Below are 115343 nucleotides of genomic sequence, written 5' to 3' on the forward strand. Positions count from 1 at the left end.
GGCCTTCAAAGTTACGGTTGCCGGACAGCACCGCACCGACGGTTAAATCGCCTTTTTTGATTGCCGTTTCGATAGGATCGGGCAATGGACCAGAGTTACCAATACAGGTGGTACAACCGTATCCCACAAGGTTAAATCCCAGTTCATCCAGATACGGTGTCAGTTTCGCTTTTGCCAGATAATCAGAAACGACTTTCGAGCCTGGTGCCAGCGACGCTTTGACCCACGGTTGCCGCTTGAGGCCCAGAGTTACAGCTTTTTTCGCCAGCAAACCTGCGGCCATCAGCACACTTGGGTTAGAGGTGTTGGTGCACGACGTTATCGCAGCAATGACCACCGCGCCATCAGGTAACTGATACTGATGTCCGTTCATAACATAATCGACCGGCTGGCGATCTTTATGCGTGGCATTTACTTCCAGTTCGTTACTGGCGGCAAATGCTTTTGGTACATCGGGCAGTGCAACGCGATCCTGTGGGCGTTTTGGCCCTGCCAGGCTCGCTTCAACGTCATTCATATCCAGTTCTAACGTACTGGTAAAAATCGGTTCATCGCCCGGGTTACGCCACATGCCCTGCGCTTTGGCATATTTTTCGACCAACTCGACCTGATCTTCGCTGCGCCCGCTTAAACGCATGTAATCGAGGGTGACAGCATCGATTGGGAAGAAGCCACAGGTGGCACCATATTCTGGCGACATATTGGCAATGGTGGCGCGATCCGCCAGCGGTAGTGAATCCAGCCCATCACCATAAAATTCGACGAATTTCCCCACCACGCCATGTTTGCGCAGCATTTGGGTAACGGTGAGAACCAGGTCTGTGGCGGTAATACCTTCACGTAATTTTCCGGTGAGTTTAAAGCCCACTACGTCCGGGATAAGCATGGAAACCGGCTGGCCTAACATTGCGGCTTCGGCTTCGATCCCACCAACGCCCCACCCCAGCACGCCAAGGCCGTTGATCATGGTGGTGTGCGAGTCAGTACCAACGAGTGTATCCGGATAAGCAATCCATTCACCGTCCTGCAATTCGCTCCACACTGCTTTGCCGAGATATTCGAGGTTAACCTGATGGCAAATGCCTGTGCCTGGCGGCACGACGCTAAAACGACTGAACGCCTGCTTTCCCCATTTCAGGAACACATAACGTTCGTGGTTGCGCTCCATTTCCAGGCGCACGTTTTCTTCAAATGCCTCATCATCACCAAAACGATCGACGGTCACCGAGTGGTCAATGACCAGGTCGACCGGTGAGAGCGGGTTAACCTTTGCAGTATCGCCGCCGAGGCGTTTAACCGCTTCGCGCATTGCCGCCAGATCAACAACGGCAGGTACGCCGGTAAAGTCCTGCATCAGCACCCTTGCCGGGCGGTAGGCAATTTCACGGTCAGCATGGGCATTTTTCAGCCATCCCACCAGCGCGTAGATATCCTCTTCGGTAACCGAGTTACCATCCTGCCAGCGCAGCAGGTTTTCGAGCAAAACTTTGAGTGACTTAGGCAGACGGGTGATATCGCCCAGTGATTTGGCAGCAAGCGGCAGGCTGTAGTAGTGGTAAGTTTTATCTTTGGCCTGCAACGTGTCCTTACTGGCTTCTCGTAGGGTTGACGACATAGCTCCTCCTTAATGACAGGGTTGCGAAGCCCTGATTCTCTTCAGGGTGAATATTAAAGATAACACAAACATTGCGTAACGATTTGATAACAACCCAAATTGATAAAAGAGGAGAAACCTTGTGGCAAAGAAAATGAAAACCCCGCCGCAGCGGGGTCAGGGATCAGTGAGTAATGATCCAGAGGAGTTCGGCCCAGAAGAGCATCGACAGAGAAAATGCGCCCATCCAGGACCAATATTTCATATTTGTGTTGATCATAGGCTACACCCTTAACGGTTATTACTTTGTGTTGAGATAACTTAACCTGTTATTGCTGCGGTGTATTAAAAGCCCTTTAATTCATTAAAAATGGGTAATAAGAATGATGATAATTATTGTTTCGGCTGATCATCTTCAGCAAACAGTTCTATAAAGGCTTGCTGCTGCGTTGTTAGTTGCCAGTCGTCTGGAATAACGACGGAACATTCCCGTTTCGTTACTGGTTCATTGTCACTATGCTGACATAATGGTGACGACTCCAGTTGCTCCTGACCGACCATAGTTATCCCCACACTTTCCAAATCAGGAGTGCGACAACCACCCAGAAAAGTGCAGAACCAAGAAATACCGCTAGCCAGGCTTTGCGTTTTAATTCAGGGTCCCGGCGGGGTTCCTGATTTCCAGAAGGCATTGCTAACCTCATATAATCGCCATCACTTATCAGCAAGACGTTGAACGATTGGTGTAATTAATCATACGATGAGACAAATCCTAAAGAAACTTTAGTCAAAAATCCAGCGAATTTACGAATCGTCTCCAGTGAATAATTCAATCTTTTGACCTGAAATAGATATTTGAAAACTGGAGTTTGCGAGGCGGGTAATTAGACACTACTTTACAGGTAATTTACCCTATAAATATGAGGGATAAAAATATTGTGCACGGTATACAAATAAGCAACAAAAGAGAATATATTCCGGCACCTTCGCTACATAAAAGGTGCCGAAAATAACGCAAGAAATTATTTTTCCGGCAGTTTTATATCTTTAAACATGACCTCAATTTCTTCATTAGAGCGCAATGCGACAGCCGCATCAACGACATCACGCGTTAAATGCGGTGCAAAACGCTGAATGAAATCATACATATAACTGCGCAAAAAAGTACTACGGCGAAAACCAATTTTGGTTGTACTGTGGCTGAAGATATCGTGAGCATCAACGCGCACCAGGTCGGGATCGGCGACCGGATCCACCGCCATGCTGGCAATAACCCCTACCCCCAACCCTAACCGGACGTAAGTTTTAATGACGTCAGCATCCGTTGCCGTGAAGACGATACGCGGCGTTAACCCTGCGCGGTTAAAGGCAGTATCCAGTTCTGAGCGTCCGGTAAAGCCGAAGGTATATGTCACCAACGGATATTGCGCCAGTTCTTCAATGGTAATGGCTTTTTTGCCTGCCAGAGGATGATCCGGGGTTACCACAATAGCCCGGTTCCAGTGGTAGCACGGTAACATCACTAAATCTTCATACAGATGCAGCGCTTCTGTGGCGATAGCGAAATCGGCATTGCCTTTAGAGACAGCATCAGCAATTTGTGTCGGCGAGCCCTGGTGCATATGCAAAGAAACGCGAGGATAACGCTCAATAAAGCCTTTGATGACGTTTGGTAACGCATAGCGTGCCTGGGTATGCGTGGTGGCAATATACAGCGAGCCTTTATCCGGCCAGGTGTGCTCTCCGGCGACCGATTTTATGGCATCGACTTTCGACAGGACTTCACGAGCGATACGAATTATTTCTTGTCCTGCTGGCGTTACCTGCGTCAGGTGCTTGCCGCTTCGGGAAAAAATTTGAATGCCTAGCTCGTCTTCCAGCATTCTGACTTGTTTACTGATCCCGGGTTGTGATGTGTAAAGTCCTTCCGCCGTTGATGAGACATTCAGGTTATGATTGACCACCTCAACAATATAGCGAAGTTGTTGTAATTTCATGTTAAACCATCCACTTAGACGCCATCAGAACATCGTTTTTTCGTCACACCTGGCGGGTGACTAATACGATTTAATAATAAAAAAGGTGCTAACTATAACCACTATATCATTTATAGCCTTAGTGTATAGGTGTGAAGAAAAAATAATATGCAATAAAAAAGGGCCGCTTTCGCGACCCTTTGTTTATAATAACCTGACAGAATTAAAGGTTATTTTTTCCCTTCAACCCATTTGCCATCAACATAAAATGCTGACCAGCCAGTCGCCTTTCCGTCTTTTTCCGAAGAGACATATTGCTGTTTGGTTTTACGGCTAAAGCGAACCATGGTCTTATTACCTTCCGGATCCTGCTGTGGCGCATCGGCCAGATAACGCAGTTTTTCCGGCAGACGGTCGCGGAAGCGATAAAGCTCTTCCACCAGTGGCGCACGTGTTTCACGCGATTTCGGGAAGGTATTGGCCGCCAGGAACACACCGGCAGCACCGTCACGCAGCACGAAATAAGCATCTGATTTTTCGCACGGCAGCTCCGGTAATGGCACCGGATCTTCCTTCGGTGGTGCCACTTCGCCGTTACGTAAAATCTTACGTGTGTTTTTACACTCTTCGTTAGTGCAGGCCATGTATTTACCGAAACGCCCCATTTTCAGGTGCATTTCAGATCCACATTTTTCACACTCAACGATCGGGCCGTCATAACCTTTAATGCGGAATTCGCCCTCTTCGATCTCGTAACCGTCGCAGGTTGGGTTATTACCACAGACATGCAACTTACGTTTCGGATCGATGAGATAGCTGTCCATCGCCGTGCCGCATTTCGGGCAACGACGTTTTGCGCGCAGCGCGTTGGTTTCAGCGTCTTCACCTTCCAGCACGTTCAGCACTTCGTTTTCCGGCACCAGGTTGATGGTGGTTTTGCAACGCTCTTTCGGTGGCAGAGCGTAGCCGGAACAGCCAAGGAATACCCCGGTGCTCGCTGTGCGAATCCCCATTTTGCGACCACAGGTCGGGCAGTCGATGCTGGTCAGAACCATCTGGTTCGGGCGCATACCCCCCTCTTCGGGATCTTTTTCAGCTTTATCTAACTGCTGGGTGAAATCCGAGAAGAAGTGATCCAGTACAGCTTTCCACTCTGCTTCGTGATTTGCCACCTGGTCGAGGCTGTTTTCCATCTGTGCGGTGAAGTCGTAGTTCATTAACTCACGGAAATTCTCTTCCAGGCGATCGGTGACGATTTCGCCCATTTTTTCCGCATAGAAACGACGATTTTCTACTCGCACATAGCCACGATCCTGAATGGTCGAAATGATCGACGCGTAGGTAGACGGACGACCGATACCGCGTTTTTCCAGCTCTTTAACCAGCGATGCTTCACTAAAACGGGCTGGCGGCTTGGTAAAGTGCTGGGCTGGTGTCAGTTCAACGAGCGTCAGAGCATCGCCTTTATCGACTGCCGGTAAGATACGATCTTCATCGCCTTTACGCAGCGCAGGCATCACTTTCGTCCAGCCATCAAAGCGCAAAATACGACCGCGTGCTTTCAGGCGGAAATCGCCCGCACCAACGGTCAGCGTCGTGGAGTCATATTTCGCTGGGGTCATCTGGCAGGCAACGAACTGACGCCAGATTAACTGGTACAGTTTCTGCGCATCTGCTTCCATATCCTTCAGCGATTCCGCCATCACATTGACGTCAGAAGGACGAATCGCTTCGTGCGCTTCCTGTGAGTTTTCTTTGCTGGCGTACTGATTCGGACTTTCCGGCAGATATTTCTTACCAAAATTATCGCTGATATAACCGCGAACCATATTTACTGCGTCCTGACTCAGGTTGGTGGAGTCGGTACGCATGTAAGTGATATAGCCTGCTTCATACAAACGCTGCGCCATCATCATGGTTTTTTTCACGCCAAAACCAAGACGGGTGCTGGCAGCTTGTTGCAGCGTAGAGGTAATAAAAGGAGCGCCAGGTTTACTGGTTGTCGGTTTGTCTTCACGTTCCAGCACGCTGTAGCGCGCTTTTTCCAGCAGACTTACCGCAGCCTGAGTTTGTTCTTTGTTGACCGGGCGGAACGGTTTGTCGTTCTGATGAGTCACCTGCAACGCCAACGCATCACCAGATGGCGTGGTCGTGCTGGCATCGACTTCCCAGAACTCTTCCGGTACGAACGCTTTAATTTCACGCTCACGCTCGACCACCAGGCGGACCGCCACCGACTGCACACGACCTGCAGACAGACCACGAGCGATCTTTTTCCACAGCAGCGGCGAAACCATATATCCCACCACGCGGTCCATAAAACGACGCGCCTGCTGGGCATTAACACGATCAATATTCAGCTCACCCGGTTTGTTAAATGCCTGGCGGATCGCGTTTTTAGTAATTTCGTTAAACACCACTCGGCTATAGCGCGCATCATCACCACCAATCACTTCCCGCAGGTGCCATGCAATGGCTTCCCCTTCGCGGTCAAGGTCGGTTGCGAGATAGATGTGGTCGGCTTTTTCAGCCAGTTGTTTCAGTTCAGAGACGACCTTCTCTTTACCAGGCAACACTTCATAGTGCGCCTCCCAATTGTGCCACGGGTCAACCCCCATACGGTTGACGAGAGCGCCACGTTCATCCTTTTTAGGCTTTTTAGCCGTCTTGGTGGAGGTAGAGTCGGCACTCTTTTTGGCAGCTGAGCCACTGGTCGGCAAATCGCGGATGTGACCGACGCTGGATTTCACCACGTAGTCACTACCCAGATACTTGTTGATCGTTTTGGCTTTTGCCGGGGACTCAACGATGACAAGAGCTTTACCCATATTCACCTTACCTAATTTGATTCTTCCAGGAATGCGTCGCACGTTGATAAACCTTCCACTGGCAACGAGTTACCGATATGGACTCGTTCTCTGCGGATATCAACCCCTTGTCGTGACTCTGTTCACGAAAATTCAGGTGACTGAGTTAACAGGTCTTGGCCTACAGGCGCTATAGCACGACGGAATTTTGGTCGAATGTCAAGCAAATCTATTGCCAGATTGACGAAAGCGTCACACTGTACCTGATAAAATCCGATACGCAACTTTATTAGCATGCAAAATCCAAAGTTGCCAGTAAGGCGCTCTTGCCACCAGCGTGGTATATTTGTCTGCAAGCCATGCCTGGCGTAGACTAATGTCCTTGTTTAAGGAGTAAATAATGAACAAAGAGACACAACCCATCGACCGCGAAACGCTGTTGCAAGAGGCCAATAAAATCATTCGTGAGCATGAGGATACGCTCGCAGGGATTGAAGCCACCGGCGTCACGCAGCGTAATGGCGTGCTGGTATTTACCGGCGACTACTTTTTAGATGAACAAGGATTGCCAACAGCCAAAAGCACCGCGGTGTTTAATATGTTCAAACACCTGGCCCATGTGCTTTCAGAAAAATATCACCTGGTTGATTAAAGCAAAACGCGAGGTCTTACCCTCGCGTTTGTCTTTTACATCAATGGCTTTTGCCCCCGCTGCCACCAGCGTAGCAACAATCGATCGGCGCTCTCTGCCGCGCTGCCGGTGAATCGGTCAATGAGTCGTTTACGCTGCATATAGCGTACATTGACCACTTCACGGCCTTCCATCAGGCTAAGAATAACTTCATCACTGGTGTTGATTTCATCAACCAGGCCTTTCTCTACCGCCTGTTGTCCGTACCAGTGTTCACCCGTTGCCACCTGTTCAATATCCAGAGACGGACGCATACGCTTCACAAAATCTTTAAATAACTGATGCGTTTCGTTCAGCTCTTCGCGGAATTTCTCCCGCCCTTCTTCGGTGTTTTCACCCAGCAAGGTCAGCGTGCGCTTATACTGCCCGGCGGTGTGCAGTTCGATATCAATATCTTTGCTTTTCAGGAAGCGGTTAAAGTTGGGCATTTGCGCCACCACCCCAATGGAACCCACAATAGCAAACGGTGCGGAAACAATTTTGTCCGCCACACAGGCCATCATGTAACCGCCGCTGGCAGCAACTTTGTCTACCGTAACAGTTAAAGGAATGTTTTTATCACGCAGACGCTGCAGCTGCGAAGCCGCCAGCCCGTAACCATGCACCATGCCACCAGGGCTTTCCAGACGTAGCACAACCTGATCCTGCGGTTTAAATGCTGCGAGTACCGCCGTTATCTCTTCACGTAGCGAGTTCACTTCATGGGCGTCCATGCTGCCTTTAAAATCCAGCACCCAGACGCGAGGTTTACTGTCAGTTGCCACCTCGCCCAGTTTGGCTTTCGCTTTTGCGGCTTTCGCTTCTTGCTTGTGCTTTTTCTTCTGCGCTTTATGCCACTGTTTTTGCTGATGAGTGTCCATCAGCGCCGCGGCCAGTTCTTCTTTCATCTCCTTATACTGTTCGCTGAGATTGTTGACCCGTAACTCGCCACGCTGGCGTTTATTACGTTGAGCAACATTGACAATAATGGCGGCAATCGCCGCAATCGCTAGCACAACGGTAACGATTTTCGCCAAAAACAAACCATATTCAGACAACAATTCCACGAGTCCCCACCTTGGTTAAACAACGCTTTGGCTCACAGTTTACAACAGGCATGTTAAGCCGTCTCGCAGAGATGTTATTGCAGCGAAAGTATGACAAAGTATCCATTTTGCGGTGTTATCGCCCCAGGCTGATTGAAATGCCCTTCTGTTTCAGGCATAAAGCCCCAAAGTCATAAAGTACACTGGCAGCGCGACAGACAACGTCGTTGAGGAGTAGCCATGCATTACCAGCCAAAACAAGATTTACTCAATGATCGCATTATCCTGGTGACGGGAGCCAGCAATGGTATTGGTCGTGAAGCCGCGATGACGTATGCACGCTATGGTGCGACAGTGATTCTGTTGGGCCGTAATGAAGAAAAATTACGTCAGGTAGCCAGCCACATAAACGAAGAAACTGGGCGTCAGCCACAGTGGTTTATTCTCGATTTGCTGACCTGCACGTCCGAAGATTGCCAACAACTGGCACAGCGCATTGCCGTTAATTATCCGCGTCTGGATGGTGTTTTGCATAATGCCGGATTGCTCGGCGATGTTTGCCCAATGAGCGAGCAAAACCCGCAGGTCTGGCAGGAGGTCATGCAGGTCAACGTTAATGCCACCTTTATGCTCACCCAGGCACTGCTTCCTTTATTACTCAAATCGGACGCCGGTTCACTGGTCTTTACTTCATCAAGCGTTGGACGTCAGGGGCGTGCAAACTGGGGCGCTTATGCAGCGTCGAAATTTGCCACCGAAGGGATGATGCAGGTACTGGCCGATGAATATCAGCAGCGCCTGCGCGTCAACTGCATTAACCCAGGTGGTACGCGCACCGCAATGCGCGCAAGCGCCTTCCCGACCGAAGATCCACAGAAACTTAAAACACCCGCTGATATCATGCCGCTCTACCTCTGGCTGATGGGCGATGACAGCCGCCGTAAAACCGGCATGACCTTTGACGCCCAACCGGGCCGTAAACCAGGAATATCCCAATGAGTGATGAACGCTACCAACAGCGTCAGCAGCGTGTAAAAGATAAAGTGGATGCCCGTGTGGCCCAGGCCCAGGATGAACGCGGTATTATCATCGTCTTTACCGGCAATGGAAAAGGCAAAACCACCGCAGCATTTGGTACGGCAACACGCGCAGTTGGTCACGGAAAAAAAGTGGGCGTCGTGCAGTTTATTAAAGGCACCTGGCCTAATGGCGAACGAAATCTGCTGGAACCACACGGCGTTGAATTTCAGGTGATGGCAACGGGCTTTACCTGGGATACGCAAAACCGCGAATCTGATACCGCGGCCTGCCGTGAAGTCTGGCAACATGCCAAACGAATGCTGGCAGATGCTTCACTGGATATGGTTTTGCTCGATGAGCTGACGTATATGGTGGCGTATGACTATTTACCACTGGATGAAGTGGTGCAGGCGTTAAATGAACGTCCACATCAACAGACGGTGATTATCACGGGTCGTGGTTGTCATCGGGATATTCTTGAACTGGCGGATACGGTAAGTGAATTACGCCCCGTCAAACATGCGTTTGATGCCGGTGTTAAGGCGCAAATCGGGATTGATTATTAAGGGAAAGCACCTCAAAAGATCGCCTCTTGAGGTGCTTTAATCATAATTATATTCAAGCGGCAATAGCAAAACTCAGAATCCGTTTAATCTCATTCAAATGTCCCGGATATGCTTCATGATTCTCAGCGTCAACATCTTCAATAAATAATATCAGTTCAGTAATTAACGCATTGGCATCTTCATAACTGATTCCGCTTAACTCTGGCGAAGTTTCAGTACCGTAGTTAATCGTCAGATTGTTCATCACCGTGAGGATAAGGATAAAATATTTATGACAAACCTTGCATGTGGTTTTGTTGCCCAGAGTATTATACAGCATATCAAGTAATGCCAGTATTCTACGGTTTTGTACATCGTTCATAAAAAGCCCTCCTATAACATTATTCCGCTGGCAATAAGCAATTTCGCCAGCCCCTCAGACGCCTTTAACCCACTAATGACCTGTGCGCGTAATATTTCATTTAATCTTTTTTGTTCAGCTGCCGTGCGTGTTTTATTAGTGTATAAACCTTTTAGATAATCACCCTTATCTATAAAGGCATTTAAAGCTTCAATCGCGGGCATTGCAGCAGCCGATGCCTGTAGTCTGGTTTCATTCACATTGATTACTGAACTTAGAAACTCCTTCCTGTTTTTCAGAGTGTTAAACTCTGTATTCTTAGAGTTTTTAGATACCGCATTATAATAAAGCATATTATTATGTACATTCGTAAAGGAATAATTTTCGATCTTATCGCCTTTTGTATAAATATCATTACGCAAAACAGTCATGTTTTTTATAAGTCTTACCCAATTTTTATCCGCCGTTTTACCTATTTTCCCAGCATTGACCTTTATTATATATAACTCATTGAAATAACTTACTAAATCTTTAACCGCCGCTGCCGATTCAGCTAAATCTTTGCTATGTGAAACATCAAGTAGTGTTTGCGCGTTGTTTGCGTGATCCAGAGCCTGTTTAAGTAATGTCACTTGCTGACTTTCTGTAGTTTTCATGTCTTCAGTCAAGAGCTCTACATAAGCACCCATGCTATTAATGACTTCCATTGAAGCCAGTAGTTTCTCTTTTTCGAATGGGACTAATTGTACTTTATCTGTTTTTTCTTCAGGGTGCCTGCATAATTTTCCACCCTGACCATCGTTCGCAACATCAATGGTATAATCAGGTCGCAATGCACAATCCGGATTAGTCGCATAAAAATTAACAAGAAAGTTTTCACGAGAAGCATAGTATTGTTTAAAGAAACTTGCATTCGCCGCAACCGCCTTGTTACCCGCAGTAATAACAGTTTCAGCTTGTTCATTTTTCAATGCTTCAGTTGCACAACCTGAAAGCATTAACAGCGATAGAAATAATCCACTATATCTAATCATAACCCACCTCTTGACGTTGAGTTTATCTCAGATAATTAAATAGTAATGTGGCTATTCCCTGGCATTATTCATAAGCAAGTATGAAATTAAATTAAAATACTGCGACTATTTATCATGCTTCAAATGAAGAAAAGGCCCCGCAGGGCCTTTATTTAATACTTAACTTAAATTAACCGTTATTATTACGTCCACCAGAACGACGACCGCCGCTGACCTGGCTGTGACGTTTCACCGCACGACGAATTTGATTCGCCTTCATACGACGACGGTCTTTTTCTACAGCAACTTTAGAGCTGGTTTCTGGCGGTAGTTCCACCAGCTCACGCAGATAGTTAGTCTGGGCAAGATCCAGCTCAGTCCAGCCACCGCGTGGCAGACCTTTCGGCAGTGGGATATCACCGTAACGCACGCGGATCAGACGGCTCACCTGCACACCAACAGCTTCCCAAAGACGACGAACTTCACGGTTACGGCCTTCGGTCAGAGTAACGTTGTACCACTGGTTGATCCCTTCGCCGCCGCTGAACTTAATGGTTTTAAAAGCTGCCGGTCCATCTTCCAGCTGCACGCCACGACTCAAATCACGCAGTTTCGCGTCGTCAACCTGACCAAATACACGCACGGCATATTCACGTTCAACTTCACGGCTTGGATGCATTAAACGGTTTGCCAGTTCACCGTCGGTGGTGAACAGCAGCAGACCACAGGTGTTAACGTCCAGACGACCTACGGCAATCCAGCGTGCGCCACGCAGCTTTGGCAGACGGTCAAATACCGTTGGACGCCCTTCCGGATCGTTACGGGTACACAACTCACCTTCCGGTTTGTAATAGGCCAGAACGCGACAAATTTGTTCAGCGGACTCACGTACCGAAATCAGGTGACCATCGATACGGATTTTCAATCCAGGGGTAATTTCAACGCGATCGCCGAGCTTAGCAATTTTGCCATCTACACTCACACGACCGGCTTCAATAATAGATTCGATTTCACGGCGAGAACCGTGGCCGGCACGCGCCAGCACTTTCTGTAGCTTTTCGCTCATAGAGCTTCCTTTTGGTGTCGCCTTCCCAGGCGTCGAACAGGAGAATCAATGGCGCAGTAGAGCGCCATTTTAAGGCCGCGTAGTATACAGAGTTAAGCACTTATAAAAAAGGCTTTACATCACCTACGCCTTCACGCACCACGACCGGCGTATCATCGGTGAGATCAATAACCGTTGTCGGTTTCTGCCCGAGATAGCCGCCGTGAATAATCAAATCCACCTGTTTTTCCAGACGGTCTTTAATTTCTTCCGGATCAGACTCGGTAAATTCGCTGCCTGGTAGCATCAGTGATGTGGAAAGCATCGGTTCGCCCAATGCTTCAAGCAACGCCTGCGCAATCGGGTTAGAAGGCACACGCATACCGATGGTTTTGCGTTTTTCCTGCAACAGACGGCGTGGCACTTCCTTCGTCCCCTTCAGGATGAAAGTGTAGTTACCCGGCGTATTGTTTTTCATCAAACGAAACGCAACGTTATCGACAAATGAATAGGTCGAGAGTTCAGAAAGATCGCGACACATCAGGGTAAAGTTGTGACCGTCCGGCAGCTGGCGAATACGACAAATACGCTCCATCGCGTTTTTATCTTCAATTTTACAGCCGAGCGCATAGCCGGAATCGGTTGGATAGACAATCACCCCCCCTTTACGCACGATCTCCACCGCCTGGTTGATCAGACGTTGCTGCGGGTTATCAGGATGAATATAAAAAAACTGGCTCATAATTCCCTCTCTGTGGTGTTCTGCGGCTGTTCCCATAGCTGCCAGACGCCTTCAACGCCTGCGGGCAGCCAGAGTTTACGACCCAGTTCGATCCACGGACATGGCTGATGAAAATCAGATCCTTGTGATGCCCATAAATGATGCTGACGCGCAAGTGTCGCCAGCTGGGTGCGTTCATTGGGCGATTGCTGGCACTGCGCGACTTCCATCGCGTCGCCGTGGTGTTCGGCAAAATGCGCAACCAATCTTTTCAGCCATTTAGCACTAAGATTGTACCGCCCAGGATGAGCTAGCACCGCCTTACCGCCAGAATGATGAATGACATCAATAGCTTGTTCTATTGTACACCACTGTGGCGGAACGTATCCGGTTTTCCCGCGCGCCAGATACTTTTTAAAGACATCCGCCATTGAACTGGCTTTTCCGCACTCCACAAGGAAACGCGCAAAATGACCGCGCGTCACCGCGCCGCCCTGCGCCAGTCGTTGCGCGCCTTCCAGCGCCCCAGGTATTTGCGCTTTTTCAAGTCTTTCGGCAATTAACTTCGCCCGCTGATTGCGCCGTTCTGTCTGCTGCGCGAGGAACTCACACATTAGCGGATGATTAATATCAATATTCAGCCCGACAATATGAATTTCATGATTTTCCCAGACGGTGGATATTTCCACTCCAGGAATAAGATTCAGTGCCAGTCCTGAACGTGAAATTTCTTCTCTTGCTGGCGCGATTGCCGCTGTGGTGTCATGGTCGGTGATCGCCAGGGTGCCGACGCGCATCTCGACTGCACGGTGCACCAATGCTTCTGGCGTCAGGCAGCCATCGGAAGCTGTGGTATGGCTGTGCAGGTCATAAATCACTGCGTAATTCGTGTCGCTCAAGGCGCACTCCCGTTTTGGATAATGTTTTTGCGCCGACATCATAACGGTTCTGGCAAATATTCTGAAATGAGCTGTTGACAATTAATCATCGAACTAGTTAACTAGTACGCAAGTTCACGTAAAAAGGGTATCGACAATGAAAGCGATTTTCGTACTGAAAGGTTGGTGGCGCACTTCCTGAAACGGGCAGTGTATTCACCATGCGTAAAGCAACCAGATACCCAGCCCGCCTAATGAGCGGGCTTTTTTTTGAACAAAATTAGAGAATAACAATGCAAACACAAAAACCGACTCTCGAACTGTTAACCTGCAAAGGTGCTTATCGCGATAATCCGACCGCGCTTTTTCATCAGTTGTGTGGGGATCGTCCGGCGACGCTGCTGCTGGAATCCGCAGATATCGACAGCAAGGATGATTTAAAAAGCCTGCTGCTGGTGGACAGTGCGCTGCGCATTACAGCATTAGGTGACACTGTCACAATTAAGGCGCTCTCCGGCAATGGCGAAGCCCTGCTGACACTACTGGATAACGCCCTGCCCGCTGGGGTCGATAATGAGCAATCGCCACAATGCCGCGTACTGCGCTTCCCCCCGGTCAGTCCACTGTTGGATGAAGACGCCCGTTTATGCTCCCTTTCGGTTTTTGACGCTTTCCGCATATTGCAGAATCTGTTGAATGTACCGAAGGAAGAACGAGAAGCAATGTTCTTCGGCGGCCTGTTCTCTTATGACCTTGTGGCGGGGTTTGAAGATTTACCGCAATTGTCAGCGGAAAATAACTGCCCTGATTTCTGTTTTTATCTCGCTGAAACGCTGATGGTTATCGATCATCAGAAAAAAAGTACCCGTATTCAGGCCAGCCTGTTTGGTCAAAATGAAGAAGAAAAACAACGTCTCACTGCTCGCCTGAACGAACTTCGCCAGCAACTGACCGAAACCGCGCCACCGCTGCCGGTAGTTTCCGTGCCGCATATGCATTGTGAATGTAATCAGAGCGATGAAGAGTTCGGTGGCGTAGTGCGTTCGTTGCAAAAAGCGATTCGCGCCGGAGAAATTTTCCAGGTCGTGCCATCTCGCCGTTTCTCACTGCCCTGCCCGTCATCGCTGGCGGCCTATTACGTGCTGAAAAAGAGTAATCCCAGCCCGTACATGTTTTTTATGCAGGATAATGATTTCACCCTGTTCGGCGCGTCGCCGGAAAGTTCGCTCAAGTATGACGCCTCCAGCCGCCAGATTGAGATCTACCCGATTGCCGGAACACGCCCACGAGGACGTCGCGCCGATGGTTCACTGGACAGAGACCTGGACAGCCGCATTGAACTGGAGATGCGTACCGACCATAAAGAGCTTTCTGAACATCTGATGCTGGTGGATCTCGCCCGTAATGATCTGGCACGCATTTGCACTCCTGGCAGCCGCTACGTAGCCGATCTCACCAAAGTTGACCGTTACTCTTACGTGATGCATCTCGTCTCCCGCGTGGTCGGTGAGCTGCGCCACGATCTTGACGCCCTGCACGCTTACCGCGCCTGTATGAACATGGGTACGTTAAGCGGTGCGCCGAAAGTGCGCGCCATGCAGTTAATTGCCGAGGCTGAAGGTCGCCGCCGCGGCAGCTATGGCGGTGCAGTAGGTTATTTCACCGCGCACGGCGATCTCGACACCTGCATTGTGATCCGCTCAGCGCTGGTGGAAAACGGCGTCGCCACCGTGCAAGCCGGTGCTGGAGTGGTCCTTGATTCTGTTCCGCAGTCGGAAGCCGACGAAACCCGTAATAAAGCCCGCGCTGTACTGCGCGCTATCGCCACCGCGCATCATGCACAGGAGACTTTCTGATGGCTGACATTCTGCTGCTCGATAATATCGACTCTTTTACTTATAACCTGGCAGATCAGTTGCGCAGTAATGGTCATAACGTGGTGATTTACCGCAACCATATCCCAGCGCAAACATTAATTGAACGTCTGGCGACCATGAGCAATCCGGTGCTGATGCTTTCTCCTGGCCCCGGTGTGCCGAGTGAGGCCGGTTGTATGCCGGAACTCCTCACCCGACTGCGCGGCAAGCTGCCAATTATCGGCATTTGCCTCGGTCATCAGGCGATTGTCGAAGCTTACGGGGGCTATGTCGGTCAGGCGGGCGAAATTCTTCACGGTAAAGCGTCGAGCATTGAACATGACGGTCAGGCGATGTTTGCCGGATTAACAAACCCATTGCCGGTGGCGCGTTATCACTCGCTGGTTGGCAGTAATATTCCGGCAGGTTTAACCATCAACGCCCATTTTAATGGCATGGTGATGGCGGTGCGTCATGATGCGGATCGCGTTTGTGGATTCCAGTTCCATCCGGAATCCATTCTCACCACCCAGGGCGCTCGCCTGCTGGAACAAACGCTGGCCTGGGCGCAACAGAAGCTGGAGCCGACCAACACACTGCAACCAATTCTGGAAAAACTGTATCAGGCGCAGACGCTTAGCCAACAAGAAAGCCACCAGCTGTTTTCAGCGGTGGTGCGTGGCGAGCTGAAACCGGAACAACTGGCGGCTGCATTAGTCAGCATGAAAATTCGCGGCGAGCACCCGAACGAAATCGCCGGGGCAGCAACTGCCCTTCTGGAAAATGCTGCGCCGTTCCCACGCCCTGATTATCTGTTTGCCGATATCGTCGGCACCGGCGGTGACGGCAGCAACAGTATCAATATTTCTACCGCCAGTGCGTTTGTCGCCGCGGCCTGTGGGCTGAAAGTGGCGAAACACGGTAACCGCAGCGTCTCCAGTAAATCCGGCTCGTCGGATCTGCTGGCGGCATTCGGTATTAATCTTGATATGAACGCCGATAAATCGCGCCAGGCGCTCGACGAGTTAGGCGTCTGCTTTCTCTTTGCACCGAAATACCACACCGGATTTCGCCACGCGATGCCCGTTCGCCAGCAACTGAAAACCCGCACCCTGTTCAACGTGCTGGGGCCACTGATTAACCCGGCGCATCCGCCGCTGGCGCTAATTGGTGTCTACAGCCCGGAACTGGTGCTGCCAATTGCCGAAACCTTGCGCGTGCTGGGGTATCAACGCGCAGCGGTGGTGCACAGCGGGGGGATGGATGAAGTTTCATTACACGCGCCGACAATCGTTGCCGAACTGCATGACGGCGAAATTAAGAGCTATCAGTTGACCGCTGAAGATTTTGGCCTGACACCCTACCATCAGGAGCAACTGGCAGGCGGAACACCGGAAGAAAACCGTGACATTTTAACACGCTTGTTACAAGGTAAAGGCGACGCCGCCCATGAAGCAGCCGTCGCGGCGAATGTCGCCATGTTAATGCGCCTGCATGGCCATGAAGATCTGCAAGCCAATGCGCAAACCGTTCTTGAGGTACTGCGCAGTGGTTCCGCTTACGACAGAGTCACCGCACTGGCGGCACGAGGGTAAATGATGCAAACCGTTTTAGCGAAAATCGTCGCAGACAAGGCGATTTGGGTAGAAGCCCGCAAACAGCAGCAACCGCTGGCCAGTTTTCAGAATGAGGTTCAGCCGAGCACGCGACATTTTTATGATGCACTGCAAGGCGCACGCACGGCGTTTATTCTGGAATGCAAAAAAGCGTCGCCGTCAAAAGGCGTGATCCGTGATGATTTCGATCCGGCACGCATTGCCGCCATTTATAAACATTACGCTTCGGCAATTTCGGTGCTGACTGATGAGAAATATTTTCAGGGGAGCTTTGATTTCCTCCCCATCGTCAGCCAAATCGCCCCGCAGCCGATTTTGTGTAAAGACTTTATTATCGACCCTTACCAGATCTATCTGGCGCGCTATTACCAGGCCGATGCCTGTTTATTAATGCTGTCGGTGCTGGACGACGATCAGTATCGCCAGCTCGCTGCTGTAGCCCACAGTCTGGAGATGGGTGTGCTGACCGAAGTCAGTAATGAAGAGGAACTGGAGCGCGCCATTGCATTGGGGGCAAAGGTCGTTGGCATCAACAACCGCGATCTGCGTGATTTGTCGATTGATCTCAACCGTACCCGCGAGCTTGCGCCGAAACTGGGGCACAACGTGACGGTAATCAGCGAATCCGGCATCAATACTTACGCTCAGGTACGTGAGTTAAGCCACTTCGCTAACGGCTTTTTAATTGGTTCGGCGTTGATGGCCCATGACGATTTGAACGCCGCCGTGCGCCGGGTGTTGCTGGGTGAGAATAAAGTATGTGGCCTGACGCGTGGGCAAGATGCTAAAGCAGCTTATGACGCGGGCGCGATTTACGGTGGATTGATATTTGTTACAACGTCACCGCGTTGCGTCAGCGTTGAAGAGGCGCAGGAAGTGATGGCTGCGGCACCGTTGCAATACGTTGGCGTGTTCCGCAATCACGATATTGCCGATGTGGTGGACAAAGCTAAGGTGTTATCGCTGGCGGCAGTGCAACTGCATGGTAATGAAGATCAGCTGTATATCGATACGCTGCGTGAGGCTCTGCCAGCAAACGTCGCCATCTGGAAGGCTTTAAGTGTCGATGAAACTCTTCCCGCGCGCGATTTTCAGCACATCGATAAATATGTATTCGACAACGGTCAGGGCGGGAGCGGACAACGTTTCGACTGGTCACTGTTAAACGGTCAATCGCTTGGCAACGTTCTGCTGGCGGGTGGCTTAGGCGCAGATAACTGCGTGGAAGCGGCACAAACCGGCTGCGCCGGGCTTGATTTTAATTCTGCTGTAGAGTCGCAACCGGGCATCAAAGACGCACGTCTTTTGGCCTCGGTTTTCCAGACGCTGCGCGCATATTAAGGAAAGGAACAATGACAACATTACTTAACCCGTATTTTGGTGAGTTTGGCGGCATGTACGTGCCACAAATCCTGATGCCTGCTCTGCGCCAGCTGGAAGAAGCTTTTGTCAGCGCGCAAAAAGATCCTGAATTTCAGGCCCAGTTCAACGACCTGCTGAAAAACTATGCCGGGCGCCCAACCGCGCTGACCAAATGTCAGAACATTACAGCCGGGACGAACACCACGCTGTATCTGAAGCGTGAAGATTTGCTGCACGGCGGCGCGCATAAAACTAACCAGGTTCTGGGCCAGGCTTTGCTGGCGAAGCGGATGGGTAAAACCGAAATCATCGCCGAAACCGGTGCAGGTCAGCATGGCGTGGCTTCTGCGCTTGCCAGCGCCCTGCTCGGCCTGAAATGCCGTATTTATATGGGTGCCAAAGACGTTGAACGCCAGTCGCCTAACGTTTTTCGTATGCGCTTAATGGGTGCGGAAGTGATCCCGGTGCATAGCGGTTCCGCGACGCTGAAAGATGCCTGTAATGAGGCGCTACGCGACTGGTCCGGCAGTTATGAAACCGCGCACTATATGCTGGGCACTGCAGCTGGCCCGCATCCTTACCCGACCATTGTGCGTGAGTTTCAGCGGATGATTGGCGAAGAAACGAAAGCGCAGATTCTGGAAAGAGAAGGTCGTCTGCCGGATGCCGTTATTGCTTGTGTTGGCGGCGGTTCGAATGCCATCGGCATGTTTGCTGATTTCATCAACGAAACCGACGTCGGGCTGATCGGCGTGGAGCCTGGTGGTCACGGTATCGAAACTGGCGAGCACGGCGCACCGTTAAAACATGGTCGCGTGGGCATCTATTTCGGTATGAAAGCGCCAATGATGCAAACCGAAGACGGGCAGATTGAAGAATCTTACTCGATTTCTGCCGGACTGGATTTCCCGTCAGTCGGCCCACAACACGCTTATCTCAACAGCATTGGACGCGCTGATTATGTGTCAATCACCGATGATGAAGCTCTGGAAGCCTTCAAAACGCTGTGCCTGCACGAAGGGATTATCCCGGCGCTGGAATCCTCCCACGCGCTGGCCCACGCACTGAAAATGATGCGCGAAAACCCGGAAAAAGAGCAGCTACTGGTGGTTAACCTTTCCGGTCGCGGCGATAAAGACATCTTCACCGTTCACGATATTTTGAAAGCACGAGGGGAAATCTGATGGAACGCTATGAATCTCTGTTTGCCCAACTGAAGGAGCGCAAAGAAGGCGCATTCGTTCCTTTCGTCACCCTCGGTGATCCGGGCATTGAGCAGTCGCTGAAAATTATCGATACGCTAATTGAAGCCGGTGCTGACGCGCTGGAGTTAGGTATCCCCTTCTCCGACCCACTGGCAGATGGTCCGACGATTCAAAACGCCACACTGCGTGCTTTTGCGGCGGGAGTAACCCCGGCGCAGTGCTTTGAGATGCTGGCACTCATTCGCCAGAAGCACCCGACCATTCCCATCGGCCTTTTGATGTATGCCAACCTGGTGTTTAACAAAGGCATTGATGAGTTTTATGCCGAGTGCGAGAAAGTCGGCGTCGATTCGGTGCTGGTTGCCGATGTGCCCGTGGAAGAGTCTGCGCCCTTCCGCCAGGCCGCGTTGCGCCATAACGTCGCACCTATCTTCATCTGCCCGCCGAATGCTGATGATGATTTACTGCGCCAGATTGCCTCTTACGGTCGTGGTTACACCTATTTATTGTCGCGTGCGGGTGTGACCGGAGCTGAAAACCGTGCCGCGTTACCTCTCAATCATCTGGTTGCGAAGCTGAAAGAGTACAACGCTGCGCCTCCATTGCAAGGATTTGGTATTTCCGCCCCGGATCAGGTAAAAGCAGCGATTGATGCAGGAGCTGCGGGCGCGATTTCTGGTTCGGCAATTGTTAAAATCATCGAGCAATATGTTAATGAGCCAGAGAAAATGCTGGCGGCACTGAAAACTTTTGTACAACCGATGAAAGCGGCAACGCGCAGTTAATCCCACAGCCGCCAGTTCCGCTGGCGGCATTTTATCTTTCTTTAACTAAGCCAGAAAAATCCTAAATTCATTTATTATTTATCCTTTTACCGTTCCGCTTACAACAGAGGTACGTCAACTTACGTCATTTTTCCGCCCAAAAGTAATATAATCAAACAAATTAATCCCGCAACAAAACACTACTAAAATCAATAATTTTCTCTAACCCACTTATTTCTTGGGTATTTATGAATATATCGAAAGTCTTTTTCAAAATATATTTTTTACATTCCTTCTCACTTTGCTCAATTTGACTAATTCTCATTACCGACTAATTTTAATGAGTGTCGACACACAACACTCATATTTATGAAACAATACAACGCAACGGGAGAAATAACATGGCCGAACATCGTGGTGGTTCAGGAAATTTCGCCGAAGACCGTGAGAAGGCATCCGACGCTGGCCGTAAAGGCGGTCAGCATAGCGGCGGTAATTTTAAAAATGATCCGCAACGCGCATCCGAAGCGGGTAAAAAAGGCGGTCAACAAAGCGGTGGTAATAAATCAGGAAAATCCTGATTCACCGTTAATTATTAATATCAGCTAAGAAAGATAATTGCATCTGCGAGCCGTATGGCTCGCAGTGATTTCACTGGAGAAAAATATGAATATGAAGACCATTGAAGATGTATTTATTCACCTGCTTTCAGATACCTACAGCGCAGAAAAACAATTAACCCGGGCACTGGCAAAACTCGCAAGAGCAACATCAAACGAAAAATTAAGTCAGGCTTTTCATGCGCACCTCGAGGAAACTCATGGACAGATTGAACGTATTGATCAAGTTGTGGAGTCCGAATCGAACCTGAAAATTAAGCGCATGAAATGTGTGGCAATGGAAGGTCTCATTGAAGAAGCTAATGAGGTCATCGAAAGCACCGAGAAAAACGAAGTGCGTGATGCCGCACTGATTGCCGCTGCACAGAAAGTCGAGCACTATGAGATCGCCAGTTACGGGACCTTAGCGACGCTGGCTGAACAATTAGGTTATCGTAAAGCAGCGAAGCTTCTGAAAGAAACCCTGGAAGAAGAAAAGGCCACCGACATCAAATTGACTGATCTGGCCCTTAATAACGTAAATAAGAAAGCCGAAAATAAATCCTGAAATATGAACTTTAACTTTTAGTCATTTTATAAAGAGGACATTTTCATGAATCGTATTGAACATTATCACGACTGGTTACGTGACGCCCACGCAATGGAAAAGCAAGCAGAATCTATGCTTGAATCCATGGCCAGCCGCATAGATAATTATCCTGAGCTACGCGCTCGTATTGAACAACATGTTAGTGAAACCAAAAACCAGATTGTACAACTGGAAACTATTCTTGATCGTAATGACATTTCACGCTCAGTCATTAAAGATTCTATGAGTAAAATGGCTGCACTTGGGCAGTCAATCGGTGGTATATTCCCTTCTGATGAAATAGTCAAAGGCGCTATTAGCGGATATGTCTTCGAGCAATTTGAAATCGCCTGTTATACCTCACTCTTAGCAGCAGCAAAAAATGCCGGTGATACAGCCTCTATTCCGGTCATCGAAGCGATTTTAAATGAGGAAAAGCAAATGGCCGACTGGCTGATTCAGCATATTCCGCAAACAACTGAGAAATTTTTAATTCGCTCCGAAACTGATGGCGTAGAAGCGAAGAAATAATACCCTTTATGCCATGTCCTTATTGACCCCGTAATTACGGGGTCATTTTTGTGCGGAATTAAAAACGATATCCTGCTGAGAACATAAACACCCACGGATCGAGGCGTACGCTATCGTGTTGCTGTGCACCGCCCAGTTTATAATTGGCGGTGGTATCGATATCCATGTACCACACTGACATGTTAACCAACCAGTCACGGTTAATCAGATAATCAACCCCCACCTGCCCGGCAGCTCCCCAGGAATCTTTCAGACTGAGATCGGAAAGCCCCGCCTCTTTGCCATGATCGTTAAATCCATTATCAAAGAAGGTGGTGTAGTTAATACCTGCCCCAACGTAAGGACGGAATTTGCTGCTGGCATCACCAAAATACCACTGCGCCATCAGTGTTGGCGGCAGATGATGAACGGTTGCAATATCGCCGGTCGCCCGGGTGCCGATTTTATGGCGGAACGGCGTCGCTGCCAGCAATTCCACACCAATGTTATCGGTCGCCATATAAGTAAACGTCAGGCCCAGTTGCGTGTTATTGGTCACGCTGAATCCACCCAGACTTCCTAACGTACCACCAGCACCTTCTGTTGGACGTACGGTTGCAGAACCTGCACGCATAAAAAATTCGCCTGCTTCATGCGCAAAGGCACTGCCAGAGAGAAGAGTTGTTACTGCCAAAGCCGCCACTGTTAACTTTTTCATATCCGCTCCGTCGTTATGGTTATAAAAACGTGACGAATATACCCACATTGGAGTAACAAATGATCCTACATAGATCACATTACATATGATAATTCACCATTTATTGATCTGGATTAATTTAGAAGTTGCACTGTAAATCCTGGTTAATGTGATTTAAATCAATTTTTAAATATTTTCGCTACGCAAATATTAACTCGCTCGCCACTTGCAGCGGTTTGCCCACGCCTGAAGGCCAGCAATTACCTCCGCTTTACAAAGATATGCTTTTCCATACAAGACCTGATGCTGCCACCCGAGGCTTAACCAGGGTACAATTGCCCGCTAATTAACACCTGCATAAAACTCAAGGAGAGTGCATGTCTATCACGGCGCAGTCCGTATACCGTGACACCGGAAATTTCTTCCGTAATCAATTTATGACCATTCTGTTGGTATCGTTGCTATGTGCGTTTATCACAGTGGTGTTAGGGCATGTTTTCTCACCCAGTGATGCACAGCTTGCTCAGCTCAATGACGGCGTGCCCGTTAGCGGCAGTAGTGGGTTGTTCGACCTGGTTCAGAATATGTCACCTGAACAGCAACAAATTTTGCTGCAGGCTTCAGCGGCGTCCACTTTTTCAGGATTAATCGGTAACGCCATTCTCGCCGGAGGCGTAATATTAATTATCCAGCTGGTGTCTGCGGGTCAGAGAGTCAGTGCGCTTCGAGCTATTGGTGCCAGTGCACCGATATTGCCAAAGTTATTTATTCTGATTTTTCTGACTACCCTTTTAGTACAGATTGGCATCATGCTGGTGGTCGTTCCGGGAATTATCATGGCCATTTTACTGGCTCTGGCACCGGTGATGTTGGTACAGGACAAAATGGGCATTTTTGCCTCGATGCGCAGCAGTATGCGGCTGACATGGGCGAATATGCGTCTGGTGGCACCCGCGGTACTGAGCTGGTTGCTGGCAAAAACACTATTGCTACTTTTTGCCTCTTCTTTTGCCGCATTAACCCCGGAAATTGGTGCCGTACTGGCGAACACCTTGAGCAATCTGATTTCAGCCGTACTGCTCATCTATCTGTTCCGCCTGTATATGTTGATTCGCCAATAACCTTAAGCATTTGATTACGGAATCGTAAAATGAAGCAGTTTCTTGATTTTTTACCGCTGGTTGTCTTTTTCGCGTTTTACAAGATTTATGACATCTATGCGGCTACTGCGGCGCTGATCGTCGCCACGGCGATTGTGCTTATATATAGCTGGGTTCGCTTTCGTAAGGTTGAGAAGATGGCCCTGATCACTTTTGTTCTGGTGGTCGTCTTCGGTGGCTTGACGCTGTTCTTCCACAATGATGAGTTTATTAAATGGAAGGTTACTGTCATTTATGCCCTGTTTGCAGGTGCCCTGTTAGTCAGCCAATGGGTGATGAAAAAGCCGCTAATTCAGCGGATGCTGGGTAAAGAACTCACGCTGCCGCAACCGGTATGGTCGAAGCTGAATCTGGCCTGGGCTGTTTTCTTTATCCTTTGCGGTCTGGCAAACATCTACATCGCATTCTGGCTGCCGCAAAATATTTGGGTCAACTTTAAAGTGTTTGGCCTGACCGCTCTTACCTTAATCTTCACATTGTTAAGCGGTATCTATATCTACCGCCACATGCCGCAGGAAGATAAATCCTAACCAGACTGCCAGTCCTTCGGGGCTGGCACTGTATCTCCTCTGTTCTCCTCAGGAAAATCATAGTAGCATCGCGCCTGTGATTTTCCTTTTAAGTCGGTTTTACCATGTCTACAACACATAACGTCCCTCAGGGCGATCTTGTTTTACGTACTTTAGCCATGCCCGCCGATACCAATGCCAATGGTGACATCTTTGGTGGTTGGTTAATGTCACAAATGGATATTGGCGGCGCTATTCTGGCGAAAGAAATTGCGCACGGTCGCGTAGTGACCGTGCGGGTTGAAGGAATGACTTTCTTACGACCGGTTGCGGTCGGCGATGTGGTGTGCTGCTATGCACGCTGTGTCCAGAAAGGGACGACATCGGTCAGCATTAATATTGAAGTGTGGGTGAAAAAAGTCGCGTCTGAACCCATCGGGCAACGCTATAAAGCGACAGAAGCATTATTTAAGTATGTCGCGGTTGATCCTGAAGGAAAACCTCGCGCCTTACCTGTTGAGTAATAGTCAAAAGCCTCCGGTCGGAGGCTTTTGACTTTCTGCTTACTGAATTTCGGTGGTGCCGTTAATTTTAAACAGGATATTCACCACAATCCCACTGCCTGGCTTACCCGGCTCATAACGCCATCTGCGCATCGCATTTTTCACCTCACGCTCAAACATGTTCGCAGGCTTGGCTGAGAGGATTTGCACGTTATCCACGCGACCATCCGGCGTGACATCAAATTTAACTTTAACCTGCCCTTCAATGCGCAATGCCTGTGCTCGTGCCGGATACTGCGGCTGATTGCGACTTAATGCGCGTGGTCCTGAAGCCACACTTGTAACCGGCTTGCTGGTTGCAGCCGTCGCCGTACTTGATGTCGGGCGCGCGGGTGCCGTATTTTCAAACGGTGATGCCGGACGCGACTCTACGGGTTTGACATCGCGTTTTGGCTGCTCCTGTACCTTTTTCACCGGCTTCGGTTTTGGCTTAGGTTTCGGCTTAGGCTTTTCAATGACCACCGGTGCTTCTTTTGGCGGTTCAGGGATCGGCTCAGGTTCCGGTTCTGGCTCTACCACCGGCTCCGGTGGCGGCTGAACGGCTTGTGGCGGTTCGAGATCCGCAGGCGCAACCATCGTGACAGAAATTGGCTGCGCAGGCGCAGGTAGTTCAATAACCTGATGTACCGAGGTATAGAGCAGACCCGCCACAACAGCACCATGAATGCAGACCGAAAGTAACGTCGGCCAGGGGAAGCGGCGAGGTAAATCAAGGGTCATTGAAGTCATAATCATTTCAGTAGAAAAACCAGGTCTCGATTTTAAATGCAAATAGCAATCATATTCAATAAGGCAAGACGATCAGGATCAGTGAAAATGTCATTTTTGGTGTAATTGACCTTACTTTATGCATGGTCTTAACAAAGACATCATCTTTCCGTTGCAGATCTTCGCCCTTTCAAATAACGTACTTTACAACTTTCCCGAACAAGGAGTTGTGCCCGTGTTGTATGTTATTTACGCTCAAGACAAAGCTGATAGCCTCGAAAAACGCCTTTCCGTTCGTCCGGCACATTTAGCACGTTTACAGTTACTGCATGATGAAGGTCGATTGTTGACCGCCGGTCCAATGCCAGCAGTAGACAGTAACGATCCAGGGGCTGCGGGATTTACTGGCTCAACCGTTATTGCTGAATTTGAATCGCTGGAAGCAGCTCAGGCCTGGGCCGATGCTGACCCGTACGTAGCGGCAGGAGTCTATGAACACGTTTCAGTGAAACCATTTAAGAAAGTGTTCTGAATAGAGATTCAATATTTAAGGGCACGGTTTTAGCAACCGTGTTCTAGTTTGGCCTTTCCTTATAGGTCGGTCAGTGCATTCACCCCCACAAGCAGATAATAACTTTATCTGTATTTCTTTATATGATGTGAGCATATTCAGGAAAAATGCCCTTTCCTGACGCAGAGTTGCTCACTCAAAACCTTTGATTACTTCAGATAAAGTCATCTACTATTGTTTAACACATTCACGTGCTGCATGTATGTTCAGAAAATGTGCACGTTGAGATAATTAAACAAAATTGTGGTTACAGAGGTATCAGTGAGTCACTGGACTACATTCAAACAAACAGCAACAAATTTATGGGTGACCCTACGGCACGACATTCTCGCGCTGGCCGTCTTTTTAAATGGATTGCTTATTTTTAAAACAATCTATGGTATGTCGGTCAATTTGCTTGATATTTTCCATATAAAAGCCTTTTCAGAGTTAGATCTCTCCTTGCTGGCAAATGCCCCACTCTTTATGCTCGGCGTCTTTCTTGTCCTGAACTCCATTGGCTTACTGTTCCGGGCAAAGCTCGCATGGGCAATCAGTATCATTTTGTTGTTGATAGCGCTAATTTACACCCTGCATTTTTATCCCTGGCTGAAATTTAGTATTGGATTTTGCATTTTTACGCTGGTGTTTTTGCTGATACTGCGCAAAGACTTCTCCCACAGTAGCGCCGCAGCCGGGACAATTTTCGCATTTATTAGTTTCACGACGTTACTGTTTTACTCCACCTACGGTGCGCTTTATTTAAGCGAAGGTTTTAATCCGCGAATAGAAAGTTTGATGACCGCGTTCTATTTTTCGATAGAAACCATGTCAACCGTCGGCTATGGCGATATTGTCCCTGTTTCTGAATCAGCACGATTGTTCACTATTTCGGTCATTATTTCCGGCATTACCGTTTTTGCCACCTCCATGACTTCAATTTTTGGTCCGCTTATCCGCGGGGGATTCAACAAACTTGTAAAAGGAAACAATCATACAATGCATCGTAAAGATCATTTTATTGTTTGCGGGCATTCGATTCTCGCCATCAATACGATTCTGCAACTGAATCAACGCGGACAAAATGTAACGGTTATCAGCAACTTGCCTGAAGATGATATTAAGCAACTTGAGCAACGCTTAGGCGATAATGCTGATGTTATCCCCGGTGACAGCAATGACAGTTCGGTATTAAAGAAAGCAGGAATCGATCGATGCCGGGCCATTCTGGCGCTGAGTGATAACGATGCTGATAACGCGTTTGTTGTACTCTCGGCAAAAGATATGAGCAGTGATGTCAAAACAGTTCTCGCCGTCAGTGATAGCAAAAACCTGAATAAGATTAAGATGGTACATCCGGATATCATTCTCTCGCCGCAACTGTTTGGCAGCGAAATTCTGGCACGAGTTTTAAATGGTGAAGAGATTAATAATGATATGCTCGTTTCAATGTTGTTGAACTCCGGTCATGGTATTTTCAGCGATAACGATGAACAAGAAACGAAAGCTGACAATAAAGAATCGGCGCAAAAATAGAGTTTGAAGACGAAAGGGCAAACTTATTGGGCACCGCAATGGTGCCCAGAACATTTAGATATTGTAGATCGCAAACAATAACGAGTTACGCTGTTTGTTTAGAATGCACTTCCTGATGCTGTGGATACGCATATTTCGGCGCGACTGCCCCTCAAGCCAACGCGATTTACGTCGGCTAGCCTGACGCTGCATGCGCCAGCGCCCCACTTCCGTTCTACTCCGCTTCATGTTAACTACTCTATGCAATAACAGAATGGTCATTATACCCCCGACCCCGACGCTGACCAGTGCTTTTCCCGCGTTTTTATTTGCCAGATGAATCCATATGCGTAAACTCATAACAATGCGCTTTCAAAAGGATTTCTAATCTATGACAACCGTTTATACGTTGGTGAGTTGGTTGGCCATTCTGGGATACTGGTTGCTCATTGCAGGCGTAACTTTACGCATTCTAATGAAACGACGCGCAGTTCCCTCCGCGATGGCCTGGCTGTTGATCATTTACATTCTGCCCTTAGTCGGAATTATTGCCTATCTTGCCGTTGGCGAGCTCCATTTAGGCAAACGCCGCGCTGAGCGCGCCAGAGCGATGTGGCCTTCCACCGCAAAATGGCTTAACGACCTTAAAGCCTGTAAGCATATCTTCGCCGAAGAAAACAGCAGTGTCGCAGCGCCATTATTCAAGCTTTGTGAGCGTCGTCAGGGGATCGCTGGGGTCAAAGGGAATCAGCTGCAACTGATGACCGAGTCAGATGATGTGATGCAGGCGTTAATCCGCGACATCCAGCTCGCTCGCCATAATATCGAGATGGTGTTTTATATCTGGCAGCCCGGCGGCATGGCGGACCAGGTGGCTGAATCATTAATGGCCGCTGCGCGACGCGGCATTCATTGCCGATTGATGCTTGACTCCGCCGGCAGTGTGGCTTTTTTCCGCAGCCCGTGGCCCGAGCTAATGCGTAATGCCGGTATTGAAGTGGTCGAAGCCTTAAAGGTCAATCTGATGCGTGTGTTTTTACGCCGTATGGATCTGCGCCAACATCGCAAGATGATCATGATCGATAATTACATCGCGTACACCGGCAGCATGAATATGGTCGACCCTCGCTACTTCAAACAGGATGCGGGTGTAGGGCAATGGATTGATCTGATGGCGCGTATGGAAGGTCCCATCGCCACCGCGATGGGGATTATATATTCCTGCGACTGGGAGATTGAAACCGGGAAACGTATTCTGCCGCCACCACCAGATGTCAATATTATGCCGTTTGAGCAGGCCAGCGGTCACACCATTCACACAATTGCTTCTGGCCCCGGCTTTCCGGAAGATCTCATTCACCAGGCATTACTGACTGCGGCTTATTCGGCACGTGAATATTTGATCATGACGACGCCCTACTTTGTGCCCAGCGATGATTTACTTCATGCGATTTGCACGGCGGCGCAGCGCGGGGTGGATGTCAGTATTATCCTTCCGCGAAAAAATGATTCAATGCTGGTTGGCTGGGCCAGTCGCGCGTTCTTTACGGAACTGCTGGCTGCTGGGGTTAAAATTTATCAGTTTGAAGGCGGGTTATTGCATACCAAGAGCGTGCTGGTCGATGGCGAATTAAGTCTGGTTGGTACCGTTAACCTTGATATGCGTAGTCTGTGGCTGAATTTCGAGATTACCCTGGCAATCGACGATAAAGGGTTTGGTGCTGACCTCGCCGCCGTTCAGGACGATTATATTTCGCGTTCTCGTCTGCTCGATGCCCGTTTATGGTTAAAACGCCCATTATGGCAACGTGTCGCCGAGCGACTGTTTTACTTCTTCAGCCCGTTGCTGTAAAACGTCGCCAACAGAGGTTAAACAGGTAGTGACTATGGATATGGATCTAAACAATCGCCTGACTGAAGATGAAACGCTTGAGCAGGCCTACGATATTTTTCTCGAACTGGCTGCCGACAATCTCGATCCAGCTGATGTTCTGCTGTTCAATCTTCAGTTTGAAGAGCGCGGCGGCGCGGAGTTATTCGATCCGGCAGAAGACTGGCAGGAACATGTTGATTTCGATTTGAACCCAGACTTTTTTGCCGAAGTGGTGATTGGTCTGGCAGACAGTGAAGATGGTGAAATCAACGATGTTTTCGCCCGCATTCTGTTATGCCGCGAAAAAGATCACAAACTTTGCCATATCATCTGGCGGGAATAAATAATCGCTTTCGGCGTGAAAAAGGGCTGACAACTGTCAGCCCTTATTTTGTTTAAAGCGGATCGACTTTCAGGCAAGACACGGCGTGTCTGAAACTCCCCTCCAGCACAGGACGTGTTTTGGCACACTCTGGACCGGCAATCGGGCAGCGGGTACGGAAAACACAACCGGAAGGCGGGTTGATCGGCGACGGTAATTCCCCTTCCAGTAACTGGATAGTTTTGTTCTTCTCCAGATCCGGATCAGGTATGGGGACTGCCGACATCAATGCCCTGGTGTAAGGATGTAGTGGATTGTGATAGACCTCATCATAGGTCCCCAGTTCTACCGCATGGCCGAGATACATCACCAGCACACGATCGGAAATGTGTTTTACCACGGCCAGGTCGTGAGCGATAAAAATTAATGACAATCCCATCTCGCGTTGCAGCTGCTGGAGCAGGTTGACCACCTGCGCCTGAATTGACACGTCCAGCGCCGACACCGGCTCATCACAGATAATCAGCTTCGGTTCAAGAATAAGAGCACGAGCAATCCCGATACGCTGGCACTGCCCACCAGAGAACTCATGCGGATAGCGGTTAATCAGGTTAGGCAATAACCCGACTTTCAGCATCATCGCCTTCACGCGCTCGCGAACTTCCTGGCGTGACATTTTCGGATGATAAGTACGCAGTGGTTCAGCGATGATCTCGCCGATGGTCATACGCGGGTTAAGCGATGCCAATGGATCCTGGAAAATCATCTGAATATCACTGCGAACGGCACGCCATTCATCGGGCTTCATGCCTAGCAACTCTTTACCTAACCAGGCAACATGACCGTCGGTCGCTTTAACCAGGCCAATGATGGCGCGAGCAAAGGTGGACTTACCGCATCCCGACTCCCCTACCACACCTAATGTTTCCCCTTCATACAGGCGAAGAGTTACACCATCTACGGCTTTGAGCGTTTTCGGCGGTTGCCAGAACCACTGTTTGCCATCTTTGATTTCAAAGTGCACTTTCAGATCGGCGATTTCGAGGAGGACTTTTCTTCCTTCGGTTACAGCATTCATAACAGTTCCTCCACCGGTTTAAAGCAAGCACGCAGACGGCCAGGCGTAAACTCTTCCAGCGGCGGTGCGCTACTACAAATTTCCATCGCATGCGGACAACGTGGCTGGAACGGGCAACCTTTCGGTAATCGCAACAGGTTTGGCGGATTACCCGGGATGGTCAACATTGTTTCACCTTCCGCATCGAGACGCGGCACCGCGTTGAGTAAACCGATAGAATAAGGATGAACGGGTTGATAAAAGACATCGCGCGCGTTGCCATATTCCATCGTGCGCCCGGCGTACATTACCAGCACTTTGTCGCAGATCCCTGCCACCACGCCAAGATCATGGGTGATCATAATTATGGCGGTATTAAATTCCCGCTTCAGTTCATTCAATAGCGTCATGATCTGCGCCTGTACGGTGACGTCCAGCGCAGTAGTGGGTTCATCAGCAATCAGTAGCTTAGGTCGACATAGCAATGCCATCGCAATCATGACTCGCTGACGCATGCCACCAGAAAATTCATGCGGGTACATTTTCATGCGTTTACGTGCTTCCGGCATTTTTACCGCATCGAGCATCCGCACCGACTCTTCAAACGCTTCGGCCTTGCCCATGCCTTTATGCAGCATCAGCACTTCCATCAACTGCTCACCGACGCGCATATAGGGATTCAACGAAGTCATCGGATCCTGAAAAATCATTGAGATTTGTTCAGCACGCAGTCTATTGAGTTCACGCTCTGGCAAATTGAGGATTTCACGCCCATTGAAGGTTGCCGATCCGCCAATACGCCCATTGGCAGCCAGCAGGCCCATCAACGCAAATGCAGTTTGCGATTTACCTGAACCAGACTCACCGACAATGCCCAGCGTTTCCCCGGCACGTAGAGAAAAATTCAAATCATTGACCGCCGTGACGTCGCCATCCGGGGTACTAAAGGTGACACGCAAATCTTTCACGTTCAGCAGTGCGTCAGCCTGTTGTTGTGCGAGCGGCACAGTTGCAGTTTCAATTACGCTCATGGCTGCACTCCTTAACGATCTTTCGGGTCGAGGGCATCACGCAAGCCATCGCCGATAAAGTTGAAACAAAATAGCGTCACCACGAGGAATCCCGCTGGGAACAACAGTAACCATGGAGAGACTTCCATCGAGTTCGCGCCATCACTCAGCAATGCGCCCCAGCTGCTTAACGGCTCTTGCGTCCCCAACCCCAGGAAGCTAAGGAAAGATTCAAAGAGGATCATGCTGGGCACCAGTAGCGATGCGTAGACCACCACCACACCGAGTACGTTCGGTACAATGTGGCGAATAACAATGCCCGGCGTCGATACACCGCCAACTTGTGCCGCCTCAATAAACTCTTTACGCTTCAGACTCAGGGTTTGCCCACGCACAATACGAGCCATATCCAGCCAGGAAACCATGCCAATCGCCACGAAAATCAGCAGGATGTTTTGACCGAAAAAGGTCACCAGCAAAATGACGAAGAACATGAATGGGAAGGAGTTGAGGATTTCCAGCAGACGCATCATTACCGAATCCACTTTACCGCCCAGATAACCGGAAAGCGAACCATAAAGTGTCCCCACGACCACTGCCACCAGTGCCGCAGCAACACCGACCATGAGTGAGATACGCCCGCCAATCGCAACACGCACAAGCAGGTCGCGACCGGATGAGTCAGTACCAAAGTAGTGACCGGACTCCATATCTGGGGCGCTGGACATCATCGCCCAGTCAGTATCGTCATAGGCAAACTGCGAAAGCATCGGTGCCAGGATTACAAATAACGCGATTAGCACCAGCACTATCAGACTGGCAACCGCCGCACGGTTATGCATAAAACGTCGACGTGCGTCCTGCCACAAGCTGCGCCCTTCGACCTCCAGCTTTTCACTGAAATTTTCCAGCGTCTCGCTGTTTTTCTTACTTAACATCATCGCGAGCTCCAGTATCAGTAACGGATTTTCGGGTCGATAACCGCATATAGCACATCGACAATGGCATTAAACAAAATGGTTAACGCGCCAACCAGAATGGTCAGACTTAACACTAAGGAATAGTCACGATTCAATGCGCCATTAACGAACAATTGCCCAATCCCCGGTAAACCATAAATGGTTTCGATGACCATAGAACCGGTAATAATGCCGACAAATGCAGGGCCCATATAGGAGAGCACGGGTAACAGAGCAGGTTTTAGTGCGTGGCGTAAAATGATCCGCCGCATAGGTAACCCTTTCGCCCTGGCGGTACGAATAAAGTTGGAGTGTAAAACCTCAATCATAGAGCCACGGGTAATACGCGCGATACTGGCGATATAGGCGAGTGACAACGCCACCATTGGCAGTATCATGAATTTAAGCGCCCCGCCATTCCAGCCACCGCCCGGTAGCCAATGCAAAATGATCGCAAATATCATGACTAATAATGGCGCAACCACAAAACTGGGGATAACCACCCCGGTCATTGCCAGCCCCATCACTGTATAGTCCCATTTGGTGTTTTGTTTTAATGCAGCAATAACGCCAGCACTAACGCCCAGTACTACCGCAAGGAAAAATGCAGCGGCTCCCAGTTTTGCTGAAACCGGAAAGCTGGAGGCTACCAGGTCATTGACCGAATAATCTTTATATTTAAAAGACGGACCGAAATCGCCATGCGCCAGTTGTTTCAGGTAACTGAAATACTGAGTCATGATCGGATCATTAAGATGATATTTCGCTTCGATATTGGCCATCACTTCTGGCGGTAAAGTACGTTCGCCGGTAAAAGGGCTTCCCGGCGCGAGGCGCATCATGAAGAACGAAATAGTAATAAGAATAAATAGCGTCGGAATCGCTTCCAGACAGCGACGTAGAATAAATTTTAACATTGCCCTACCTTCTGGCCTGTGCCTTCTGTAATGCGATAAAAATCAGACACCGTGGAGCAGGACACTCCTGCCCCACGTATTGCCATTAGTGCTTCACAATGTACATATTCCGGGTGTAGGTATTATCCAGCGGATCTTTGCCGGTATAGCCACCAACCCACGGTTTCACCAGACGCGCATTCACGTAGTAATAAACAGGAACAATGGCCGAATCCTTATCCAGCTGTTGTTCTGCTTTAGTGTACAGAGCTGTGCGCTGCGCCTCGTCAGTCGCTTTCAGCGTTTCCGCCATAATGCTGTCAAAGGCCGGGCTCTTATAATGCGCGGTATTCATCGAGCTGTTCGACAGCATGGTGTTCAGGAAGGAAGTTGGTTCGTTGTAGTCTGCACACCAGCCTGCACGGGCCACATCAAAAGTGCCCTGGTGACGGGTGTCGAGGAACGTTTTCCACTCCTGGTTAACCAGTTTGACGTTTACACCAATGTTTTTCTTCCACAATGAAGAGGCAGCAATCGCCAGCTTTTTATGGAGATCGGAGGTGTTATACAACAGGTTGATGGTCAACGGTTTGTCTGCGGTATAACCCGCTTCAGCCAGCAGTTTTTTCGCTTCTTCGTTACGTTTTTCCTGGCTCCAGCCAAACCATTCCGGCTGAGTCAATTTTGCGCCATCAGTATACGGTGGAGTGTAACCATAGGCGGGCATGTCGCCCTGCGCTTTCACTTTATTAACAATGATATCGCGGTCCATACCCAGTTTCAGTGCGGTACGCACACGTACATCGTTGAATGGCGGTTTCTGGTTGTTAATTTCGTAATAATAAGTGCACAGGTATGGATCAACGTGAACTTCGTCCGGGATCTCTTTTTTCAGCTTCTGGAACAATTCGATCGGCATGTTGTTATAAGTCATGTCGATTTCACCACTACGGTAGCGGTTGACATCGGTAACTTCAGAAGCAATAGGCAAATAGGTTACCTGGTTAATAACGGTTTTCGCGTTGTTCCAGTAGGTTGGGCTGCGTTCAAGAACGATTCGTTCGTTTACGACCCAATCTTTTAAGGTATAGGCACCGTTGGTGATGATATTACCAGGCTGGGTCCATTTTTCGCCGAATTTCTCGATAGCGGCTTTTGGCACCGGTGAAGTTGATGGGTGAACAAGTAATTTATAGAAGTACGGAACAGGTTCACTTAAGGTGACTTCTAATGTGTGATCATCAATAGCTTTCACGCCGAGATCGGTAATCGGTTTTTTCCCTTCAAGAATTTCATCAATACCGGCGATATGCCCATATTGCAGATAACTGGCATACGGAGAAGCGGTGTTTGGATCAACAGAACGTTGCCAGCTATACACAAAGTCTTGTGCTGTGACTGGCGTGCCATCAGACCATTTCGCATCTTTACGCAAATGGAAGGTCCAGACTTTCGCGTCTTTATTATCCCAGGATTCAGCGACGCCAGGTGCCGGATGACCGTCAAGATCGCTGACCAGTAAGCCTTCAAACAGGTCTCGGCTGATATTAGACTCCGGAACACCTTCAATTTTATGCGGATCTAATGACTGAACTTCTGAACCATTGTTACGTACCAGCGTTTGTTTTTCCGCCAGTGTGACGCCTGCGGGTACATCAGCTGCCAGCGCGACATTCCCTGCCATAAGCGCAGCCAGAACGCCAGCTGCTACTAAACTTCTCTTGGTGATGTTGGTCATTGTTTTTTGGACTCCCTCATTATAATTACTGGTATTAACCAGCATGTGTAATCCCGGATTGGGACCCTGCACAGGCTCGGAGACTTTCTGCTGTCAGGTTACTTTATCGTTACGGATTGCTATCACTGACTTTATTTATTCTGGTGATTCAGACGATCACCTTATGTCGATTCGTACTGTGTCTCCCCTGTCGAGACACATTATTCTTTCGCGACGCTCTTTAATTGTTAATTATTCTCATTACCAATAAAAATTGTCTGGCGGTTGCCCGGAAAGTACCAAATGCGCTTCTTACTCGCCAATACATTTTGCAAAATTGTTAAGCAATTCTCTTTTATTGACCGGATCAGAATCTATAGTTTGCATCCATGTCTTAACAAACATCTTTCAATTCAATCAAATAGAGATTGGTTAAGCATGTCTATCTTTTCTGATTACAGTTCCAGTAGTGAAATGCACAATAATTTAACAATTGATTATTATTTAGCACTTTCCTCTACCAAAGGCAGTGGAATTACTAATATCATTTCAATTATTCTTCAGCAAGCCCAGGATTATGATGTGGCGAAAATAACATGATGGTGAGGAGAAGCAGTTAAGGAAATCCTTATAACTAACTGTAATTTGAGAAGAATATTTTTACCCATTCCTTTTGCTTTTGATAACTGCGCGGGAACAAAGTAAAAATAATGACGAAGTAAACGGAGCATGGCAGCTCCGTTTCATTTGAAAGGAATTAATTAAGCAGGCCGGGGAAAATCCCCTTAATACCAGTAACGATAAATTCAATCCCCAATGCCATCAGCAATAGCCCCATAATACGCGTAATCACGTTGATGCCGGTCTGGCGTAAAACCCGTACCAGCCACGGTGCCATGCGGAACAATCCCCAGCAACATAAAGCGAACAAAGCAATAGCCACAAAGAAACCAAACAGATAGCTAATGCTGTGATAACGCGTACCCCAGACGATGGTAGAACTGATCGCCCCTGGCCCCGCCATCAACGGCAACGCCAACGGCACCACACCAATGCTTTCACGTACCGCGGTTTCTGATTTTTCTTGCTTGTTCTGTTTATCCTCGCCAAGCTTGCCGCTGATCATCGACATCGCTATTGTCACCACCAGGATGCCACCGGCGATACGGAATGAATCAATTGATATACCAAAAAGTTGCAGAATCGTGTCGCCGAGAAAAAGCGAGATCCACAAGATAATGGCCACAGACAGGTTGGCTGTAAGGTTCGTTTTGTTTCGCGCTGCCGCTGTCTGATAACTGGTCATGCTGATAAAGACGGGAATAATCCCAACCGGGTTGACCAGCGCAAATAACCCGATGAAAAATTTGAAGTAAACGGGAAAATCAAAAAGGGTCTGAATCACGGTTAGCTCCGAAGCAAAAGCCGGATAATGTTAGCCATAAAAAGGTTAAAAAGACGCGCTGACAATACGCCTTTTAACCGCATTTTTCACCTCCTAACTACTTAAAATTGCTATCATTCGTTATTGTTATCTAGTTGTACAAAACATGCTAATGTAACCAACAAACCATACTACAATTTATTAACTGTTAGCTATAATGGCGAAAAGCGATGCTGAAAGGTGTCAGCTTCGCAAAAATTTGATTTGGATCACGTAATCAGTACCCAGAAGTGAGTAATCTTGCTTACGCCACCTGGAAGTGACGCATTAGAGATAAATAGCTCTAATGTTTAAACTCTTTTAGTAAATCACAGTGAGTGTGAGCGCGAGTAAGCTTTTGATTTTCATCGGTTAAGCAAATCATCACCGCACTGACTATACTCTCGTATTCGAGCAGATGATTTACTAAAAAAGTTTAACATTATCAGGAGAGCATTATGGCTGTTACTAATGTCGCTGAACTTAACGCACTCGTAGAGCGTGTAAAAAAAGCCCAGCGTGAATATGCCAGTTTCACTCAAGAGCAAGTAGACAAAATCTTCCGCGCCGCCGCCCTGGCAGCTGCAGATGCTCGAATCCCACTCGCGAAAATGGCCGTTGCCGAATCCGGCATGGGTATCGTCGAAGATAAAGTAATCAAAAACCACTTTGCTTCTGAATATATCTACAACGCCTATAAAGATGAAAAAACCTGTGGTGTTCTGTCTGAAGACGACACTTTTGGTACCATCACTATCGCTGAACCAATCGGTATTATTTGCGGTATCGTTCCGACTACTAACCCGACTTCAACGGCTATCTTCAAATCGCTGATCAGCTTGAAGACCCGTAACGCCATTATCTTCTCCCCGCACCCGCGTGCTAAAGATGCAACCAACAAAGCTGCAGATATTGTTCTGCAGGCTGCTATCGCTGCTGGTGCGCCGAAAGACCTGATTGGCTGGATCGATCAACCTTCTGTTGAACTGTCTAACGCGCTGATGCACCACCCAGACATCAACCTGATCCTCGCGACCGGTGGTCCGGGTATGGTTAAAGCCGCATACAGCTCCGGTAAACCAGCTATCGGCGTAGGCGCGGGTAACACTCCAGTCGTTATCGATGAAACTGCTGATATCAAACGTGCAGTTGCATCTGTACTGATGTCTAAAACCTTCGACAACGGCGTAATCTGTGCTTCTGAACAATCTGTTGTTGTAGTTGACTCTGTTTATGACGCGGTACGTGAGCGTTTCGCTACCCACGGCGGTTACATACTGCAGGGCAAAGAGCTGAAAGCAGTTCAGGACGTTATCCTGAAAAACGGCGCACTGAACGCAGCTATCGTTGGTCAGCCAGCCTATAAAATTGCTGAACTGGCAGGCTTCTCTGTACCAGAAAATACCAAGATTCTGATCGGTGAAGTGACCGTTGTTGATGAAAGCGAACCGTTCGCACATGAAAAACTGTCCCCGACTCTGGCAATGTACCGTGCTAAAGATTTCGAAGACGCGGTAGAAAAAGCAGAGAAACTGGTTGCTATGGGCGGCATCGGTCATACCTCTTGCCTGTACACTGACCAGGATAACCAACCGGCTCGCGTTGCCTACTTCGGTCAGAAAATGAAAACGGCCCGTATTCTGATCAACACCCCGGCGTCTCAGGGTGGTATCGGTGACCTGTATAACTTCAAACTCGCACCTTCCCTGACTCTGGGTTGTGGTTCCTGGGGTGGTAACTCCATCTCTGAAAACGTTGGTCCGAAACACCTGATCAACAAGAAAACCGTTGCTAAGCGAGCTGAAAACATGTTGTGGCACAAACTTCCGAAATCTATCTACTTCCGCCGTGGCTCTCTGCCAATCGCGCTGGATGAAGTGATTACTGATGGCCACAAACGTGCGCTCATCGTGACTGACCGCTTCCTGTTCAACAATGGTTATGCTGATCAGATCACTTCCGTACTGAAAGCAGCAGGCGTTGAAACTGAAGTCTTCTTCGAAGTAGAAGCTGACCCGACCCTGAGCATCGTTCGTAAAGGTGCAGAACTGGCAAACTCCTTCAAACCAGACGTGATTATCGCGCTGGGTGGTGGTTCCCCGATGGACGCCGCGAAGATCATGTGGGTCATGTACGAACATCCGGAAACTCACTTCGAAGAACTGGCGCTGCGCTTTATGGATATCCGTAAACGTATCTACAAGTTCCCGAAAATGGGCGTGAAAGCGAAAATGATCGCTGTCACCACCACTTCTGGTACAGGTTCTGAAGTCACTCCGTTTGCGGTTGTAACTGACGACGCTACTGGTCAGAAATATCCGCTGGCAGACTATGCGCTGACCCCGGATATGGCGATTGTCGATGCCAACCTGGTTATGGACATGCCGAAGTCCCTGTGTGCTTTCGGTGGTCTGGACGCAGTAACTCACGCCATGGAAGCTTATGTTTCTGTACTGGCATCTGAGTTCTCTGATGGTCAGGCACTGCAGGCACTGAAACTGCTGAAAGAATATCTGCCAGCGTCCTACCACGAAGGATCTAAAAATCCGGTAGCGCGTGAACGTGTTCACAGTGCAGCAACTATCGCGGGTATCGCGTTTGCGAACGCCTTCTTGGGTGTATGTCACTCAATGGCGCACAAACTGGGTTCCCAGTTCCATATTCCACACGGTCTGGCAAACGCCCTGCTGATTTGTAACGTTATTCGCTACAACGCGAATGACAACCCGACCAAGCAGACTGCATTCAGCCAGTATGACCGTCCGCAGGCTCGCCGTCGTTATGCTGAAATTGCTGACCACCTGGGTCTGAGCGCACCGGGCGACCGTACTGCTGCTAAGATCGAGAAACTGCTGGCATGGCTGGAAACGCTGAAAGCTGAACTGGGTATTCCGAAATCTATCCGTGAAGCTGGCGTTCAGGAAGCAGACTTCCTGGCGAATGTGGATAAACTGTCTGAAGATGCATTCGATGACCAGTGCACCGGCGCTAACCCGCGTTACCCACTGATCTCCGAGCTGAAACAGATTCTGCTGGATACCTACTACGGTCGTGATTATGTAGAAGGTGAAACTGCAGCGAAAAAAGAAGCCGCTCCGGCTAAAGCTGAGAAAAAAGCGAAGAAATCCGCTTAATAAGTAGCGCTGTCTGGCAACATAAACGGTCCCTTCTGGGGCCGTTTTTTTGTTTTACCCAAAGCAACTTTCCCATAAACCGACAGCATTTGCCTTCATCATATTTACGGCGATGTATAACGCCTACACACAGCGATATTGTACTTTACAGGTCACAAGTCAACGTCACTGTAAAAGCGATCTGTGAGGGGTATAGTGGCGTTAAAGAACTGTCGAGAAGGGTATATACACCGGATGAAGTGCGTAAAATGAACTGACAGGATAAAAGCGCCCTGCTCACCCTGTCAGTAAAGAAATTCTTATTAATCGTGGCGATGCCTTTCCTGAATAGCCGTTAATGAGCCGACTTCTAACGCCTCTTTATAGTGTTTGCGGCATACAGAAACGTAGCGTTCATTACCACCAATAACCACCTGCTCACCTTCGTTATAAGGTCTGCCTGCTTGATCAAGACGCAGCACCATGCTTGCTTTACGGCCACAAAAACAGATGGTTTTTAATTCAACCAGTTTGTCGGACCATGCCAGTAAGTATTGGCTGCCAATAAATAATTCACCTCGAAAATCGGTACGTAAACCATAACAAAGTACGGGTATATCGAGTTGATCTACAACCTCCGATAATTCATGTACTTGTTGTCTGGTTAAAAACTGGCATTCATCAACCAGTACGCAATGAATTGCCTGCTGTTCATGTTCCGCACGAATCTCATCAAATAATGATGAATTTTGGTTAAATAATTTTGCAGGCGATGACAAACCTATACGCGAGCTGACTTTCCCGGCACCAAAGCGATCATCAATTTCTGCCGTATATACGACAGTGCGCATGCCGCGTTCCTGGTAATTGTATGAAGATTGCAACAATGCTGTAGACTTACCCGCATTCATTGCGGAATAGTAGAAATATAGCTGTGCCATCAGCCACAGGCCCTCAATGATATGAATTAAAGTTGGCTGGAGTTTATCATAATTCGTCAGTTTTTCAGCTCAACAGTATGCATAGAAGTGGTATATGCGTTCTCCCTTACGAAGCCTTGCATAATCCTTCTGAGCTATCATTACAACTGCCTCGCTTGTTATAAGCGGGTAAATGACTGCTGGTAACTATTCACAATCTTTAACCTGTTGCGCAAGTAATAGCCCTCTGTTGACCTCCTGGAGATAGTGCAATACTAAGTCCCTGCTCTTATTGCGACTGTTCTACTTTTCATCATTCGCTTAATAGGGAATTCTCGTAAACACGACTAATACAGAAGACTGAAAGGTCGTCAGCCTACGATAATCTCCCCATAAAATGTGACATGAATCAGGAAGTTTTAACCTCACGTGCTGCGAAATCATCGGCGCAAATAGGGCTATATGCCGCGTCTTTTCTGGCTAATTTTATGAAAAGATATTTATTGGCGGCACAAAATAAAGAACAATTTTGAATTCCTTACATTCCTGGCTATTGCACAACTGAATTTAAGGCTCTATTATTACCTCAACAAACCACCCCAATATAAGTTTGAGATTACTACAATGAGCGAAGCACTTAAAATTCTGAACAACATCCGTACTCTTCGTGCGCAGGCAAGAGAATGTACACTTGAAACGCTGGAAGAAATGCTGGAAAAATTAGAAGTTGTTGTTAACGAACGTCGCGAAGAAGAAAGCGCGGCTGCTGCTGAAGTTGAAGAGCGCACTCGTAAACTGCAACAATATCGCGAAATGCTGATCGCTGACGGTATTGACCCGAACGAACTGCTGAATAGCCTTGCTGCCGTTAAATCTGGCACCAAAGCTAAACGCGCTCAGCGTCCGGCAAAATACAGCTACGTTGACGAAAACGGCGAAACTAAAACCTGGACTGGCCAGGGTCGTACTCCAGCTGTAATCAAAAAAGCAATGGATGAGCAAGGTAAATCCCTCGACGATTTCCTGATCAAGCAATAATCTTTTGTAGATGACACTTGCTTAAAATCCCGCCATTGGCGGGATTTTTTATTGTCCGGTTTAAGACAATTTAATAAGAATAAGCTATAAAAAAACGGCGTCGATTGCTCAACGCCGTTTCGTGGATAACACCGATACGGAAGTTACTTCTTAATGCCCATCTCTTCTTCAAGCCAGGCTTTAAATTCCGTGCCAAGGGTGTTATGACGAATACCGTATTCAACGAAGGCCTGCATGTAACCTAATTTATTACCGCAGTCATGGCTCTTCCCTTTCATATGATAGGCTTCCACCGTTTCTTTTTCGATCAGCATATCAATTGCGTCGGTGAGCTGAATTTCATCACCAGCACCCGGAGGGGTTTTTGCCAGCAACGGCCAAATATCCGCGCTAAGAACGTAACGACCCACAATAGCGAGATTAGACGGCGCAACATCCGCTTTTGGTTTTTCAACCACGCCAACCATCGGTACGCTTTCACCCGGCGCTAATTCAACGCCTTTGCAATCCACAACGCCATATGCGGTCACATCAGCAACCGGTTCAACCATGATCTGGCTATGACCCGTTTCATCAAAGCGGCGGATCATCTCTGCCAGGTTATCCTGTGACAAATCGGATTCATATTCATCCAGAATAACGTCAGGCAAAATAACAGCCACAGGTTCATCACCCACTACCGGGTGAGCACACAATACCGCGTGTCCCAGGCCTTTCGCCAGCCCCTGACGAACTTGCATAATAGTCACGTGCGGCGGACAAATAGACTGCACTTCATCAAGAAGTTGACGTTTTACACGTTTTTCCAGCATTGCTTCCAGTTCAAAACTGGTATCAAAGTGGTTTTCAATAGAGTTTTTAGATGAGTGAGTAACCAGCACAATTTCAGTAATGCCAGCCGCAATACATTCATTCACGACGTATTGAATTAATGGCTTATCGACAAGTGGCAGCATCTCTTTCGGGATGGCTTTCGTCGCCGGCAACATCCTGGTTCCTAATCCCGCAACGGGGATAACGGCTTTTTTGACTTTCGTATTAATGGCAGCCATTTAAATTCTCCTGGACTGTTCGTGTTTTGAACGTGTTCATATTTCTGTATCGCATCCCAGTATATCAGCACCCCGAAGGGGCTAAGTTCTGAAAAGGAGGCGAGTTAGCATAATTAAGACAATTACTTATACGAATGGCGACGATAGTACCACCAGCCGACATTAGCAGGTAATGCAAATTTAGCCCGCGTTATCGTTTGCTCATTCTGCAGACAACATCAAGCGAAGCCGACCACCGGTTCCCCATATTTGGCATTGCCAGGCATCGCATCGCTGGCTCAATTGATTCAAATAAGCGTTACCTAAAGTGCCTAACGGAACACCATTACTGATTTGCACCTGGTGTTCGCCAGTATTTAACGTCGCATTCAGACCCGCAGAAACCAGAATGAGATTTTTCAGTTCGCGATGATAATAGCCAACTAATAGCGGAAACTGCCCCGGCAGATTGGCCTGACGGAGTAAATGGTTTACCTGCTTCAATAACGCGCCCAACTCTGGCAACCGTTGATTTTGATGTGCAAGCTGTTCCTGTAATAATCCGTTAAACAATGCGCGTAATAACAAGGCAGCAAGTACGCCATTATGTCCAGCTCTGGTGACATCAAGGCAATAAAATGCAAGATCGTTTTCCGAAAGTGCGGCAATATCAAGCACCAGGCCGGGTTTGTCCGCGGCAACCAATTGACGATAATTAACCCGGCAATGGGAAATCACCTGCTGAACCGGCGGTTGCAATTCCTGTAATAATTTCGCCGCTGCGGCAGGGTTATCAACCATTGCATCCCAGTCGCGAAAAAGCCTCTCCTCTTCCTCAACGCGGGAATTAAACATGCTGGGATAGAGACAGGCAAAAACCATCTCGCGCAAGCGATTCAGATCTTTAACTGGTTTCAGCAAAACATCTTCAACGCCCAGACGTAACGCTTTGGCAATATCTGCCATATTTTCAGTGGCAGATATCACCAGAACCGGTGTCTGGTCACCTCTGTTGCGTATATGTTCCAGCAGTTTAAGCCCGTTCATTCGTGGCATCGCGATATCACATATCATCAGGTCTGGAGTGAAACCTCCCAGCAACTCAAGGGCATCCACCCCATCAGCCGCCAGTACCGTTGTCGCTCCCAATGAGGAAAACCACGAATCCAGAAGCGAGCGAAATACCTGCTCATCTTCAACAATGAGAATCTGTTTTCCGACCAATGGCTGCGTCATGTTCTCTCCCCTGACTGGCTTTACTCAATAGTGGCATGCTATTGCCACCTGCGCCTGTCAGAATTAACTTAAGTGTAGATAAAAATTCTGGTCAAATGTTGGTGCGTACCAACGGCAAAAGTTCGTCCATTTTCTTTTCCACTGCCAGCTGCCCAGCCGCAATGGCAGCGTGCGCGCGATGGAAATCAAGCGTAGATATTTGCGGGCAAACAGGTTGAATCAGAATATCGGGCGGATCACCTGCCATGCGGTTCCTTTTAAGGCGGTTCTCCAGCACCTGGATAGAAGTGGTCATAATCTCTGTTGCCGTTGGCGCTGTCACCGCCCGACGTGTCGTTATGCTGCCCAACCTTTCTTTCAGACGCGCATGCCACGGCAGAGAATCACCATTCTCGCTATTTTCTTCACTGACATTAAAGGAGAGCAGATCTTGTTGCATCAAATGAGCATCGTGCTGCAGGTCGACCGCTATCACAATATCAGCACCCAATGCACGCGTGAGCGAAATAGGAATTGGGTTAACTACTGCCCCATCAACCAGCCAGTAGCCGTTATGCGCAACGGGTGCCATTAGTCCTGGAATACTGCATGATGCACGAATAGCAAGATGGAGATCGCCTTCAGTAAACCATAATTCGCGCCCAGTACTTAAATTGGTGGCAACAGCCGCGAAGCGACGGGAACAATTTTCGATCTCTGTTTCCGGCATTATTTCGCGATATTGATTGAAGACACGCTCGCCGCGCAGTAACCCACCGCGCTGCCAGGAGAGATCCATCAGGCGTAAAACATCCCAATAACTGAAAGAGGTTACCCAATCTTCCAGCGCAGATAATCGATCGCATGCATAGGCCGCGCCCACCAGCGAACCAATTGAGCATCCTGCAACGATATCAATTTCAATACCCACTTTTTTTAGCGCATTAATAACGCCAATATGCGACCAACCTCTCGCCGCGCCAGATCCCAGCGCCAGCCCTATTTTTATCTTTCTCATTATTCCCGCAAGATTCCCCTGGAATGCAATCGTAGCAACATCGCTACTGCTCGGTTAACATAGTGCTACTCAGGCGGTTAATACGCCGTTATTGTTTCCAGGGAGATTATTTGTGTCTCAGCTTTGTCCCTGTGGTAGTGCTGTCGAGTATAGCCTATGTTGCCACCCTTATGTGTCTGGTGAAAAGGTTGCACCTGATCCAGAACATCTCATGCGTTCGCGTTACTGCGCTTTTGTGATGCAAGACGCAGATTATTTAATAAAGACCTGGCATCCATCTTGTGGAGCGGCGGCGTTACGTGCCGAATTGATTGCCGGATTTGCGCATACTGAATGGTTGGGATTGACCGTATTTGAACATTGTTGGCAGGACGGCGACAATATCGGATTTGTCAGTTTTGTTGCTCGATTTACCGAAGGTGGCAAAACAGGTGCAATAATTGAACGTTCGCGATTTTTGAAAGAAAACGGTCAATGGTACTATATTGACGGTACACGTCCGCAGTTTGGCCGCAACGATCCCTGCCCTTGTGGTTCAGGTAAAAAATTTAAAAAGTGCTGCGGCCAATAATGGTTGACGGTACGGTTAAGCAAACACTCTCAACAAGGTTTTTCCAGCAATGCATTCACTCCAACGTAAAGTTCTGCGTACTATTTGTCCGGACCAAAAAGGTCTGATCGCCCGTATTACTAATATTTGCTACAAGCACGAGTTAAATATCGTGCAGAACAATGAATTTGTTGATCACCGTACCGGGCGCTTTTTTATGCGCACGGAACTGGAAGGAATTTTTAATGATTCCACCCTGCTGGCGGATCTCGACAGCGCATTGCCAGAAGGCTCCGTACGTGAGCTGAATCCTGCCGGTCGTCGCCGGATAGTGATTCTGGTCACTAAAGAGGCGCATTGCCTTGGCGATTTGTTGATGAAAGCCAATTACGGCGGCCTGGATGTCGAAATCGCGGCAGTTATTGGTAACCACGATACTTTACGTTCTCTGGTTGAGCGTTTTGATATTCCGTTTGAGCTGGTAAGTCATGAAGGATTAAGTCGCAACGAGCACGATCAAAAGATGGCGGATGCCATTGATGCTTATCAGCCTGACTACGTGGTGCTGGCGAAGTATATGCGGGTATTAACGCCAGAGTTCGTAGCACGCTTCCCGAATAAAATTATCAATATTCACCATTCATTCCTGCCAGCGTTTATCGGTGCACGTCCCTATCACCAGGCCTATGAGCGTGGCGTGAAGATTATTGGTGCAACCGCTCACTATGTGAATGACAATCTGGATGAAGGCCCAATCATCATGCAGGACGTTATTCATGTCGATCATACATACACGGCTGAAGATATGATGCGTGCAGGTCGTGATGTCGAGAAAAACGTCTTAAGCCGCGCGCTTTACAAAGTGCTGGCGCAGCGTGTATTTGTTTACGGTAACCGGACGATTATTCTTTAATCGCCAGCAAAATAGAACTGGTTGCCTTTAATCCGTTACGGATGAAAATTACGCAACCAGTTCATTTTTCTCAACGTAACCCTTTACAGCGGCGTGTCATTTGATATGATGCGCCCCGCTTCCCCACAAGGGAGCAGGCCAGTAAAAAGCATTACCCCGTGGTGGGGTTCCCGAGCGGCCAAAGGGAGCAGACTGTAAATCTGCCGTCATCGACTTCGAAGGTTCGAATCCTTCCCCCACCACCATCACTTTCAAAAACCCCTGTATTCTCCAACGAATCCGTAACTGAATATTCTGCCCATGCGGGGAAGGATGAGAAGCTTCGACTAAGGTTCGACTCGAGCGCCAGCGAGAGAGCGTTGCCGCAGGCAACGACCCGTAGGGCGAAGCGCGCAGCGCTGAGTAATCCTTCCCCCACCACCATCACTTTCAAAAGTTCCTGAAATCCCCAACAAATCCACAATTAAATATTCTGCCCATGCGGGGAAGGATGAGAAACTTCGACCAAGGTTCGCCCCGAGCGCCAGCGAGAGAGCGTTGCCGCAGGCAACGACCCGTAGGGCGAAGCGCGCAGCGCTGAGTAATCCTTCCCCCACCACCATCACTTTCAAAAGTTCCTGAAATCCCCAACAAATCCACAATTAAATATTCTGCCCATGCGGGGAAGGATGAGAAACTTCGACCAAGGTTCGCCCCGAGCGCCAGCGAGAGAGCGTTGCCACAGGCAACGACCCGTAGGGCGAAGCGCGCAGCGCTGAGTAATCCTTCCCCACCACCATCACACCCTTAAATACTCAAAACCTGTTACTTCAAGCTAATTTGCCCCGTGGCACCGCGTTTACCGGACCTACAATATCCTCCCCTGTAGGTCAGATAAGCGAATCACTCCGCAGCGTACCCATAAAAAAACCCCGCCGAAGCAGGGTCTGTGTGAACTAAAATTCACTTAGTGGCGAGCGCGCACCAGCTGATACTTACGTGTCAGATACTCCACCGGTACGCTCCAGATGTGCACCAGACGCGAGAACGGGAACAGCAGGAATAACGTCATCCCCAGCACCAGGTGCAGACGGAAGATAAACGCCACACCATCAAGATGTTGAGAAGCGCCACCATGGAAGGTCACCACCGACTGCGCCCAGCCAACCAGTTTCATCATCTCGCTACCGTCCATATGCTGGGCGGAGAATGGAATGGTCAGCAGGCCCAGTGCGCACTGGATAACCAGCAGCGACAGGATCAGGATGTCCGCTCCGGTAGTCGTTGCACGCACGCGCGGGCTGAACAGGCGGCGTTTTAGCAACAGCACGCCGCCAATCAGACACAGCACGCCGCTGGCACCACCAGCAATCATCGCCATTTTCTGTTTAACTTCAATTGGCAACCACGCTTCATACATCCAGTGCGGCGTCAGCATACCGAAGAAGTGGCCGACAAAAATCCCCAGAATACCGATATGGAACAGGTTCGACGCCAGGTTCATCCCTTTGCGATCCAGCATCTGGCTGGATGCCGCGCGCCAGGTGTACTGCCCGTAGTCATAGCGCAGCCAGCTACCAATCAGGAAGACGGCCCCGGCTATGTACGGGTAGATATCAAAGAAGAACATATTCAGGAATTGCATTAGTGCTGTCCTCCGGTGGTGATATTCAGATATTGCGGCGCGACGGCACCGGCAAAGCGACGCTGATGAGCAGTGATTGCTGAATCACCGCAACCTTTGTCAGCAAAGAACTTAACCTGCTCTTCTTCCCAGACAGCATCCAGCGCCTGTGGCGTATCGTCGCGCGCTTCGTCGGCAATTTTTTCCGCCACTTTGTCGCTGTCGATAGCGGTATTCGCCAGTTTCAGCAGCAGATCAAACAGCACGGCATAACGGCTTTCACGCTGTTGCAGACGTGCGCTCAGCAACGCCAGGATCGGCGCGATGTCTTTCAAACCTTCCACGGCTTCGCTTTGCGGCAACTGCGCCAGGTACTCCAGATACAGCGGCAGATGATCCGGTAATTCGCGGCTGTTCAATTGCAAACCGTGCTGCTCATACTGTGCCAACAAGTCAACCATTGCCTGGCCGCGATCGCGGGATTCACCGTGAACATGCTCAAACAGCAGCAACGACGTGGCGCGACCACGGTCGAACAGTTCGCTGTACTGGGCCTGAGCATCCAGCGGATCCAGCGCTGTTAAATCGCGCAGGAAAATGCCCAGCGCATGGGCATCCTCTTTCGACAGATTTTCCGACGCAGCAATCGCCTCAAACATCTCTTGTTGATGCTGCCATAAGGCAGCATCCGGATATTCAAGGAGACGCGATACAATCACAAGTTCGATCATGGGTGCGGCTCCGTTTTACTGGTCACGTCGATGGCATCGATACGGCGGCTGTTGAACAGATTGAATTTGGTATCTGAACCGTGGCAGCCGTCACCAAAGGTAAAGCCGCAGCCATTTTTCTCCGGGAAGGCTTCCCGCGCCAGTTCACGATGACTGCTCGGCACCACAAAGCGATCTTCATAGTTGGCAATCGCCAGATAACGGTACATCTCCTGTGCCTGAGCTTCGGTCAGACCGACCTCTTCCAGCGCACGGGTATCAACTTTACCGTCAACGGTTTCAGCACGTTTGTAATGACGCATCGCCAGCATACGTTTCAGCGCGCGCAGTACCGGTTTGGTATCACCGGCGGTCAGCAGATTCGCCAGATACTGTACCGGGATACGCAGGCTTTCGACGTCTGGCAAAATACCGTTGCTGCCCAGCTCGCCCGCATCTGCCGCAGACTGAATCGGCGACAGAGGTGGCACATACCAGACCATCGGCAACGTGCGATATTCCGGATGCAGCGGCAGCGCCAGTTTCCATTCCATCGCCATTTTATAAACCGGCGACTGCTGTGCGGCTTCAATAACGCTCAGCGGAATACCGTCTTTAATCGCCTGCTCGATGACTTTCGGATCATTCGGATCGAGGAACACGTCCAGCTGACGCTGGTAGAGATCTTTCTCGTTCTCGGTGCTGGCTGCTCGTTCAATCGCGTCGGCATCGTACAGCAGCACGCCAAGATAACGGATACGACCGACACAGGTTTCAGAGCACACCGTCGGCTGACCGGCTTCAATACGCGGATAGCAGAAGATGCACTTCTCAGACTTACCGCTCTTCCAGTTGAAGTAGATTTTTTTGTACGGGCATCCGGTGATGCACATACGCCAGCCGCGGCATTTGTCCTGGTCGATCAGGACGATGCCATCTTCTTCACGCTTGTAAATCGCACCGCTCGGGCAGGTCGCCACACATGCCGGGTTCAGGCAGTGTTCGCACAGGCGTGGCAAATACATCATGAAGGTGTTTTCGAACTGGCTATACATCGCCTTCTGGATGTTGTCGAAGTTCTTGTCTTTCGCCAGTTTGTCAAACTCGCCGCCCAGGTCATCTTCCCAGTTCGGTCCTTTTTCGATTTTCGCCATCCGTTCGCCGGTAATCAGCGAACGTGGACGGGCAATCGGCTGCGATTTGCTGCCTTCCGGCGCGGTATGCAGGTTCTGATAGTCAAAATCGAACGGCTCGTAATAATCGTCGATCCCCGGCAGATGCGGGTTAGCGAAGATTTTACCCAGCAGCATGGCGCGGTTACCCATGCGCGGTTGCAGTTTGCCGTTGATTTTACGGATCCAGCCGCCTTTGTATTTCTCCTGGTTTTCCCAGTCTGTCGGGAAGCCCTGGCCCGGCTTGGTTTCCACGTTGTTGAACCACGCGTATTCCACGCCTTCACGGCTGGTCCAGACGTTTTTACAGGTCACTGAACAGGTGTGGCAACCGATGCACTTATCCAGATTCAGCACCATGCCGACTTGTGAACGAATTTTCATTTTACGCTCTCCTGTACCTGGTCATTGCCTTCGCCATCTAACCAGTCAATGTTCTTCATCTTACGCACTACAACAAATTCATCGCGGTTAGAACCTACAGTGCCGTAGTAGTTAAAGCCGTATGCCAGATGGGCATAGCCGCCGATCATATGCGTCGGTTTCGGCGTGATACGGGTGACCGAGTTATGAATACCGCCGCGCTGACTGGTGATTTCTGAACCAGGCAGGTTAACGATACGTTCCTGCGCGTGGTACATCATGGTCATCCCTGCCGGAACACGCTGGCTGACAACCGCACGGGCAGTCAGTGCACCGTTGCTGTTGAAGACTTCAATCCAGTCGTTATCGGCGATACCCAGCTCTTTGGCATCGGCTTCACTCAACCAGACTACCGGACCACCGCGACCTAAAGTCAGCATCAGCAGGTTGTCGCTGTAGGTGGAGTGGATACCCCATTTCTGGTGCGGTGTCAGGAAGTTGAGCGCTTTTTCCGGATTACCGTTAGATTTCTGACCCATCACTTCTTTCACCGAACGGGTGTCGATCGGCGGACGATAAACCAGCAGGCTTTCACCGAAATCACGCATCCACTGATGATCCTGATACAGCTGCTGACGGCCAGAGAGCGTACGCCACGGGATCAGCTCGTGAACGTTGGTGTAACCGGCGTTGTAAGAAACATGTTCATCTTCAAGGCCAGACCAGGTCGGGCTGGAGATGATTTTGCGCGGCTGCGCCTGAATGTCACGAAAGCGGATCTTCTCGTCTTCTTTATTCAGCGCCAGATGCGTATGGTCACGACCGGTAAACTCACTCAGGGCAGCCCAGGCTTTCACGGCTACCTGACCATTGGTTTCCGGTGCCAGCGTCAGGATCATCTCTGCCGCATCAATTGCGGTGTTCAGCATCGGCTGGCCTTTTGCCGGACCTTCCGCTTTGGTGTAGTTGAGCTTACGCAGCAGATCCATCTCGCTCTGGGTGTTCCAGGCAATCCCTTTACCGCCGTTACCGATTTTCTCCATCAGCGGACCGATAGAGGTAAAGCGTTCGTAAGTTGCCGGATAATCGCGCTCTACGACCATAATGTGCGGTGCAGTTTTACCTGGGATCAGGTCGCATTCGCCTTTTTTCCAGTCTTTCACATCCAGCGGCTGCGCCAGTTCAGCGGCAGAGTCGTGCTGGATCGGCAGCGTAACGATGTCGGTTTCTTTGCCCAGATGACCAACGCACACTTCGGAGAATTTCTTCGCGATGGCTTTGTAGATTTCCCAGTCGCTTTTCGCTTCCCAGGCCGGATCGACCGCCGCAGACAGCGGGTGAATAAACGGATGCATATCCGAAGTATTCATGTCGTCTTTTTCGTACCAGGTCGCCGTCGGCAAAATGATGTCGGAATAGAGACAGGTGCTCGACAGACGGAAGTCCAGCGTCACCACCAGATCCAGCTTGCCTTCCAGGCCGTTGTCCTGCCAGTCCACTTCTTCCGGCTTCACGCCGCCCTGCTGACCCAGGTCTTTACCCTGGATACCGTGCTCCGTCCCCAGCAGGTACTTGAGCATAAACTCATGACCTTTACCGGAAGAACCGAGCAGGTTAGAACGCCAGATGAACAGGTTACGCGGGTGGTTTTTACCGTTTTCTGGTTGTTCTGCCGCAAAACGGATAGAACCCTCTTTCAGGGATTTCACGGTGTAATCCACCGGATTCATGCCCGCTTTTTCCGCTTCGCGAGCGATAGTTAGCGGGTTAGTGCCTAACTGCGGCGCAGACGGCAGCCAGCCCATACGTTCTGCACGGACGTTAAAGTCGATCAGATGTCCGGTATAACGGGATTTATCCGCCATCGGCGACAACAACTCTTCTGCGGTCACGGTTTCATAACGCCACTGGCTGGAGTGGTTATAGAAATAAGAGGTGCTGTTCATGTGACGCGCCGGACGCTGCCAGTCAAGAGCAAACGCCAGCGGCTGCCAGCCGGTTTGCGGACGCAGTTTTTCCTGACCTACATAGTGCGCCCAGCCGCCACCGCTCTGACCTACACAGCCGCAGAAAATCAGCATGTTGATCAGACCACGATAGTTCATATCGAGGTGATACCAGTGGTTCAGCCCCGCACCGACGATAATCATCGAACGACCGTGCGTCTTGTCAGCGTTATCGGCAAATTCACGGGCGATGCGAATAATCTGGCTGCGAGAAACGCCGGTAATCTGCTCGGCCCACGCAGGGGTGTAAGCTTTCACATCGTCATAGCTGGTTGCACAGTTAACGTCGTTCAGGCCACGTTCCAGACCATAGTTTGCCAGCGTCAGATCATAAACGGTGGTCACCAGTGCGGTGCTGCCATCAGCCAGTTGCAAGCGTTTCACCGGCAGCTTGTGCAGCAGCACGTTTTCCAGTTCCACTTTGTTGAAGTGTTCCGTGCCGTCGCCACCAAAGTATGGGAAGCCCACTTCAGCGATCTCATCCTGGCTACCCAGCAGGCTCAGTTGCAGCTCGGTTTCTTCGCCAGTTTTGCCGTCGCGCTGCTCCAGATTCCATTTGCCCTTCTCGCCCCAGCGGAAGCCAATAGAACCGTTCGGCGCAACCATTTCGCCATTGGTATTAAAGGCGACTGTTTTCCATTCCGGATTGTTTTCCTGGCCCAGCGCATCCACCAGATCAGCAGCGCGCAGCATACGACCCGCAGCGTAGTAACCGTCGCGCTCTTCCAGCATCACCAGCATTGGCATGTCGGTATAACGACGCACATAGTCGGTGAAATACTGGCTTGGGTTGTCGAGGTGGAATTCACGCAGCATCACGTGGCCCATCGCCAGCGCCATTGCTGCGTCGGTGCCCTGCTTCGGTGCCAGCCACAGATCGCACAGTTTGGCGATTTCAGCGTAGTCCGGCGTGACGGCAACGGTTTTGGTGCCTTTGTAGCGCACTTCAGTAAAGAAGTGAGCATCCGGGGTACGCGTCTGCGGCACGTTAGAGCCCCAGGCGATGATGTAGCTGGAGTTGTACCAGTCAGCGGATTCCGGTACGTCAGTCTGCTCACCCCAGGTTTGTGGAGATGCAGGAGGCAGGTCGCAGTACCAGTCGTAGAAGCTTAAGCAAGTACCGCCAATCAGCGAAAGATAGCGAGCACCCGATGCGTAAGAAACCATCGACATTGCCGGAATTGGCGAGAAGCCAGCGACGCGGTCCGGGCCGTAGTTTTTGATGGTGTAAACGTTAGAGGCGGCGATCAGTTCGTTCACTTCCTGCCAGGAAGAACGAACAAAACCACCACGTCCACGCGCTTGTTTAAAGCTTTTCGCTTTATCGGCGTCTTCAATGATAGAAGCCCATGCCTCAACCGGATCGCTATGCTGCGCCTTCGCTTCACGCCACATTTTCATCAGGCGTTTGCGCATCATCGGATATTTCAGACGGTTGGCGCTATAGAGATACCAGGAGTAGCTGGCACCGCGCGGGCAGCCGCGAGGTTCATGGTTTGGCAGATCCGGACGGGTACGCGGATAGTCAGTTTGCTGGGTTTCCCAAGTCACCAGACCGTTTTTAACGTAGATTTTCCAGCTGCAGGAGCCGGTGCAGTTTACCCCATGGGTAGAGCGGACGATTTTGTCATGCTGCCAACGCTGGCGATATCCATCCTCCCAGTCACGGTTGGTATTGAGAAGCTGGCCATGCCCATCGGCAAAGGTTTCGCCCTTCTGTTTGAAGTAGCGAAACCGGTCCAGGAATTTACTCATCGGTTTTCTCCTGTGGGAGCCTGTCGGCTCTCTGATAAATCGACATTGCTAATGTTTAAGGGCAAGGTAACGCTCTGAAACAGCGTGGGAATTGATAACGATCAAGAGTGATGGGGATGAAAAATAAAGTAAATTCCTAAGATACCCCTTTAGGATAATTAACAGTTACAGCATAAAAGACTGTAAATTAAGGCATTTTATACCTGTAGTTATTTAAACTATTAAGAATTTTATGCAGATGGGTATTAAGGAGTATTCCCCATGGGTAACATATTAATGGCTCTTAATGAAATCCGGCGAAATAAGCCATATAACATTAGTATGTTGTAACTAAATGATGCATAAAAAAAGCGCGACATCATGCCGCGCAAAGGATAATCAAATATTAAGATTTATTTTTTAGAATGCCGACCATATACCGCCCAGGTAATCACTACGCAGGCGATATAGAAAATCAAAAATACTTTCATTGCGCCGACTGGCGAACCCGTTAATGCCAGCGAGCTACCGAACGCTTTCGGGATAAAGAAGCCACCAATCGCGCCAATCGCAGAGATGAAACCCAGCGCAGCCGCCGTGTCGGTTGCCGCTTCACGCATCGCACGTTCGTCAGAACCCCCTTCTGCTTTCACGCGATCCATTGTCAGTTTACGGAAGATCACGGAAATCATCTGGAAAGTGGAACCACTACCCAGCCCAGCTGTCAGGAACAGCGCCAGGAAGACTGCGAAGAACGCCATGAAGCTTCCGCCCTGTCCGTCAGTCGGTAAGGTCAGGAACAGCAGGCCGCTGAAAATCGCCATCAGGATAAAGTTCACCAGTGTGACACGAGTTCCGCCCAGACGGTCAGATAATGCACCACCTGCAGAACGCGCCAGCGCACCAATAAACGGCCCGAAGAAAGCGTATTGCAGAATCTGAACATCCGGGAACTGCGTTTTTGACAGCATCGCAAAGCCCGCGGAGAAGCCGATGAAGGAGCCGAAGGTTGCCAGATACAGCAGGCTCATAATCCACAGATGACCCCGTTTGAGTACCGGCAACTGCTCCTTGATGGAGGCTTTCGAGGTAGCAAGATCGTTCATGCCAAACCACGCCGCAATTGTGAAGATGGCAAGGAACGGCACCCATACCCAGGACGCATTCGCCAGATACAGCTCAGTCCCATCCGGCTGTTTGACACCCTGGCTACCAAATACTGCGAAAATCGACAGTGATACCACCAGCGGAGCAACCAACTGCATGACGCTGACGCCCATGTTGCCCAGACCACCATTCAGACCCAGCGCGCCACCCTGCTTCTGTTTCGGAAAGAAGAAGCTGATGTTTGCCATACTGGATGCGAAGTTCGCGCCAGCAAAGCCGCACAGCAGAGAGATGATGATGAAGACGCTATAAGGCGTGGAGGTATCCTGCACGGCAAAACCCAGCCAGACGCAAGGAATAATCAGAATACCGGTGCTGAACGCTGTCCAGCGACGACCACCGAAGATAGGAACCATAAAGGAGTATGGAACACGTAACAACGCGCCAGAAACCGAAGGCAGCGCCGTCAACATAAATAGCTGATCGGTCGTAAAATTAAAACCGACTTTCGGTAAGTTCACCGCAACAGCACTGAATAACATCCATACGCAAAACGCCAGCAGCAGACAGGGAACGGAAATCCACAGGTTGCGGCTGGCAATACGTTGACCGCGTTTTTGCCAGAACGCAGGATCTTCCGGTCGCCAATCTGTAATGACAGCTCCAGTAGCCCTTTCGGGGGCGGATGAGTGACTCATAGACACCTCTGATACTCGTTTCGATGTCTGCCACCTTAGTGTCTGTAGCTAAAGGCAATTTGATGTAAATCAAACGATAAGATAACTTTATCTATCATTGATATTTATCATTACCCATAGTGAGTACAGTGATTTCATAAAAATTATGAGATTTTTCACGGTGCTGTAAAATCCCTACCCTTACCGATGTAAAGCGACTTACCACGCGGCAAATAAGGAGTAACTCTTTCCGGGTATGGGTATACTTCAGCCAATAGCCGAGAATACTGCCATTCCAGAATGTATCGTCACATTCATTAAGGTTATTGCTCATTTAAAGCCTGAAGGAAGAGGTTTGCATGCTTAAACGTTGTCTCTCTCCGCTCACCCTGGTTAATCAGGTTGCGCTTATTGTGTTGCTTTCTACTGCTATTGGACTGGCGGGGATGGCGGTTTCTGGCTGGCTGGTACAAGGCGTTCAGGGCAGCGCCCATGCGATCAACAAAGCGGGATCGCTGCGCATGCAAAGTTACCGTCTGTTGGCGGCAGTGCCATTAAGCGAGAAAGACAAGCCCTTAATTAAAGAGATGGAACAAACGGCATTTAGCGCCGAGTTAACCCGAGCAGCAGAACGAGACGGACAACTGGCGCAACTACAGGGTTTACAAGATTACTGGCGTAATGAACTGATCCCTGCGCTGCTGCGTGCACAAAACCGCAAAACGGTGTCAGCGGATGTCAGCCAGTTTGTTGCCGGGCTTGATCAACTGGTATCTGGTTTTGACCGCACCACGGAAATGCGCATTGAGACAGTGGTGCTGGTCCATCGGGTAATGGCGGTATTTATGGCACTTTTACTGGTGTTCACTATTATCTGGTTGCGGGCGCGACTGCTACAACCGTGGCGGCAGTTGTTGGCAATGGCGAGTGCCGTCAGCCATCGCGATTTTACCCAACGCGCGAACATCAGCGGGCGCAACGAAATGGCTATGCTTGGAACTGCGTTGAACAATATGTCTGCAGAACTGGCGGAAAGTTACGCCGTACTTGAGCAGCGGGTTCAGGAGAAAACCGCCGGGCTGGAACATAAAAATCAGATCCTCTCTTTTTTATGGCAGGCCAATCGCCGTTTGCATTCCCGCGCCCCGCTGTGTGAACGCCTGTCACCTGTACTCAACGGCTTACAGAATTTAACCCTGCTACGTGATATCGAACTGCGGGTGTATGACACTGATGATGAAGAGAATCATCAGGAGTTTACCTGCCAGCCAGATATGACCTGCGATGATAAAGGCTGTCAGCTCTGCCCGCGCGGTGTACTCCCCGTTGGCGATCGCGGCACAACCCTGAAGTGGCGGCTGGCTGACTCTCATACGCAGTACGGTATTTTGCTGGCAACCCTGCCGCAGGGGCGTCATCTTAGTCATGATCAACAACAACTGGTGGATACCCTGGTTGAACAACTCACCGCCACGCTTGCGCTGGATCGCCATCAGGAACGTCAGCAACAGTTGATCGTGATGGAAGAGCGTGCCACCATTGCGCGCGAACTGCATGATTCTATTGCCCAATCTCTCTCTTGCATGAAGATGCAGGTGAGTTGTTTACAGATGCAGGGCGATGCGCTGCCAGAAAGCAGCCGCGAACTGTTAAGTCAGATCCGTAACGAACTGAATGCATCCTGGGCGCAGTTGCGTGAATTGCTCACCACATTCCGCTTGCAGCTCACCGAGCCTGGATTACGTCCGGCGCTGGAGGCGAGTTGCGAAGAGTACAGCGCCAGGTTTGGCTTCCCGGTGAAGCTGGATTATCAATTGCCGCCTCGTCTGGTGCCTTCGCATCAGGCAATCCATCTGTTGCAAATTGCCCGTGAGGCATTAAGTAACGCCCTCAAACATTCGCAAGCGAGTGAGGTCGTGGTGACAGTGGCACAAAACGATAATCAGGTCAAACTGACCGTCCAGGATAACGGCTGCGGCGTGCCTGAAAATGCCATCCGCAGCAATCACTACGGCATGATAATAATGCGCGACCGTGCGCAAAGTTTACGGGGCGATTGCCGCGTCCGCCGTCGTGAATCAGGTGGCACCGAAGTGGTGGTCACCTTTATTCCCGAAAAAACTTTCACAGACGTCCAAGGAGATACCCATGAGTAATCAGGAACCGGCTACTATCCTGCTGATTGACGATCACCCGATGCTGCGAACTGGCGTAAAACAGCTTATCAGTATGGCACCAGATATCACCGTGGTTGGCGAAGCGAGTAATGGCGAACAGGGTATTGAACTGGCGGAGTCTCTTGATCCCGATTTGATCTTGTTAGATCTCAATATGCCCGGCATGAACGGTCTGGAAACGCTGGATAAACTGCGCGAAAAGTCCCTCTCCGGGCGCATTGTGGTATTCAGCGTCTCTAATCATGAAGAAGATGTGGTCACCGCACTGAAACGCGGCGCGGATGGCTATCTGTTAAAAGATATGGAACCGGAAGATCTGCTGAAAGCATTGCATCAGGCAGCTGCTGGCGAAATGGTATTAAGCGAAGCATTAACGCCTGTTCTGGCCGCCAGCTTGCGCGCTAACCGTGCCACTACTGAACGCGATGTTAACCAGTTAACCCCACGCGAGCGCGATATTCTCAAGCTGATTGCCCAGGGTTTGCCGAACAAGATGATTGCCCGCCGCCTGGACATCACCGAAAGCACAGTAAAAGTGCACGTCAAGCACATGCTGAAGAAAATGAAGCTCAAGTCTCGCGTGGAAGCAGCAGTATGGGTGCATCAGGAGCGCATTTTCTGATTACGGTTCCCAGCGCAGTTCGTCGTTTGACAATGCGTCGAACGGTTCGACAAGCGTTAGCGTGATCTCATTGGAGGAGACACGCTGCCCCTGGTTATCTTCCACCACCACCGACAATCGCCAGTGATTGCTCGCCCCTTCCCCGTTCTGCCAGTCAGGCATGATCAGCGTCCAGCCCTCCACGCTGCTGGCTTGTGCGCCCGGCGTCAAACTTAATATCTGCGTATCGCCCTGCCAAATCAGTTGCCGAATACCGTAACGACTGCGGATTTGTAATTTCAGCGGCACTGTTTCGCCAGGTTTTAGATCCCACGGAGGTGTCGCCAGAAACACCGTTAACGTTTTTCGCTGTCGGTACTCAAGAGTCGGTAGATTATTTCGCTGCGGATTGTCATAGCGACTACCACGTAACGACTGACTTTCGGCAACCTCGCCCGCAGAAAGTTGTTTTTTGAGCGGTACACCAAAGCGGTAGTTAAGATTCAGCCCGAGGTTATTTTGATTCTCGCCACTTTCACCCTGTTTATGCTGGGCCGTCACAGTGACTAAGGGCACAGGGGTGTAATTTAATCCCAGACTCAATGCGACGGGATTGTGATAACCCGTACCAGAGTTAAACAAATCAACACGATCACCAAAATACTGTTCTACGCTGACACTGGTATTGAGGTGTTGATAGAACGGCATGCGCATCCGGGCTGTCAGGTCGTACCCGCGCGCCATCCGTTGTTCCTGCGTGGCTGTCTGTTCATGCCATGCAGCAAACGGCTGATAAAAGTTTGCCGATAGTCGCAAATATTCGCCCCACGCTTCGGCACCAAAGCCCGCTCGCTGAAGATTTTCGTCCAGCAAGTTGTCATAAAAAGTGTTATAACCCACCAGCCAGTTGCCGCGCGCCCAGCGTTGCCCAACGCCCACATTGCTCACCAACCCATCATCCTGCTGAGTAAGAGCAAGCTGGCTCCAGGTGAGATAACGATCATTATCTTGTAACGGCACAAACCAGCTTCCACGACTGCCGGTGAAATGTCCTTCGTTATCCACTTTGACGTCAACACTGGCATTTCCCCACGGTGATAGCCAGGACTCTACGTGCTGATTAACCTGTTGACTAAGCGCGTCGCGGACTTTTCCCAATGCGAAAGCTTTTGCCTGCTCGCCAGTATCCAGCCCGTTATCATTCATACTGGTTACGCCGAAATCTTTCACAATTTCAGCAAAGTGTTTTTCCCCATCATGATTTTCAGGTGCCATGCCTAAATCCGGCAGACCATCATTGTTATTATCAAAGGGATTTGCCGCTTTTTGTTCGAAGGTAGATTGTGCGTTAGCTGTACCGCCTGCTATAAGCAAGAGTAAATAAAACGGGGTAATGCGAGAAACGAAACGGCTCAAAACGTCGGTAACTTCCAGTAAAAATGAACAACCATAGCCTTAAAGAATAACGATTACAGGCAATTTTTGTCGTATTTTCTCGCGCTTTCCGGAAAATCCTTAAAAATGTGACTGATTGGTCAGACGGTGCAGAAGCAGTAAGATAGAAGATCAGTGTCTAATTCCCTGAATACAGGAGTAAATAATGCAAAAAATCGTGATCGTTGCTAATGGCGCACCTTACGGGAGCGAATCCTTGTTTAACAGCTTACGGCTGGCCATTGCGCTACGAGAGCAGGAGAGCAACCTGGATCTGCGTCTGTTCCTGATGTCTGATGCGGTCACAGCCGGGTTGCGCGGGCAAAAACCAGGGGAAGGCTACAACATTCAGCAAATGCTGGAGATCCTTACCGCTCAGAATGTACCGGTGAAATTGTGCAAAACCTGTACCGACGGGCGCGGGATTAGTACACTTCCTCTGATTGATGGGGTGGAAATCGGTACTCTTGTGGAACTGGCGCAATGGACGCTGTCAGCCGATAAAGTGCTCACATTTTAATGTTTGAGGGGGCGTCTGACGCCCCACTATGAGGGAAGTTTACTCAGGCGAATCCCGGCCGTAACACACCATCCGGATAATTCTCCGCCAGCAGTGTTTTTACCGATACCAGCAAATCATTCAGCCCATCGTCCTGCATTCCCAGTTTGATAAGCTCCTGTTCCAGTGAAAACAGGTATTGTGCGTTGGTTCCCAGTGGACCGCTCGCCGCCGCAATCAACGGCGCGATGACCTGAGCGCGAGTGTCAGATTCATATTCTGGATGTCGCGGGTCCATAATAAACACAATGGCGTTTACTATGCGTCCATCATCAAGATCAAGCTGACACCAGGTTGGCAGATAACAGCCGGTAATCATCTCGCGCTTCCACAACAGGGTTAGTTCCTGCTCCAGCGTCTCTTCTGGCAATCGATAGGCGACGCCTGTGGTGCGTCCGCCCTCTTTCAGTGCAAGCATCCGTCCCGGCTGGTGCGCAGTCCCGCGCCCGGCGGTCAGGCGCAGGCAAAACGCGCGATGCCATCCAACCAGTGTACCGGTGCACGACTCGGTAAACTCCAGTGCTGGATTCCACATCAACGATCCATAACCGAAGATCCACACCGGTCCCTCATCAGGTCGACAAGCCAGCGTCGCCGCCAGCGAAGCCGCCCGTTGCTCTGCTGACCATAAGAGTGATTCTTCAATGGCACCAAATGCCGTTTTACAATCGGCATTCATCAAGAAATCACGCGTTATCACCTTACACCTCCGCCACTGCATACTTCCCTGCGACAACTTTTTGGTGTCTTCCGGACATTTCACTGCTCATTTTGAAACCATTAACGGGACAATATGCAATCCACGGACCACTTGCAAGGCAACAACGCACGAATAGCTTTAACTAAGCTACCGGTTTTACGATTTTTTATGCCATTTATCATCATCCCCTTTGGCATATTCATGCTTCACAGCAGCCCAGGCCACTTTATGCGCGGTTTCTTCGCGACTGGCGTCATCACGCCGATCTTCTTTATCTTTATATTGATCCCATGCGCTGTTGAACGCTTCTTTATAGATATCCTGAGCATGAGACGGTAGCACGTGCTTTACGCTTTCCGGCAGATCGCTTTTCGTTTTATACGGCATCGTTGACTCCTTTTACAAAGTTGAACATTAAGTGTGGTCAACAATATCCACTCTTGCCAAAACATAAGAATTTTCATGTCAGACTCTTCTTAAGAAACGCTAAAACAAACATTATCTAAACGCATTGCTTAATTTTTATGGCCCGATGAGTAAAAAATCGACAGCGGGGTAAAAATTCGTAAAATGTTACCGATATCCAGACACTTTCTGTTATTTTTCCTACCTATTTTTTACATTTTCGATAAATTCATCTGCAAAGGGATAACCATAATGTCAAATGCTCAAGAGGCGGTAAAAACCCGCCACAAGGAGACTTCGCTTATTTTCCCGGTTCTGGCGCTGGTAGTGCTGTTCCTGTGGGGAAGCAGCCAGACACTACCAGTGGTCATTGCCATCAACCTTCTTGCTCTTATTGGTATTTTAAGTAGCGCCTTTAGTGTTGTCCGTCATGCGGACGTATTAGCCCATCGCCTGGGAGAACCTTACGGTTCGCTTATTCTTAGCCTTTCAGTGGTTATTCTTGAAGTCAGTTTGATTTCAGCTCTAATGGCAACTGGCGACGCCGCGCCGACGCTAATGCGTGATACGCTCTATTCAATCATTATGATTGTTACCGGTGGACTGGTTGGCTTTTCATTATTGTTGGGCGGACGTAAGTTTGCTACCCAATATATGAATCTGTTTGGTATCAAGCAGTATTTAATTGCGCTGTTCCCCCTGGCGATAATCGTACTGGTATTTCCAATGGCTCTGCCTGCGGCGAATTTTTCAACCGGTCAGGCGTTACTGGTAGCATTAATTTCTGCGGCAATGTATGGCGTATTTTTGCTGATCCAGACCAAAACGCATCAAAGTTTATTTGTCTACGAGCACGAAGATGACAGTGATGATGACGACCCGCACCACGGTAAACCGTCTGCCCATAGCAGCCTGTGGCATGCTATCTGGTTGATTGTCCATCTGATTGCCGTTATTGCAGTCACCAAAATGAACGCCAGCCCGCTGGAGACATTGCTCGACAGCATGAATGCCCCTGTCGCCTTTACTGGCTTCCTGGTGGCTCTGTTGATTCTGTCGCCGGAAGGTTTAGGTGCGTTAAAAGCAGTGTTGAACAACCAGGTCCAGCGCGCGATGAATCTGTTCTTTGGTTCAGTGTTAGCAACCATTTCGCTTACCGTACCTGTCGTCACGCTAATTGCCTTTATGACGGGTAACGAATTGCACTTTGCACTTGGTGCGCCAGAAATGGTGGTGATGGTGGCCTCTTTAGTGCTGTGCCATATCTCCTTCTCCACCGGACGTACTAACGTGCTCAATGGCGCAGCGCATCTGGCACTGTTTGCCGCCTATTTGATGACGATATTTGCCTGACAGTTATATCTCCTCCGATGACAGAAATCGGGGGAGATAATATAAATTCCTGCTTATTGTATTTCTTCATACTACCTGAACAGGTCGTTAATCAGAATTGCGAGCCTGTACCACAACCTGCACGAAACCACTGCAACAGCTGTTGAAAAGCCGGAATGTACTCTTTATTGCAAACATTTCAGGGATGAAGTGAAGATGAATTGAGACGTAATATCCACACCAAGCCGGCGTTATCCGGTGAGGCGCAATGTTGCGGGGGCTTTATCCCTGGTGGCATTGGTTGCTGGAAAGAGAAAACCCCCGCACGTTGAGAGGTACAACCTGACAACAGAACGGGGGCTAATCTTGAAACCAGACACTTCAAGAATAGCCGCAAAATGTTGTCATTACAACAAGGCGGCTATATGACGCTCGCGCAGTTTGCCATGATTTTCTGGCACGACCTGGCGGCACCGATCCTGGCGGGGATTTTTACCGCAGTGATTGTCAGCTGGTGGCGTAACCGGAAGTAAGGTGAAAACGGGCTTCAGGCTGCCGTGATGGCAATATGCGCCCGAAACCGGCCGCAGGGGTAACAGCCTGCGGCCCTTTTTGTCTTTATCTCTTCTGCAAGTAAATATTGGCAACCCGAGCTGGAAGCATCATCCAGAGCACTCATGAAACGACTGTAACAGCTGTTGAAAAACCGGAATGCACTCTTCATTGCAAACATTTCAGGGATGAAGTGAAGATGAATTGAGACGTAGTATCCACACCAAGCCGGAGTTATCCGGTGAGGCGCAATGTTGCGGGGGCTCTATCCCTGGTGGCATTGGTTGCTGGAAAGAGAAAACCCCCGCACGTTGAGAGGTACAACCTGACAACAGAACGGGGGCTAATCTTGAAACCAGACACTTCAAGAATAGCCGCAAAATGTTGTCATTACAACAAGGCGGCTATATGACGCTCGCGCAGTTTGCCATGATTTTCTGGCACGACCTGGCAGCACCGATCCTGGCGGGAATTATTACCGCAGTGATTGTCAGCTGGTGGCGTAACCGGAAGTAAGGTGAAAACGGGCGTCAGGCTGCCGTGATGGCAATATGCGCCCGAAACCGGCCGCAGGGGTAACAGCCTACGGCCTTTTTTGTATCCGGCCCCATGAAAAAAGCCTTAACGCAGAACGCTAAGGCTTTAGTTTTCAGGCAAAAAAGATTACTTGCTGGTATCCAGTTCTTCGAAACCTTTCACCAGGTCATCAATCGCTTTCATCTGCTTGAGGAACGGTTCCAGTTTAGCCAGCGGCAGCGCGGATGGACCATCACATTTCGCATGTTCCGGATCCGGATGCGCTTCAATAAACAGCCCCGCCAGACCTACCGCCATACCGGCACGTGCCAGCTCAGCCACCTGAGCACGACGACCGCCGGAAGCTGCGCCAAACGGATCGCGGCATTGCAGTGCGTGGGTCACGTCGAAAATCACCGGTGAATTACCAGACACTTTCTTCATGATGCTGAAGCCCAGCATATCAACAACCAGGTTGTCATAGCCGAAGTTAGCACCGCGATCGCAAAGAATCACTTTTTCGTTGCCGCCTTCTTTGAATTTATCAACGATATTACCCATTTGGCCTGGGCTGACAAACTGCGGTTTCTTGACGTTAATTACCGCACCGGTTTTCGCCATTGCCTCCACCAGGTCAGTCTGGCGAGCAAGAAACGCCGGCAACTGAATCACATCCACAACATCAGCAACGGGCTGTGCCTGGCTTGGCTCGTGAACGTCAGTGATAATTTTTACGCCAAATGTCTGTTTCAGTTCCTGGAAGATTTTCATCCCTTCTTCCAGACCTGGTCCACGATAAGAGTGGATGGAGGAGCGGTTGGCTTTGTCAAAAGAGGCTTTGAACACGTAAGGGATACCCAGTTTCTGGGTCACGGTTACGTAGTGCTCGCAAATGCGCATCGCCAGATCGCGAGATTCCAGCACGTTCATACCGCCAAACAGCACGAACGGCAGATCATTTGCTACGTTGATGTCGCCAATGCTAACCACTTTTTGTTTCATAGGATCGCCTTAATCTTGAGTAAAATGTCGATTAATTAATGCAGCACAATATGTTTATGCGCGATGTTATTTATTTGCGCACGGATCATTTCGCTGATCGGGTCTTCCGGACACTGTTCAACGAAATAACTTAAATCGTTCAACGCAACGTGTTCGCAATCCAGTTGCGCATAAATCAACCCGCGATCGCGAATTTCATAGGGATCTTCCGGGTTAAATTGTAATAAAGCTTCGCTGGTACGTAATGCCAGCTCCATCTGATTTTCTTCCATCAACGAGGCTTTGAGTGTGTCCAGCAATTTGCGGATTACCTCAATGTTATCAGCTTCATCAAGATCTTCATAAAACAGTTCCGCTGACGGGCTGATATTTCCCTTTAACCAAACGTCCAGCATATGTTCGCTTAACGATTCACCGTTAAAAGGATTAATCAGCCAAATTTCGCCATCCGGACATTCAATGCGCAATATCAGCTGCGTAGGGAAAATCACCGGCAGCAGCGGCAAATCGAGACGATTTGCGACCCATAATAAAACGGCACCTAATGATACGGCACTGCCCTGTCGATTCTTTAACACCTGGTCCAGCCATAATGCATCGGAAAGACGATAAACGCCGCGTGAGGCTTTAAATCCCCAGTCGCCGTAAAACAGCGCGATCAGTTTTTCCAGCTGCTCTTCTAAAGGCAGAAGCTGGCTGATTTCTTCCTTCGCCAGAGTAACGAGACGCTCCAGTTCGTCGTAAACATCTTGCGAGGGAAAATCGCGGCGGATTGCTTCGCAAGCCAGGATCATGCCTTCGCACAATGGCGCTTTATTAAATTCGAAATCAGCTAACGATCTCATGACTTACCCCAGTAACGGTACTTTTGTGGTGGCGAGTTTAATGATGATGTACAGCACCACCAACGCCAGCGGGAAGGCAATAATGCGCGCCTGCTGACTGTGCATACGACGATAATCGAGTGCAATAAAACCCAAAACGATATAAATGATAACTCCAAACAGCTTTTCAGTCAGCCACTGTGCCTGCCCGGAAAATGGCAGGATGTGCGCTTTAGCCATCAACGCAATGCCGCTTAACAATAACACCGTATCGACAACCGGCGGCACAATGCGCGTCCAACGAGCAAATGCCTGTGGATGCTTCTGATAACGTAGCCAGAAACGTAAGGTTAATAGCCCTACAGAAAGCGCAATGCTAATGAGATGAACGCTAAGCAGTGTAGAAAAACTTGTCATTGATAATAGCGGCCGAGCGTTACGCGCTCGTTATCACCATAGTCCCGACAGGTTTCGACGTCATGATATCCCGCGTGGATAAATGCCTGTCGCACCGCTTCGCCCTGCTGCCAGCCATGTTCCAGAAGCAGAAAGCCGCCGGATACCAGCGCGTTACGCGACTGTTCGATGATATGCACGATGTCTGCCATTCCACTGTCTGCCGCAACCAGCGCAGTGAGCGGCTCAAAGCGGACATCGCCTTGTTGAAGATGTGGGTCCTGCTCGTCAATATACGGCGGATTACTGACAATCATCGCAAACTGCTGCCCGGCTAGCGCGCTAAACCAGTCGCTTTGCAGAATATGGATATTTTTGATCGCCAGATGCTGGGCATTACGTTGCGCCAGAGAGACAGCATCTGGCATACGATCTACAGCGGTAATTTCACAGTCCGGGCGCTCGCTAGCCAGCGCCAGCGCAATCGCCCCGGTACCCGTCCCGAGATCGAGAATACGGCAAGGCTGTTCAGGCAACCGCGCCAGTGCCTGCTCCACCAGACACTCCGTATCCGGGCGCGGAATTAAGGTCGCTGGCGAAACAAATAACGGCAGCGACCAGAATTCTCGCACCCCGGTTAAATGAGCAATAGGTTCACCATCGCGACGACGCGTCAGTAGCGCATCAAGTTGCTGACATTGTTCGTCAGTCAGCTGCGTTTCACCAAAGGCGAGAATAAAAGTACGCCCTTTGCCGGTAACATGCTCCAGCAGGATTTCAGCATCACGCCGCGGGCTTTCGCTCGCCTGAAGTTGGCTTATTGCTTCACGTAACCAGTGTTGATATTCCATTATTCCTGCTCGGACAACGCCGCCAGTTGGTCGGCCTGATGTTCCTGGATAATCGGTTCAATCAGCATATCCAGCTTACCTTCCATCACTTCATCCAGACGGTAGAGCGTCAGGTTTATGCGGTGATCGGTAACGCGCCCCTGCGGGAAATTGTAAGTACGGTTACGGTCGCTGCGATCGCCACTCCCCAGCAGGTTACGACGGGTAGACGCTTCGGCCTGTTGCCGTTTTGCCATTTCTGCAGCGTGGATGCGAGCACCAAGTACAGAAAGTGCTTTAGCTTTGTTTTTATGTTGTGAACGTTCGTCCTGACATTCAACAACAATCCCGGTCGGCAAGTGAGTAATACGAATTGCCGAATCGGTGGTGTTAACGTGCTGACCACCAGCTCCTGAAGAGCGGAAAGTATCAATGCGCAAATCTGCCGGGTTGATGTCCGGCAGTTCTGCGTCAGGCAGTTCTGGCATTACCGCAACGGTACAAGCAGAAGTATGAATTCGACCCTGCGATTCCGTAGCAGGCACACGCTGCACGCGATGACCGCCAGATTCGAATTTCAAACGACCATATACACCATCACCGCTAATTTTGGCGATGATCTCTTTATAGCCACCATGTTCACCCTCGCTGGCGCTCATGATTTCTACACGCCAGCGGCGGGCTTCGGCGTAACGGCTGTACATACGGAACAGATCGCCAGCGAAGAGCGCCGCTTCGTCGCCGCCGGTTCCGGCACGGACTTCGAGGAAGGCGTTACGTTCGTCATCAGGATCTTTTGGTAGTAACAGAACCTGTAATTGCTGTTCCAGTTGCTCGCTTTTTTCTTTAGCTTCGCGCAGTTCATCCTGCGCCATCTCACGCATTTCAGGATCGTCGAGCATCATCTGTGCGGTTTCGATATCTTCCTGAACCTGTTGCCAGTCGGTAAAACAGCGCGAAACATCACTTAACTGCGCATATTCGCGTGATAATGCGCGAAAACGTTCCTGGTCGGCGATAGTTTGCGCGTCACCCAGCAATGCCTGAACTTCTTCATGGCGTTCATGCAGGGCTTCCAGTTTGGCAACGATAGAAGGCTTCATAGGCGTAAATGCACCCTGTAAAAAAAGAAAATGATGTACTGCTACTCCAGCCCGAGGCTGTCGCGCAGAATATTCAGGCGTTCGTTATCCCCGTCACGGGCGGCCTGTTGAAGTGATTTCGTTGGCGCATGGATCAGGCGGTTAGTCAGTTTCCATGCCAGATCCTGCATAATGGCTTGCGCGTCGCCGCCCTGCTCAAGGGCTGCTAACGCTTTGGCGGTTAACTCATCGCGAACTTGCTCTGCCTGGCTGCGATACTCGCGAATGGTTTCGCTGGCACTTTGTGCACGCAGCCAGGCCATAAATTCGCTGGTTTCCTGAGCGACGATAGTCTCCGCCTCAACTGCGGCAGCTTTACGTTGCGCCAGGTTGTGCGAAATAATGCTTTGTAGATCGTCAACGCTATAAAGGTAAGCATTCGCCAGTTTGCCAACTTCCGGCTCAACATCGCGCGGAACGGCAATATCTACCAACAGCATCGGTTGGTTGCGACGGCTTTTTAATGCGCGCTCCACCATGCCTTTACCGATAATCGGCAACGGGCTGGCGGTGGAACTGATGATGATATCGGCTTCGCGCAGACGTTCGTCAATATCGCTCAAGGCAATCACTTCTGCGCCGACTTCATCTGCCAGAATTTGGGCGCGTTCGCGAGTACGGTTGGCGATAATCATCTTCTGTACTTTGTGTTCACGTAGATGACGCGCCACCAGCTCGATGGTTTCGCCCGCACCCACCAGCAGTACCGTCACCGTAGAGAGCGATTCAAAGATCTGACGCGCCAGCGTACAAGCCGCAAAAGCGACAGACACAGCGCTGGCACCGATATCGGTTTCAGTACGAACGCGTTTTGCGACAGAGAAAGATTTCTGGAACATGCGTTCCAGTTCGCTGGCCTTCATATGGCCTTTTTGCGAATCGGCAAACGCTTTTTTAACCTGACCGAGGATCTGCGGCTCCCCCAAAACCAGTGAATCCAGGCCGCTGGCAACACGCATTAAATGGCTAACCGCGTCGTTATCCTGATGCCAGTAGAGGCTTTTACGCAGATCGTCTTCATTGAGATTATGGTAATCGCAAAGCCAGCGGATTAACGCCTCTTGCAGGTTATCCTGCTCTTCAACGCTAAGATAAAGTTCTGTGCGGTTACACGTCGACAGTACCACGCCGCCCTGCACCATCGGCTGCGCAAGCAGGCTGTCAAGCGCCTGATCGAGCTTATCCGGCGAAAACGATACACGTTCTCGCAGCGATACAGGTGCCGTTTTATGGTTGATACCGAGTGCTAAAAGGGTCATGTCTGCGGGAAATAATACCAACGTTGATAGGGTTAGTCTGCTCGCATCATACAGGATGCGCGAGATCAATAAAAGAGAGTGCCCCCTTTTGGAGTAATTGCCGAAAGCCGTTAGATTCTGGCAATTAAGACAATTTGAACATAGACGATAGCGGACGGTAACGCTAGCATTAAGGGTTATAACTGCAACGTATCTCAAGGACTTGTCATCATTATGCCCCTGCCCGATTTCCGTCTTATCCGTCTGCTACCACTGGCTGCTCTCGTGCTTACTGCCTGTTCCGTTACCACGCCGAAAGGTCCTGGCAAAAGCCCGGATTCGCCACAATGGCGTCAGCATCAGCAAGACGTGCGTAATCTTAATCAGTATCAGACTCGCGGTGCATTCGCTTATATTTCTGATCAACAAAAAGTCTACGCCCGCTTTTTCTGGCAACAAACCGGCCAGGATCGCTATCGTCTGCTACTGACTAACCCATTGGGCAGCACCGAACTGGAGCTGAATGCTCAGCCGGGTAACGTGCAGTTAGTCGACAATAAAGGGCAGCGTTACACCGCCGATGACGCCGAAGAGATGATTGGCAAATTGACCGGAATGCCGATTCCGCTCAACAGTTTGCGTCAGTGGATTTTAGGTTTACCGGGTGATGCAACCGACTACAAACTGGACGATCAATATCGCCTCAGCGAAATCACCTACAGCCAAAACGGCAAAAACTGGAAAGTTGTTTACGGTGGTTATGACACCAAAACGCAACCTGCGATGCCAGCCAATATGGAACTCACCGATGGTGGTCAGCGCATCAAGTTAAAAATGGATAACTGGATAGTGAAATAATGCGGACACAGTGGCCCTCTCCGGCAAAACTTAATCTGTTTTTATACATTACCGGTCAGCGTGCGGACGGTTACCACACGCTGCAAACGCTGTTTCAGTTCCTGGATTACGGCGACACCATCAGCATTGAGCTTCGTGACGATGGAGATATTCGTCTGTTAACGCCCGTTGAAGGCGTGGAACATGAAGATAACCTGATCGTTCGCGCAGCACGGTTGCTGATGAAAACAGCAGCCGCCAGCGGGCGTCTTCCTACGGGAAGCGGTGCAGAAATCAGTATTGACAAGCGTTTGCCGATGGGCGGCGGTCTGGGTGGTGGTTCATCCAATGCCGCGACGGTGCTGGTGGCATTAAACCATCTCTGGCAATGCGGGCTAAGCATTGATGAACTGGCGGAAATGGGTCTGACGCTGGGTGCAGATGTTCCTGTATTTGTCCGTGGTCATGCCGCGTTTGCCGAAGGCGTTGGTGAAATACTAACGCCGGTGGATCCGCCAGAGAAGTGGTACTTGGTGGCGCACCCTGGTGTAAGTATTCCGACACCGGTGATTTTTAAAGATCCTGAACTCCCGCGCAATACGCCAAAAAGGTCAATAGAAACGTTGCTAAAATGTGAATTCAGCAATGATTGCGAGGTTATCGCAAGAAAACGTTTTCGCGAGGTTGATGCGGTGCTTTCCTGGCTGTTAGAATACGCCCCGTCGCGCCTGACTGGGACAGGGGCCTGTGTCTTTGCTGAATTTGATACAGAGTCTGAAGCCCGCCAGGTGCTAGAGCAAGCCCCGGAATGGCTCAATGGCTTTGTGGCGAAAGGCGTTAATCTTTCCCCATTGCACAGAGCCATGCTTTAAGCCGGGCAAGCTGAGTTTCGGTGACAACGTCACCTTGTTCCAGACGTTGCATCGCGCTCTTTAATACACCGCCTGGAAAGAATCATGCCTGGCCCGCACAGTTTTCGGCAGATTCTTTCCACCAATGGACGCATGCCTGAGGTTCTTCTCGTGCCTGATATGAAGCTTTTTGCTGGTAACGCCACCCCGGAACTAGCACAACGTATTGCCAACCGCCTGTACACTTCACTCGGCGACGCCGCTGTAGGTCGCTTTAGCGACGGCGAAGTCAGTGTACAAATCAACGAAAATGTACGCGGTGGTGATATTTTCATCATCCAGTCCACTTGTGCCCCTACTAACGACAACCTGATGGAATTAGTCGTTATGGTTGATGCCCTGCGTCGTGCTTCCGCAGGTCGTATCACCGCTGTTATCCCCTACTTTGGCTATGCGCGCCAGGACCGTCGCGTCCGTTCCGCTCGTGTACCAATCACTGCGAAAGTGGTTGCAGACTTCCTCTCCAGCGTCGGTGTTGACCGTGTGCTGACAGTGGATCTGCACGCTGAACAGATTCAGGGTTTCTTCGACGTTCCGGTTGATAACGTATTTGGTAGCCCGATCCTGCTGGAAGACATGCTGCAGCTGAATCTGGATAACCCAATTGTGGTTTCTCCGGACATCGGCGGCGTTGTGCGTGCCCGCGCTATCGCTAAGCTGCTGAACGATACCGATATGGCAATCATCGACAAACGTCGTCCGCGTGCGAACGTTTCCCAGGTGATGCATATCATCGGTGACGTTGCAGGTCGTGACTGCGTACTGGTCGATGATATGATCGACACTGGCGGTACGCTGTGTAAAGCTGCTGAAGCTCTGAAAGAACGTGGTGCTAAACGTGTATTTGCGTACGCGACTCACCCGATCTTCTCCGGCAACGCGGCGAACAACCTGCGTAACTCTGTAATTGATGAAGTCGTTGTCTGCGATACCATTCCGCTGAGCGATGAAATCAAATCACTGCCGAACGTGCGTACTCTGACCCTGTCAGGTATGCTGGCCGAAGCGATTCGTCGTATCAGCAACGAAGAATCGATCTCTGCCATGTTCGAACACTAATCGAACCCGGCTCAAAGACCCGCTGCGGCGGGTTTTTTTGTCTGTAATATCCATTTGTATGACCTATGCCTCCTTCACCTGCCATTTAGTTGACAGATGATGCGCTCACGGATGAAACATTATTGTGAACAAAATATTTTCCTCACATGTGATGCCTTTCCGCGCTCTGATCGACGCTTGCTGGAAAGAAAAATATACTGCCGCACAGTTTACCCGTGACCTGATTGCCGGGATAACCGTCGGGATTATTGCTATCCCGCTGGCAATGGCGTTAGCTATTGGTAGTGGTGTGGCACCCCAGTACGGTTTATATACCGCAGCTGTTGCGGGGATTGTCATTGCTCTGACGGGGGGGTCACGCTTTAGCGTTTCCGGTCCGACTGCGGCATTTGTGGTAATTCTCTATCCCGTTTCGCAACAGTTTGGACTGGCAGGACTGCTGGTCGCGACACTCATGTCAGGTGTCTTTTTGATCCTGATGGGGCTGGCACGTTTTGGACGCTTGATTGAATATATTCCGGTTTCCGTGACCTTAGGTTTCACCTCGGGTATCGGGATCACCATCGGTACCATGCAGATTAAAGATTTTCTCGGTCTGCAAATGGCCCATGTCCCGGAACATTATCTAGAAAAAGTCGGCGCATTATTTATGGCGTTGCCGACCATTAATGTGGGTGATGCTGCCATTGGCATTGTGACGCTTGGCATTCTGGTTTTCTGGCCACGTCTGGGCATTCGTTTACCCGGTCACCTTCCGGCCTTGCTGGCTGGTTGCGCGGTGATGGGGATTGTTAACCTGCTCGGCGGACATGTTGCTACCATCGGTTCGCAATTCCACTACGTTCTGGCCGATGGTTCTCAGGGTAACGGTATTCCGCAACTGCTGCCGCAACTGGTACTGCCGTGGGACCTGCCCAATTCCGAATTTACCCTCACCTGGGACTCCATTCGCACTCTGCTTCCGGCAGCATTTTCGATGGCGATGTTAGGGGCAATTGAATCACTGCTCTGCGCCGTGGTACTGGATGGTATGACAGGAACGAAACACAAAGCGAACAGTGAACTGGTTGGTCAGGGACTGGGGAATATCATCGCCCCATTCTTTGGTGGTATTACCGCTACAGCTGCCATCGCGCGTTCTGCCGCTAACGTCCGTGCCGGGGCTACTTCCCCTATCTCGGCGGTGATCCACTCTATTCTGGTTATTCTTGCCCTGCTGGTACTGGCACCGCTGCTCTCCTGGCTGCCGCTTTCCGCCATGGCGGCCCTGCTGTTGATGGTAGCGTGGAACATGAGTGAAGCGCACAAAGTGGTCGACTTGCTGCGTCATGCGCCGAAAGATGACATCATCGTCATGCTACTGTGTATGTCATTGACTGTGCTGTTTGATATGGTTATTGCCATCAGTGTGGGGATCGTGTTGGCATCGCTGCTGTTTATGCGTCGTATCGCGCGTATGACTCGCCTGGCCCCAGTAGTCGTAGACGTTCCAGACGATGTCCTGGTTCTGCGCGTTATTGGCCCGCTGTTCTTTGCTGCGGCTGAAGGCCTGTTCACGGACCTGGAGTCACGTCTTGAAGGCAAGCGGATTGTCATTCTGAAGTGGGATGCCGTTCCGGTGCTTGATGCTGGTGGCCTTGATGCGTTCCAGCGTTTTGTGAAGCGTCTGCCCGAAGGATGTGAACTGCGCGTGTGTAACGTGGAATTCCAGCCGCTGCGCACTATGGCTCGCGCAGGCATTCAACCGATCCCGGGCCGCCTTGCTTTCTTCCCGAATCGTCGCGCGGCGATGGCGGATTTATAAGTACGAAATTGACCAGTCAGCGCAAACTGACTGGTCAGCAAACTGCATTATTTGTTAGCTATGACGGCGATTATCGCTACGGCGGCAACGTTTGTCATAGTGGCGAACCCACCAGTAACGGTCGCACACCTGTTCATGCCCGCCAACACGGGCACCCGCCAGCCAGAGAATGGCACCGACGAAAATACTTAGCACTGCACCATGTGCGAAATACTGGGGCATATTAAACTGTGGTAACTGGTTGAGGATTGAATACCCCACACCAACTACCATCACCACCAGACCCAACCCCATGAGCACGTTACCGAGTAACGAAGCGTTTTTGCGTTTCATATGTCACCTCCGGAACTTTCTGGGTTGTAACAGGGAATACCCCTCTTCCTTATGTGTAAAGTATAGACAACACCCTGTGGGTTATGTGCGGGCGTGATCACAATTACAACCCTTATTTCAACAAAACTTTACAAATAAACGCCTGAACACCTTGACTTTCTAATAGTCCACTTAGGCAATTATTGCGTTATCTGCATTTGATACGCAGTTTTTTGTCAAGCGGGGCCGCAACCAGTAAACTACGCGCCAGTTATGTACTCACTCAGGACAAAAAAACGTGACGATTAAATTGATTGTCGGTCTGGCGAACCCCGGCGCTGAATACGCCGCAACGCGACATAATGCTGGCGCCTGGTTCGTTGACTTACTGGCTGAGCGTTTGCGCGCTCCGCTGCGCGAAGAGGCTAAATTCTTTGGTTATACTTCGCGAGTCACCCTTGGAGGCGAAGATGTCCGCCTGTTAGTCCCGACTACATTTATGAATCTCAGCGGCAAAGCCGTTGCGGCGATGGCCAGTTTTTTCCGCATTAATCCGGACGAAATTCTGGTTGCCCACGACGAACTGGATCTGCCACCTGGCGTCGCCAAATTTAAGTTGGGCGGTGGCCATGGTGGTCACAATGGACTGAAAGACATCATCAGTAAATTGGGTAATAACCCTAACTTTCACCGTTTACGCATCGGAATCGGTCATCCGGGCGATAAAAATAAAGTTGTCGGTTTTGTGTTAGGCAAACCGCCTGTTAGTGAACAGAAGTTAATTGATGAAGCCATCGACGAAGCGGCACGTTGTACTGAAATGTGGTTTACAGAGGGCTTGACCAAAGCAACGAACCGATTGCACGCCTTTAAAGCGCAATAAGTCGTTGTCTGCGGCATTTTTGCCGAGTGCCGTGTATAATAGGCAAAGTTATTTCCATTTCTGCAATCTGTTAGCAATAACAGGTTGATTATTAAGATATTAAGGTGATTTAAATCATGGGATTCAAATGCGGTATCGTCGGTTTGCCCAACGTCGGGAAATCTACCCTGTTCAACGCGCTGACCAAAGCCGGTATTGAAGCGGCCAACTTTCCATTCTGCACCATCGAGCCGAACACAGGCGTCGTACCAATGCCTGACCCTCGCCTGGATCAACTGGCTGAAATCGTAAAACCGCAGCGTACGCTTCCCACGACCATGGAATTTGTCGATATCGCCGGTCTGGTAAAAGGCGCATCGAAAGGCGAAGGTCTGGGTAACCAGTTCCTGACCAACATCCGTGAAACCGAAGCGATCGGTCACGTTGTTCGCTGCTTTGAAAACGACAACATCATTCACGTTTCCGGCAAAGTTAACCCGGCGGATGATATTGAAGTTATCAACACAGAACTGGCGCTGGCAGACCTCGACACCTGCGAACGTGCGATTCATCGCGTACAGAAGAAAGCCAAAGGCGGCGATAAAGACGCGAAAGCCGAGCTGGCGGTACTGGAAAAATGCCTGCCACAGCTGGAAAACGCAGGTATGCTGCGCGCGCTGGATTTAAGCGCTGAAGAGAAAGCGGCTATTCGTTACCTGAGCTTCCTGACGCTGAAACCAACAATGTACATCGCCAACGTCAACGAAGACGGTTTTGAAAACAACCCGTATCTTGACCAGGTGCGTGAAATCGCGGCGAAAGAAGGTTCTGTTGTGGTTCCGGTTTGTGCTGCTGTTGAAGCAGACATTGCCGAACTGGACGACGAAGAACGTGACGAGTTTATGCAGGAGCTTGGGCTGGAAGAGCCGGGCCTGAACCGCGTGATCCGTGCCGGTTATAAGCTGCTGAACCTGCAAACTTACTTCACTGCTGGGGTGAAAGAAGTGCGTGCATGGACCATTCCGGTTGGTGCAACCGCGCCGCAGGCCGCTGGCAAAATCCATACTGATTTTGAAAAAGGCTTTATCCGCGCACAAACTATTTCGTTCGAAGATTTCATCACTTACAAAGGTGAACAAGGCGCGAAAGAAGCAGGCAAAATGCGTGCAGAAGGTAAAGATTACATCGTTAAAGATGGCGATGTAATGAACTTCCTGTTCAACGTCTAATTAATTTGTTGTCTCATGAGGTTTCGCTAAATCTCATGAAGAGCGCAAAAGTATATAAAATCCACGCAATTGCGTGGATTTTTCATTTCACCGAGTCCTAACCATTCTTATAACATCCTACACTTTTGTGCTTATTGCCTATAGTGAACCACGAGAATAATTAAAGACATAAGTGTTCAGATGAGGGATATCTCATTAGCAATGAGATCACGTAAGTTTGTGTTCCACTGCACATCAGACACCTTTTACAGCTGATCAATATTGATCACGCTCCAATATGCTGGCGAGAAAAGGACTTGCCTGAAGGGCAATATCCAGCAGATAAAGCCCCCGAATAACGTGATTACGTGCGATCCTGGCAAGATGAAAATGATAACCAGTATCACGATAATAACGATATGCCAGAAAATCCATTGATCAAAAATGAATATCGATGTTTTTTGCTTTTTCTTATTAGTAATGCAAAAATGGCTCATATTGTTTTTGTTATGCAGATACATCAAGCGAAAACCCCATAACTAATTAGGATTATTACCAAAAATATTCACCAAATTATTTAACCGCTGTTTGTTGTAATGTTTTTGTCATATTCATAGTAACGAATTGGAATAAGTAACGACAACTTAGGGAATAACTCGATCTAAACTCACCTTTGTAAGGGGGATGTTAAATATATATTAATTCCTGTGTTCCTGATTTTGCCCGGTAATAGAGAATTATTCTCAGAGCAGCTCATCATGATTGCACCATACAAATATCATGATGATAAGAGGATATTATTCATTGACTTAAACAAAGTGACAAAATCCATAGACCCATAGCCTGGGTACTATATAGGAGTGGTATGGGCATCAAACAACACAATGGGAATACCAAAGCCGATCGTCTCGCTGAATTAAAAATCCGTTCGCCCTCCATTCAACTGATAAAATATGGCGCTATTGGTTTGAATGCAATTATCTTTTCCCCCCTGCTGATAGCTGCTGATTTAGGAAGTCAAAATGGCACCAATATTACTATTAGTGATGGTGACAGAATTACAGGAGATACCGCCGATCCATCAGGAAACCTCTATGGTGTAATGACCCCAGCAGGAAACACGCCTGGCAATATCAACCTGGGTGATGATGTCTCCGTCAATGTCAACGACGCCTCTGGATATGCAAAGGGAATCATTATTCAGGGCAAGAACAGCTCTCTGACAGCTAACCGACTTACAGTAGATGTTGTTGGTCAAACCTCTGCCATCGGCATTAATTTAATTGGTGACTATACACATGCTGACTTAGGCACAGGCAGCACCATTAAGAGTAACGATGACGGCATCATTATTGGGCATAGCTCAACACTAACAGCCTCTCAATTCACCATTGAAAACTCGAACGGTATAGGCCTAACCATCAATGACTATGGCACCAGTGTCGATCTTGGAAGCGGTAGTAAAATCAAGACCGATGGAAGTACAGGTGTTTATATCGGTGGTCTCAACGGCAATAACGCCAACGGTGCTGCGCGTTTTACGGCGACAGACCTGACAATCGATGTTCAGGGCTACAGCGCCATGGGAATAAACGTACAGAAAAACTCTGTTGTCGATCTCGGAACAAACAGTACCATTAAAACCAATGGCGATAATGCACACGGCCTCTGGAGCTTTGGCCTGGTGAGCGCGAATGCACTCACTGTTGATGTAACTGGAGCCGCTGCCAATGGCGTCGAAGTTCGTGGTGGTACAACCACTATCGGTGCTGATAGCCATATTTCTTCCGCGCAGGGCGGTGGCCTCGTAACCAGTGGTTCAGACGCGACAATCAATTTTTCTGGCACGGCAGCGCAACGAAACAGCATCTTTTCCAGCGGTTCTTATGGTGCCTCAGCCCAGACGGCAACGGCTGTTATCAACATGCAAAATACCGATATTACGGTTGATCGTAATGGCAGTCTGGCGCTGGGTTTGTGGGCGCTCAGCGGCGGTAGAATAACCGGAGACAGTTTGGCTATCACCGGCGCGGCAGGAGCCAGGGGGATTTATGCCATGACCAACAGCCAGATCGATCTCACGAGCGATCTGGTCATTGATATGAGTACACCCGACCAGATGGCCATCGCAACGCAACATGACGATGGTTATGCCGCCAGCCGCATCAACGCCTCGGGTCGTATGCTTATCAACGGTAGCGTTCTTTCTAAAGGTGGGCTAATCAATCTGGATATGCACCCTGGGTCGGTTTGGACAGGTTCTTCCCTCAGCGATAATGTCAATGGCGGGAAACTGGACGTTGCAATGAATAACAGCGTCTGGAACGTAACAAGTAATTCTAATCTCGACACGCTGGCGCTGAGCCATTCAACTGTCGATTTTGCCAGCCACGCGTCAACTGCCGGCACATTTACCACATTAAACGTAGAGAACCTTAGCGGTAACAGTACCTTTATTATGCGTGCTGATGTTGTTGGCGAGGGTAATGGCGTTAATAATAAAGGAGATTTATTGAATATCTGCGGGAGTAGTGCTGGTAATCACGTATTGGCTATCCGTAACCAGGGCAGCGAGGCCACAACGGGAAATGAAGTTCTGACAGTGGTAAAAACCACTGACGGCGCGGCCTCGTTCAGCGCGTCTTCTCAGGTTGAGTTGGGGGGATATCTGTATGATGTGCGTAAAAATGGCACTAACTGGGAGCTTTATGCTTCCGGGACAATTCCGGAGCCGACTCCTAATCCAGAGCCCACACCAGCTCCCGCTCAGCCCCCCATAGTCAACCCCGATCCTACGCCTGCCCCCGCTCCCACGCCTAAACCCACCACGACCGCAGATGCTGGCGGCAATTATCTCAATGTCGGTTACTTATTGAACTATGTTGAAAACCGTACGCTGATGCAACGGATGGGTGACCTGCGAAATCAGGGTAAAGACGGTAATATCTGGTTGCGCAGTTATGGGGGAAGCCTGGACTCCTTTGCCAGTGGCAAACTGAGCGGCTTTGACATGGGTTACAGCGGTATCCAGTTTGGTGGGGATAAACGTCTCTCTGATGAAATGCCGTTGTATGTCGGTCTGTATATTGGCTCAACACATGCATCGCCGGACTATAGCGGAGGCGACGGTACCGCACGTTCAGACTACATGGGAATGTACGCCAGTTACATGGCACACAACGGTTTTTACAGCGATCTCGTTGTAAAAGCATCGCACCAGAAAAATAGTTTCCACGTACTGGACAGTCAGAACAACGGCGTTAACGCCAACGGCACTGCGAATGGATTGAGCATCTCCCTGGAAGCCGGGCAGAGGTTCAACCTGACCCCTACTGGTTATGGGTTCTATATAGAGCCGCAAACCCAGCTCACATACAGCCACCAGAATGGGATGGCTATGAAGGCGAGTAATGGTCTCAATATACATCTGAATCACTACGAATCGCTGCTGGGGCGTGCCAGCATGATACTGGGATATGACATCACCGCAGGCAACAGCCAGCTGAATGTCTATGTGAAGACTGGCGCTATCCGCGAGTTTTCAGGGAATACCGAATATCTGTTGAACAACTCTCGGGAGAAGTACAGTTTCAAAGGTAATGGCTGGAATAACGGCGTGGGAGTCAGTGCACAGTATAACAAACAGCACACCTTCTATCTCGAAGCGGATTACACGCAGGGTAACCTCTTTGATCAGAAGCAAGTCAACGGAGGATATCGCTTCAGCTTTTAAGTGCGGGATAGACAAGCCCTTAAACGATGCTGAAAATTGTTAGCGTGCGCCGGAATGAAATACAGATCACTCAGATGTATCAGAAATCGTCTCTGTCTTTCATACCCGGCGCTTAAACTGCCCTGCATCAATGCCATGTTGCTTCATTTTCCGCCACAGCGTAGTGCGGCCGATTCCAAGTAAAGCCGACATTTCCTGAATGCGACCGCCTGTGACCTGGGCTGCGTTAATAATTGCCTCTTTTTCAACTTCCGCAAATGACAGACTGGTGGAAAGGCGAGTGGCGCTGACATCATCTGTCGCCTGCTCGGTAAACAGATGTTCAGGTAAATCACTGACGCGAATGCGCCCGTTATCACTACTCAGAGCAAGATTCTCGATGACGCTGTAAAGTTCAAAATCGTTGCCTGGCCATGCACAAGAAACCAGGCGAGCGAGGGCATCGTCATCAATTTTCAGACGCGTAGAGAAGCGTTTTTCAAGACTGCGTAATTTGTTATTCACCAGCGCCGGAATGCTGCCACGCCGCATACGCAGAGGCGGGATGGTAATTTCAAATGCATGCAGCGCGTAATACAGCTGGCGACTAAAGCGATTTTGTTCCACCAGCATTGCCAGGTCCGCGGTCGTTGTGGCAATCACTTTGACATCAATTGGTATTAAACGCCGCGCATCCAGTCGCGTGATAACACCCTGCTTGATAACCTGAAGCAAAGCAGACTGTAACTCCACCGCCAGATATTCAATCTTTTCAAGAAACAGCGTGCCGCCGTGCGCCAGTTCCAGTCGACTCAGACGACCATTTTCATTGTCCGTGCGATCGCCGCCAATAAATTCTTCCGCCAGCGCCGCATCACCATATAACTCACAATTGACGGCGATATAAGGCCCCGCTGCACGCTCACTTTCATTATGAATTGCCTGACTTAGCAGTGCCTTGCCCACGCCCTCTTCTCCACAAAGCAGGACAGGAAAGCTACTGCGCGCCGCCTGGCGACCAAAATGAATCAAGCGGCGGGTTTGCGGATCGTCCTGTGGCATATGAGCGAAAGTATGGCTGACTTTTCCTAATTGACTGGTCATTAACTGCCGCATCTGTTCCACAGGATGGAGCAACAAAATAAAGCTGGTTCCCTGCGTTTCTATTATCGGTTTAAGGGTTATCACCGCATCAATAAACTGGTGCTGACTTTCAAAGGTTGCTTCTACGTGTTTGAGCGGATGTGCCTGTTTTATTGCTTGTTGCAATACAGCGGGTAACGTTAAGAGTTCAGTGATCGCCCTTCCCTGACTTGCCGTCGCGTCAAGGCGCAAGACCCGCGCCGCCTGGGCATTGATAAATTGCAAATTACCCTGCTCGTCCCAGCTAATCACGCCATCGTCCATACTTTCCAGCAAGGCGTTAAGCTGATTTAAATGTCGGTTTGTTTCAGCCAGTAAATTGTCGGTCAGCAGTAAGTTTCCTACCTCGCGTGCAATTGCCAGCGTCAACGGCAAATCAGCTGCGGTGGTTTGCTTAACCGGACACGCCAAAGCTATCGTTCCCGTTAATCGGCCCTTGCTGTCAAACAGTGGCGTTGCACAAAATGCCCAATCCCAGAGCGCCTGTTTGAAATGTTGATCGGCCATCGTTTTCACTGCCTGACCAGAAATAGCCGCTAACGATAGCGCACAGGTACCAATAATTCCTTCTGCGCAATACGTGCCGTCATTGAATCCCAGGACACTAAGCTGGTGCAGCGTTTGTGGATCACCAAAACGACTAAGGATGCAAGCGGTTTCATCAAGGATGAACAGTCCACACGCCCGCGATTCCATATATTCCCAGGCATCTTCCAGCGCAGCCTGCCCGAGCGTCAGCATCGCTTTCTTACGCCGATAGATAGAAGCAAATGTCACGCCCTGGGCCTGGTGCGGTACGCTCCATGTCTCCCGTTTCATCAGTTTATTGCATCGCTCCCAGGAGGCTGCAATTAAGGGAGATATGCCCCGTTCATCGTTGTTAAAAGCGCCACTCATATCCCGCATCCTTTGTGACAAAAGGTGTTCCGGCTCGCAATTTTTAGTATTAAAACGCGTAAAAGTTTCAATATGGAACATTCATTAAAACATATGTTTCACCATGAAACATAATTTGGGCTAATTTTCTTTTCCCTTACCTGATGCACAATGGATTTATCGGCAGTCAGTGGTCGCCGTGTCGTTGAACATCATCCATGCCCTACCGTAATTGCTGGAGCAAGATAATGAAAAAATTGATCAATGATGTGCAAGACGTTCTGGACGAACAACTGGCGGGTCTGGCGAAAGCGCATTCATCGCTGACACTGCATCAGGATCCGGTGTATGTCACCCGAGCTGATGCCCCCGTTGCAGGAAAAGTCGCCCTGCTGTCGGGCGGCGGCAGCGGACACGAACCGATGCACTGCGGTTATATCGGTCAAGGGATGCTTTCGGGAGCCTGTCCGGGCGAAATATTCACCTCACCGACGCCCGATAAAATTTTTGAATGCGCCATGCAAATTGATGGCGGCGAAGGTGTACTGCTGATTATCAAAAATTACACCGGCGATATTCTTAACTTCGAAACAGCAACAGAATTACTGCACGATAGCGGCGTAAAAGTGACCACCGTGGTCATTGATGACGACGTTGCAGTAAAAGACAGTCTTTATACCGCTGGGCGGCGCGGCGTTGCCAACACCGTATTAATCGAAAAAATCGTAGGCGCAGCGGCAGAGCGTGGCGACTCGCTGGAGGCTTGTGCACAACTGGGGCGTAAGTTGAACAATCAGGGCCATTCTATTGGTATCGCTCTCGGTGCCTGTACCGTTCCTGCCGCGGGCAAACCTTCTTTTACCCTGGCGGATAATGAGATGGAGTTTGGCGTCGGCATTCATGGTGAGCCAGGTATTGACCGCCGTCCCTTCTCTTCCCTTGATCAAACCGTCGATGAAATGTTCGACACCCTGCTGGAAAATGGCTCATACCATCGCACTTTGCGTTTCTGGGATTATCAACAAGGCAGCTGGCAGGAAGAATCACAAACCAAACAACCGCTCCAGTCTGGCGATCGGGTGATTGCGCTGGTTAACAATCTTGGCGCAACTCCGCTTTCTGAGCTGTACGGCGTCTATAACCGCCTGACCACACGTTGCCAGCAAGCGGGATTGACTATCGAGCGTAATTTAATTGGCGCGTACTGCACCTCACTGGATATGACCGGTTTCTCAATCACCTTACTGAAAGTTGATGACGAAACGCTGGCACTCTGGGACGCCCCGGTCCACACCCCGGCCCTTAACTGGGGTAAATAAGGAGATAGCAATGTCACTGAGCAGAACTCAAATTGTTAACTGGCTCACTCGTTGTGGCGATATTTTCAGCACCGAGAGCGAGTATCTTACCGGACTGGATCGCGAAATTGGCGACGCTGACCACGGGCTAAATATGAACCGAGGCTTTAGCAAAGTGGTGGAAAAACTCCCTGCTATCGCAGATAAAGATATCGGTTTCATTCTCAAGAATACCGGCATGACGCTGCTTTCCAGCGTCGGAGGTGCCAGTGGTCCGCTGTTCGGTACCTTCTTTATCCGCGCCGCACAGACAACCCAGGCACGGCAAAGCCTGACGCTGGAAGAGCTTTATCAGATGTTCCGCGATGGCGCGGACGGCGTAATCAGTCGCGGGAAAGCCGAACCTGGCGATAAAACCATGTGTGATGTCTGGGTGCCGGTGGTGGAATCGTTACGTCAGTCCAGCGAGCAAAATCTCTCTGTTCCGGTGGCGCTCGAAGCCGCCAGTAGCGTCGCTGAATCCGCTGCACAAAGTACGATTACGATGCAAGCCCGCAAAGGCCGCGCCAGTTATCTCGGTGAACGCAGTATTGGTCACCAGGATCCCGGCGCGACCTCCGTGATGTTTATGATGCAAATGCTGGCGTTAGCCGCAAAAGAGTAAGGAAATGGTGATGGTAAACCTGGTCATAGTTTCACATAGCGCCCGACTGGGAGAAGGTGTCGGTGAATTAGCCCGTCAGATGTTAATGAGTGATAGCTGTAAAATCGCCATTGCCGCGGGAATTGACGATCCCCAAAATCCCATTGGTACCGATGCCGTCAAAGTGATGGAGGCCATCGAGTCCGTTGCCGATGCCGACCATGTGCTGGTGATGATGGATATGGGTAGCGCATTATTGAGTGCTGAAACTGCACTGGAGTTGCTGGCCCCCGAGATCGCCGCAAAAGTACGTTTGTGTGCGGCACCGTTAGTCGAAGGTACACTGGCAGCAACAGTCAGCGCGGCCTCGGGAGCAGATATCGACAAAGTTATCTATGACGCCATGCATGCGCTGGAAGCCAAACGTGAACAACTGGGTTTACCGTCCTCCGACACCGAAATCGCTGACACATGTCCTCCGTACGATGAAGAAGCCCATTCTCTGGCCGTGGTTATTAAAAACCGTAACGGCCTGCATGTACGTCCGGCCTCCCGGCTGGTTTATACCTTATCGACATTTAATGCCGATATGTTGCTGGAGAAAAACGGCAAATGCGTCACACCGGAGAGTATTAACCAGATCGCGCTACTACAAGTCCGCTATAACGATACGCTGCGCCTGATTGCGAAAGGGCCAGAAGCTGAAGAGGCGCTGGTTGCTTTCCGTCAGCTGGCTGAAGATAACTTTGGTGAAACGGAGGAAGTTGCTCCACCTACTCTGCGTCCCGTTCCGCCTGTTTCGGGTAAAGCCTTTTATTATCAACCGGTTTTATGTACGGTACAGGCAAAATCAACCCTGACCGTGGATGAAGAACAAGAACGATTACGCCAGGCCATTGACTTCACGTTATTAGATCTGATGACGTTAACAGCGAAAGCAGAAGCGAGCGGGCTTGACGATATTGCCGCAATCTTTTCTGGTCACCATACACTGTTAGATGATCCAGAACTGCTGGCGGCGGCAAACGAATTTCTTCAGCATGAGTATTGCACAGCAGAATATGCCTGGCAGCACGTTCTTAAAGAACTAAGTCAGCAATACCAACAACTGGATGATGAATATTTACAGGCTCGCTATATCGATGTGGACGATCTTCTACATCGCACCCTAATCCACCTGACGCAAACGAAAGAAGAACTCCCGCAATTTAACTCGCCAACCATTTTACTGGCGGAGAACATTTATCCGTCCACGGTTCTGCAACTGGATCCGGCGGTTGTAAAAGGGATCTGCCTTAGCGCCGGAAGTCTGGTATCCCACAGTGCCCTAATCGCCCACGAACTGGGGATTGGCTGGATTTGCCAGCAGGGTGAGAAACTGTATGCGATACAACCTGAAGAAACGTTAACGCTGGACGTTAAAACGCAACGTTTCAGCCATCAGGGATAAACCACCGTTCGGATGGCATCGTTCTGATGCCATCCGGCAATTTACTCTGCTCTGATATTTTTTAACTACCTGTTATATTTTTTACCAAATCATGATGATTTTTTCTGCGCTAATCGCAAACCAAACGTCGCTGGCTGGCTAATAAACAGACTTTATTTAATTACTCTATTTCACCCTTATTTATCCCTTTAATCTCCTTTTCCAAAATGCCTGACAGTTCGCAGAATGAGATTTCGATCATGCAGTTAGTGCGATCCTGAACTAAGGTTTTCTGATACTTGAATACCGTTTTGTTCGGTTTCGCCCAAGGAGAATGATTGATGAAAGCCACCGCCCCTCCTCGCCCGCAAAAAATAGCGTTAATTCCCGCCTGCGTTTTGTTGTGTTTCGCTGCGCTAGCGGTGCAGGCAGAAGAAACGCCAGTAACGCCACAGCCGCCTGATATTTTGTTAGGGCCGCTGTTTAACGATGTGCAAAACGCCAAACTTTTTCCGGACCAAAAGACCTTTGCTGATGCCGTGCCGAACAGCGATCCGCTAATGATCCTTGCAGATTATCGAATGCAGCAAAACCAGAGCGGCTTTGATCTGCGCCATTTCGTTAACGTCAATTTCACTCTGCCGAAAGAGGGAGAGAAATATGTTCCGCCAGAGGGGCAGTCGCTGCGCGAACATATTGACGGACTTTGGCCGGTATTAACGCGTTCTACCGAAAATACCGAAAAATGGGATTCTCTGTTACCGCTGCCGGAACCTTATGTCGTGCCGGGCGGACGTTTTCGTGAGGTATATTACTGGGACAGTTACTTCACCATGTTAGGGCTTGCCGAAAGCGGTCACTGGGATAAAGTCGCGGATATGGTGGCCAATTTTGCTCATGAAATAGACACTTACGGGCATATTCCCAACGGCAACCGCAGTTACTATTTAAGCCGCTCGCAACCGCCATTCTTTGCCCTGATGGTAGAGTTACTGGCGCAGCATGAAGGCGATGCCGCGTTGAAGCAATACCTGCCGCAAATGCAAAAAGAATATGCTTACTGGATGGACGGTGTTGAAAACCTGCAAGCCGGACAACAGGAAAAACGCGTTGTAAAACTTCAGGATGGTACCCTTCTCAACCGCTACTGGGACGATCGCGATACGCCACGACCAGAGTCATGGGTGGAAGATATTGCCACCGCCAAAAGCAACCCGAACCGGCCTGCCACTGAAATTTACCGCGACCTGCGCTCTGCCGCTGCGTCTGGCTGGGATTTCAGCTCGCGCTGGATGGACAATCCGCAGCAGTTAAATACCTTACGCACCACCAGCATCGTACCGGTCGATCTGAACAGCCTGATGTTTAAAATGGAAAAAATCCTCGCCCGCGCCAGCAAAGCTGCCGGAGATAACGCGATGGCAAACCAGTACGAAACGCTGGCGAATGTCCGTCAAAAAGGGATCGAAAAATACCTGTGGAACGATCAACAATGCTGGTATGCCGATTACGACCTGAAAAGTCATAAAGTGCGCAATCAGTTAACCGCTGCCGCCCTGTTCCCGCTGTACGTCAATGCGGCAGCGAAAGATCGCGCCAACAAAATGGCAACGGCAACGAAAACACATCTGCTGCAACCAGGCGGCCTGAACACCACGTCGGTGAAAAGTGGGCAACAATGGGATGCGCCAAATGGCTGGGCACCGTTGCAGTGGGTCGCGACAGAGGGATTACAAAACTACGGGCAAAAAGAGGTGGCGATGGACATTAGCTGGCACTTCCTTACCAATGTTCAGCACACCTATGACCGGGAGAAAAAGCTGGTGGAAAAATATGATGTCAGCACCACCGGAACAGGGGGCGGCGGTGGCGAATATCCATTACAGGATGGCTTTGGCTGGACCAATGGTGTGACGCTAAAAATGCTGGATTTGATCTGCCCGAAAGAGCAACCATGTGACAATGTTCCGGCGACGCGTCCACTCAGTGAATCAACAACACAGCCGGTAAAACAAAAAGAGGCGGAACCTACGCCTTAACTTTACTGTATATCGAGCAATGCCATTACGTGCATAAAATTGGCATTGCTCTTTCTTCATCACGAAATACCACTCTTTCTACAGTCTATGCCTTTATTTTTTTTATTAGGGAAGATTTTAATTTTATTTTATCAACTTGTTAATCATTACACCTCTATTTATATTTTCCCCCACTCCCCATTCTCCCTGACAATTTTCTTGTGGAACAAAGTGTTATTTAAGAAACAAGCAAATCATTCTGTCTCTTTAGACAAATTTTGACATCAAACATGATCTTTTTCGTTATATGTGTAAGTATATAGCGGTTTTAATTATCAGGATATTACTTATGTCACTAACCAGACGGAGGTTTACACAGATTCTTGCGTCGACATTGTTCCTGCATCATCTGCCGTCCTTTGCACAATCAGTCAAATTCTGGGCCTCACTGACGCTTCCCGAAGCCCAAAACATTACACGCATCGTCAGCGCAGGCGCGCCCGCCGATTTACTATTGCTGGCTGTCGCGCCAGAAAAAATGGTCGGTTTTTCCTCTTTTGATTTTGCCCGTCAGGCATTAATTCCATTGCCAGAGCACATTCGCCAGTTCCCCTGGCTGGGACGACTCGCCGGGCGCGCCAGCACACTCTCGCTGGAAGGGCTTATGGCATTACATCCCGATTTGGTCGTTGATTGCGGCAATACGGATGAAACCTGGATCTCCCAGGCACGGCAGGTTAGCGAACAGACACAAATACCCTGGTTATTGCTTAACGGGAAACTGGAACAATCAGCAGAACAGTTAACAACGCTTGGCAAAACGTTAGGCGAAGAGCACCGCGCCGCAGAACAAGCCAATCTCGCCAGCCGCTTCGTTGGTGAAGCTCAGGCATTCGCCACCTCACCCGCCGCTAACCTCAGCTTTTATGCTGCGCGCGGTCCTCGAGGGCTGGAAACGGGCTTACAGGGTTCGTTGCATACCGAGGCGGCGGAATTATTAGGTTTGCACAACGTCGCGCAAATAGCCGATCGCCACGGTCTGACACAGGTTTCCATGGAAAATCTCCTGCGCTGGCAGCCGGATATTATTCTGGTTCAGGAGGCCGTTACTGCAGATTTTATTCGTCGTGATCCTCTCTGGCAGGGCGTGAAAGCGGTTGCGGAACAACGCATCTTATTTTTAAGTGGCCTGCCCTTTGGCTGGCTGGATGCCCCGCCGGGAATCAACCGTCTTCTGGGATTACGCAGACTTCACGCCTGGCTGGATCCCGCCATCAATCGCCAGTTTAAAAGTGACATGCAGCATTACGCCCAACTGTTCTGGCATTGCCCATTAAGTGACGCCGACTATCAAAAATTGGTGGCGAGCTAATGAGAACCGTAAACGGATGTATTTTGCTGCTGGCAGCTATCAGTATCACTTTTGCCGCCGTAAGTGGGGCTTATCATCTCGATATACAGCAACTGCTGGCGCTCATTCTGCGTCAAGAAAATGTTCCTGTGCAGGAACAAATTGTCTTCTGGCAAATCCGCGTGCCGCGTATTCTTGCTGCGCTGTTTCTGGGCGCGGCGCTGGCAGGGGCCGGAACCACCTATCAGGGAATGTTCCGTAATCCCTTAGTGTCACCGGATATTTTAGGCGTCTCCGCCGGTGCCGGACTTGGTGCCTGCGCGGCAATCCTGTGGGGATTATCCATTGTTTACATCCAGCTGTACGCATTTTGCGGCGGGCTGATGGTGGTCGCGGGCGTCTGGTTGATTACGCGTCGGGTGACCCGCCACGATCCGATCTTAACCCTGGTGCTGGTAGGCATTGCGTTAGGAACGTTGTGCGGAGCGGGGATATCGCTAATAAAAACGCTGGCCGATCCTTACACCCAGTTACCGTCAATTACCTTCTGGTTGCTGGGGGGGCTGTCCACCGTGACCTTACGCGATCTCTGCTATGCTGCACCGATCATTCTCATAGGCTCCTTGCCCCTGTTTTTTCTCCGCTGGCGCATGAATTTACTCACGCTTTCCGACGACGAAGCCCATTCGCTGGGACTGAACGTGACACGTCTGCGCTTTGGATTAATTGTCTGCGCCACACTCATCACCGCCAGCACGGTAGCAATAGCGGGCATAATTGGTTGGGTCGGCCTGGTCGTTCCGCACATTGCCCGCTTGTTGACCGGTCATAACCATCAGCAGCTGTTGCCCATGGCAATGTGTACTGGCGCGATTCTGCTCCTGCTTACCGATACGCTGGCACGCAGCATTGGAACAACAGAAATCCCACTTGGCATTCTGACCGCTTTTGTTGGTGCACCGTTTTTCCTGTTTTTGTTGTTACGCGGAGGTCGCCAGTGACTTTGCTTGCCGTCCGTCATGCGTCTCTGGGTTACTCCCGCCATCCGGTGCTACGCGACGTGTCCTTCACCCTGTCGCAAGGAACAATTTGTTGTCTGTTAGGAGCCAATGGTTGCGGCAAAACCACACTCATGCGCTCCATTCTTGGCGTTATACCGTTATTAAAAGGCGAGATCTTACTGGATAGCCTCCCTGTGCAGACACTCAGCCATCGCCAGCGCGCGCAGGCTATTGCCTGGGTGCCGCAGGCGCACGACGGCATTTTTGCTTTTAGTGTGCTGGATATGGTGTTGATGGGCCTGGCCCCCACCATAGGCGCTTTTTCCGTTCCCGGTAAGCAAGAACGCCTGAAAGCAACGGAGCAACTGGAAAAGCTGGGCATTTTGCATCTGGCGACACGACGCTGGAATACACTTAGCGGCGGTGAACGTCAGCTGGCTTTAATCGCCCGTGCACTCGTCCAGCAACCGCGCTTGTTATTACTGGATGAGCCTGCCTCCAGCCTCGATTTCGGTCATCAGATCCAACTACTGGACACGCTGGCGCAGCTCAAAAATAACGGCATGACAATGCTAATGTCGACTCATCATCCGCTCCATGCCAACGCCATTGCCGACAGCATTATCCAGGTAGAGCCAGATGGACGAGTAACACAAGGCTTACCGACCGAACAGTTAACAACGAACAAACTGGCTGCCCTGTATCTGGTTTCTGCCGACCAGATTCATCATCACCTCTCTGCAATTAAGCACTAAGGAAAAATCATGCTCATTGACGATATTGATTTTGCAGACCTTTACCTTCAGCAACTCAGGCTGGCCCATCGCACAGAAAAAACGCCGGATCACTGGGATCAACGGGCGGAAAAAATGGCGGAAAATTGCGCCTCGCCTACGGACAGCTACCTGCAACAACTGACCTCAAAAATTGACCTGCAAGGCGCGCAAACCTTATTCGATATGGGCTGCGGACCGGGTACCGTATCGCTGGCGCTGGCTGACAAACTCACGACGATTTATGGCGTTGATTACAGTCAGGGGATGCTGAAGGTTGCCGCCCGTCGCGCCGCCGCGCTAAAGGCAGACAATGTCCACTGGATCCAGCGCGCCTGGGAAGAGGACTGGAGTGACCTGCCACGCTGCGATATTGCCGTGGCTTCCCGCTCCACTCTGGTGGCTGATATGCGCCAGGCAATGAGCAAACTGAATAATCAGGCACGGCTTCGCGTCTATACGACTCATCTGGTCAGCACCTCGTTCGTCTCTCCAGCCATTCAGCGGGCGGCTGGTCGGGAAGTGATCGAATTACCCAACTATATCTTTGCGCTCAACGTCCTGTATCAGATGGGAATTTATGCTCACGTTGATTTTATCCGTGGACAAAATTGCCAACAGGATAACAGCACCTGGGAACGTTTTGAGCAGAACGTCAGCTGGAGTCTGGGCGCGCTTAACGACGATGAGCGTGAGCGGTTATATCGCTGGTATCAACAACAAGATGCTCGTGCCCTCGCCCCTGCCAGCCGCGACTGGGCGCTCATCTGGTGGGATAGCGTACCGCAAGAGGCACTGCGATGATTTTCCTTTCTCAGGCACAAATCGATGCGTTACTTCTGGAAGATATCCAGGGCGGTGACCTGACCACGCGAGCATTAAATATTGGACACCAGCATGGCTATATAGAGTTTTTTCTCCGTCAGGGCGGCTGCGTCAGCGGCATTTCTGTCGCGTGTAAGATGTTAACTACGCTGGGATTAACTATTGATGACGCGGTCAGCGACGGTTCACAAGCGAACGCGGGTCAGCGGCTAATCCGTGCGCAAGGTAATGCCGCAGCACTTCATCAGGGATGGAAGGCAGTCCAGAATGTGCTGGAGTGGAGTTGCGGTGTTTCTGATTATCTCGCTCAAATGCTGGCGTTACTTCGTGAACGTTACCCTGATGGCAATATCGCCTGCACCCGAAAAGCAATTCCGGGTACCCGCTTACTGGCCTCGCAGGCAATTCTGGCTGCCGGAGGACTGATTCATCGTGCCGGATGTGCGGAAACCATATTATTGTTTGCCAACCACCGCCATTTTCTTCATGACAATCAGGACTGGTCAGGCGCAATCAATCAGTTACGTCGCCACGCACCCGAGAAGAAAATAGTTGTTGAAGCCGACACGCCGAAAGAGGCAATCGCCGCGTTACGCGCGCAACCAGACGTACTTCAGCTCGACAAATTTAATCCGCAACAGGCAACTGAAATTGCGCAAATAGCACCGTCGCTGGCTCCCCACTGCACGCTGGCTCTGACCGGCGGAATTAATCTGACAACACTCAAAAATTACCTCGACTGCGGCATTCGCCTTTTTATTACCTCCGCGCCTTACTATGCGGCACCTGCTGACATTAAAGTCAGTCTGCAACCCGCAGCCTCTATTTAATTCTTTGTTAAACGGAATTTATTCTATGAGACTCAAAAAACGTTATCTCTGCACAGTATTATCACTTGCCTTTACCCAGCAGGCCGTAGCAGCTCAGGAGAGCGACACGCTGACCGTATGGTCCAGTCCGGTATCATCAACGACGACCACCGTTCTCGATCAACCCACCATGAAGGCCCTGGATAAACAGAATGTCGCTCAGGCATTAAGTGTCGTCCCCGGCGTGGTACTGCAAAAGTCAGGTAGCCGCAACGAAGAACAGGTCAAAGTTCGTGGCTTTGATAGTCGTCAGGTGCCGGTCTATTTCGACGGTGTGCCCATTTATGTTCCCTATGACGGCAACCTCGATCTGGCGCGGATTCTGACCAACAATTTGGGGGCAGTTGAAGTTTCCAAAGGGTATTCGTCGCTGCTTCAGGGGCCTAATCAGATGGGCGGAGCCATTAATATCACCACCCAGAAGCCAACAAAACCTCTGGAAGCAAGTCTGGGATATCGCCAGGGATGGAGCCGTAGCCAGGACAATGCCTACGATATGCATGCTTCATTTGCCGCCAGCAGCGATCTGGGGTATTTGCAAGTCAGCGGTAGCCAGCTAAAGCAGGATTTTCTCGGCCTGCCGCATGGTGTAAATAATGATATTGCAGGCAAACACGGCAAGATGATTAATTCATCGGCTGATGATAAACGCGGCATTGTGAAGCTCGGTTTTACACCACGCGAAAACGATGAATACACATTGACTTACATTAAGCAGGATGGTGAAAAAGATAACCCGCCATACAGTGGAAATAGTGGTCAGAAATCACGCTACTGGCAGTGGCCAGAGTATGACAAAGAAAGTTTTTATTATCAGGGAACGACCCAACTAAACGATCGTTTTACCCTGAAAAGTCGGCTGTATCGCGACACCTTTGAAAATACGCTAATGATGTACAACTCGCTGGCTGATTTGAAAAATAAAAAAGGCAGCTACAGCCATTATTCCGATTACAGCGACGGTGCCGGGTTACAACTGGCAGCCGATGTGCGTGAAAACGATCTGCTGTCATTTGCCGTTAACTGGAAAGATGACGTACACCGGGAAAAAGGTGCGCCGCACGCCGCTTACGATCGCTATGAAGATCGTACCTGGTCGCTCGCCAGTGAATATCAATGGGCTGCTGCCGATAATGTCGATGTCGTGGCTGGAATCAGCTATGACTGGCGCGATAGCGTAGAAGCGAAAAAACATGAGAAAGATGGCAGTATCACCCATTATGACGACAACAATCAGTCAGCTTTTAACTGGCAGGTGATGGGGAAATACCACTTTGCCAATGAAGACACGCTGGCGCTTTCGTACTATGACCGCACACGCTTTCCGACGCTGAAAGAACGCTATACCACGTCCAAACCTGCGTATAACCAGATAGCGATTGTTAACCCGCAGCTCAAGCCGGAACGCGCGCGCGGGGTGGATTTAACCTGGAATGGTGCCTTCACGCACGACTGGGGATTTGAGGTCAGCGTTTACTATAACCGGGTGAGTGATGCCATCCTCTCGCACAATATCGATGCCGATACCATTCAAAATCAGAACAGCGGCACGGTGGATTACAGCGGTCTGGATGCCGGTATTAAGGGGAAAATCAGCAATATACTGGATGTAGGATTGAGCTACGCCCTGATCCACGCTGACGCCAAACGCAAAGACATCGGCAAGATAACCGATCTGCCAACGCAGACAATGACCGCATGGATGACTCTCAAACCGTGGGAGCCGTTAAGCGTAACGCTGTCGGAAGAGGCGCGTTCCTCCAGCTACAGCAACAGTGACGGTTCACAAAAAGCTGCCGGTTTTGCGGTGACCCACATTCGAGCCGATTACACCTTAGGTCATGGCTTCAGCGTTAATGCGTCGGTCAATAACCTGTTTGATACCAAATATGCCTACAGTGAAGGGTTTATTGAAGAAGGTCGCAATTTCTGGGCAGGTGTCGAATATACGTTCTGATGTGAAAGCGGATAGCAACATCTGTATCGCTATCCGCCTTATGAAAATCTTATTCTCTTCGCAGGAGGCGGAAAACACCCAGCACAAGGATAGCGCCCACTACCGCCACCAGGAAGCTGTGCAAATTAAAACCGCTGATGGAGCCGCCAATGCCAAACATGGTCGCCAGCCAGCCGCCGACCACCGCACCGACTATCCCGAGAATACAGGTCAGGAAAAATCCACCACCATCACGCCCCGGCATGATTAGCTTGGCGATAATGCCGGCTATCAGGCCAAAAATAATCCAGGCAATAATTCCCATGTTCAGGCCCTCGTTTCGATGAATCGGACGCAAGAACTGCTTACGTCAACGCTCTAAGTATAGGCAAGGGCGGAATCGATGCTGGGCGTATGTCGGCTGATTTAAGAACAACATGTAAAAAATATTCACGCATTTGTATTAAGTTTTGTTAACTGTGACCGATAAACCAAAGACAGTTTGTCAGTCAGGAGTTTTTCCGCGTGAGTCATTACCATGAGCAGTTCCTGAAACAAAATCCGTTAGCCGTCCTGGGCGTGTTACGCGATTTGCACAAAGCCGCAATTCCTTTGCGTATCAGTTGGAATGGCGGGCAGCTGATCAGCAAAATACTGGCAATAACCCCGGATAAACTGGTGCTGGATTTCGGCAGTCAAGCCGAAGATAACAACGCTGTGTTAAAGGCGCAGCACATTACCATTACCGCCGAAACTCAGGGTGCGAAAGTCGAGTTTACTGTTGAACAACTACAGCAGAGTGAATACTTGCAGCTTCCGGCATTTATTACCGTACCACCTCCCACCTTATGGTTTGTCCAACGACGCCGATATTTCCGCATCTCCGCCCCGCTCCATCCGCCTTATTTTTGCCAGACTAAACTGGCAGATAACAGTACGTTACGTTTCCGCCTGTATGATTTGTCGTTAGGTGGCATGGGCGCATTACTGGAAACAGCAAAGCCTGCCGGATTGCACGAAGGCATGCGCTTCACTCAGATTGAAGTCAACATGGGGCAATGGGGGATTTTTCACTTTGACGCCCAATTAATCTCCATCAGCGAGCGCAAAGTGATTGATGGCAAGAATGAAACCATCACCACTCCCCGTCTGAGCTTCCGTTTTCTTAACGTCAGCCCGACGGTGGAGCGGCAATTACAGCGGATTATTTTCTCTCTCGAGCGGGAAGCCCGGGAGAAAGCGGCCAAAGTGCGCGACTGATTTACATCGCGTCCAGTGCCTGCTCAAGTTTGTAGATATAGCGCGGTGCCTGCGGTGCAGGATGATTTCGCGCTACGTGATCGAGGAACTCGTCAGCATCCAGATCGTTGATTTTGCTGATCGCCTTTTTCCGATCTGACGAGAAAGTCCGTAGCAGCGCACCTGCCCCGTTAGCGTATGACACCACCAGCGCATATTGCAGTACCTTCGGATCTTCAATGCCTGCCAGCGGGCCGGTTTCCAGAATATTCAGGTAAGCCGCGCCCATTGAAATATTACGTTCTGGATTTTTCAGCTCGCTGGTCGTCGGCTCACCGCTCCAGCCCATACGGCGATAAACATCACGTCCGGAGGTTGAAGCTTTTAACTGCATCAAACCAATGGCATTCGATTTACTCACCGCGTTCGGATTTCCACCCGATTCGATAGCGATAATCGCCGTGATCAATTGTGGATCGACGCCCCAGGCTGCACCGGCTTTCTGGCTTATTGGCATCCACTGCATCGCACGTTGCACCGGAACTTTCGCGTTCCACGGCGGGTTCGTGTAGTCATGCTTTGATGAACAACCCGCTAATAACACAATCAAAAAGGCAAACCATCTTAATTTCACTTCTTCTATCCTTATAGCCTGGAATCGCCGTTGAGGTGACAACGGCACACCTAAGCGGCATGATATACATTTCGTTTCTGTTGTCAGCAAGGAATTGCCATGTCTCTGTTTCACTTAATAGCCCCATCGGGTTACTGCATAAAACAACACGATGCGCTGCGTGGTATCCAGCGCCTTACCGACGCGGGGCATCAGGTCAATAACGTCGAGGTTATTGCCCGTCGTTGTGAGCGTTTTGCGGGTACGGAAACGGAGCGTCTGGAAGATATCAATTCCCTTGCCAGACTGACTACCCCCAACACCATCGTGCTGGCAGTACGTGGCGGTTACGGTGCCAGTCGTTTACTGGCAGATATTGACTGGCAGGCACTGGCGGCTCGCCAACAACATGACCCGTTGCTCATTTGCGGTCATAGCGATTTTACGGCCATTCAGTGCGGTCTACTGGCACAAGGCAATGTCATCACCTTTAGCGGCCCGATGCTGGTGGCAAACTTTGGCGCGGATGAGCTGAACGCCTTTACCGAACACCACTTCTGGCTGGCGTTACGCAATGAAACCTTCACCATTGAATGGCAAGGGGAAGGCCCGACATGTCAGACTGAAGGCATGTTGTGGGGAGGCAATCTTGCGATGCTCATTTCACTGATCGGCACACCGTGGATGCCACAAATTGAGAATGGTATTCTGGTGCTGGAAGATATTAACGAGCACCCTTTCCGCGTCGAACGTATGCTGTTGCAGCTCTATCATGCTGGAATTTTGCCACGTCAGAAGGCGATTATTCTCGGTAGCTTTAGCGGCAGCACGCCCAATGATTATGACGCAGGTTACAACCTGGAGTCAGTGTACGCGTTTTTGCGTTCCCGCCTGTCGATTCCACTTATCACCGGCCTCGATTTTGGTCATGAACAACGCACGGTTACGCTGCCGTTGGGCGCACATGCCATACTTAATAACACCCAGGAAGGCACTCAGTTGACGATTAGCGGTCATCCTGTTCTTAAAATGTAAAAAAATCACGCTTCAGGGCTAAGTAAAACGCTGTCTCTGCCGCTAATATGGTAGGGTTTATATAAGAGACAGCGTAATCAGGAGTAACCGACCGTTGGATGCCACAACAATAATTAGCCTTTTCATCTTAGGATCCATCCTTGTCACCAGCAGTATATTACTTAGTTCATTTTCTTCCCGTCTTGGCATTCCTATTCTGGTTATTTTTCTGGCGATCGGCATGCTGGCGGGAGTCGATGGCATCGGCGGTATCCCGTTTGATAATTACCCCTTCGCCTACATGGTAAGTAACCTGGCGCTGGCGATTATTTTGCTCGACGGCGGGATGCGCACTCAGGCCAGCTCCTTTCGCGTAGCGCTAGGACCGGCGCTGTCACTGGCGACGCTGGGCGTGCTTATCACCTCTGGTTTAACCGGCATGATGGCGGCGTGGCTGTTTAATCTTGATTTGATTGAAGGCTTATTAATCGGCGCTATCGTCGGCTCCACCGATGCTGCGGCGGTATTTTCTCTGCTGGGTGGTAAGGGGCTTAACGAACGCGTTGGCTCGACGCTGGAAATTGAATCCGGCAGTAATGATCCAATGGCGGTCTTTCTGACGATTACCCTGATTGCGATGATCCAGCATCATGAAAGCAGTATCAGCTGGATGTTCGTGGTCGATATTCTGCAACAATTTGGCCTCGGGATTGTCATCGGTCTTGGCGGTGGTTATTTACTGCTGCAAATGATTAATCGCATCGCCCTGCCCGCCGGTTTATATCCACTGCTGGCATTAAGCGGTGGTATTTTGATTTTTGCTTTAACCACGGCGCTGGAAGGCAGCGGTATTCTGGCTGTTTATCTGTGCGGTTTTCTGCTGGGTAATCGGCCAATTCGCAACCGCTACGGCATTCTGCAAAATTTCGACGGCCTTGCCTGGCTGGCACAAATCGCCATGTTCCTGGTGCTGGGGCTGTTGGTTAACCCAAGCGATCTACTGCCTATTGCCATTCCGGCGCTCATTTTGTCCGCATGGATGATATTCTTCGCTCGTCCTCTTTCGGTATTTGCCGGATTGCTACCGTTCCGCGGTTTTAATCTACGTGAGCGCGTGTTTATCAGCTGGGTGGGATTACGCGGCGCGGTGCCAATCATCCTGGCCGTATTCCCGATGATGGCAGGGCTGGAGAATGCGCGACTGTTCTTTAATGTCGCCTTCTTTGTGGTTCTGGTTTCACTGCTATTGCAGGGAACATCACTCTCGTGGGCGGCGAAAAAGGCCAAAGTGGTGGTTCCGCCCGTCGGACGTCCGGTGTCGCGCGTTGGCCTGGATATTCACCCGGAAAATCCGTGGGAGCAGTTTGTTTATCAGTTGAGTGCCGATAAATGGTGTGTAGGTGCGGCACTGCGCGATCTGCATATGCCAAAAGAGACGCGTATTGCGGCACTGTTTCGTGATAACCAGTTGCTTCATCCCACCGGCAGCACCCGACTACGCGAAGGTGATGTGTTGTGTGTAATTGGTCGGGAACGCGATCTCCCGGCACTCGGTAAACTGTTTAGCCAGTCGCCGCCAGTCGCGTTGGATCAACGCTTCTTTGGTGACTTCATTCTCGAAGCCAGTGCCAAATATGCTGATGTGGCGCTGATATATGGCCTGGAAGATGGGCGAGAATATCGCGATAAGCAGCAAACGCTGGGTGAAATTGTCCAGCAGTTGTTAGGCGCGGCACCGGTTGTCGGTGACCAGGTAGAGTTTGCCGGGATGATCTGGACGGTGGCCGAGAAAGAAGATAATGAAGTGTTGAAGATTGGTGTACGGGTAGCAGAAGAGGACACTGAATCTTAAATATAATGCTGCATCTATCACCGGATACAATGCTTTGCTGAACGCAGCCTGAGCCTGTACATAACCTTGTCATTTCCTGACTTTAATATGCTCATTCCAACATCGGAAGAAAGTTAAATTATGGACGACAAACCATGCAGGCTCTGGCTAATGAACTAGCCAATAAACTCAAAACACTAAAAATCTCGGCCAGCTCAAAAAAGTCAGTGTAATGACTTCTTCTGACAGCAACAGGTGATGAAAAACTAGTCCCGCATTACCGGCATTCCCGTCAACCACCAGGGGTTCCGGCCTGGCATCGCCCGAAAATATTCCCCCACACATCCTGCCGCGCTGAAATAGCCCATAGAGAACCAATACGCGTATCAGACTGCCCTGTATCTGTAGTGGCGTTTCATCCGCCTGTAACACCGGATAAATGAGCGATTTATTATAGTTATTCTTTTGCTTAATAACGATTATTTCCGGGTCGTTCGCTTTCGTATTTTCACTAATACGGCAGAGCTGCCTGGGCCGTAATAAAACTGATTCAGGTCTGTTACGCATGTACCAGACCCGACACGGCATTTCTGACCAGGGAAAAAGTCAACGATGAGTCGTTATATCAGCGCAAATGACGTCCTGTGGCACCTTTGCGGTGACCACATTCACGTCTCCGGCGCTGCCAGAGGATATTTATTTCAAGGATACGTAGCATTATGGCCAGCATTAAAGACATACGCCTATTCGCCCCATCTTCCTATAACACAGGCGTACACCCGTCAGGGCGGCGCTTACTGACGGTGGAATTCAAGAATCATCTTTTGCGGAACATGCAGTATCTCGGCCCGCAAAAATTTCGCTGGGGTGATGCCCCCCAGAGGATCATTGACCTCAGTAACGCGGACAAAGTGAAAATACAGATGGAAAACAATATTACCATCACGTTGGAGGCCCCTCCGGATCCGCAATATAACGAGTTCAGGTTGGTCGCCGAATGGTGCACATGGGCTATACAGCAAGATGGTCTGCAAGAAAACCTGCAAGAAACTCTGAAAGAAACCCAGCAAGAAATCCTGCAAAAAAAAGTGCCAGAAATATCACAAGAAGACGTGAAAGAAATCCTGAAAAATATCCTGGAAGAAAACCTGCCAGCAATCCGAACTGAAAACCGGGCAGAGGCATTGCGCAGAATGAAGGAATGTCTCATAAATAGACAAATTATGCTCAATCTTAGCGATCTTGGATTGACCTCACTCCCTGAAAATTTGCCTCCACTTCTGATGAAATTTTACTGCAATAATAACGTGTTGTCCGCATTACCGAAGATGTTGCCGAAGGAACTGAGGGTGCTTGAGTGTATGGATAACGTTTTGATCTTGTTACCAAAGGTGCAGCCCCCGAAACTGATGATACTGAAGTGCTGTGAAAACTATATTATCTGGCTACCTGAGCTGTCGACTAACCTGAGAGTAATTAACTGTTCTGAAAACTTCTTGCAATTTTTACCGCCGTCGATGCCCCAGTACCTGTATAAACTATCCTGTGCCGGCAACAATATTAACTCAATACCTGATGAGATGCTGGAGAACTTGACTCGCCTGAAAGTATTTGACTGTTCTAGTAACGATTTGATCTCTGCACCACGGCTGCCGCCCAAGCTAATAATATACTACTGTGGTCACAACCAGTTTAAAACGATATCGGTGCCGCAGCCCCATAGCCTGAAGTTGTTTGACTGTAACAGTAACCCTTGGGACAAAGACAATTTACCGACGCTGCTCAAAGCCGTCGAGGGCCTGAAAAACCAGGAGGGCCTGGTGGACCTTTTAGACTTTTTGCGCAAGGAAGGCCAGTTTGACCTGGAGGGACTCGAGGAGCTGGAGGACCTGGAGGACCTGATGGCTCTGGAGCACCTGGAGGATCCGGTACTCCTGGAGCGCGTGAAGGTACAGGAGGACCTGGAGCTCCTGGATCAGCAGTTGGGCCTGTTGAGTCTGGAAAGACAACAGGACTCGCAGCCTGTTAATCAACATTCTGAACATGAACCCGAATCTGCATTAAGGGTAAAGCGTGATTTATCTGAAGTCGAGTTCGAGTCAACAATGAAGCGTAAGCGTTTTATGTAGAACGCCTGTGCGGTGAGCTCAGGTTCCGGGGAAATAGTGTCCATCATTTTAATGGGCACTATCATGGAAAATGGCTCTGTCACATTAACAGCGAAAGTTGCTGACCAGCCGGATGGATGATTTTTTTGCAACCAGAAGACACTGCCTCCGATCCGGCTTACAACAAGTTACACCGTCACAACCGGGACCCGTAACGCCAGCGCGCACATCAACTCATAACCCACGGTTCCGGCAGCGGCGGCGACATCATCAATTTTGATCTCCTTGCCCCACAGCTCAACCGGTGTACCAATACCCGCCTGCGGGCAAGGCGTTAAATCGACCGCCAGCATATCCATCGAGACTGTCCCCACCGTCATGGTACGCACGCCGTCGACTAAAACAGGTGTACCGGTAGGCGCGTGGCGCGGATAACCGTCGGCGTATCCTGCGGCAACAATGCCGATTCGTTGCTCATCGCGCGCAGTATAGCGACCGCCATAGCCCACACGCTCACCCGCTTTTAGCGTCTGGACACCAATAATCTCACTGCTTAGCGTCATTACCGGACGTAATCCGGTATTGGCGATATCGCGCCACTGACCCGACGGCGAAGCACCATACAAAATAATGCCAGGCCGAACCCAGTCAAAATGCGCTTCCGGATGCCACAGAGTCGCCGCCGAATTGGACAATGAACGCCGACATTCCAGCCCTTCCGCCGCCTGCTCAATACGCGCCATTGCGCCGGCAATCCCCTCAGGATGCTCCGCCTCGGCAAAATGCGACATCAGAGTCATTTCGCCAACATTCGCCATCGCCCGCAGCTGCTGCCAGACGGTAAGCACACGATCGGGCTGGAAGCCCAACCGATTCATCCCACTGTTCACTTTAAGATAAATATCCAACGGCGCTTTTAGCCGCGCATTTTGCAGTGCTTTGAGCTGCCAGTTGCTGTGGACGCAGGTGGTCAGGCGGTACTGGTCATAAATCTCCAGATCCTGTGCATGGAAAAAACCCTCCAGCATCAGGATCGGTCCTTTCCAGCCGCGCTCACGTAACGTTATTGCCTCTTCCAGATTAAGTAATGCAAAGCCATCGGTGGCCCCTAGCGCGCTCCAGATACGCTCAATACCGTGCCCGTAAGCATTCGCTTTTACCACCGACCAGACACGCGCGTGCGGCGCGGCCTGCCGGACAATGGACAGATTCTGTTTTAATGCCTGCAGATCGAGGCTGGCCTGTATCGGACGGGTCATCTCGTTTCCTTAGCTGTGTGCGCCATGTAAATGGCCCGGGCGTGATGGCGTAAATCCACGGCTGTAGCGCGCTACGCTTAGATCTTCATACGGGATCGCTGGCGTGCGACCAGAGAGCAGATCGCTTAACAACTGACCGGAACCGCAAGCCATCGTCCAGCCGAGCGTGCCGTGACCGGTATTCAGCCACAGATTTTTAAAGCGTGTACGCCCGACAACCGGCGTGCCGTCTGGCGTCATCGGGCGCAGACCCGTCCAGAATGTGGCCTGCTCGACATGACCGCCGCGTGGATAGAGATCGCGAACCACCATTTCCAGCGTTTCACGACGTGGCTGCAACAGCTCGGTGTTAAAGCCAACAATTTCCGCCATTCCACCAACACGAATGCGGTTATCGAAACGGGTAATGGCGATTTTGTAGGTTTCATCAAGGATGGTAGACACCGGCGCACCATCTTCCTGTGCAATCGGAATAGTCAGCGAGTAGCCTTTCAGCGGATACACCGGAATATCAACAATGCCTTTGAGCATCGCCGTCGAGTAAGAACCAAATGCCATCACATATGCATCGGCCTTAATCACTTCATCGCCACACTTCACGCCGTAGATTTGCTCGCCGTCGCAAAGCAGTTGGTCAACAGGCGTATTAAAGCGGAATTTAACCCCCGCCTGCTCCGCCATCCGCGCCAGATTCTGGGTAAACAGCTGGCAGTCTCCGGTTTCGTCATTGGGCAGTTGCAGACCACCCGTCAGTTTGTGCGCTACTTCTGCCAGCGCGGGCTCCACTTCCGCCAGGCGGCTGGATTCCAGCAGTTGATACGGTACGCCAGCATCTTCCAGCACGGCGATATCGCGGGTCGCATTTTCATACTGTTGTTCGGTACGGAACAGTTGCAGCGTCCCACCCTGACGCCCTTCATACTGAATATTGGTTTCGGCGCGCAATGCTTTCAGGCAATCACGGCTGTATTCCGCCAGACGCACCATCCGCCCTTTGTTTTCCATGTAGTGGCTGGTGTCACAGTTACGTAACATTTGCCACATCCATTTCAACTGGAACTGCGTACCGTCGAGACGAACCGCCAGCGGTGCATGGCGCTGGAACATCCATTTAATCGCTTTTAAAGGTACACCTGGCGCTGCCCACGGCGCAGCATAGCCGGGGGAAATTTGCCCGGCATTCGCAGCACTGGTTTCCAGGGCGGCTCCTGACTCCCGATCAATGACGGTGACCTCATGTCCTGCCTGATTTAAGTACCAGGCGCTGGCAACGCCTACCACACCACTTCCCAGTATGACAACTCGCATAGCCACTCCGATAACGGTAGATACAGTAAAAGAATAATAATCTAATTACATCTTGATAACTCAGTTGAAAATATTATTCAACATACGGCTTTTTTATGGTGAGCTGGCTCACATCTCCCTGACTCTGCAGCAATATGGCATCTTTAGTATCTCCTGCTGAACACCCTTTTTAACCAGCATAAAATTCCGCTCAGAAGCGAATTACTGGCACTCTGATAATAAGAAATCGCAAAGAAAAAATTCTTCGGCGACGCGGTTTTTAACAGGTGTTCTATGCTTGAAATGAGGTGTTCCACACAGAGAGCACCGACAACAATGAGGTGCGCGTATGGCGACGATCGATTCTATGAATAAGGACACCACACGTTTGAGCGATGGACCCGACTGGACGTTTGACCTGCTGGATGTTTATCTGGCAGAGATAGACCGGGTAGCGAAACTCTATCGGCTGGATACCTACCCGCACCAGATTGAAGTGATCACCTCAGAACAGATGATGGATGCCTACTCCAGCGTCGGCATGCCAATTAACTATCCACACTGGTCATTCGGTAAAAAGTTTATCGAGACTGAACGGCTGTATAAGCACGGTCAGCAAGGACTGGCCTATGAAATCGTCATTAACTCTAACCCGTGTATCGCTTACCTGATGGAAGAGAACACTATCACCATGCAGGCACTTGTGATGGCCCACGCCTGCTATGGGCATAACTCTTTCTTCAAAAACAATTACTTATTCCGTAGCTGGACCGACGCCAGTTCGATTGTCGATTATCTGATTTTTGCCCGTAAATATATTACCGAGTGCGAAGAACGTTATGGCGTAGATGAAGTAGAGCGGCTTCTTGACTCCTGTCATGCGCTGATGAACTACGGTGTGGATCGGTACAAACGCCCGCAAAAAATCTCGCTGCAAGAAGAAAAAGCCCGGCAGAAAAGTCGCGAAGAGTATCTGCAAAGTCAGGTCAATATGCTCTGGCGTACCCTGCCGAAGCGCGAGGAAGAGAAAACGGTTGCTGAAGCGCGCCGCTATCCGCCCGAGCCACAAGAAAACCTGCTCTATTTTATGGAGAAAAATGCACCCCTGCTGGAATCATGGCAGCGTGAAATTCTGCGTATTGTGCGTAAGGTGAGCCAGTATTTTTATCCGCAAAAACAGACTCAGGTAATGAACGAAGGCTGGGCGACCTTCTGGCACTACACCATCCTTAACCATCTGTATGATGAAGGGAAAGTGACGGAACGTTTTATGCTGGAGTTTTTGCACAGCCACACCAATGTGGTTTTCCAGCCGCCCTATAACAGCCCGTGGTACAGCGGAATAAACCCGTATGCGCTTGGTTTCGCCATGTTCCAGGATATTAAACGGATTTGTCAGTCGCCAACGGAAGAAGACAAATACTGGTTCCCGGATATCGCCGGTTCTGACTGGCTGGACACATTACATTTTGCGATGCGTGATTTCAAAGATGAGAGCTTTATCAGTCAGTTCCTGTCACCGAAAGTGATGCGTGATTTCCGCTTCTTCACCGTGCTGGACGACGATCGGCATAATTATCTGGAGATTTCCGCTATTCATAATGAAGAAGGTTATCGGGAGATCCGTAACCGGTTATCGTCGCAATATAATTTAAGTAATCTGGAGCCGAATATTCAGATCTGGAACGTGGATTTGCGCGGCGACCGTTCGCTGACGCTGCGTTACATTCCACATAATCGCGCACCGCTGGATCGGGGGCGCAAAGAAGTGCTGAAGCATGTGCATCGCCTGTGGGGATTTGATGTGATGCTGGAACAGCAAAACGAAGACGGCAGCGTCGAGTTGCTGGAACGTTGCCCGCCGAGAATGGGAAATCTGTAAAAACAACAAAAAACCCCTCGTTTGAGGGGTTTGCTTTTTAAACGGAAGGGATTATCGCCCCTGAATGGCTAAATCACCCGGCAGATTTTTCTGCATCCGGTGCCAAATCTCGCCGCTCTCATGCCCATAGCGACGCACTGTTTCGTATACCTGATCGTGTGCGCCTTCACTGCACAACGCCGACAGTTTGTGGTAGAAGCCCAGCGCCAGACTGCGCGCTTCCGGATTGGCGAAATAGTGACGACCAATGCGCGTATACAGCCCTTTCATCCCGTTAAGGATCAGACCGTAAATCGGGTTGCCGGAAGCAAACGCCAGACCGCGGAATATGTTGTAATCCAGCTCGGCAAAGGCATCGGCGTGATCGGCCACTTCATTAGCGGTAGCCAGCACTTCCTGCGCTTTATCGGGATGTTGACGAAACGCGGTGCGAATAAAAATCGTTGAAATATTGGTACGCACCGACAGCAAATTATCAATAAGCTGCGGCACACTTTCGTGATCCAGTCGCGCCAGTGTTTCAAGGATATTTAAACCGGAGGTTTCCCAGAAATTATTCACCTTCGTCGGCTTGCCATGTTGAATGGTCAACCAGCCATCTCGTGCCAGGCGCTGTAACACTTCACGTAACGTAGTACGCGTCACGCCAATTAATTCTGAAAGTTCACGTTCTGCGGGCAAAATAGTCCCGGGAGGGAAGCGGTTATTCCAGATACTTTCAATAATGTACTCTTCCGCGAAACCCGCCGGGCTTTGCGCCTTAATGACCATAGTGAGATTTCCATAACACAGCAAAACAAAGTTGGACTCATCATACCAGAGGGCTAACTACGCTGATAGCAGACAAAAAGAAGAAAAAAGGGATCAAGGCTTCATTTTCCGCATCTCTTTACCCTTGACTATCAAGACTTGCCTCACTCCTGCCTGACCGTTAAGCTTTGCGTTTAAACATAAAAACATCATTGATTATTTGTAAGGTAAGGGAAACCATCATGGAGATCTCCTGGGGCCGCGCGCTATGGCGCAATTTTTTGGGCCAGTCCCCCGACTGGTACAAACTCGCCCTCATCATTTTCTTAATCGTAAATCCGTTAATTTTCCTCATCAGCCCTTTCGTCGCTGGCTGGTTGCTGGTAGCGGAATTTATTTTCACTCTGGCGATGGCCCTGAAATGCTACCCGCTACTCCCCGGTGGCCTGTTGGCTATCGAAGCGGTATTCATCGGCATGACCAGCGCGGAACACGTCCGTGAAGAGGTGGCGGCAAATCTTGAAGTCTTGCTGTTACTGATGTTTATGGTGGCGGGTATCTATTTTATGAAACAGCTGTTGCTGTTCATATTTACCCGTTTGCTGTTAAGCATTCGCTCCAAAATGCTGCTGTCGCTCTCTTTTTGCGTGGCAGCGGCGTTCCTCTCCGCGTTCCTCGATGCCTTAACCGTCGTGGCGGTGGTGATCAGCGTTGCCGTCGGTTTTTATGGTATTTATCACCGCGTAGCCTCTTCCCGTACTGAAGATACCGACCTGCAAGACGATAGTCATATCGACAAGCATTACAAAGTGGTTCTGGAACAGTTCCGTGGCTTTCTGCGTAGCCTGATGATGCATGCCGGTGTTGGCACCGCATTAGGCGGCGTGATGACCATGGTGGGCGAACCACAGAACCTGATCATCGCTAAAGCGGCTGGCTGGCATTTTGGCGATTTCTTCCTGCGCATGTCGCCGGTGACCGTTCCAGTTCTGATTTGTGGCCTGTTGACCTGCCTGCTGGTGGAGAAGCTACGTTGGTTTGGCTACGGCGAAACGCTGCCGGAGAAAGTCCGCGAAGTGCTGCAACAGTTTGACGATCAAAGTCGCCACCAGCGTACCCGTCAGGATAAAATTCGTCTGATTGTCCAGGCGATTATCGGCGTCTGGCTGGTCACCGCGCTGGCGTTGCATCTGGCGGAGGTTGGCTTGATTGGTTTGTCAGTCATTATTCTGGCGACATCATTGACCGGTGTCACCGATGAACATGCTATCGGTAAAGCCTTCACCGAATCTCTGCCATTCACCGCACTGTTGACGGTGTTTTTCTCGGTAGTCGCGGTGATTATCGACCAACAACTGTTTTCGCCGATTATTCAGTTTGTGTTGCAGGCATCGGAACATGCTCAGCTGTCGCTGTTCTATATTTTCAACGGTCTGCTGTCATCCATTTCGGATAACGTCTTCGTGGGGACGATTTATATCAACGAAGCGAAAGCGGCAATGGAAAGTGGCGCTATCACGTTGAAGCAATACGAGCTGCTGGCGGTCGCCATTAATACCGGTACCAATCTGCCCTCTGTCGCTACGCCGAACGGTCAGGCTGCGTTCCTGTTCCTGCTGACCTCCGCACTCGCGCCATTGATTCGCCTCTCTTATGGCCGCATGGTGTGGATGGCCCTGCCTTACACCTTCGTCCTGACACTCGTCGGACTACTTTGCGTCGAGTTTACGCTTGCCCCTGTAACCGAATGGTTTATGCAAATGGGCTGGATAGCAACGCTTTGATAACAACTTACCGGGCATATAAATGCCCGGTTTGCCTTTTCGCCCGATAATTGTCCAATTACCTCCTATTTTTGCTGCCTCCTGGTGGCGCAGCGAATGAATTGGTTTAAACTGCGCACTCTATGCATATTGCAGGGAAATGATTATGTTGCGATTTTTGAATCAATGTTCACAAGGTCGGGGCGCGTGGCTGTTGATGGCGTTTACCGCTCTGGCACTGGAACTGACGGCGCTGTGGTTCCAGCATGTGATGTTACTGAAACCTTGCGTGCTCTGTATTTATGAACGCTGCGCATTATTCGGCATTCTGGGTGCTGCGCTGATTGGCGCGATCGCCCCGAAAACTCCGCTGCGTTATGTAGCGATGATTATCTGGTTGTATAGTGCGTTCCGCGGTGTGCAGTTAACTTACGAGCACACCATGCTTCAGCTCTATCCTTCGCCGTTTGCGACCTGTGATTTTATGGTTCGTTTCCCTGACTGGCTGCCGCTGGATAAATGGGTACCGCAAGTGTTTGTCGCCTCTGGCGATTGCGCCGAGCGTCAGTGGGAATTTTTAGGTCTGGAAATGCCGCAGTGGCTGCTCGGTATTTTTATCGCTTACCTGATTGTCGCGGTGCTGGTGGTGATTTCCCAGCCGTTTAAAGCGAAAAAACGTGACCTGTTCGGTCGCTAATCCATTTGGCGCTCCTGCGGGAGCGCTTTTTGCTACCGCTATGTTCATTTGACCCGCAGTAAATCCGTACTTCGTGTTGTATAACGTGGTGAAAGCATGGCACGCTTCATCTGCCATTGTTGCTGGATCCCCTGCCCGGCAAAATAGAGTGTTCCTCTGCCCTCTTTAGCATTTAGCGTATCCATTATCGCCATCAATTGCTCACTCCCGGGGCGCGGTGCGTTGTCATCGAATAAATTGAGCTGCGCGACTCCCTGACTGAAGAAATCCCCCAGCATCACGCCCGCTTTTTGGTAGCGATGGCCCGCTTGCCAGATGGCATCCAGAGATCGCGTAGCGGCGTTAATGATATCCCTGCTGTCCTGAGTGGGCGTCAGCAGTTTTACCGACGCGCTATTGCCGTAATAAGGTTCATTGAGCGCAAATGGTGACGTCTTAATAAACGTGGAGATAAACCGACAATATTGATGCTCGCTGCGAAGTTTTTCCGCCGCCCGGGCAGCGTAACTACAAATGGCCTGCCGCATCGACGTATAATCCGTGATGCGTTCACCAAACGAGCGGGAACAGATAATTTCCTGCTTCGTCGGTGCAAACTCTTCCAGCTGCAAACAGGGTTCGCCGCGCAGTTCACGCACCGTTCTTTCGAGCACTACATTAAAATGTTTACGGATAAACCGGATATCTGTATCCGCCAAATCGAGAACGGTTTTGATCCCCATCGCGTCCAGTTTTTTGCTGATCCGCCGTCCAATCCCCCAGACTTCATCCACGGGGAGAGCAGACATTAATTTACGCTGGCGTTCCAGATTTGATAAATCCACCACCCCACCCGTCTGCCGCTGCCATTTTTTTGCCGCATGATTGGCAAGCTTAGCCAGCGTTTTGGTCTGGGCGATCCCCACACCAACAGTAAGATGGGTACGTTGTAGCACCGTTGCGCGAATTTCTCTGCCAAAATCAGTCAGATCGCGACAATTACGCACACCGGTCAGATCGCAGAATGCCTCATCAATACTGTAAATCTCGACGCGGGGCGATAGCTCTTCCAGCGTCGACATCACCCGATTGCTCATATCGGCGTAAAGCTCATAGTTACTGCTAAAGCAAACCACGCCACAGCGGCGAAACAGATCTTTTTGTTTGAACCAGGGATCGCCCATTTTAACGCCCAGCGCTTTTGCCTCGGCGTTGCGGGCAATAACACAACCGTCGTTATTAGATAAAACAACCACCGGTTTACCCCATAAATCAGGGCGAAACACCGTCTCACAACTGGCATAAAACGCGTTTACATCACAGAGGGCAAACATCAGCGCATCGCCTTAACGACGTGGATCACCACACCAAAGACATCCAGCGTATCTTCGCTACTGATGGTAATGGGTGAATATGCACTGTTCATGGGAATAAGCTGCACTGTCGGGCGTAGTTGCAATTTTTTCACCGTAAACTCGCCGTCAACAGCAGCGATGACAATATCACCATGGCTGGCGGTAATAGCGCTATCGACAATCAGTAAATCACCGTCACTAATCCCACCGTCAATCATAGAATCACCACTTGCTTTGACGAAGTAAGTCGCGCTGGGGTGCTGGATCAACAGTTGATTCAGATCGATGCGCTGTTCAACGTAATCTGCGGCCGGTGAAGGAAAGCCACACTGAACAAGATCGCTAAATAGCGGAAAAGTCACAATTTCGCGGAGATCCGCAGGCTTGATAAACAACATAATAATCTGCCTGAAGTTATACTGTTTTTATATACAGTAGTCTGTTCTTGCCAGCAGATCAATACTGATTCAGGCTATCAATATTTGTCGCTGCATAGACTGCTGATTTTTCGTTCTCTTATCCTGTGCTCACGCGGCCTTCTGGCGACGACGCTCATCCAGCAGAAATGAAAAATATCACCCGGCTAAAAATAGAATAGAAGCATTCGCCATAATGACATTAAACATTGTTTGATATTTATCATATTAATAGAAATAAAGACATTGACGCATCTCACCCGCCTAACTATGAATTAGATGAAGTAAAATTCATTAATAGTTGTAAAACAGGGGTTTCATTACAATTTATATATTTAAAGAGGCGAATGATTATGACTGAAATCGTTGCAGATAAAACGGTAGAGGTAGTTAAAAACGCAATCGAAACCGCAGATGGAGCATTAGACCTTTATAATAAATATCTCGATCAGGTCATCCCCTGGCAGACCTTCGATGAAACCATAAAAGAGCTAAGTCGCTTTAAACAGGAGTATTCACAGGCAGCCTCCGTTTTAGTTGGCGATATTAAAACCTTACTTATGGATAGCCAGGATAAGTATTTTGAAGCAACCCAAACGGTGTATGAATGGTGTGGTGTTGCGACGCAATTGCTCGCAGCATATATTTTGCTATTTGATGAGTACAATGAGAAGAAAGCATCCGCCCAGAAAGACATTCTCATTAAGGTGCTGGATGACGGCATCACGAAGCTGAATGAAGCGCAAAAATCTCTGCTGGTAAGCTCACAAAGTTTCAACAACGCTTCCGGAAAACTGCTGGCGTTAGATAGCCAGTTAACCAATGATTTTTCAGAAAAAAGCAGCTATTTCCAGTCACAGGTAGATAAAATCAGGAAGGAAGCGTATGCCGGTGCCGCAGCCGGTGTCGTCGCCGGTCCATTTGGATTAATCATTTCCTATTCTATTGCTGCGGGCGTAGTTGAAGGGAAACTGATTCCAGAATTGAAGAACAAGTTAAAATCTGTGCAGAGTTTCTTTACCACCCTGTCTAACACGGTTAAACAAGCGAATAAAGATATCGATGCTGCCAAATTGAAATTAACCACCGAAATAGCCGCCATCGGGGAGATAAAAACGGAAACTGAAACAACCAGATTCTACGTTGATTATGATGATTTAATGCTTTCTTTGCTAAAAGAAGCGGCAAAAAAAATGATTAACACCTGTAATGAGTATCAGAAAAGACACGGTAAGAAGACACTCTTTGAGGTACCTGAAGTCTGATAAGCGATTATTCTCTCCATGTACTCAAGGTATAAAGTTTATCACATTTAAAAATACAGACGTTTTTTAAAGATTGAGAGTTACCTGTTAATAATAAGGTATCGGGTAACTCTCATTATGACAGAGCGCTTTCAAAAACAGGGCTACGAAATGGCGAGCATCCAGACGTATATTAAGAAAGCCCCCATCAACATCTATTAAATTTATCACTGCGCCCAGTCAGGTTTATTTAAGATATGATCCTGCCAGTCAATCACTTCTGATTCTTTCACTGCGATATGACGCACAGAGATACGTTCGCCATGCATTGCCGCTTTCGAACCAGTAAGCAGCGGATGCCACGCAGGTAAATCTTTACCTTCCGCCAGCAAGCGATAAGCGCAGGTTATTGGCAACCATTCGAATGTTGGCAGATTTTCACGGGTTAGTTTAATGCAGTCGGGTTCAAACTCGAAACGACGCTCGTAGTTCCGACATTGACAGGTTTTAATATTGAGCTGGCGACAGGCGACGTTAGTGAAGTAGATTTCGTCGGTGTCTTCATCCATCAGTTTATGCAGGCAACACTGACCGCAACCATCACACAACGACTCCCATTCCGCATCGCTCATTTCGTCCAGGGTTTTACTTTGCCAGAAAGGTACATCGCTCATCAGGTGTTCCGCCATTACGTTAAAACGCACCTTATAACCAGTCTGGCACAGCGATGCAAGTTTTGCCGCCGCTTTCAGGCGGCAAAAAGTATTACAAAACGCGAGTTGTCAAAGAATGTCCATCGAAAGTAACCGTCAGCTCATCACCGCTTTGCAAGGGGCCGACGCCATCAGGCGTGCCTGTCAGCACAACGTCACCGGCCTTGAGGGTAAAAAACTTGCTCATATAAGCGATCAGCGGAACGATTTTATGGATCATGTCCGCAGTCGTACCTTGCTGGCGTTGTTCGCCGTTGACGCTCAGGCCCAGCACTGTATTTTGCGGATCGCCGGTGAATTCCGCCGCTGGAATAAACCCGGATAGCGGACAAGAGTTATCAAACGCTTTGGCCTTTTCCCACGGCTGCCCGGCTTTCTTCATTTTTCCCTGAACATCACGCAATGTCAGATCGAGCGCCACGCCGTAACCGGCAATTGCTTTGCGGACATGCTCTTCCGTAGCCTGACGTAGCGTCGCGCCAATCAACACCGCCAGTTCGACTTCATGATGAACTGAACCGAAATCGGAAGGGATCGCCAATGGCTGCCGCAGATCGCACAGTGCCGTCTCTGGTTTAATAAACAGCACTGGCTCTTCGGGCACTGCACTGCCCATCTCTTTAATATGTTTGGCATAGTTACTGCCAACACAGACTACTTTACTCACCGGATAATCCAGCAGCGCACCTTGCCAGTTGTGATGTTGATACATAATGTTCCCCTCACTTATCGTGGATATGAAAACCCGCGCCGACAAAGATAATGCCACCGCCGGATATCGGTTATTTGTTAGTGTCGTCTGTTTTCTGCCCCATTACGGAAAGATGTTGCTTCAGCAAATCTTCGGGGGGTGGCGGTAACTGCAGATAGTAACCTTGCTCGGTTAATGCCAGTTTAACCTTCTCAATATCGGCATTGACCAATTTCTTCCGCCCATCCAGCGGCAGAATCATCGCTAACTGGGGCTGACCAAAACCTTTCATCAGTTCCTCAGGAACACGCGAAAAATCGTCTTTTTTTTCGACATATAAATAGGTCTGGTCACGCTTGCTGCTTCGATAAATCACACAAAACATACATTTACTCTTTAAAATGCCAGGTTTTGGCATAAGCTAACATCAATGAAACCCGCGCCACAAGCCAGCCAGCTGTAGATTTCTGCGGTTTGTTCAATCCATGCGCCCTATATAAGTAATCCCCGGCAAGAATACCGCACCAGGATTTTACCGAATACAGGAAAGCCACTGGAATTCCCCCGTAAGGAATTGTTATATTATAACAGTTCATCGTACTCATTCTGAACAGGAGACTACCTATGAAAATCAAGGGCATCAGTAAGGGTGTATTGCTACTTGCACTGCTAACCTCTACGAGCTTTGCTGCAGGTAAGAATGTCAATGTTGAGTTCAGAAAAGGTCATAGCAGCGCTCAGTACTCCGGCGAAATAAAGGGATATGATTACGATACATATACCTTCTATGCCAAAAAAGGCCAGAAAGTGCATGTGAGTATCTCTAATGAAGGCGCTGATACTTACCTCTTCGGACCAGGGATCGATGATTCTGTTGATTTATCCAGATATTCCCCAGAACTCGATAGTCACGGACAATACGCACTCCCAGCTTCTGGCAAATATGAGCTGCGTGTGCTGCAAACTCGAAATGACGCCCGTAAAAACAAAACTAAAAAATATAACGTTGATATTCAAATTAAGTAAATGTCAATCGACGGGGACTCTCCCCGTCATAAACGTTATCGCCCCCACGCCTCTCTGTCGCTCAAGAGGTTAATGACGAATATAAAGAAGGCTATGCGACGACGAGCGGAAAATACAGAATAGAACATAATGTAAACAAGACATCACTCACGACACATAAATAACATCTTTGTGGTGGTTTGATTGATTTTCCCACTCCGCTGACCATCCATACCAAAATAGCGATCATCACGACATAATTTTTCTTTAACATCGCAAAATACACCGTTAGAGAATGTAAATTGGCTGGGATCGTAGCCTTCTACTGATTGCAAGTTATCCGCAGCTTTTTCACCGAGATATTTCCTTGTTAACTCAGGGGAAATACCATCTGAGTCAACACAAATATACGGGTCGCAAACAACGCCGCACGCCGGCGATTGAAGTCCGCCGGCGTCATTTCCAGACGCCATTGATGAGAACATCATCCCCACACCTGACAATCCGATATAAAAAATACGCATCATATTCATAGCACATCCTGAGAAACCAACCGTACAACACTTATGCTCATTTCATCATCAACTCATAATCAAAACCGCTGACCTGGACGAGT

109 protein-coding genes, 1 tRNA gene, 3 other RNA genes, 2 pseudogenes and 1 other annotated feature (1 of these 116 only partly in view) are annotated in these 115343 nt (G+C 49.8%); of the genes and pseudogenes, 61 read left to right on the top strand and 54 right to left on the bottom strand.

The window, feature by feature from the left end; translation table 11 throughout:
• The 6 genes from acnA to topA form a co-directional block, all read right to left on the bottom strand.
• On the bottom strand, positions 1–1615 hold the 5' portion of the coding sequence (acnA, locus tag ATB02_RS05805; RefSeq protein WP_105271238.1) for an aconitate hydratase AcnA. The gene continues 1061 nt to the left of window position 1, outside the view; the window shows 1615 of its 2676 coding nt (coding positions 1–1615); its start codon is at positions 1613–1615; its stop codon lies beyond the left edge, outside the window.
• Between the two features lie 163 nt (positions 1616–1778).
• The gene (gene ymiC / locus ATB02_RS26045; RefSeq protein WP_001310756.1) at positions 1779–1874 is read right to left on the bottom strand and encodes a small membrane protein YmiC; all 96 of its coding nucleotides are present in this window, start codon (positions 1872–1874) and stop codon (positions 1779–1781) included.
• Between the two features lie 113 nt (positions 1875–1987).
• Entirely contained in the window at positions 1988–2155 is a 168-nt protein-coding gene (yciX, locus tag ATB02_RS05820) for a protein YciX (protein WP_001353237.1), read from the bottom strand.
• 2 nt (positions 2156–2157) lie between these two features.
• Positions 2158–2298 carry a YmiA family putative membrane protein gene (locus tag ATB02_RS05825; RefSeq protein WP_001300896.1) on the bottom strand — a complete coding sequence of 47 codons (141 nt, stop codon included), beginning with the start codon at positions 2296–2298 and terminating at the stop codon, positions 2158–2160.
• Between the two features lie 318 nt (positions 2299–2616).
• Positions 2617–3591 (bottom strand): HTH-type transcriptional regulator CysB, encoded by a 975-nt coding sequence (cysB, locus tag ATB02_RS05830; RefSeq protein WP_000776253.1) that lies wholly within the window; start codon positions 3589–3591, stop codon positions 2617–2619.
• A gap of 209 nt (positions 3592–3800) precedes the next feature.
• Positions 3801–6398, bottom strand: a complete 2598-nt coding sequence (gene topA / locus ATB02_RS05840) for a type I DNA topoisomerase (protein ID WP_001309471.1) — start codon at positions 6396–6398, stop codon at positions 3801–3803.
• Between the two features lie 379 nt (positions 6399–6777).
• Between topA and ATB02_RS05850 the strand changes: the two genes are divergently transcribed.
• Positions 6778–7029, top strand: a complete 252-nt coding sequence (locus tag ATB02_RS05850) for a YciN family protein (protein ID WP_105271240.1) — start codon at positions 6778–6780, stop codon at positions 7027–7029.
• Positions 7030–7064: 35 nt separating this feature from the next.
• On the opposite strand, the gene sohB is transcribed toward ATB02_RS05850, so the two are convergent.
• The gene (gene sohB, locus ATB02_RS05855) at positions 7065–8114 is read right to left on the bottom strand and encodes a protease SohB (protein WP_000422059.1); all 1050 of its coding nucleotides are present in this window, start codon (positions 8112–8114) and stop codon (positions 7065–7067) included.
• A gap of 219 nt (positions 8115–8333) precedes the next feature.
• Between sohB and ATB02_RS05860 the strand changes: the two genes are divergently transcribed.
• Positions 8334–9092, top strand: coding sequence for a YciK family oxidoreductase (locus ATB02_RS05860; RefSeq protein WP_105271241.1), 759 nt, complete (start codon positions 8334–8336; stop codon positions 9090–9092).
• Positions 9089–9679 (top strand): cob(I)yrinic acid a,c-diamide adenosyltransferase, encoded by a 591-nt coding sequence (gene cobO, locus ATB02_RS05865; RefSeq protein WP_001278875.1) that lies wholly within the window; start codon positions 9089–9091, stop codon positions 9677–9679. Before ATB02_RS05860 ends, cobO begins: the two co-directional genes overlap by 4 nt.
• 52 nt (positions 9680–9731) lie before the next feature.
• Here cobO and ATB02_RS05870 read toward each other — a convergent pair whose 3' ends face one another.
• The 5 genes from ATB02_RS05870 to rnm all read right to left on the bottom strand — a co-directional run bounded on the left by ATB02_RS05870 (position 9732) and on the right by rnm (position 13697).
• Positions 9732–10040: a hypothetical protein gene (locus ATB02_RS05870; protein ID WP_001000709.1), complete on the bottom strand. Its 309-nt coding sequence runs from the start codon at positions 10038–10040 to the stop codon at positions 9732–9734.
• An 11-nt stretch (positions 10041–10051) separates the two neighbouring features.
• Positions 10052–11053 (bottom strand): hypothetical protein, encoded by a 1002-nt coding sequence (locus ATB02_RS05875; RefSeq protein ID WP_105271242.1) that lies wholly within the window; start codon positions 11051–11053, stop codon positions 10052–10054.
• A gap of 169 nt (positions 11054–11222) precedes the next feature.
• Positions 11223–12098 carry a 23S rRNA pseudouridine(2605) synthase RluB gene (gene rluB, locus ATB02_RS05880; RefSeq protein ID WP_001291206.1) on the bottom strand — a complete coding sequence of 292 codons (876 nt, stop codon included), beginning with the start codon at positions 12096–12098 and terminating at the stop codon, positions 11223–11225.
• 100 nt (positions 12099–12198) lie between these two features.
• Positions 12199–12819 (bottom strand): L-threonylcarbamoyladenylate synthase, encoded by a 621-nt coding sequence (locus ATB02_RS05885; protein WP_001295575.1) that lies wholly within the window; start codon positions 12817–12819, stop codon positions 12199–12201.
• Positions 12816–13697 carry an RNase RNM gene (gene rnm, locus ATB02_RS05890; protein WP_105271271.1) on the bottom strand — a complete coding sequence of 294 codons (882 nt, stop codon included), beginning with the start codon at positions 13695–13697 and terminating at the stop codon, positions 12816–12818. The genes ATB02_RS05885 and rnm overlap by 4 nt, the downstream gene beginning before the upstream one ends.
• A 136-nt stretch (positions 13698–13833) precedes the next feature.
• On the opposite strand from rnm, the gene trpL reads away from it, so the two are divergent.
• From trpL to ATB02_RS05935, 9 genes are all read left to right on the top strand, one after another.
• Entirely contained in the window at positions 13834–13878 is a 45-nt protein-coding gene (gene trpL / locus ATB02_RS05895; protein WP_001700591.1) for a trp operon leader peptide, read from the top strand.
• Positions 13855–13948, top strand: a sequence feature (Trp leader region). (Overlaps the previous gene by 24 nt.)
• Positions 13949–13969: 21 nt before the next feature.
• Entirely contained in the window at positions 13970–15532 is a 1563-nt protein-coding gene (trpE, locus tag ATB02_RS05900) for an anthranilate synthase component I (protein WP_105271243.1), read from the top strand.
• Positions 15532–17127 carry a bifunctional anthranilate synthase glutamate amidotransferase component TrpG/anthranilate phosphoribosyltransferase TrpD gene (gene trpD, locus ATB02_RS05905; RefSeq protein WP_000763524.1) on the top strand — a complete coding sequence of 532 codons (1596 nt, stop codon included), beginning with the start codon at positions 15532–15534 and terminating at the stop codon, positions 17125–17127. Before trpE ends, trpD begins: the two co-directional genes overlap by 1 nt.
• The gene (gene trpCF, locus ATB02_RS05910) at positions 17128–18489 is read left to right on the top strand and encodes a bifunctional indole-3-glycerol-phosphate synthase TrpC/phosphoribosylanthranilate isomerase TrpF (RefSeq protein WP_198600576.1); all 1362 of its coding nucleotides are present in this window, start codon (positions 17128–17130) and stop codon (positions 18487–18489) included.
• Positions 18490–18500: 11 nt separating this feature from the next.
• The gene (gene trpB, locus ATB02_RS05915; RefSeq protein ID WP_000209509.1) at positions 18501–19694 is read left to right on the top strand and encodes a tryptophan synthase subunit beta; all 1194 of its coding nucleotides are present in this window, start codon (positions 18501–18503) and stop codon (positions 19692–19694) included.
• Positions 19694–20500, top strand: coding sequence for a tryptophan synthase subunit alpha (gene trpA / locus ATB02_RS05920; protein WP_105271244.1), 807 nt, complete (start codon positions 19694–19696; stop codon positions 20498–20500). Before trpB ends, trpA begins: the two co-directional genes overlap by 1 nt.
• 380 nt (positions 20501–20880) lie before the next feature.
• On the top strand, positions 20881–21060 hold the full coding sequence (locus tag ATB02_RS05925) for a general stress protein (RefSeq protein WP_000807651.1): 180 nt from the start codon (positions 20881–20883) through the stop codon (positions 21058–21060).
• Positions 21061–21145: 85 nt separating this feature from the next.
• A complete protein-coding gene (locus ATB02_RS05930) occupies positions 21146–21646 on the top strand; it encodes a YciE/YciF ferroxidase family protein (RefSeq protein ID WP_054250545.1) in 501 nt (166 codons plus the stop codon).
• A gap of 45 nt (positions 21647–21691) precedes the next feature.
• Entirely contained in the window at positions 21692–22198 is a 507-nt protein-coding gene (locus ATB02_RS05935; protein ID WP_088542064.1) for a ferritin-like domain-containing protein, read from the top strand.
• Positions 22199–22256: 58 nt separating this feature from the next.
• On the opposite strand, the gene ompW is transcribed toward ATB02_RS05935, so the two are convergent.
• Positions 22257–22895, bottom strand: coding sequence for an outer membrane protein OmpW (ompW, locus tag ATB02_RS05940; RefSeq protein ID WP_000737226.1), 639 nt, complete (start codon positions 22893–22895; stop codon positions 22257–22259).
• Between the two features lie 239 nt (positions 22896–23134).
• Between ompW and ATB02_RS05945 the strand changes: the two are divergent.
• The 4 genes and pseudogenes from ATB02_RS05945 to yciA form a co-directional block, all read left to right on the top strand.
• Positions 23135–23224 (top strand): annotated as a pseudogene (locus tag ATB02_RS05945) (YkgJ family cysteine cluster protein); the annotation flags it as partial.
• A 27-nt stretch (positions 23225–23251) separates the two neighbouring features.
• Complete coding sequence (locus tag ATB02_RS05950) at positions 23252–23995, top strand: YciC family protein (protein WP_000028541.1); 744 nt, start codon at positions 23252–23254, stop codon at positions 23993–23995.
• A gap of 29 nt (positions 23996–24024) precedes the next feature.
• Positions 24025–24564 (top strand): septation protein A, encoded by a 540-nt coding sequence (locus tag ATB02_RS05955; RefSeq protein WP_000808667.1) that lies wholly within the window; start codon positions 24025–24027, stop codon positions 24562–24564.
• Positions 24565–24668: 104 nt separating this feature from the next.
• A complete protein-coding gene (gene yciA / locus ATB02_RS05960; RefSeq protein WP_000108160.1) occupies positions 24669–25067 on the top strand; it encodes an acyl-CoA thioester hydrolase YciA in 399 nt (132 codons plus the stop codon).
• Between the two features lie 39 nt (positions 25068–25106).
• Here the strand turns inward: yciA and tonB are convergent, their stop codons facing one another.
• Entirely contained in the window at positions 25107–25826 is a 720-nt protein-coding gene (gene tonB / locus ATB02_RS05965) for a TonB system transport protein TonB (protein ID WP_000171276.1), read from the bottom strand.
• Positions 25827–26049: 223 nt separating this feature from the next.
• On the opposite strand from tonB, the gene ATB02_RS05970 reads away from it, so the two are divergent.
• Both ATB02_RS05970 and kch read left to right on the top strand, forming a co-directional pair.
• Positions 26050–26346 carry a YciI family protein gene (locus tag ATB02_RS05970; protein WP_000967595.1) on the top strand — a complete coding sequence of 99 codons (297 nt, stop codon included), beginning with the start codon at positions 26050–26052 and terminating at the stop codon, positions 26344–26346.
• A gap of 300 nt (positions 26347–26646) precedes the next feature.
• On the top strand, positions 26647–27900 hold the full coding sequence (gene kch / locus ATB02_RS05975) for a voltage-gated potassium channel protein (RefSeq protein WP_105271245.1): 1254 nt from the start codon (positions 26647–26649) through the stop codon (positions 27898–27900).
• A 54-nt stretch (positions 27901–27954) separates the two neighbouring features.
• Here the strand turns inward: kch and ATB02_RS26050 are convergent, their stop codons facing one another.
• Positions 27955–28128, bottom strand: coding sequence for a YciY family protein (locus tag ATB02_RS26050; RefSeq protein WP_001309467.1), 174 nt, complete (start codon positions 28126–28128; stop codon positions 27955–27957).
• Positions 28129–28270: 142 nt separating this feature from the next.
• On the opposite strand from ATB02_RS26050, the gene cls reads away from it, so the two are divergent.
• Both cls and ATB02_RS05990 read left to right on the top strand, forming a co-directional pair.
• A complete protein-coding gene (gene cls / locus ATB02_RS05985) occupies positions 28271–29731 on the top strand; it encodes a cardiolipin synthase (RefSeq protein WP_000214516.1) in 1461 nt (486 codons plus the stop codon).
• A 34-nt stretch (positions 29732–29765) separates the two neighbouring features.
• A complete protein-coding gene (locus ATB02_RS05990; protein ID WP_000366959.1) occupies positions 29766–30095 on the top strand; it encodes an HI1450 family dsDNA-mimic protein in 330 nt (109 codons plus the stop codon).
• 52 nt (positions 30096–30147) lie between these two features.
• On the opposite strand, the gene oppF is transcribed toward ATB02_RS05990, so the two are convergent.
• The 5 genes from oppF to oppA all read right to left on the bottom strand — a co-directional run bounded on the left by oppF (position 30148) and on the right by oppA (position 35734).
• Complete coding sequence (oppF, locus tag ATB02_RS05995) at positions 30148–31152, bottom strand: murein tripeptide/oligopeptide ABC transporter ATP-binding protein OppF (protein WP_000994905.1); 1005 nt, start codon at positions 31150–31152, stop codon at positions 30148–30150.
• On the bottom strand, positions 31149–32162 hold the full coding sequence (gene oppD, locus ATB02_RS06000) for a murein tripeptide/oligopeptide ABC transporter ATP-binding protein OppD (RefSeq protein WP_105271246.1): 1014 nt from the start codon (positions 32160–32162) through the stop codon (positions 31149–31151). Before oppD ends, oppF begins: the two co-directional genes overlap by 4 nt.
• 11 nt (positions 32163–32173) lie before the next feature.
• Complete coding sequence (gene oppC / locus ATB02_RS06005; RefSeq protein WP_000979659.1) at positions 32174–33082, bottom strand: oligopeptide ABC transporter permease OppC; 909 nt, start codon at positions 33080–33082, stop codon at positions 32174–32176.
• Between the two features lie 14 nt (positions 33083–33096).
• Positions 33097–34017 carry an oligopeptide ABC transporter permease OppB gene (oppB, locus tag ATB02_RS06010; RefSeq protein ID WP_000911114.1) on the bottom strand — a complete coding sequence of 307 codons (921 nt, stop codon included), beginning with the start codon at positions 34015–34017 and terminating at the stop codon, positions 33097–33099.
• A gap of 85 nt (positions 34018–34102) precedes the next feature.
• Positions 34103–35734, bottom strand: coding sequence for an oligopeptide ABC transporter substrate-binding protein OppA (oppA, locus tag ATB02_RS06015; RefSeq protein WP_001317786.1), 1632 nt, complete (start codon positions 35732–35734; stop codon positions 34103–34105).
• Between the two features lie 282 nt (positions 35735–36016).
• Between oppA and ATB02_RS26335 the strand changes: the two genes are divergently transcribed.
• Positions 36017–36313, top strand: a complete 297-nt coding sequence (locus tag ATB02_RS26335) for a hypothetical protein (protein WP_001211521.1) — start codon at positions 36017–36019, stop codon at positions 36311–36313.
• 157 nt (positions 36314–36470) lie between these two features.
• Here the strand turns inward: ATB02_RS26335 and ychE are convergent, their stop codons facing one another.
• Positions 36471–37118 carry an NAAT family transporter YchE gene (ychE, locus tag ATB02_RS06025; protein ID WP_000616773.1) on the bottom strand — a complete coding sequence of 216 codons (648 nt, stop codon included), beginning with the start codon at positions 37116–37118 and terminating at the stop codon, positions 36471–36473.
• 476 nt (positions 37119–37594) lie between these two features.
• Here ychE and adhE point away from each other — a divergent pair, with 476 nt between their 5' ends.
• Entirely contained in the window at positions 37595–40270 is a 2676-nt protein-coding gene (adhE, locus tag ATB02_RS06030; protein ID WP_000301634.1) for a bifunctional acetaldehyde-CoA/alcohol dehydrogenase, read from the top strand.
• A 302-nt stretch (positions 40271–40572) separates the two neighbouring features.
• Here adhE and tdk read toward each other — a convergent pair whose 3' ends face one another.
• The gene (gene tdk, locus ATB02_RS06035) at positions 40573–41190 is read right to left on the bottom strand and encodes a thymidine kinase (protein ID WP_105271247.1); all 618 of its coding nucleotides are present in this window, start codon (positions 41188–41190) and stop codon (positions 40573–40575) included.
• Between the two features lie 603 nt (positions 41191–41793).
• Between tdk and hns the strand changes: the two genes are divergently transcribed.
• Positions 41794–42207 (top strand): histone-like nucleoid-structuring protein H-NS, encoded by a 414-nt coding sequence (gene hns / locus ATB02_RS06040; RefSeq protein WP_001287378.1) that lies wholly within the window; start codon positions 41794–41796, stop codon positions 42205–42207.
• Between the two features lie 143 nt (positions 42208–42350).
• On the opposite strand, the gene galU is transcribed toward hns, so the two are convergent.
• The 3 genes from galU to rssA all read right to left on the bottom strand — a co-directional run bounded on the left by galU (position 42351) and on the right by rssA (position 45471).
• Positions 42351–43259, bottom strand: coding sequence for a UTP--glucose-1-phosphate uridylyltransferase GalU (galU, locus tag ATB02_RS06045; protein WP_000718995.1), 909 nt, complete (start codon positions 43257–43259; stop codon positions 42351–42353).
• Positions 43260–43460: 201 nt separating this feature from the next.
• A complete protein-coding gene (rssB, locus tag ATB02_RS06050) occupies positions 43461–44474 on the bottom strand; it encodes a two-component system response regulator RssB (RefSeq protein ID WP_000193447.1) in 1014 nt (337 codons plus the stop codon).
• Between the two features lie 91 nt (positions 44475–44565).
• Complete coding sequence (gene rssA, locus ATB02_RS06055; protein ID WP_001226476.1) at positions 44566–45471, bottom strand: patatin-like phospholipase RssA; 906 nt, start codon at positions 45469–45471, stop codon at positions 44566–44568.
• Positions 45472–45583: 112 nt separating this feature from the next.
• Between rssA and ATB02_RS06060 the strand changes: the two genes are divergently transcribed.
• The 6 genes from ATB02_RS06060 (at position 45584) to ATB02_RS06085 (ending at position 47712) form a co-directional block, all read left to right on the top strand.
• Complete coding sequence (locus tag ATB02_RS06060) at positions 45584–46042, top strand: YchJ family protein (RefSeq protein WP_001602321.1); 459 nt, start codon at positions 45584–45586, stop codon at positions 46040–46042.
• Between the two features lie 49 nt (positions 46043–46091).
• Entirely contained in the window at positions 46092–46934 is an 843-nt protein-coding gene (gene purU / locus ATB02_RS06065) for a formyltetrahydrofolate deformylase (RefSeq protein ID WP_000555849.1), read from the top strand.
• A gap of 160 nt (positions 46935–47094) precedes the next feature.
• A tRNA-Tyr gene (locus ATB02_RS06070) sits at positions 47095–47179 on the top strand.
• 46 nt (positions 47180–47225) lie between these two features.
• Positions 47226–47357: non-coding RNA, RtT sRNA (locus ATB02_RS06075), on the top strand.
• 46 nt (positions 47358–47403) lie between these two features.
• Positions 47404–47535: non-coding RNA, RtT sRNA (locus ATB02_RS06080), on the top strand.
• 46 nt (positions 47536–47581) lie between these two features.
• Positions 47582–47712: non-coding RNA, RtT sRNA (locus ATB02_RS06085), on the top strand.
• A gap of 168 nt (positions 47713–47880) precedes the next feature.
• On the opposite strand, the gene narI is transcribed toward ATB02_RS06085, so the two are convergent.
• From narI to narK, 5 genes are all read right to left on the bottom strand, one after another.
• Positions 47881–48558 carry a respiratory nitrate reductase subunit gamma gene (gene narI / locus ATB02_RS06090; protein WP_001160117.1) on the bottom strand — a complete coding sequence of 226 codons (678 nt, stop codon included), beginning with the start codon at positions 48556–48558 and terminating at the stop codon, positions 47881–47883.
• Positions 48558–49268, bottom strand: a complete 711-nt coding sequence (gene narJ, locus ATB02_RS06095; RefSeq protein WP_000571676.1) for a nitrate reductase molybdenum cofactor assembly chaperone — start codon at positions 49266–49268, stop codon at positions 48558–48560. Before narJ ends, narI begins: the two co-directional genes overlap by 1 nt.
• Complete coding sequence (gene narH / locus ATB02_RS06100; protein ID WP_000702650.1) at positions 49265–50803, bottom strand: nitrate reductase subunit beta; 1539 nt, start codon at positions 50801–50803, stop codon at positions 49265–49267. Before narH ends, narJ begins: the two co-directional genes overlap by 4 nt.
• Positions 50800–54543: a nitrate reductase subunit alpha gene (locus ATB02_RS06105; protein WP_000032985.1), complete on the bottom strand. Its 3744-nt coding sequence runs from the start codon at positions 54541–54543 to the stop codon at positions 50800–50802. The genes narH and ATB02_RS06105 overlap by 4 nt, the downstream gene beginning before the upstream one ends.
• A 392-nt stretch (positions 54544–54935) precedes the next feature.
• The gene (gene narK / locus ATB02_RS06110; RefSeq protein WP_105271248.1) at positions 54936–56327 is read right to left on the bottom strand and encodes a nitrate transporter NarK; all 1392 of its coding nucleotides are present in this window, start codon (positions 56325–56327) and stop codon (positions 54936–54938) included.
• 338 nt (positions 56328–56665) lie between these two features.
• Here narK and narX point away from each other — a divergent pair, with 338 nt between their 5' ends.
• On the top strand, positions 56666–58462 hold the full coding sequence (gene narX, locus ATB02_RS06120; protein WP_000918048.1) for a nitrate/nitrite two-component system sensor histidine kinase NarX: 1797 nt from the start codon (positions 56666–56668) through the stop codon (positions 58460–58462).
• Positions 58455–59105 (top strand): two-component system response regulator NarL, encoded by a 651-nt coding sequence (narL, locus tag ATB02_RS06125; RefSeq protein WP_000070491.1) that lies wholly within the window; start codon positions 58455–58457, stop codon positions 59103–59105. The genes narX and narL overlap by 8 nt, the downstream gene beginning before the upstream one ends.
• On the opposite strand, the gene ychO is transcribed toward narL, so the two are convergent.
• Positions 59106–60500: an inverse autotransporter invasin YchO gene (gene ychO, locus ATB02_RS06130; protein WP_105271249.1), complete on the bottom strand. Its 1395-nt coding sequence runs from the start codon at positions 60498–60500 to the stop codon at positions 59106–59108. It abuts the gene before it with no gap.
• Between the two features lie 184 nt (positions 60501–60684).
• Between ychO and ychN the strand changes: the two genes are divergently transcribed.
• Positions 60685–61038: a DsrE/F sulfur relay family protein YchN gene (gene ychN, locus ATB02_RS06135; RefSeq protein WP_001169669.1), complete on the top strand. Its 354-nt coding sequence runs from the start codon at positions 60685–60687 to the stop codon at positions 61036–61038.
• A 43-nt stretch (positions 61039–61081) separates the two neighbouring features.
• On the opposite strand, the gene chaC is transcribed toward ychN, so the two are convergent.
• Together chaC and chaB are read right to left on the bottom strand one after the other, a co-directional pair.
• Positions 61082–61777 carry a glutathione-specific gamma-glutamylcyclotransferase gene (gene chaC, locus ATB02_RS06140; RefSeq protein WP_105271250.1) on the bottom strand — a complete coding sequence of 232 codons (696 nt, stop codon included), beginning with the start codon at positions 61775–61777 and terminating at the stop codon, positions 61082–61084.
• Between the two features lie 156 nt (positions 61778–61933).
• Complete coding sequence (chaB, locus tag ATB02_RS06145) at positions 61934–62164, bottom strand: putative cation transport regulator ChaB (RefSeq protein WP_001146444.1); 231 nt, start codon at positions 62162–62164, stop codon at positions 61934–61936.
• Between the two features lie 270 nt (positions 62165–62434).
• Between chaB and chaA the strand changes: the two genes are divergently transcribed.
• From chaA to ATB02_RS06165, 3 genes are all read left to right on the top strand, one after another.
• Entirely contained in the window at positions 62435–63535 is a 1101-nt protein-coding gene (gene chaA, locus ATB02_RS06150) for a sodium-potassium/proton antiporter ChaA (RefSeq protein ID WP_105271251.1), read from the top strand.
• Between the two features lie 404 nt (positions 63536–63939).
• Positions 63940–64047, top strand: a complete 108-nt coding sequence (locus ATB02_RS26055; protein WP_123059834.1) for a type I toxin-antitoxin system toxin Ldr family protein — start codon at positions 63940–63942, stop codon at positions 64045–64047.
• Between the two features lie 427 nt (positions 64048–64474).
• Entirely contained in the window at positions 64475–64582 is a 108-nt protein-coding gene (locus ATB02_RS06165; RefSeq protein WP_000170956.1) for a type I toxin-antitoxin system toxin Ldr family protein, read from the top strand.
• 147 nt (positions 64583–64729) lie between these two features.
• Here ATB02_RS06165 and kdsA read toward each other — a convergent pair whose 3' ends face one another.
• Genes kdsA through hemA form a run of 6 tightly spaced genes read right to left on the bottom strand, consistent with a single transcriptional unit; the run spans position 64730 to position 70035 of the window.
• Positions 64730–65584: a 3-deoxy-8-phosphooctulonate synthase gene (gene kdsA, locus ATB02_RS06170; protein WP_000811065.1), complete on the bottom strand. Its 855-nt coding sequence runs from the start codon at positions 65582–65584 to the stop codon at positions 64730–64732.
• Between the two features lie 35 nt (positions 65585–65619).
• Complete coding sequence (sirB1, locus tag ATB02_RS06175) at positions 65620–66429, bottom strand: invasion regulator SirB1 (RefSeq protein ID WP_001257058.1); 810 nt, start codon at positions 66427–66429, stop codon at positions 65620–65622.
• 3 nt (positions 66430–66432) lie between these two features.
• Positions 66433–66825 carry an invasion regulator SirB2 gene (gene sirB2, locus ATB02_RS06180; protein ID WP_000200378.1) on the bottom strand — a complete coding sequence of 131 codons (393 nt, stop codon included), beginning with the start codon at positions 66823–66825 and terminating at the stop codon, positions 66433–66435.
• The gene (gene prmC / locus ATB02_RS06185) at positions 66822–67655 is read right to left on the bottom strand and encodes a peptide chain release factor N(5)-glutamine methyltransferase (RefSeq protein ID WP_000456456.1); all 834 of its coding nucleotides are present in this window, start codon (positions 67653–67655) and stop codon (positions 66822–66824) included. Before prmC ends, sirB2 begins: the two co-directional genes overlap by 4 nt.
• Complete coding sequence (prfA, locus tag ATB02_RS06190) at positions 67655–68737, bottom strand: peptide chain release factor 1 (RefSeq protein ID WP_000804726.1); 1083 nt, start codon at positions 68735–68737, stop codon at positions 67655–67657. The genes prmC and prfA overlap by 1 nt, the downstream gene beginning before the upstream one ends.
• 41 nt (positions 68738–68778) lie before the next feature.
• Positions 68779–70035: a glutamyl-tRNA reductase gene (gene hemA, locus ATB02_RS06195; RefSeq protein ID WP_001353262.1), complete on the bottom strand. Its 1257-nt coding sequence runs from the start codon at positions 70033–70035 to the stop codon at positions 68779–68781.
• 213 nt (positions 70036–70248) lie between these two features.
• On the opposite strand from hemA, the gene lolB reads away from it, so the two are divergent.
• From lolB to dauA, 4 genes are all read left to right on the top strand, one after another.
• A complete protein-coding gene (gene lolB, locus ATB02_RS06200; protein WP_001130692.1) occupies positions 70249–70872 on the top strand; it encodes a lipoprotein insertase outer membrane protein LolB in 624 nt (207 codons plus the stop codon).
• Positions 70872–71723 (top strand): 4-(cytidine 5'-diphospho)-2-C-methyl-D-erythritol kinase, encoded by an 852-nt coding sequence (gene ispE / locus ATB02_RS06205; RefSeq protein ID WP_032302911.1) that lies wholly within the window; start codon positions 70872–70874, stop codon positions 71721–71723. The genes lolB and ispE overlap by 1 nt, the downstream gene beginning before the upstream one ends.
• Before the next feature lie 150 nt (positions 71724–71873).
• On the top strand, positions 71874–72821 hold the full coding sequence (gene prs, locus ATB02_RS06215) for a ribose-phosphate diphosphokinase (protein ID WP_001298109.1): 948 nt from the start codon (positions 71874–71876) through the stop codon (positions 72819–72821).
• Between the two features lie 124 nt (positions 72822–72945).
• A complete protein-coding gene (dauA, locus tag ATB02_RS06225; RefSeq protein ID WP_105271252.1) occupies positions 72946–74625 on the top strand; it encodes a C4-dicarboxylic acid transporter DauA in 1680 nt (559 codons plus the stop codon).
• 54 nt (positions 74626–74679) lie between these two features.
• Here the strand turns inward: dauA and ychH are convergent, their stop codons facing one another.
• Complete coding sequence (gene ychH, locus ATB02_RS06230; protein WP_000823885.1) at positions 74680–74958, bottom strand: stress-induced protein YchH; 279 nt, start codon at positions 74956–74958, stop codon at positions 74680–74682.
• Positions 74959–75235: 277 nt separating this feature from the next.
• Here ychH and pth point away from each other — a divergent pair, with 277 nt between their 5' ends.
• The 3 genes from pth to ATB02_RS06255 all read left to right on the top strand — a co-directional run bounded on the left by pth (position 75236) and on the right by ATB02_RS06255 (position 80740).
• Positions 75236–75820 carry an aminoacyl-tRNA hydrolase gene (gene pth, locus ATB02_RS06235; protein ID WP_000152937.1) on the top strand — a complete coding sequence of 195 codons (585 nt, stop codon included), beginning with the start codon at positions 75236–75238 and terminating at the stop codon, positions 75818–75820.
• Positions 75821–75936: 116 nt separating this feature from the next.
• Positions 75937–77028, top strand: coding sequence for a redox-regulated ATPase YchF (ychF, locus tag ATB02_RS06240; protein WP_000505866.1), 1092 nt, complete (start codon positions 75937–75939; stop codon positions 77026–77028).
• An 844-nt stretch (positions 77029–77872) separates the two neighbouring features.
• Positions 77873–80740, top strand: coding sequence for an autotransporter outer membrane beta-barrel domain-containing protein (locus ATB02_RS06255; protein ID WP_105271253.1), 2868 nt, complete (start codon positions 77873–77875; stop codon positions 80738–80740).
• A 99-nt stretch (positions 80741–80839) separates the two neighbouring features.
• Here ATB02_RS06255 and dhaR read toward each other — a convergent pair whose 3' ends face one another.
• Positions 80840–82759: a dihydroxyacetone kinase operon transcriptional regulator DhaR gene (gene dhaR / locus ATB02_RS06260; protein ID WP_088542314.1), complete on the bottom strand. Its 1920-nt coding sequence runs from the start codon at positions 82757–82759 to the stop codon at positions 80840–80842.
• A gap of 227 nt (positions 82760–82986) precedes the next feature.
• On the opposite strand from dhaR, the gene dhaK reads away from it, so the two are divergent.
• From dhaK to ATB02_RS06315, 10 genes are all read left to right on the top strand, one after another.
• Entirely contained in the window at positions 82987–84057 is a 1071-nt protein-coding gene (dhaK, locus tag ATB02_RS06265; protein ID WP_105271254.1) for a dihydroxyacetone kinase subunit DhaK, read from the top strand.
• Positions 84058–84067: 10 nt separating this feature from the next.
• Positions 84068–84700 carry a dihydroxyacetone kinase subunit DhaL gene (dhaL, locus tag ATB02_RS06270; protein ID WP_105271255.1) on the top strand — a complete coding sequence of 211 codons (633 nt, stop codon included), beginning with the start codon at positions 84068–84070 and terminating at the stop codon, positions 84698–84700.
• A gap of 10 nt (positions 84701–84710) precedes the next feature.
• A complete protein-coding gene (dhaM, locus tag ATB02_RS06275; RefSeq protein WP_105271256.1) occupies positions 84711–86129 on the top strand; it encodes a dihydroxyacetone kinase phosphoryl donor subunit DhaM in 1419 nt (472 codons plus the stop codon).
• A 320-nt stretch (positions 86130–86449) separates the two neighbouring features.
• Positions 86450–88147: an alpha,alpha-trehalase gene (treA, locus tag ATB02_RS06280; RefSeq protein ID WP_105271257.1), complete on the top strand. Its 1698-nt coding sequence runs from the start codon at positions 86450–86452 to the stop codon at positions 88145–88147.
• A 328-nt stretch (positions 88148–88475) separates the two neighbouring features.
• The gene (locus ATB02_RS06290) at positions 88476–89498 is read left to right on the top strand and encodes an iron ABC transporter substrate-binding protein (RefSeq protein WP_105271259.1); all 1023 of its coding nucleotides are present in this window, start codon (positions 88476–88478) and stop codon (positions 89496–89498) included.
• Positions 89498–90478: a FecCD family ABC transporter permease gene (locus ATB02_RS06295; protein WP_001261252.1), complete on the top strand. Its 981-nt coding sequence runs from the start codon at positions 89498–89500 to the stop codon at positions 90476–90478. Before ATB02_RS06290 ends, ATB02_RS06295 begins: the two co-directional genes overlap by 1 nt.
• Positions 90475–91233, top strand: a complete 759-nt coding sequence (locus ATB02_RS06300) for an ABC transporter ATP-binding protein (protein WP_105271260.1) — start codon at positions 90475–90477, stop codon at positions 91231–91233. Before ATB02_RS06295 ends, ATB02_RS06300 begins: the two co-directional genes overlap by 4 nt.
• A gap of 9 nt (positions 91234–91242) precedes the next feature.
• Entirely contained in the window at positions 91243–92055 is an 813-nt protein-coding gene (locus tag ATB02_RS06305; RefSeq protein ID WP_105271261.1) for a class I SAM-dependent methyltransferase, read from the top strand.
• Positions 92052–92906 (top strand): ModD protein, encoded by an 855-nt coding sequence (gene modD / locus ATB02_RS06310; RefSeq protein ID WP_032183988.1) that lies wholly within the window; start codon positions 92052–92054, stop codon positions 92904–92906. Before ATB02_RS06305 ends, modD begins: the two co-directional genes overlap by 4 nt.
• 25 nt (positions 92907–92931) lie before the next feature.
• On the top strand, positions 92932–94902 hold the full coding sequence (locus ATB02_RS06315; RefSeq protein ID WP_105271262.1) for a TonB-dependent receptor plug domain-containing protein: 1971 nt from the start codon (positions 92932–92934) through the stop codon (positions 94900–94902).
• Positions 94903–94951: 49 nt separating this feature from the next.
• Here ATB02_RS06315 and ATB02_RS06320 read toward each other — a convergent pair whose 3' ends face one another.
• Entirely contained in the window at positions 94952–95206 is a 255-nt protein-coding gene (locus ATB02_RS06320) for a GlsB/YeaQ/YmgE family stress response membrane protein (protein ID WP_000511315.1), read from the bottom strand.
• A 200-nt stretch (positions 95207–95406) separates the two neighbouring features.
• Between ATB02_RS06320 and ycgR the strand changes: the two genes are divergently transcribed.
• Positions 95407–96141, top strand: coding sequence for a flagellar brake protein YcgR (gene ycgR / locus ATB02_RS06325; protein WP_105271263.1), 735 nt, complete (start codon positions 95407–95409; stop codon positions 96139–96141).
• A gap of 1 nt (position 96142) precedes the next feature.
• Here ycgR and emtA read toward each other — a convergent pair whose 3' ends face one another.
• Positions 96143–96754: a membrane-bound lytic murein transglycosylase EmtA gene (gene emtA / locus ATB02_RS06330; protein WP_001295616.1), complete on the bottom strand. Its 612-nt coding sequence runs from the start codon at positions 96752–96754 to the stop codon at positions 96143–96145.
• 99 nt (positions 96755–96853) lie between these two features.
• Here emtA and ldcA point away from each other — a divergent pair, with 99 nt between their 5' ends.
• The gene (gene ldcA, locus ATB02_RS06340) at positions 96854–97768 is read left to right on the top strand and encodes a muramoyltetrapeptide carboxypeptidase (protein WP_105271264.1); all 915 of its coding nucleotides are present in this window, start codon (positions 96854–96856) and stop codon (positions 97766–97768) included.
• Between the two features lie 94 nt (positions 97769–97862).
• Positions 97863–99533 (top strand): annotated as a pseudogene (locus ATB02_RS06345) (potassium/proton antiporter); the annotation flags it as partial.
• Here ATB02_RS06345 and ATB02_RS27065 read toward each other — a convergent pair.
• A complete protein-coding gene (locus ATB02_RS27065) occupies positions 99471–99629 on the bottom strand; it encodes a hypothetical protein (protein ID WP_419470900.1) in 159 nt (52 codons plus the stop codon). The pseudogene ATB02_RS06345 and the gene ATB02_RS27065 overlap by 63 nt on opposite strands.
• Positions 99630–99767: 138 nt before the next feature.
• Positions 99768–100145, bottom strand: coding sequence for a hypothetical protein (locus tag ATB02_RS06350; protein WP_198600577.1), 378 nt, complete (start codon positions 100143–100145; stop codon positions 99768–99770).
• A 152-nt stretch (positions 100146–100297) separates the two neighbouring features.
• On the opposite strand from ATB02_RS06350, the gene ATB02_RS06355 reads away from it, so the two are divergent.
• Positions 100298–101707: a hypothetical protein gene (locus ATB02_RS06355; RefSeq protein ID WP_105271266.1), complete on the top strand. Its 1410-nt coding sequence runs from the start codon at positions 100298–100300 to the stop codon at positions 101705–101707.
• 167 nt (positions 101708–101874) lie between these two features.
• On the opposite strand, the gene dadX is transcribed toward ATB02_RS06355, so the two are convergent.
• A complete protein-coding gene (gene dadX / locus ATB02_RS06360; RefSeq protein ID WP_000197857.1) occupies positions 101875–102945 on the bottom strand; it encodes a catabolic alanine racemase DadX in 1071 nt (356 codons plus the stop codon).
• Between the two features lie 9 nt (positions 102946–102954).
• Positions 102955–104253: a D-amino acid dehydrogenase gene (dadA, locus tag ATB02_RS06365; protein ID WP_001266926.1), complete on the bottom strand. Its 1299-nt coding sequence runs from the start codon at positions 104251–104253 to the stop codon at positions 102955–102957.
• 328 nt (positions 104254–104581) lie between these two features.
• Here dadA and ATB02_RS06370 point away from each other — a divergent pair, with 328 nt between their 5' ends.
• A complete protein-coding gene (locus ATB02_RS06370) occupies positions 104582–106114 on the top strand; it encodes a SpoVR family protein (RefSeq protein WP_032183982.1) in 1533 nt (510 codons plus the stop codon).
• A gap of 51 nt (positions 106115–106165) precedes the next feature.
• Here the strand turns inward: ATB02_RS06370 and fadR are convergent, their stop codons facing one another.
• Complete coding sequence (gene fadR, locus ATB02_RS06375; RefSeq protein ID WP_000234823.1) at positions 106166–106885, bottom strand: fatty acid metabolism transcriptional regulator FadR; 720 nt, start codon at positions 106883–106885, stop codon at positions 106166–106168.
• 221 nt (positions 106886–107106) lie between these two features.
• Between fadR and nhaB the strand changes: the two genes are divergently transcribed.
• Both nhaB and dsbB read left to right on the top strand, forming a co-directional pair.
• Positions 107107–108648 carry a Na(+)/H(+) antiporter NhaB gene (gene nhaB, locus ATB02_RS06380; protein WP_088542326.1) on the top strand — a complete coding sequence of 514 codons (1542 nt, stop codon included), beginning with the start codon at positions 107107–107109 and terminating at the stop codon, positions 108646–108648.
• Positions 108649–108793: 145 nt separating this feature from the next.
• Complete coding sequence (gene dsbB / locus ATB02_RS06385; RefSeq protein WP_000943444.1) at positions 108794–109324, top strand: disulfide bond formation protein DsbB; 531 nt, start codon at positions 108794–108796, stop codon at positions 109322–109324.
• Positions 109325–109368: 44 nt separating this feature from the next.
• Here the strand turns inward: dsbB and umuC are convergent, their stop codons facing one another.
• Both umuC and ATB02_RS06395 read right to left on the bottom strand, forming a co-directional pair.
• Positions 109369–110637: a DNA polymerase V catalytic protein gene (gene umuC / locus ATB02_RS06390; RefSeq protein WP_105271267.1), complete on the bottom strand. Its 1269-nt coding sequence runs from the start codon at positions 110635–110637 to the stop codon at positions 109369–109371.
• Positions 110637–111056, bottom strand: a complete 420-nt coding sequence (locus ATB02_RS06395; protein WP_000897378.1) for a translesion error-prone DNA polymerase V autoproteolytic subunit — start codon at positions 111054–111056, stop codon at positions 110637–110639. Before ATB02_RS06395 ends, umuC begins: the two co-directional genes overlap by 1 nt.
• Positions 111057–111427: 371 nt before the next feature.
• Here ATB02_RS06395 and hlyE point away from each other — a divergent pair, with 371 nt between their 5' ends.
• A complete protein-coding gene (gene hlyE, locus ATB02_RS06400) occupies positions 111428–112339 on the top strand; it encodes a hemolysin HlyE (protein WP_001306826.1) in 912 nt (303 codons plus the stop codon).
• A gap of 206 nt (positions 112340–112545) precedes the next feature.
• Here hlyE and ATB02_RS06405 read toward each other — a convergent pair whose 3' ends face one another.
• From ATB02_RS06405 to ATB02_RS06415, 3 genes are all read right to left on the bottom strand, one after another.
• Positions 112546–112992 (bottom strand): YcgN family cysteine cluster protein, encoded by a 447-nt coding sequence (locus ATB02_RS06405; protein WP_024218650.1) that lies wholly within the window; start codon positions 112990–112992, stop codon positions 112546–112548.
• Between the two features lie 91 nt (positions 112993–113083).
• Complete coding sequence (locus tag ATB02_RS06410) at positions 113084–113743, bottom strand: fumarylacetoacetate hydrolase family protein (RefSeq protein WP_000284282.1); 660 nt, start codon at positions 113741–113743, stop codon at positions 113084–113086.
• Between the two features lie 70 nt (positions 113744–113813).
• Entirely contained in the window at positions 113814–114107 is a 294-nt protein-coding gene (locus ATB02_RS06415; protein ID WP_001297679.1) for a YcgL domain-containing protein, read from the bottom strand.
• A 239-nt stretch (positions 114108–114346) separates the two neighbouring features.
• On the opposite strand from ATB02_RS06415, the gene pliG reads away from it, so the two are divergent.
• A complete protein-coding gene (gene pliG, locus ATB02_RS06425) occupies positions 114347–114748 on the top strand; it encodes a g-type lysoyme inhibitor PliG (RefSeq protein ID WP_000693759.1) in 402 nt (133 codons plus the stop codon).
• Positions 114749–114891: 143 nt separating this feature from the next.
• On the opposite strand, the gene ATB02_RS06430 is transcribed toward pliG, so the two are convergent.
• On the bottom strand, positions 114892–115260 hold the full coding sequence (locus tag ATB02_RS06430; RefSeq protein ID WP_105271268.1) for a YcgJ family protein: 369 nt from the start codon (positions 115258–115260) through the stop codon (positions 114892–114894).
• Positions 115261–115343 lie beyond the last annotated feature (83 nt).

The sequence above is a fragment of the Escherichia sp. MOD1-EC5189 genome, from assembly GCF_002966045.1.
In the GTDB taxonomy this organism is placed as follows: Bacteria; Pseudomonadota; Gammaproteobacteria; order Enterobacterales; family Enterobacteriaceae; genus Escherichia; species Escherichia coli_F.

Excerpts from the sequence above, each read along its gene's own strand:
- cobO (WP_001278875.1), top strand. The coding sequence starts at position 9,089 with ATGAGTGATGAACGCTACCAACAGCGTCAGCAGCGTGTAAAAGATAAA.
- sirB1 (WP_001257058.1), bottom strand. The coding sequence starts at position 66,429 with ATGAGATCGTTAGCTGATTTCGAATTTAATAAAGCGCCATTGTGCGAA.
- ATB02_RS05990 (WP_000366959.1), top strand. The coding sequence starts at position 29,766 with ATGGATATGGATCTAAACAATCGCCTGACTGAAGATGAAACGCTTGAG.
- narJ (WP_000571676.1), bottom strand. The coding sequence starts at position 49,268 with ATGATCGAACTTGTGATTGTATCGCGTCTCCTTGAATATCCGGATGCT.
- tonB (WP_000171276.1), bottom strand. The coding sequence starts at position 25,826 with ATGACCCTTGATTTACCTCGCCGCTTCCCCTGGCCGACGTTACTTTCG.
- ATB02_RS05955 (WP_000808667.1), top strand. The coding sequence starts at position 24,025 with ATGAAGCAGTTTCTTGATTTTTTACCGCTGGTTGTCTTTTTCGCGTTT.
- ATB02_RS06295 (WP_001261252.1), top strand. The coding sequence starts at position 89,498 with ATGAGAACCGTAAACGGATGTATTTTGCTGCTGGCAGCTATCAGTATC.
- ATB02_RS05950 (WP_000028541.1), top strand. The coding sequence starts at position 23,252 with ATGTCTATCACGGCGCAGTCCGTATACCGTGACACCGGAAATTTCTTC.
- rssB (WP_000193447.1), bottom strand. The coding sequence starts at position 44,474 with ATGACGCAGCCATTGGTCGGAAAACAGATTCTCATTGTTGAAGATGAG.
- dadX (WP_000197857.1), bottom strand. The coding sequence starts at position 102,945 with ATGACCCGTCCGATACAGGCCAGCCTCGATCTGCAGGCATTAAAACAG.
- ATB02_RS06430 (WP_105271268.1), bottom strand. The coding sequence starts at position 115,260 with ATGAATATGATGCGTATTTTTTATATCGGATTGTCAGGTGTGGGGATG.
- ATB02_RS06290 (WP_105271259.1), top strand. The coding sequence starts at position 88,476 with ATGTCACTAACCAGACGGAGGTTTACACAGATTCTTGCGTCGACATTG.
- dhaR (WP_088542314.1), bottom strand. The coding sequence starts at position 82,759 with ATGAGTGGCGCTTTTAACAACGATGAACGGGGCATATCTCCCTTAATT.
- ATB02_RS05860 (WP_105271241.1), top strand. The coding sequence starts at position 8,334 with ATGCATTACCAGCCAAAACAAGATTTACTCAATGATCGCATTATCCTG.
- tdk (WP_105271247.1), bottom strand. The coding sequence starts at position 41,190 with ATGGCACAGCTATATTTCTACTATTCCGCAATGAATGCGGGTAAGTCT.
- ATB02_RS06165 (WP_000170956.1), top strand. The coding sequence starts at position 64,475 with ATGACGCTCGCGCAGTTTGCCATGATTTTCTGGCACGACCTGGCAGCA.
- narI (WP_001160117.1), bottom strand. The coding sequence starts at position 48,558 with ATGCAATTCCTGAATATGTTCTTCTTTGATATCTACCCGTACATAGCC.
- oppF (WP_000994905.1), bottom strand. The coding sequence starts at position 31,152 with ATGAATGCTGTAACCGAAGGAAGAAAAGTCCTCCTCGAAATCGCCGAT.
- ATB02_RS06350 (WP_198600577.1), bottom strand. The coding sequence starts at position 100,145 with ATGCGTAACAGACCTGAATCAGTTTTATTACGGCCCAGGCAGCTCTGC.
- ATB02_RS26050 (WP_001309467.1), bottom strand. The coding sequence starts at position 28,128 with ATGAAGCGGAGTAGAACGGAAGTGGGGCGCTGGCGCATGCAGCGTCAG.
- cysB (WP_000776253.1), bottom strand. The coding sequence starts at position 3,591 with ATGAAATTACAACAACTTCGCTATATTGTTGAGGTGGTCAATCATAAC.
- ATB02_RS06370 (WP_032183982.1), top strand. The coding sequence starts at position 104,582 with ATGGCGACGATCGATTCTATGAATAAGGACACCACACGTTTGAGCGAT.
- purU (WP_000555849.1), top strand. The coding sequence starts at position 46,092 with ATGCATTCACTCCAACGTAAAGTTCTGCGTACTATTTGTCCGGACCAA.
- nhaB (WP_088542326.1), top strand. The coding sequence starts at position 107,107 with ATGGAGATCTCCTGGGGCCGCGCGCTATGGCGCAATTTTTTGGGCCAG.
- ldcA (WP_105271264.1), top strand. The coding sequence starts at position 96,854 with ATGTCTCTGTTTCACTTAATAGCCCCATCGGGTTACTGCATAAAACAA.
- prfA (WP_000804726.1), bottom strand. The coding sequence starts at position 68,737 with ATGAAGCCTTCTATCGTTGCCAAACTGGAAGCCCTGCATGAACGCCAT.
- prmC (WP_000456456.1), bottom strand. The coding sequence starts at position 67,655 with ATGGAATATCAACACTGGTTACGTGAAGCAATAAGCCAACTTCAGGCG.
- galU (WP_000718995.1), bottom strand. The coding sequence starts at position 43,259 with ATGGCTGCCATTAATACGAAAGTCAAAAAAGCCGTTATCCCCGTTGCG.
- kdsA (WP_000811065.1), bottom strand. The coding sequence starts at position 65,584 with ATGAAACAAAAAGTGGTTAGCATTGGCGACATCAACGTAGCAAATGAT.
- rssA (WP_001226476.1), bottom strand. The coding sequence starts at position 45,471 with ATGAGAAAGATAAAAATAGGGCTGGCGCTGGGATCTGGCGCGGCGAGA.
- hemA (WP_001353262.1), bottom strand. The coding sequence starts at position 70,035 with ATGACCCTTTTAGCACTCGGTATCAACCATAAAACGGCACCTGTATCG.
- ATB02_RS06105 (WP_000032985.1), bottom strand. The coding sequence starts at position 54,543 with ATGAGTAAATTCCTGGACCGGTTTCGCTACTTCAAACAGAAGGGCGAA.
- trpE (WP_105271243.1), top strand. The coding sequence starts at position 13,970 with ATGCAAACACAAAAACCGACTCTCGAACTGTTAACCTGCAAAGGTGCT.
- hlyE (WP_001306826.1), top strand. The coding sequence starts at position 111,428 with ATGACTGAAATCGTTGCAGATAAAACGGTAGAGGTAGTTAAAAACGCA.
- rluB (WP_001291206.1), bottom strand. The coding sequence starts at position 12,098 with ATGAGCGAAAAGCTACAGAAAGTGCTGGCGCGTGCCGGCCACGGTTCT.
- chaA (WP_105271251.1), top strand. The coding sequence starts at position 62,435 with ATGTCAAATGCTCAAGAGGCGGTAAAAACCCGCCACAAGGAGACTTCG.
- ispE (WP_032302911.1), top strand. The coding sequence starts at position 70,872 with ATGCGGACACAGTGGCCCTCTCCGGCAAAACTTAATCTGTTTTTATAC.
- cls (WP_000214516.1), top strand. The coding sequence starts at position 28,271 with ATGACAACCGTTTATACGTTGGTGAGTTGGTTGGCCATTCTGGGATAC.
- ATB02_RS06395 (WP_000897378.1), bottom strand. The coding sequence starts at position 111,056 with ATGTTGTTTATCAAGCCTGCGGATCTCCGCGAAATTGTGACTTTTCCG.
- ATB02_RS06415 (WP_001297679.1), bottom strand. The coding sequence starts at position 114,107 with ATGTTTTGTGTGATTTATCGAAGCAGCAAGCGTGACCAGACCTATTTA.
- ATB02_RS05930 (WP_054250545.1), top strand. The coding sequence starts at position 21,146 with ATGAATATGAAGACCATTGAAGATGTATTTATTCACCTGCTTTCAGAT.
- yciA (WP_000108160.1), top strand. The coding sequence starts at position 24,669 with ATGTCTACAACACATAACGTCCCTCAGGGCGATCTTGTTTTACGTACT.
- ATB02_RS06410 (WP_000284282.1), bottom strand. The coding sequence starts at position 113,743 with ATGTATCAACATCACAACTGGCAAGGTGCGCTGCTGGATTATCCGGTG.
- narH (WP_000702650.1), bottom strand. The coding sequence starts at position 50,803 with ATGAAAATTCGTTCACAAGTCGGCATGGTGCTGAATCTGGATAAGTGC.
- sirB2 (WP_000200378.1), bottom strand. The coding sequence starts at position 66,825 with ATGACAAGTTTTTCTACACTGCTTAGCGTTCATCTCATTAGCATTGCG.
- ychN (WP_001169669.1), top strand. The coding sequence starts at position 60,685 with ATGCAAAAAATCGTGATCGTTGCTAATGGCGCACCTTACGGGAGCGAA.
- ompW (WP_000737226.1), bottom strand. The coding sequence starts at position 22,895 with ATGAAAAAGTTAACAGTGGCGGCTTTGGCAGTAACAACTCTTCTCTCT.
- ATB02_RS05870 (WP_001000709.1), bottom strand. The coding sequence starts at position 10,040 with ATGAACGATGTACAAAACCGTAGAATACTGGCATTACTTGATATGCTG.
- chaB (WP_001146444.1), bottom strand. The coding sequence starts at position 62,164 with ATGCCGTATAAAACGAAAAGCGATCTGCCGGAAAGCGTAAAGCACGTG.
- trpB (WP_000209509.1), top strand. The coding sequence starts at position 18,501 with ATGACAACATTACTTAACCCGTATTTTGGTGAGTTTGGCGGCATGTAC.
- ATB02_RS05885 (WP_001295575.1), bottom strand. The coding sequence starts at position 12,819 with ATGAGCCAGTTTTTTTATATTCATCCTGATAACCCGCAGCAACGTCTG.
- ATB02_RS05850 (WP_105271240.1), top strand. The coding sequence starts at position 6,778 with ATGAACAAAGAGACACAACCCATCGACCGCGAAACGCTGTTGCAAGAG.
- ATB02_RS05935 (WP_088542064.1), top strand. The coding sequence starts at position 21,692 with ATGAATCGTATTGAACATTATCACGACTGGTTACGTGACGCCCACGCA.
- trpCF (WP_198600576.1), top strand. The coding sequence starts at position 17,128 with ATGATGCAAACCGTTTTAGCGAAAATCGTCGCAGACAAGGCGATTTGG.
- oppC (WP_000979659.1), bottom strand. The coding sequence starts at position 33,082 with ATGATGTTAAGTAAGAAAAACAGCGAGACGCTGGAAAATTTCAGTGAA.
- yciX (WP_001353237.1), bottom strand. The coding sequence starts at position 2,155 with ATGGTCGGTCAGGAGCAACTGGAGTCGTCACCATTATGTCAGCATAGT.
- dhaK (WP_105271254.1), top strand. The coding sequence starts at position 82,987 with ATGAAAAAATTGATCAATGATGTGCAAGACGTTCTGGACGAACAACTG.
- ATB02_RS06355 (WP_105271266.1), top strand. The coding sequence starts at position 100,298 with ATGGCCAGCATTAAAGACATACGCCTATTCGCCCCATCTTCCTATAAC.
- dadA (WP_001266926.1), bottom strand. The coding sequence starts at position 104,253 with ATGCGAGTTGTCATACTGGGAAGTGGTGTGGTAGGCGTTGCCAGCGCC.
- ychH (WP_000823885.1), bottom strand. The coding sequence starts at position 74,958 with ATGAAACGCAAAAACGCTTCGTTACTCGGTAACGTGCTCATGGGGTTG.
- ATB02_RS26335 (WP_001211521.1), top strand. The coding sequence starts at position 36,017 with ATGCGCTTCTTACTCGCCAATACATTTTGCAAAATTGTTAAGCAATTC.
- ATB02_RS05925 (WP_000807651.1), top strand. The coding sequence starts at position 20,881 with ATGGCCGAACATCGTGGTGGTTCAGGAAATTTCGCCGAAGACCGTGAG.
- ymiC (WP_001310756.1), bottom strand. The coding sequence starts at position 1,874 with ATGATCAACACAAATATGAAATATTGGTCCTGGATGGGCGCATTTTCT.
- dhaL (WP_105271255.1), top strand. The coding sequence starts at position 84,068 with ATGTCACTGAGCAGAACTCAAATTGTTAACTGGCTCACTCGTTGTGGC.
- ATB02_RS06305 (WP_105271261.1), top strand. The coding sequence starts at position 91,243 with ATGCTCATTGACGATATTGATTTTGCAGACCTTTACCTTCAGCAACTC.
- trpA (WP_105271244.1), top strand. The coding sequence starts at position 19,694 with ATGGAACGCTATGAATCTCTGTTTGCCCAACTGAAGGAGCGCAAAGAA.
- narK (WP_105271248.1), bottom strand. The coding sequence starts at position 56,327 with ATGAGTCACTCATCCGCCCCCGAAAGGGCTACTGGAGCTGTCATTACA.
- ATB02_RS06405 (WP_024218650.1), bottom strand. The coding sequence starts at position 112,992 with ATGAGCGATGTACCTTTCTGGCAAAGTAAAACCCTGGACGAAATGAGC.
- ATB02_RS05825 (WP_001300896.1), bottom strand. The coding sequence starts at position 2,298 with ATGAGGTTAGCAATGCCTTCTGGAAATCAGGAACCCCGCCGGGACCCT.
- oppD (WP_105271246.1), bottom strand. The coding sequence starts at position 32,162 with ATGAGCGTAATTGAAACTGCAACTGTGCCGCTCGCACAACAACAGGCT.
- ATB02_RS06320 (WP_000511315.1), bottom strand. The coding sequence starts at position 95,206 with ATGGGAATTATTGCCTGGATTATTTTTGGCCTGATAGCCGGCATTATC.
- narL (WP_000070491.1), top strand. The coding sequence starts at position 58,455 with ATGAGTAATCAGGAACCGGCTACTATCCTGCTGATTGACGATCACCCG.
- hns (WP_001287378.1), top strand. The coding sequence starts at position 41,794 with ATGAGCGAAGCACTTAAAATTCTGAACAACATCCGTACTCTTCGTGCG.
- oppB (WP_000911114.1), bottom strand. The coding sequence starts at position 34,017 with ATGTTAAAATTTATTCTACGTCGCTGTCTGGAAGCGATTCCGACGCTA.
- modD (WP_032183988.1), top strand. The coding sequence starts at position 92,052 with ATGATTTTCCTTTCTCAGGCACAAATCGATGCGTTACTTCTGGAAGAT.
- ATB02_RS06315 (WP_105271262.1), top strand. The coding sequence starts at position 92,932 with ATGAGACTCAAAAAACGTTATCTCTGCACAGTATTATCACTTGCCTTT.
- dhaM (WP_105271256.1), top strand. The coding sequence starts at position 84,711 with ATGGTAAACCTGGTCATAGTTTCACATAGCGCCCGACTGGGAGAAGGT.
- ATB02_RS26055 (WP_123059834.1), top strand. The coding sequence starts at position 63,940 with ATGACGCTCGCGCAGTTTGCCATGATTTTCTGGCACGACCTGGCGGCA.
- oppA (WP_001317786.1), bottom strand. The coding sequence starts at position 35,734 with ATGACCAACATCACCAAGAGAAGTTTAGTAGCAGCTGGCGTTCTGGCT.
- dsbB (WP_000943444.1), top strand. The coding sequence starts at position 108,794 with ATGTTGCGATTTTTGAATCAATGTTCACAAGGTCGGGGCGCGTGGCTG.
- adhE (WP_000301634.1), top strand. The coding sequence starts at position 37,595 with ATGGCTGTTACTAATGTCGCTGAACTTAACGCACTCGTAGAGCGTGTA.
- lolB (WP_001130692.1), top strand. The coding sequence starts at position 70,249 with ATGCCCCTGCCCGATTTCCGTCTTATCCGTCTGCTACCACTGGCTGCT.
- pliG (WP_000693759.1), top strand. The coding sequence starts at position 114,347 with ATGAAAATCAAGGGCATCAGTAAGGGTGTATTGCTACTTGCACTGCTA.
- ychF (WP_000505866.1), top strand. The coding sequence starts at position 75,937 with ATGGGATTCAAATGCGGTATCGTCGGTTTGCCCAACGTCGGGAAATCT.
- umuC (WP_105271267.1), bottom strand. The coding sequence starts at position 110,637 with ATGTTTGCCCTCTGTGATGTAAACGCGTTTTATGCCAGTTGTGAGACG.
- narX (WP_000918048.1), top strand. The coding sequence starts at position 56,666 with ATGCTTAAACGTTGTCTCTCTCCGCTCACCCTGGTTAATCAGGTTGCG.
- trpD (WP_000763524.1), top strand. The coding sequence starts at position 15,532 with ATGGCTGACATTCTGCTGCTCGATAATATCGACTCTTTTACTTATAAC.
- treA (WP_105271257.1), top strand. The coding sequence starts at position 86,450 with ATGAAAGCCACCGCCCCTCCTCGCCCGCAAAAAATAGCGTTAATTCCC.
- ATB02_RS05875 (WP_105271242.1), bottom strand. The coding sequence starts at position 11,053 with ATGATTAGATATAGTGGATTATTTCTATCGCTGTTAATGCTTTCAGGT.
- ATB02_RS06255 (WP_105271253.1), top strand. The coding sequence starts at position 77,873 with ATGGGCATCAAACAACACAATGGGAATACCAAAGCCGATCGTCTCGCT.
- fadR (WP_000234823.1), bottom strand. The coding sequence starts at position 106,885 with ATGGTCATTAAGGCGCAAAGCCCGGCGGGTTTCGCGGAAGAGTACATT.
- topA (WP_001309471.1), bottom strand. The coding sequence starts at position 6,398 with ATGGGTAAAGCTCTTGTCATCGTTGAGTCCCCGGCAAAAGCCAAAACG.